The sequence below is a fragment of the Persephonella marina EX-H1 genome, from assembly GCF_000021565.1.
Taxonomy (GTDB): Bacteria; Aquificota; Aquificia; order Aquificales; family Hydrogenothermaceae; genus Persephonella; species Persephonella marina.
In genome coordinates, this window is sequence record NC_012440.1 from 1,551,334 (window position 1) to 1,666,676 (window position 115,343).

The 115,343-nt window shown below is 37.5% G+C and carries 116 protein-coding genes, 2 tRNA genes and 1 other RNA gene (2 of these 119 only partly in view); 43 read left to right on the forward strand and 76 right to left on the reverse strand.

The window, feature by feature from the left end; genetic code table 11:
• The 4 genes from PERMA_RS07945 to PERMA_RS10665 form a co-directional block, all read left to right on the forward strand.
• A protein-coding gene (locus tag PERMA_RS07945; RefSeq protein ID WP_012675512.1) for a class I SAM-dependent RNA methyltransferase crosses the window boundary here: on the forward strand, window positions 1-93 show its 3' portion. The gene continues 1,173 nt to the left of window position 1, outside the view; only the last 93 of its 1,266 coding nucleotides appear in the window; its start codon lies beyond the left edge, outside the window; its stop codon occupies window positions 91-93.
• Window positions 94-192: 99 nt separating this feature from the next.
• A complete protein-coding gene (locus tag PERMA_RS07950; protein WP_012675780.1) occupies window positions 193-1,146 on the forward strand; it encodes an ABC transporter ATP-binding protein in 954 nt (317 codons plus the stop codon).
• Window positions 1,139-2,428 carry a hemolysin family protein gene (locus PERMA_RS07955; protein WP_012676923.1) on the forward strand — a complete coding sequence of 430 codons (1,290 nt, stop codon included), beginning with the start codon at window positions 1,139-1,141 and terminating at the stop codon, window positions 2,426-2,428. Before PERMA_RS07950 ends, PERMA_RS07955 begins: the two co-directional genes overlap by 8 nt.
• Complete coding sequence (locus tag PERMA_RS10665; RefSeq protein ID WP_012676058.1) at window positions 2,421-3,707, forward strand: hemolysin family protein; 1,287 nt, start codon at window positions 2,421-2,423, stop codon at window positions 3,705-3,707. The genes PERMA_RS07955 and PERMA_RS10665 overlap by 8 nt, the downstream gene beginning before the upstream one ends.
• Here PERMA_RS10665 and PERMA_RS07960 read toward each other — a convergent pair.
• From PERMA_RS07960 to PERMA_RS10575, 7 genes are all read right to left on the reverse strand, one after another.
• Window positions 3,686-3,761: transfer RNA gene (locus tag PERMA_RS07960), tRNA-Gly, on the reverse strand. The genes PERMA_RS10665 and PERMA_RS07960 overlap by 22 nt on opposite strands.
• A gap of 42 nt (window positions 3,762-3,803) precedes the next feature.
• Complete coding sequence (locus PERMA_RS07965; RefSeq protein WP_015898949.1) at window positions 3,804-4,991, reverse strand: MFS transporter; 1,188 nt, start codon at window positions 4,989-4,991, stop codon at window positions 3,804-3,806.
• Between the two features lie 46 nt (window positions 4,992-5,037).
• Complete coding sequence (rsmG, locus tag PERMA_RS07970; RefSeq protein WP_012676038.1) at window positions 5,038-5,664, reverse strand: 16S rRNA (guanine(527)-N(7))-methyltransferase RsmG; 627 nt, start codon at window positions 5,662-5,664, stop codon at window positions 5,038-5,040.
• Window positions 5,661-6,329, reverse strand: a complete 669-nt coding sequence (locus tag PERMA_RS07975; protein ID WP_012675202.1) for an N-glycosylase/DNA lyase — start codon at window positions 6,327-6,329, stop codon at window positions 5,661-5,663. The genes rsmG and PERMA_RS07975 overlap by 4 nt, the downstream gene beginning before the upstream one ends.
• Complete coding sequence (locus tag PERMA_RS07980; protein WP_012676347.1) at window positions 6,326-7,051, reverse strand: helix-turn-helix domain-containing protein; 726 nt, start codon at window positions 7,049-7,051, stop codon at window positions 6,326-6,328. Before PERMA_RS07980 ends, PERMA_RS07975 begins: the two co-directional genes overlap by 4 nt.
• 55 nt (window positions 7,052-7,106) lie before the next feature.
• Window positions 7,107-8,348, reverse strand: a complete 1,242-nt coding sequence (locus PERMA_RS07985; RefSeq protein WP_012675514.1) for an epoxyqueuosine reductase QueH — start codon at window positions 8,346-8,348, stop codon at window positions 7,107-7,109.
• Complete coding sequence (locus PERMA_RS10575) at window positions 8,338-8,925, reverse strand: HNH endonuclease (RefSeq protein WP_015899044.1); 588 nt, start codon at window positions 8,923-8,925, stop codon at window positions 8,338-8,340. The genes PERMA_RS07985 and PERMA_RS10575 overlap by 11 nt, the downstream gene beginning before the upstream one ends.
• Window positions 8,926-9,265: 340 nt before the next feature.
• On the opposite strand from PERMA_RS10575, the gene corA reads away from it, so the two are divergent.
• From corA to PERMA_RS08010, 4 genes are all read left to right on the forward strand, one after another.
• The gene (corA, locus tag PERMA_RS07995) at window positions 9,266-10,219 is read left to right on the forward strand and encodes a magnesium/cobalt transporter CorA (protein ID WP_012676007.1); all 954 of its coding nucleotides are present in this window, start codon (window positions 9,266-9,268) and stop codon (window positions 10,217-10,219) included.
• Between the two features lie 48 nt (window positions 10,220-10,267).
• The gene (locus PERMA_RS08000) at window positions 10,268-10,627 is read left to right on the forward strand and encodes a hypothetical protein (RefSeq protein ID WP_012676729.1); all 360 of its coding nucleotides are present in this window, start codon (window positions 10,268-10,270) and stop codon (window positions 10,625-10,627) included.
• Between the two features lie 54 nt (window positions 10,628-10,681).
• Window positions 10,682-12,139 (forward strand): flagellar hook-associated protein FlgK, encoded by a 1,458-nt coding sequence (gene flgK / locus PERMA_RS08005; protein WP_012675866.1) that lies wholly within the window; start codon window positions 10,682-10,684, stop codon window positions 12,137-12,139.
• A 65-nt stretch (window positions 12,140-12,204) separates the two neighbouring features.
• Window positions 12,205-13,170: a flagellin N-terminal helical domain-containing protein gene (locus tag PERMA_RS08010; RefSeq protein ID WP_012676525.1), complete on the forward strand. Its 966-nt coding sequence runs from the start codon at window positions 12,205-12,207 to the stop codon at window positions 13,168-13,170.
• On the opposite strand, the gene PERMA_RS08015 is transcribed toward PERMA_RS08010, so the two are convergent.
• The 16 genes from PERMA_RS08015 to PERMA_RS08090 all read right to left on the reverse strand — a co-directional run bounded on the left by PERMA_RS08015 (window position 13,171) and on the right by PERMA_RS08090 (window position 27,163).
• Window positions 13,171-13,422 carry a hypothetical protein gene (locus PERMA_RS08015; protein WP_012675615.1) on the reverse strand — a complete coding sequence of 84 codons (252 nt, stop codon included), beginning with the start codon at window positions 13,420-13,422 and terminating at the stop codon, window positions 13,171-13,173.
• On the reverse strand, window positions 13,395-13,763 hold the full coding sequence (fliS, locus tag PERMA_RS08020) for a flagellar export chaperone FliS (RefSeq protein ID WP_012676273.1): 369 nt from the start codon (window positions 13,761-13,763) through the stop codon (window positions 13,395-13,397). Before fliS ends, PERMA_RS08015 begins: the two co-directional genes overlap by 28 nt.
• A 13-nt stretch (window positions 13,764-13,776) precedes the next feature.
• Window positions 13,777-15,105: a flagellar filament capping protein FliD gene (gene fliD, locus PERMA_RS08025; protein WP_015898892.1), complete on the reverse strand. Its 1,329-nt coding sequence runs from the start codon at window positions 15,103-15,105 to the stop codon at window positions 13,777-13,779.
• 4 nt (window positions 15,106-15,109) lie between these two features.
• Window positions 15,110-15,472, reverse strand: coding sequence for a flagellar protein FlaG (locus tag PERMA_RS08030; RefSeq protein WP_012675721.1), 363 nt, complete (start codon window positions 15,470-15,472; stop codon window positions 15,110-15,112).
• Between the two features lie 60 nt (window positions 15,473-15,532).
• The gene (locus tag PERMA_RS08035; protein ID WP_012676788.1) at window positions 15,533-16,399 is read right to left on the reverse strand and encodes a flagellin N-terminal helical domain-containing protein; all 867 of its coding nucleotides are present in this window, start codon (window positions 16,397-16,399) and stop codon (window positions 15,533-15,535) included.
• A gap of 81 nt (window positions 16,400-16,480) precedes the next feature.
• Window positions 16,481-18,397 (reverse strand): motility associated factor glycosyltransferase family protein, encoded by a 1,917-nt coding sequence (locus tag PERMA_RS08040; RefSeq protein ID WP_012675892.1) that lies wholly within the window; start codon window positions 18,395-18,397, stop codon window positions 16,481-16,483.
• The gene (locus tag PERMA_RS08045; RefSeq protein WP_083761649.1) at window positions 18,387-19,061 is read right to left on the reverse strand and encodes an acylneuraminate cytidylyltransferase family protein; all 675 of its coding nucleotides are present in this window, start codon (window positions 19,059-19,061) and stop codon (window positions 18,387-18,389) included. Before PERMA_RS08045 ends, PERMA_RS08040 begins: the two co-directional genes overlap by 11 nt.
• An 8-nt stretch (window positions 19,062-19,069) precedes the next feature.
• Window positions 19,070-20,134: a sugar phosphate nucleotidyltransferase gene (locus PERMA_RS08050; protein ID WP_012676155.1), complete on the reverse strand. Its 1,065-nt coding sequence runs from the start codon at window positions 20,132-20,134 to the stop codon at window positions 19,070-19,072.
• The gene (gene neuC, locus PERMA_RS08055; RefSeq protein ID WP_012676780.1) at window positions 20,127-21,299 is read right to left on the reverse strand and encodes a UDP-N-acetylglucosamine 2-epimerase; all 1,173 of its coding nucleotides are present in this window, start codon (window positions 21,297-21,299) and stop codon (window positions 20,127-20,129) included. The genes PERMA_RS08050 and neuC overlap by 8 nt, the downstream gene beginning before the upstream one ends.
• Before the next feature lies 1 nt (window position 21,300).
• Window positions 21,301-21,720, reverse strand: a complete 420-nt coding sequence (locus PERMA_RS08060) for a PIN domain-containing protein (RefSeq protein ID WP_012675205.1) — start codon at window positions 21,718-21,720, stop codon at window positions 21,301-21,303.
• Window positions 21,710-21,910 carry a DUF2281 domain-containing protein gene (locus PERMA_RS08065; RefSeq protein WP_012676318.1) on the reverse strand — a complete coding sequence of 67 codons (201 nt, stop codon included), beginning with the start codon at window positions 21,908-21,910 and terminating at the stop codon, window positions 21,710-21,712. Before PERMA_RS08065 ends, PERMA_RS08060 begins: the two co-directional genes overlap by 11 nt.
• A gap of 60 nt (window positions 21,911-21,970) precedes the next feature.
• Window positions 21,971-22,978 carry an N-acetylneuraminate synthase gene (neuB, locus tag PERMA_RS08070; RefSeq protein ID WP_012675299.1) on the reverse strand — a complete coding sequence of 336 codons (1,008 nt, stop codon included), beginning with the start codon at window positions 22,976-22,978 and terminating at the stop codon, window positions 21,971-21,973.
• Window positions 22,975-23,607 (reverse strand): acetyltransferase, encoded by a 633-nt coding sequence (locus tag PERMA_RS08075; RefSeq protein ID WP_012676395.1) that lies wholly within the window; start codon window positions 23,605-23,607, stop codon window positions 22,975-22,977. Before PERMA_RS08075 ends, neuB begins: the two co-directional genes overlap by 4 nt.
• Window positions 23,604-24,695 carry a LegC family aminotransferase gene (locus PERMA_RS08080; protein WP_012676916.1) on the reverse strand — a complete coding sequence of 364 codons (1,092 nt, stop codon included), beginning with the start codon at window positions 24,693-24,695 and terminating at the stop codon, window positions 23,604-23,606. Before PERMA_RS08080 ends, PERMA_RS08075 begins: the two co-directional genes overlap by 4 nt.
• A complete protein-coding gene (locus PERMA_RS08085; RefSeq protein ID WP_012676562.1) occupies window positions 24,688-25,686 on the reverse strand; it encodes an NAD-dependent 4,6-dehydratase LegB in 999 nt (332 codons plus the stop codon). The genes PERMA_RS08080 and PERMA_RS08085 overlap by 8 nt, the downstream gene beginning before the upstream one ends.
• Window positions 25,687-26,107: 421 nt before the next feature.
• The gene (locus tag PERMA_RS08090) at window positions 26,108-27,163 is read right to left on the reverse strand and encodes a sulfite exporter TauE/SafE family protein (protein ID WP_012675419.1); all 1,056 of its coding nucleotides are present in this window, start codon (window positions 27,161-27,163) and stop codon (window positions 26,108-26,110) included.
• Window positions 27,164-27,255: 92 nt separating this feature from the next.
• On the opposite strand from PERMA_RS08090, the gene PERMA_RS08095 reads away from it, so the two are divergent.
• The 7 genes from PERMA_RS08095 to PERMA_RS08125 are packed head-to-tail and all read left to right on the forward strand — an operon-like array spanning window position 27,256 to window position 34,643.
• Window positions 27,256-28,860 (forward strand): ArnT family glycosyltransferase, encoded by a 1,605-nt coding sequence (locus PERMA_RS08095; RefSeq protein ID WP_015898925.1) that lies wholly within the window; start codon window positions 27,256-27,258, stop codon window positions 28,858-28,860.
• A 5-nt stretch (window positions 28,861-28,865) separates the two neighbouring features.
• A complete protein-coding gene (locus tag PERMA_RS08100) occupies window positions 28,866-29,615 on the forward strand; it encodes an aminotransferase class IV (protein WP_012676469.1) in 750 nt (249 codons plus the stop codon).
• An 18-nt stretch (window positions 29,616-29,633) separates the two neighbouring features.
• The gene (locus tag PERMA_RS08105) at window positions 29,634-30,866 is read left to right on the forward strand and encodes an aspartate kinase (RefSeq protein WP_012675675.1); all 1,233 of its coding nucleotides are present in this window, start codon (window positions 29,634-29,636) and stop codon (window positions 30,864-30,866) included.
• A 12-nt stretch (window positions 30,867-30,878) separates the two neighbouring features.
• Complete coding sequence (gene accC, locus PERMA_RS08110) at window positions 30,879-32,315, forward strand: acetyl-CoA carboxylase biotin carboxylase subunit (RefSeq protein WP_012675766.1); 1,437 nt, start codon at window positions 30,879-30,881, stop codon at window positions 32,313-32,315.
• Between the two features lie 12 nt (window positions 32,316-32,327).
• Complete coding sequence (eno, locus tag PERMA_RS08115; protein WP_012675524.1) at window positions 32,328-33,614, forward strand: phosphopyruvate hydratase; 1,287 nt, start codon at window positions 32,328-32,330, stop codon at window positions 33,612-33,614.
• Window positions 33,568-33,984, forward strand: coding sequence for an FtsB family cell division protein (locus PERMA_RS08120; protein ID WP_015898963.1), 417 nt, complete (start codon window positions 33,568-33,570; stop codon window positions 33,982-33,984). Before eno ends, PERMA_RS08120 begins: the two co-directional genes overlap by 47 nt.
• Entirely contained in the window at window positions 33,936-34,643 is a 708-nt protein-coding gene (locus tag PERMA_RS08125; protein WP_012676424.1) for an HAD family hydrolase, read from the forward strand. Before PERMA_RS08120 ends, PERMA_RS08125 begins: the two co-directional genes overlap by 49 nt.
• On the opposite strand, the gene argJ is transcribed toward PERMA_RS08125, so the two are convergent.
• From argJ to PERMA_RS08145, 4 genes are all read right to left on the reverse strand, one after another.
• Entirely contained in the window at window positions 34,640-35,800 is a 1,161-nt protein-coding gene (argJ, locus tag PERMA_RS08130; RefSeq protein WP_012675741.1) for a bifunctional glutamate N-acetyltransferase/amino-acid acetyltransferase ArgJ, read from the reverse strand. The genes PERMA_RS08125 and argJ overlap by 4 nt on opposite strands.
• Entirely contained in the window at window positions 35,800-36,273 is a 474-nt protein-coding gene (locus PERMA_RS08135) for a hypothetical protein (RefSeq protein ID WP_012675954.1), read from the reverse strand. The genes argJ and PERMA_RS08135 overlap by 1 nt, the downstream gene beginning before the upstream one ends.
• 10 nt (window positions 36,274-36,283) lie before the next feature.
• The gene (locus PERMA_RS08140) at window positions 36,284-38,245 is read right to left on the reverse strand and encodes a 2Fe-2S iron-sulfur cluster-binding protein (protein WP_012675819.1); all 1,962 of its coding nucleotides are present in this window, start codon (window positions 38,243-38,245) and stop codon (window positions 36,284-36,286) included.
• A 77-nt stretch (window positions 38,246-38,322) separates the two neighbouring features.
• A complete protein-coding gene (locus PERMA_RS08145) occupies window positions 38,323-38,856 on the reverse strand; it encodes a YceD family protein (protein ID WP_012676947.1) in 534 nt (177 codons plus the stop codon).
• Between the two features lie 101 nt (window positions 38,857-38,957).
• On the opposite strand from PERMA_RS08145, the gene dcd reads away from it, so the two are divergent.
• Window positions 38,958-39,500, forward strand: coding sequence for a dCTP deaminase (gene dcd / locus PERMA_RS08150; protein ID WP_012676099.1), 543 nt, complete (start codon window positions 38,958-38,960; stop codon window positions 39,498-39,500).
• Here dcd and PERMA_RS08155 read toward each other — a convergent pair.
• The 6 genes from PERMA_RS08155 to PERMA_RS08180 are packed head-to-tail and all read right to left on the reverse strand — an operon-like array spanning window position 39,497 to window position 45,936.
• Complete coding sequence (locus PERMA_RS08155) at window positions 39,497-40,825, reverse strand: alpha/beta hydrolase (RefSeq protein WP_015898859.1); 1,329 nt, start codon at window positions 40,823-40,825, stop codon at window positions 39,497-39,499. The genes dcd and PERMA_RS08155 overlap by 4 nt on opposite strands.
• A gap of 20 nt (window positions 40,826-40,845) precedes the next feature.
• Window positions 40,846-41,220 (reverse strand): RidA family protein, encoded by a 375-nt coding sequence (locus tag PERMA_RS08160; protein WP_012675451.1) that lies wholly within the window; start codon window positions 41,218-41,220, stop codon window positions 40,846-40,848.
• A 2-nt stretch (window positions 41,221-41,222) separates the two neighbouring features.
• On the reverse strand, window positions 41,223-41,948 hold the full coding sequence (gene hisA / locus PERMA_RS08165; RefSeq protein ID WP_012676575.1) for a 1-(5-phosphoribosyl)-5-[(5-phosphoribosylamino)methylideneamino]imidazole-4-carboxamide isomerase: 726 nt from the start codon (window positions 41,946-41,948) through the stop codon (window positions 41,223-41,225).
• A 9-nt stretch (window positions 41,949-41,957) separates the two neighbouring features.
• The gene (locus PERMA_RS08170) at window positions 41,958-43,544 is read right to left on the reverse strand and encodes an ABC1 kinase family protein (protein ID WP_012676662.1); all 1,587 of its coding nucleotides are present in this window, start codon (window positions 43,542-43,544) and stop codon (window positions 41,958-41,960) included.
• Between the two features lie 3 nt (window positions 43,545-43,547).
• Entirely contained in the window at window positions 43,548-44,633 is a 1,086-nt protein-coding gene (locus PERMA_RS08175) for an FAD-dependent thymidylate synthase (RefSeq protein WP_012675770.1), read from the reverse strand.
• Between the two features lie 40 nt (window positions 44,634-44,673).
• Window positions 44,674-45,936 carry an EAL and HDOD domain-containing protein gene (locus PERMA_RS08180; RefSeq protein ID WP_012676903.1) on the reverse strand — a complete coding sequence of 421 codons (1,263 nt, stop codon included), beginning with the start codon at window positions 45,934-45,936 and terminating at the stop codon, window positions 44,674-44,676.
• A 61-nt stretch (window positions 45,937-45,997) separates the two neighbouring features.
• Here PERMA_RS08180 and PERMA_RS08185 point away from each other — a divergent pair, with 61 nt between their 5' ends.
• From PERMA_RS08185 to PERMA_RS08195, 3 genes are read left to right on the forward strand one after another with little or no spacing between them, the layout of a single operon-like run.
• A complete protein-coding gene (locus PERMA_RS08185) occupies window positions 45,998-46,558 on the forward strand; it encodes an O-acetyl-ADP-ribose deacetylase (RefSeq protein WP_041531141.1) in 561 nt (186 codons plus the stop codon).
• Entirely contained in the window at window positions 46,558-47,349 is a 792-nt protein-coding gene (locus PERMA_RS08190; protein WP_012676086.1) for a restriction endonuclease, read from the forward strand. Before PERMA_RS08185 ends, PERMA_RS08190 begins: the two co-directional genes overlap by 1 nt.
• Window positions 47,339-48,646 (forward strand): M16 family metallopeptidase, encoded by a 1,308-nt coding sequence (locus PERMA_RS08195; RefSeq protein ID WP_041530921.1) that lies wholly within the window; start codon window positions 47,339-47,341, stop codon window positions 48,644-48,646. Before PERMA_RS08190 ends, PERMA_RS08195 begins: the two co-directional genes overlap by 11 nt.
• Here the strand turns inward: PERMA_RS08195 and PERMA_RS08200 are convergent, their stop codons facing one another.
• The 11 genes from PERMA_RS08200 to PERMA_RS08250 are packed head-to-tail and all read right to left on the reverse strand — an operon-like array spanning window position 48,647 to window position 60,898.
• Window positions 48,647-50,545 carry a putative bifunctional diguanylate cyclase/phosphodiesterase gene (locus PERMA_RS08200; RefSeq protein WP_012676714.1) on the reverse strand — a complete coding sequence of 633 codons (1,899 nt, stop codon included), beginning with the start codon at window positions 50,543-50,545 and terminating at the stop codon, window positions 48,647-48,649.
• Window positions 50,539-50,982, reverse strand: a complete 444-nt coding sequence (locus tag PERMA_RS08205) for a hypothetical protein (RefSeq protein WP_012676437.1) — start codon at window positions 50,980-50,982, stop codon at window positions 50,539-50,541. The genes PERMA_RS08200 and PERMA_RS08205 overlap by 7 nt, the downstream gene beginning before the upstream one ends.
• Window positions 50,982-52,859 carry a TonB-dependent receptor gene (locus PERMA_RS08210; protein WP_187146664.1) on the reverse strand — a complete coding sequence of 626 codons (1,878 nt, stop codon included), beginning with the start codon at window positions 52,857-52,859 and terminating at the stop codon, window positions 50,982-50,984. Before PERMA_RS08210 ends, PERMA_RS08205 begins: the two co-directional genes overlap by 1 nt.
• Window positions 52,853-53,464: a molybdenum cofactor guanylyltransferase gene (mobA, locus tag PERMA_RS08215; RefSeq protein WP_012676223.1), complete on the reverse strand. Its 612-nt coding sequence runs from the start codon at window positions 53,462-53,464 to the stop codon at window positions 52,853-52,855. Before mobA ends, PERMA_RS08210 begins: the two co-directional genes overlap by 7 nt.
• Window positions 53,464-54,648, reverse strand: a complete 1,185-nt coding sequence (locus tag PERMA_RS08220) for a TolC family protein (RefSeq protein ID WP_041530923.1) — start codon at window positions 54,646-54,648, stop codon at window positions 53,464-53,466. Before PERMA_RS08220 ends, mobA begins: the two co-directional genes overlap by 1 nt.
• Window positions 54,633-55,067, reverse strand: coding sequence for a Fur family transcriptional regulator (locus tag PERMA_RS08225; RefSeq protein WP_012675397.1), 435 nt, complete (start codon window positions 55,065-55,067; stop codon window positions 54,633-54,635). The genes PERMA_RS08220 and PERMA_RS08225 overlap by 16 nt, the downstream gene beginning before the upstream one ends.
• A 2-nt stretch (window positions 55,068-55,069) precedes the next feature.
• Window positions 55,070-55,678 (reverse strand): flavin reductase family protein, encoded by a 609-nt coding sequence (locus PERMA_RS08230; RefSeq protein WP_015898994.1) that lies wholly within the window; start codon window positions 55,676-55,678, stop codon window positions 55,070-55,072.
• Between the two features lie 48 nt (window positions 55,679-55,726).
• Window positions 55,727-56,491: a twin-arginine translocase subunit TatC gene (tatC, locus tag PERMA_RS08235; RefSeq protein WP_012675750.1), complete on the reverse strand. Its 765-nt coding sequence runs from the start codon at window positions 56,489-56,491 to the stop codon at window positions 55,727-55,729.
• A complete protein-coding gene (gene tatB, locus PERMA_RS08240) occupies window positions 56,466-56,816 on the reverse strand; it encodes a Sec-independent protein translocase protein TatB (RefSeq protein ID WP_012675409.1) in 351 nt (116 codons plus the stop codon). Before tatB ends, tatC begins: the two co-directional genes overlap by 26 nt.
• 41 nt (window positions 56,817-56,857) lie before the next feature.
• On the reverse strand, window positions 56,858-59,389 hold the full coding sequence (locus PERMA_RS08245) for a BamA/TamA family outer membrane protein (protein ID WP_012676477.1): 2,532 nt from the start codon (window positions 59,387-59,389) through the stop codon (window positions 56,858-56,860).
• A 3-nt stretch (window positions 59,390-59,392) separates the two neighbouring features.
• Complete coding sequence (locus PERMA_RS08250; protein ID WP_012675669.1) at window positions 59,393-60,898, reverse strand: ArnT family glycosyltransferase; 1,506 nt, start codon at window positions 60,896-60,898, stop codon at window positions 59,393-59,395.
• 61 nt (window positions 60,899-60,959) lie between these two features.
• Here PERMA_RS08250 and thiD point away from each other — a divergent pair, with 61 nt between their 5' ends.
• Genes thiD through PERMA_RS08265 form a run of 3 tightly spaced genes read left to right on the forward strand, consistent with a single transcriptional unit; the run spans window position 60,960 to window position 63,777 of the window.
• Window positions 60,960-61,754 (forward strand): bifunctional hydroxymethylpyrimidine kinase/phosphomethylpyrimidine kinase, encoded by a 795-nt coding sequence (gene thiD, locus PERMA_RS08255; protein ID WP_041530924.1) that lies wholly within the window; start codon window positions 60,960-60,962, stop codon window positions 61,752-61,754.
• Window positions 61,751-62,422, forward strand: a complete 672-nt coding sequence (locus PERMA_RS08260) for a ComF family protein (protein ID WP_012675598.1) — start codon at window positions 61,751-61,753, stop codon at window positions 62,420-62,422. The genes thiD and PERMA_RS08260 overlap by 4 nt, the downstream gene beginning before the upstream one ends.
• A gap of 44 nt (window positions 62,423-62,466) precedes the next feature.
• A complete protein-coding gene (locus PERMA_RS08265) occupies window positions 62,467-63,777 on the forward strand; it encodes a UDP-glucose dehydrogenase family protein (protein WP_012675718.1) in 1,311 nt (436 codons plus the stop codon).
• Window positions 63,778-63,781: 4 nt separating this feature from the next.
• Here the strand turns inward: PERMA_RS08265 and PERMA_RS08270 are convergent, their stop codons facing one another.
• Complete coding sequence (locus PERMA_RS08270) at window positions 63,782-64,813, reverse strand: AI-2E family transporter (RefSeq protein ID WP_012676809.1); 1,032 nt, start codon at window positions 64,811-64,813, stop codon at window positions 63,782-63,784.
• A 45-nt stretch (window positions 64,814-64,858) separates the two neighbouring features.
• On the reverse strand, window positions 64,859-65,260 hold the full coding sequence (speD, locus tag PERMA_RS08275) for an adenosylmethionine decarboxylase (RefSeq protein ID WP_012675993.1): 402 nt from the start codon (window positions 65,258-65,260) through the stop codon (window positions 64,859-64,861).
• A 184-nt stretch (window positions 65,261-65,444) separates the two neighbouring features.
• Between speD (PERMA_RS08275) and metH the strand changes: the two genes are divergently transcribed.
• Window positions 65,445-68,993: a methionine synthase gene (gene metH / locus PERMA_RS08280; RefSeq protein ID WP_012675280.1), complete on the forward strand. Its 3,549-nt coding sequence runs from the start codon at window positions 65,445-65,447 to the stop codon at window positions 68,991-68,993.
• Here the strand turns inward: metH and PERMA_RS08285 are convergent.
• Entirely contained in the window at window positions 68,978-69,703 is a 726-nt protein-coding gene (locus PERMA_RS08285) for a 2-thiouracil desulfurase family protein (RefSeq protein WP_015898972.1), read from the reverse strand. The genes metH and PERMA_RS08285 overlap by 16 nt on opposite strands.
• On the reverse strand, window positions 69,696-70,631 hold the full coding sequence (gene hemH / locus PERMA_RS08290; protein ID WP_012676154.1) for a ferrochelatase: 936 nt from the start codon (window positions 70,629-70,631) through the stop codon (window positions 69,696-69,698). The genes PERMA_RS08285 and hemH overlap by 8 nt, the downstream gene beginning before the upstream one ends.
• A 102-nt stretch (window positions 70,632-70,733) precedes the next feature.
• Here hemH and PERMA_RS08295 point away from each other — a divergent pair, with 102 nt between their 5' ends.
• Window positions 70,734-71,072 carry a hypothetical protein gene (locus PERMA_RS08295; RefSeq protein WP_012675231.1) on the forward strand — a complete coding sequence of 113 codons (339 nt, stop codon included), beginning with the start codon at window positions 70,734-70,736 and terminating at the stop codon, window positions 71,070-71,072.
• 8 nt (window positions 71,073-71,080) lie between these two features.
• On the opposite strand, the gene rpoD is transcribed toward PERMA_RS08295, so the two are convergent.
• Together rpoD and dnaG are read right to left on the reverse strand one after the other, a co-directional pair.
• A complete protein-coding gene (gene rpoD, locus PERMA_RS08300) occupies window positions 71,081-72,814 on the reverse strand; it encodes an RNA polymerase sigma factor RpoD (protein WP_012676319.1) in 1,734 nt (577 codons plus the stop codon).
• Entirely contained in the window at window positions 72,811-74,457 is a 1,647-nt protein-coding gene (gene dnaG / locus PERMA_RS08305) for a DNA primase (RefSeq protein ID WP_012676777.1), read from the reverse strand. Before dnaG ends, rpoD begins: the two co-directional genes overlap by 4 nt.
• A gap of 132 nt (window positions 74,458-74,589) precedes the next feature.
• On the opposite strand from dnaG, the gene folP reads away from it, so the two are divergent.
• Genes folP through thrS form a run of 4 tightly spaced genes read left to right on the forward strand, consistent with a single transcriptional unit; the run spans window position 74,590 to window position 78,842 of the window.
• The gene (gene folP, locus PERMA_RS08310; protein WP_012675889.1) at window positions 74,590-75,660 is read left to right on the forward strand and encodes a dihydropteroate synthase; all 1,071 of its coding nucleotides are present in this window, start codon (window positions 74,590-74,592) and stop codon (window positions 75,658-75,660) included.
• Window positions 75,653-76,495: a diadenylate cyclase CdaA gene (gene cdaA / locus PERMA_RS08315; RefSeq protein ID WP_015898885.1), complete on the forward strand. Its 843-nt coding sequence runs from the start codon at window positions 75,653-75,655 to the stop codon at window positions 76,493-76,495. Before folP ends, cdaA begins: the two co-directional genes overlap by 8 nt.
• Window positions 76,483-76,866, forward strand: a complete 384-nt coding sequence (locus PERMA_RS08320; RefSeq protein ID WP_012676087.1) for a YbbR-like domain-containing protein — start codon at window positions 76,483-76,485, stop codon at window positions 76,864-76,866. Before cdaA ends, PERMA_RS08320 begins: the two co-directional genes overlap by 13 nt.
• 35 nt (window positions 76,867-76,901) lie before the next feature.
• Complete coding sequence (gene thrS, locus PERMA_RS08325) at window positions 76,902-78,842, forward strand: threonine--tRNA ligase (protein ID WP_012676310.1); 1,941 nt, start codon at window positions 76,902-76,904, stop codon at window positions 78,840-78,842.
• A gap of 5 nt (window positions 78,843-78,847) precedes the next feature.
• Here thrS and PERMA_RS08330 read toward each other — a convergent pair whose 3' ends face one another.
• The 3 genes from PERMA_RS08330 to PERMA_RS08335 all read right to left on the reverse strand — a co-directional run bounded on the left by PERMA_RS08330 (window position 78,848) and on the right by PERMA_RS08335 (window position 79,822).
• The gene (locus PERMA_RS08330) at window positions 78,848-79,534 is read right to left on the reverse strand and encodes a response regulator (protein WP_012676958.1); all 687 of its coding nucleotides are present in this window, start codon (window positions 79,532-79,534) and stop codon (window positions 78,848-78,850) included.
• 76 nt (window positions 79,535-79,610) lie between these two features.
• Window positions 79,611-79,710: signal recognition particle sRNA small type (ffs, locus tag PERMA_RS10670), an RNA gene on the reverse strand.
• Between the two features lie 19 nt (window positions 79,711-79,729).
• A tRNA-Ser gene (locus PERMA_RS08335) sits at window positions 79,730-79,822 on the reverse strand.
• 109 nt (window positions 79,823-79,931) lie between these two features.
• Between PERMA_RS08335 and PERMA_RS08340 the strand changes: the two genes are divergently transcribed.
• Genes PERMA_RS08340 through PERMA_RS08355 form a run of 4 tightly spaced genes read left to right on the forward strand, consistent with a single transcriptional unit; the run spans window position 79,932 to window position 83,339 of the window.
• Window positions 79,932-81,263 (forward strand): glutamate-5-semialdehyde dehydrogenase, encoded by a 1,332-nt coding sequence (locus PERMA_RS08340; protein WP_472853288.1) that lies wholly within the window; start codon window positions 79,932-79,934, stop codon window positions 81,261-81,263.
• Window positions 81,264-81,272: 9 nt separating this feature from the next.
• The gene (locus PERMA_RS08345) at window positions 81,273-81,944 is read left to right on the forward strand and encodes a Crp/Fnr family transcriptional regulator (protein WP_012675622.1); all 672 of its coding nucleotides are present in this window, start codon (window positions 81,273-81,275) and stop codon (window positions 81,942-81,944) included.
• Window positions 81,944-82,735 (forward strand): 3-methyl-2-oxobutanoate hydroxymethyltransferase, encoded by a 792-nt coding sequence (gene panB / locus PERMA_RS08350; protein WP_012676320.1) that lies wholly within the window; start codon window positions 81,944-81,946, stop codon window positions 82,733-82,735. Before PERMA_RS08345 ends, panB begins: the two co-directional genes overlap by 1 nt.
• Window positions 82,728-83,339, forward strand: a complete 612-nt coding sequence (locus tag PERMA_RS08355) for an L-threonylcarbamoyladenylate synthase (protein WP_015898962.1) — start codon at window positions 82,728-82,730, stop codon at window positions 83,337-83,339. Before panB ends, PERMA_RS08355 begins: the two co-directional genes overlap by 8 nt.
• Here the strand turns inward: PERMA_RS08355 and PERMA_RS08360 are convergent.
• Together PERMA_RS08360 and speD (PERMA_RS08365) are read right to left on the reverse strand one after the other, a co-directional pair.
• Window positions 83,325-84,605 (reverse strand): malic enzyme-like NAD(P)-binding protein, encoded by a 1,281-nt coding sequence (locus tag PERMA_RS08360; protein ID WP_012676026.1) that lies wholly within the window; start codon window positions 84,603-84,605, stop codon window positions 83,325-83,327. The two genes, PERMA_RS08355 and PERMA_RS08360, sit on opposite strands and share 15 nt — an antisense overlap.
• A gap of 26 nt (window positions 84,606-84,631) precedes the next feature.
• Window positions 84,632-85,057, reverse strand: coding sequence for an adenosylmethionine decarboxylase (gene speD, locus PERMA_RS08365; RefSeq protein ID WP_012675873.1), 426 nt, complete (start codon window positions 85,055-85,057; stop codon window positions 84,632-84,634).
• A 236-nt stretch (window positions 85,058-85,293) separates the two neighbouring features.
• Between speD (PERMA_RS08365) and PERMA_RS08370 the strand changes: the two genes are divergently transcribed.
• Complete coding sequence (locus tag PERMA_RS08370) at window positions 85,294-85,485, forward strand: hypothetical protein (protein ID WP_012676860.1); 192 nt, start codon at window positions 85,294-85,296, stop codon at window positions 85,483-85,485.
• Between the two features lie 43 nt (window positions 85,486-85,528).
• Here the strand turns inward: PERMA_RS08370 and metE are convergent, their stop codons facing one another.
• Window positions 85,529-87,835 carry a 5-methyltetrahydropteroyltriglutamate--homocysteine S-methyltransferase gene (gene metE, locus PERMA_RS08375; RefSeq protein WP_012676652.1) on the reverse strand — a complete coding sequence of 769 codons (2,307 nt, stop codon included), beginning with the start codon at window positions 87,833-87,835 and terminating at the stop codon, window positions 85,529-85,531.
• A 149-nt stretch (window positions 87,836-87,984) separates the two neighbouring features.
• On the opposite strand from metE, the gene PERMA_RS08380 reads away from it, so the two are divergent.
• Entirely contained in the window at window positions 87,985-88,398 is a 414-nt protein-coding gene (locus PERMA_RS08380; RefSeq protein ID WP_012676397.1) for a Fur family transcriptional regulator, read from the forward strand.
• On the opposite strand, the gene PERMA_RS08385 is transcribed toward PERMA_RS08380, so the two are convergent.
• Together PERMA_RS08385 and PERMA_RS08390 are read right to left on the reverse strand one after the other, a co-directional pair.
• Entirely contained in the window at window positions 88,390-88,965 is a 576-nt protein-coding gene (locus PERMA_RS08385) for a hypothetical protein (protein ID WP_012675326.1), read from the reverse strand. The genes PERMA_RS08380 and PERMA_RS08385 overlap by 9 nt on opposite strands.
• Window positions 88,966-88,968: 3 nt before the next feature.
• On the reverse strand, window positions 88,969-90,807 hold the full coding sequence (locus PERMA_RS08390; protein WP_012676171.1) for a TonB-dependent receptor plug domain-containing protein: 1,839 nt from the start codon (window positions 90,805-90,807) through the stop codon (window positions 88,969-88,971).
• Between the two features lie 110 nt (window positions 90,808-90,917).
• On the opposite strand from PERMA_RS08390, the gene PERMA_RS08395 reads away from it, so the two are divergent.
• Entirely contained in the window at window positions 90,918-91,634 is a 717-nt protein-coding gene (locus tag PERMA_RS08395) for a DUF481 domain-containing protein (protein WP_012675352.1), read from the forward strand.
• A 1-nt stretch (window position 91,635) separates the two neighbouring features.
• On the opposite strand, the gene PERMA_RS08400 is transcribed toward PERMA_RS08395, so the two are convergent.
• The 13 genes from PERMA_RS08400 to truD form a co-directional block, all read right to left on the reverse strand.
• Complete coding sequence (locus tag PERMA_RS08400; RefSeq protein WP_012676302.1) at window positions 91,636-91,911, reverse strand: AtpZ/AtpI family protein; 276 nt, start codon at window positions 91,909-91,911, stop codon at window positions 91,636-91,638.
• A gap of 1 nt (window position 91,912) precedes the next feature.
• On the reverse strand, window positions 91,913-92,305 hold the full coding sequence (locus tag PERMA_RS08405) for a F0F1 ATP synthase subunit delta/epsilon (protein ID WP_012675673.1): 393 nt from the start codon (window positions 92,303-92,305) through the stop codon (window positions 91,913-91,915).
• A complete protein-coding gene (gene atpD / locus PERMA_RS08410) occupies window positions 92,286-93,653 on the reverse strand; it encodes a F0F1 ATP synthase subunit beta (RefSeq protein WP_012676459.1) in 1,368 nt (455 codons plus the stop codon). Before atpD ends, PERMA_RS08405 begins: the two co-directional genes overlap by 20 nt.
• Window positions 93,650-94,486 (reverse strand): F0F1 ATP synthase subunit gamma, encoded by an 837-nt coding sequence (locus tag PERMA_RS08415; RefSeq protein ID WP_012675912.1) that lies wholly within the window; start codon window positions 94,484-94,486, stop codon window positions 93,650-93,652. The genes atpD and PERMA_RS08415 overlap by 4 nt, the downstream gene beginning before the upstream one ends.
• Window positions 94,483-95,970 (reverse strand): F0F1 ATP synthase subunit alpha, encoded by a 1,488-nt coding sequence (locus PERMA_RS08420; RefSeq protein WP_012676765.1) that lies wholly within the window; start codon window positions 95,968-95,970, stop codon window positions 94,483-94,485. Before PERMA_RS08420 ends, PERMA_RS08415 begins: the two co-directional genes overlap by 4 nt.
• Complete coding sequence (locus tag PERMA_RS08425) at window positions 95,957-96,712, reverse strand: F0F1 ATP synthase subunit delta (protein ID WP_012676069.1); 756 nt, start codon at window positions 96,710-96,712, stop codon at window positions 95,957-95,959. Before PERMA_RS08425 ends, PERMA_RS08420 begins: the two co-directional genes overlap by 14 nt.
• 9 nt (window positions 96,713-96,721) lie before the next feature.
• On the reverse strand, window positions 96,722-96,988 hold the full coding sequence (atpE, locus tag PERMA_RS08430) for an ATP synthase F0 subunit C (protein WP_015898860.1): 267 nt from the start codon (window positions 96,986-96,988) through the stop codon (window positions 96,722-96,724).
• Between the two features lie 15 nt (window positions 96,989-97,003).
• Window positions 97,004-97,741 (reverse strand): F0F1 ATP synthase subunit A, encoded by a 738-nt coding sequence (locus PERMA_RS08435; RefSeq protein WP_012676427.1) that lies wholly within the window; start codon window positions 97,739-97,741, stop codon window positions 97,004-97,006.
• A 1-nt stretch (window position 97,742) separates the two neighbouring features.
• The gene (locus PERMA_RS08440) at window positions 97,743-98,000 is read right to left on the reverse strand and encodes an ATP synthase subunit I (RefSeq protein WP_012675592.1); all 258 of its coding nucleotides are present in this window, start codon (window positions 97,998-98,000) and stop codon (window positions 97,743-97,745) included.
• Window positions 97,997-99,223 (reverse strand): cation:proton antiporter domain-containing protein, encoded by a 1,227-nt coding sequence (locus PERMA_RS08445; RefSeq protein WP_012675501.1) that lies wholly within the window; start codon window positions 99,221-99,223, stop codon window positions 97,997-97,999. The genes PERMA_RS08440 and PERMA_RS08445 overlap by 4 nt, the downstream gene beginning before the upstream one ends.
• A gap of 16 nt (window positions 99,224-99,239) precedes the next feature.
• Window positions 99,240-101,234: a transketolase gene (gene tkt / locus PERMA_RS08450; RefSeq protein WP_012676169.1), complete on the reverse strand. Its 1,995-nt coding sequence runs from the start codon at window positions 101,232-101,234 to the stop codon at window positions 99,240-99,242.
• An 81-nt stretch (window positions 101,235-101,315) separates the two neighbouring features.
• The gene (gene aat, locus PERMA_RS08455) at window positions 101,316-101,999 is read right to left on the reverse strand and encodes a leucyl/phenylalanyl-tRNA--protein transferase (RefSeq protein ID WP_012676692.1); all 684 of its coding nucleotides are present in this window, start codon (window positions 101,997-101,999) and stop codon (window positions 101,316-101,318) included.
• 23 nt (window positions 102,000-102,022) lie between these two features.
• Window positions 102,023-102,916, reverse strand: a complete 894-nt coding sequence (gene truD / locus PERMA_RS08460) for a tRNA pseudouridine(13) synthase TruD (RefSeq protein WP_012676329.1) — start codon at window positions 102,914-102,916, stop codon at window positions 102,023-102,025.
• Between the two features lie 73 nt (window positions 102,917-102,989).
• Here truD and PERMA_RS08465 point away from each other — a divergent pair, with 73 nt between their 5' ends.
• From PERMA_RS08465 to PERMA_RS08485, 5 genes are read left to right on the forward strand one after another with little or no spacing between them, the layout of a single operon-like run.
• The gene (locus PERMA_RS08465) at window positions 102,990-103,538 is read left to right on the forward strand and encodes a DUF507 family protein (RefSeq protein WP_012675941.1); all 549 of its coding nucleotides are present in this window, start codon (window positions 102,990-102,992) and stop codon (window positions 103,536-103,538) included.
• Window positions 103,539-103,566: 28 nt separating this feature from the next.
• A complete protein-coding gene (gene galT / locus PERMA_RS08470) occupies window positions 103,567-104,607 on the forward strand; it encodes a galactose-1-phosphate uridylyltransferase (protein ID WP_012676546.1) in 1,041 nt (346 codons plus the stop codon).
• 10 nt (window positions 104,608-104,617) lie between these two features.
• Window positions 104,618-105,298, forward strand: coding sequence for a dUTP diphosphatase (locus PERMA_RS08475; RefSeq protein ID WP_012675457.1), 681 nt, complete (start codon window positions 104,618-104,620; stop codon window positions 105,296-105,298).
• 16 nt (window positions 105,299-105,314) lie between these two features.
• Window positions 105,315-106,181: an SDH family Clp fold serine proteinase gene (locus PERMA_RS08480; RefSeq protein ID WP_012676578.1), complete on the forward strand. Its 867-nt coding sequence runs from the start codon at window positions 105,315-105,317 to the stop codon at window positions 106,179-106,181.
• On the forward strand, window positions 106,181-106,828 hold the full coding sequence (locus PERMA_RS08485; protein ID WP_049756071.1) for a DUF502 domain-containing protein: 648 nt from the start codon (window positions 106,181-106,183) through the stop codon (window positions 106,826-106,828). Before PERMA_RS08480 ends, PERMA_RS08485 begins: the two co-directional genes overlap by 1 nt.
• Here PERMA_RS08485 and folD read toward each other — a convergent pair.
• From folD to PERMA_RS08510, 5 genes are all read right to left on the reverse strand, one after another.
• Window positions 106,776-107,660, reverse strand: coding sequence for a bifunctional methylenetetrahydrofolate dehydrogenase/methenyltetrahydrofolate cyclohydrolase FolD (folD, locus tag PERMA_RS08490; RefSeq protein ID WP_012676915.1), 885 nt, complete (start codon window positions 107,658-107,660; stop codon window positions 106,776-106,778). The genes PERMA_RS08485 and folD overlap by 53 nt on opposite strands.
• A 9-nt stretch (window positions 107,661-107,669) precedes the next feature.
• On the reverse strand, window positions 107,670-107,909 hold the full coding sequence (locus tag PERMA_RS08495; RefSeq protein WP_012676402.1) for a hypothetical protein: 240 nt from the start codon (window positions 107,907-107,909) through the stop codon (window positions 107,670-107,672).
• Between the two features lie 72 nt (window positions 107,910-107,981).
• A complete protein-coding gene (locus tag PERMA_RS08500; RefSeq protein ID WP_012676740.1) occupies window positions 107,982-109,832 on the reverse strand; it encodes a citrate/2-methylcitrate synthase in 1,851 nt (616 codons plus the stop codon).
• Between the two features lie 29 nt (window positions 109,833-109,861).
• Window positions 109,862-111,172: an ATP citrate lyase citrate-binding domain-containing protein gene (locus tag PERMA_RS08505; protein WP_012676068.1), complete on the reverse strand. Its 1,311-nt coding sequence runs from the start codon at window positions 111,170-111,172 to the stop codon at window positions 109,862-109,864.
• A 114-nt stretch (window positions 111,173-111,286) separates the two neighbouring features.
• Window positions 111,287-113,530 (reverse strand): NADP-dependent isocitrate dehydrogenase, encoded by a 2,244-nt coding sequence (locus PERMA_RS08510; RefSeq protein WP_012676672.1) that lies wholly within the window; start codon window positions 113,528-113,530, stop codon window positions 111,287-111,289.
• Between the two features lie 228 nt (window positions 113,531-113,758).
• On the opposite strand from PERMA_RS08510, the gene leuC reads away from it, so the two are divergent.
• The 3 genes in view from leuC to ruvX are tightly spaced (at most 21 nt apart) and all read left to right on the forward strand, a layout consistent with a single transcriptional unit that may run on beyond the window.
• The gene (gene leuC / locus PERMA_RS08515) at window positions 113,759-115,045 is read left to right on the forward strand and encodes a 3-isopropylmalate dehydratase large subunit (RefSeq protein WP_012675775.1); all 1,287 of its coding nucleotides are present in this window, start codon (window positions 113,759-113,761) and stop codon (window positions 115,043-115,045) included.
• A 21-nt stretch (window positions 115,046-115,066) separates the two neighbouring features.
• Window positions 115,067-115,261: a YgaP family membrane protein gene (locus PERMA_RS08520; RefSeq protein ID WP_012676197.1), complete on the forward strand. Its 195-nt coding sequence runs from the start codon at window positions 115,067-115,069 to the stop codon at window positions 115,259-115,261.
• Window positions 115,258-115,343, forward strand: partial view of a Holliday junction resolvase RuvX gene (ruvX, locus tag PERMA_RS08525; protein WP_012675569.1) — the 5' end (the start) only. The gene runs 343 nt beyond the window's last position; 86 of the gene's 429 nt are visible here — the first part of the coding sequence; it begins with the start codon at window positions 115,258-115,260; its stop codon lies off the right edge, out of view. The genes PERMA_RS08520 and ruvX overlap by 4 nt, the downstream gene beginning before the upstream one ends.

Below are 115,343 nucleotides of genomic sequence, written 5' to 3' on the forward strand. Positions count from 1 at the left end.
GAGAGATACTCTGTAGAAAAGGTGTACATGATAGATATGTTCCCACAGACATACCATATAGAGTCTGTTGTGGTATTGCAAAAAATGAAATAAATCATAAATTTAGCCGATTATAATTGTGATATACTTAATTAAAATCTCAGAGGTTTTAAAAGTGGAAAAACCTTTTAACTGGAGAAAGATTAAATAAAAATGGAAGGCAACAGTCCTCCCTTACTTAAGGTGGAAAACCTATCAAAAAAATATCTTATAAAGAAAACTCTTTTTCACAAAGAGTATTTCACAGCTGTTGACAGGGTCTCTTTTGATATAAATTATGGTGAGATCCTTGGTGTCGTTGGTGAGTCTGGAAGTGGAAAATCAACTATTGGAAAGCTTGTTCTCAAACTTATCCAGAAGGATGAGGGGAGCATACTTTTTAAGGGTAAAGATATATACAGTATGAACAGAAAGGAGGAAAAGATATTCAGGAAGGAGAGTTCTGTTGTTTTTCAGGACCCAAGGACATCACTGAATCCAAGACTTACAGTTTATAAGATAATTGAGGAGCCTTTAATAGTTCATGGTGTTGAAAGAAAAGAGAGGGAAGAGAGGATTATTAAGGCTATAAATGATGCCGGTCTGGATGAGACTTTCTTGAGCAGATACCCTTCAGAGCTTTCAGGGGGACAGAGGCAGAGAGTTGCTATAGCAAGAGCTATAGTCCTTGATCCTGATCTGATAGTTGCAGATGAACCGACATCTGCACTTGATGTTTCTGTTCAGCTCCAGATAATAAAGCTTCTTGAGAAACTTAAAAAACAGAGAAATATAAGTCTTATGTTTATCTCGCACGATCTGAACGTTGTTGGAAATATAGCTGACAGGATCGTTGTTTTATACAGAGGTAAGATAATGGAAAAGGGAAACACTGCGGATATAATAAAGAATCCTAAACATCCTTACACGAAAATACTTTTTGATAGTCTCCCACCTGATCATCCATCACACAGAAAGGATCTTAAAAAGATACCTGAGATAGAAAGGGAGGATATAAAAGGAGGCTGTCTTTTCTACCATAGATGTCCTGTAGCGGAGGATATATGCAGGAAGGAACCGGATATAAAGAAAATCAATGGAAGGGAGGTCTACTGCCACTTTGTTTGAAACTGAAGTTCTTATAAGTTTTCTTCTGATATTTATACTCCTTATACTGTCAGCATTCTTTGCAGCCATTGAGTCCTCATTTTTTTCTATGGACTGGCTTAAGATAAAAAGGATGGCAAAGGAGGGTAATAAGGCTGCAAAGGTTGCAGATTACATAAGATCAAGGCCAAAGGAGCTTGTAACAACATTCCTTATAGGAAATGAGCTTGTAAATATAACAGCATCTGCGATCATGTCAGGTCTTGTTATTGAGCATCTTGGAGAGGCGTACCTTTTTGTTGCTATTATAACAATGACGGTTCTTATACTCACCTTCGGTGAGATAACACCGAAAACTATAGGTGCTTACTATCCGGAGAGATATGCCCTTTTTGCCTCAAGACCCTTTTACGCATTTTATATAGCTGTAACACCGTTCAGAATAATATTTATGAAGTCCGCTGAGTATTTCCTTAAGAAGATGGGTCTTGAGCTTCCCGTTGAGAGTCACAAGCTTTCAGAGGACGATCTCATATCAATTGTAAACATCGGAACTGAGAAAAAGATATTCACAGAAGAGGAGAAGGAAATTATAGAGGCAACCCTCCAGCTTCATGAGACAGCTGTAAGTGAGATAATGACACCAAGGAGGGATATATTTGCCATACCTAAAGGGCTTACTGTGAGGGAGGTTCTTGAGCTAATAAAGGAGAAGGATTACAGCAGGATACCCGTTTATGAAGGTAATCTGGATAACATAATCGGGATACTTTACATAAAGGATATAATCTTCCTTAAGTTTGAGGGTAAGGAAGAGAAGATAGACAGATTTTTGAGAGAACCTTACTTCGTTCCAGAGTTTACACCTCTTTTAAACCTTATGAAAAAGTTTGAGGAGAAGAAGAATCATATGGCTATTGTTGTTGATGAGCACGGAACTGTGGTGGGGCTTGTAACATTCCAGGACATTCTTGAGTTCATAGTAGGCGATATTCCTGAGGAGTATGAACCTGAAGAGCCTTTCATAAAACAGATATCCATGAATAAATGGGAGGTATCTGGAAAAATTGAGGTTGAGATACTTGAAGAGGTTGTGGGTATAAAGCTGCCAGACGATTACGAGTTTGATACTGTAGGTGGTTTTATACTTGATGTTTTAAAGAGATTCCCTGAGGAGGGAGAGGAGTTTGTTTACGAGAACTATAAATTCAGGATACTGAAGATGGAAAGTAACCGTATAATCTCCGTTCTGATAGAGAAACTACCAGAAACTGTTAAAGAGGAAGAGGAAAGTAATGTTTAGTTATCTTATAGCTATCGCTTTTTTCCTTATTCTTGAGGGTTTTTTCTCAGGATCTGAGCTTGCCCTTTTCTCTGTTAACAGAACAAGGCTGAAATATCTTGCAAAAAATGGAAATAAAAGGGCAAAAAAGGTTTATACCGCTCTTGAGAAAAGGTTTGATGAGTATGTAGCAACATGTCTTATAGGGACAACTCTGAGCATTGTTACTATAACAGCTCTTTTTGTGAGCTTCCTTCACGAGTTTTCCACAGTAATGCCTCTTATACACTCAAAGGAGGAGCTTTTTGCGGAGGCTATTATCGTTTTTACACTTCTATTTGGTGAGATAATACCTAAAAGTGTTTTCCAGCATTACGCTGACAGACTTATATTCTTTCTTATACCTGCTATAGAGTTCTTCAGGAAACTGCTCTATCCTTTACTGCTCATAGCAAAGGTTATAACAAGAGTGGTTTTCTTCATATTCAGACTTGAGGAGAAAAAGGATAAGATACTTACAAGGGAGGAGCTTTTAGATGCTCTCATCTTAGAATCTGAGGGGATAGAGGAGTTTGAGAAAAAGATCGTTGTAAATGTTCTTATATTTGAGGAGAGAAGGCTGAGTGAGATTGTTGTTCCACTCTCAGATGTTGTTGCTGTAGAGTATTCATCAAAGGTTATAGATATAATCCAGACATTTAAGGATACAGGATACTCAAGGATACCTGTTTATAAAAAGAGGATAGACCAGATAACAGGTGTTGTTAGATCTTATGATATAGCTGATGCAAAGCCTGATGATCCTATACAGAAGTATGTAAGACCTATAAGGTATGTTCCAGAGTTCACAAGTCTTCCAAATGTTCTTAAAGGTTTCAAACAGTTTAAGGATCATATGGTTGTTGTTGTTGATGAGAGAGGAGCAACAATGGGGATAATAACCCTTGAGGATGTTCTTGAGGAGATTGTTGGTGAGATAAGGGATGAGTTCTCAAAAAGGGAAAAGAGAATGATAAAAAGACAGATAAAAGACAAGCTTATAGTTGATGGAAGAATGGAGATAAAGGAGATAGAAACACTTGTAGGTGAGAAATTCCCAAAAGGCCCGTACGAGACTGTAGGTGGGCTTATAATATACCATCTTGGAAGAATGCCTAAGAAAAGGGAGAGGATCGTTATAGGTTCTGTAAGATTTACAGTTTTAAAAACAAATGTTAGAAGAGTTCAGGAAGTTTTAATTGAGAAGATTGAGACTACAAGGAAGAAAGTGAAATTAAATGGAGCGAGAGACGGGACTTGAACCCGCGACCCCTTCCTTGGCAAGGAAGTGCTCTACCAACTGAGCTACTCTCGCTCATTGTAGGGAAAAATATTATATGCATATCATCTTTATCTGTCAAGTTTTTTCAGGCATTTTCATTGTGAAGATCATTAGGAGCCATACAAATGTTAAAGCTCCTGTGAAAAGGAATACCATATCAAACCCATATTTTAAGAGAAATCCACCAACAGCACCTCCTACAAAGGCTCCAAGGAACTGTGATGTATTGAAAACACCTGAAGCTGTCCCCTTCACATGGGGCTTTGCATATCTGCTCATAAGAGATGGCATTATAGGCTCAAGTATCATAAATCCTGTAAAGTAAACTATTATTGATATCACAGCAGGAACAAAACTGCTCTCAAACTGTATAAACATACCAAAGGATATTATAAGGACAATAACTCCTAATATCTTTACCTCTTTTATAAGCCCTTTTTTCTCAGCTATTATCGTTGTTGGAACCATAAATGTCAGACCTACAAGAAACATAACAAGGTAAACCTTCCAGAGATCCTCAACATCCATAAACTGTTTCAGTATAAGTGGTGCTGATGTGAAAACAGCTGTAAGACCCATATGGAGAGTGAACATACCGAAGTCCATCTTAAGAAGGTTAGGATCTCTCAGTACTGTTCCAAGATATGAGCTTGTAAACTCAGCATCATCATGGTGAACCACTCTCTCAGGTCTTGGAAGTCCCCATATTATGTAAGGCAGGGAGAATAAAGCGAGTAAAGCTGTAAAGAGAAAAACGCCTCCAAGACCAAGATGGGAAGCAAGATAAGGACCTAAAACCATACCGAAGGCAAAGGACATTCCTATTGATGCACCAATCGTTGCCATAGCTCTCGTTCTTATATTTTCCCTTGTAAGATCAGCTATCAGAGCTATAACAACTGATGATACAGCACCCATACCCTGAAGGAATCTTCCAGCTATTAAAAGCCATATATCCTCCTGGTAAGATGCGTATGCTGCGAGAACACTTCCAAGAATAAATATAACAGTTGAAAAAATGAGAATAGGTATCCTTCCTATCTTGTCTGATAGAAGACCGTAAGGAATCTGGAATATAGCCTGTGTAAGTCCGTATGCTCCTATAGCAATACCAACAAGAAATGATGTTGCTCCCGGAAATTTATGTGCATATATACTCAGAACAGGTAGAACAAGAAAAAGTCCAAGCATTCTGAGGGAGAATATACCTGCAAGTCCGACTGTAGCTTTTTTCTCCTGGTATGTAAACTCCTTATCTATCAATCTGACCCTCCTTTTGATTTTCAGATAATATTAGTTCACACTAACCTTATCTTGTATGACCATCTTCAGATATTTTCTTAAGGACTATATATCTTCTTTCCGGATAACCTTCAAATCTTAGACTGACCGTAAAAGGTCTCAGTTCCTCTTCAACCTTCTTTCCCTTCATAATGATAAGGTATCCTCCCACCTTGAGGATATCCTTGCCCCATCTCATAACATCAAATGTCTCCCCTGTAGCCCTGCTCAGAACAATATCAAACCTTTCCTCAACCTCTTCAGATCTTTTACAGATAACTTTGTAATCAACTGATATCTCTTTTTTTAGCATCTCAAGGAATATACATTTCTTGCCTACAGACTCTATAAGGTAAAGATCTATCTTTTCACCGTAGTATATCTTTACAGGAACTCCTGGAAATCCAGCACCTGCTCCAAGATCTGCAACTTTTTTACCTTCTACATTTATCCCTTCTTTCTCAAAAAGTTTTACAAGTGTGAGGCTGTCAAAGAAATGTTTTGTTATTATCTCCTCTTTTCTTCTTACAGAGGTTAGATTGTAAACCCTGTTCCATTTTGAGAGCATATTAAGGTATATCTCAAACTTTTTAAGCTGATCATCTGATAAAAAGATACCGTTTTTTTCGCAAAGATCCTTCAGTTTTTCTATCATTTTAAAACTTTACCTGTTTTTATGTAGAATATGTACAGATCAAGTTCTGCAAGTGAAATTCCAAGTTCTCCAGAAAGATCCTCAAGTGCCTCTTCACACTCAAGGTATACCTTTTTTGTTATTGTCTTCCTTGGTTTTACAATGCCTTTTTCAAATAAAAATCTTGATATATGCCTGTCTATTATGGCTACATCCTCAAAACCTGTATTCCTTAGAAAATGGCTTGCCTCCTTGTATCCGTAACCGTATATCTCTTTTACAAGTATATCTCTCGCCTCCTTTCCTGATTTTATCTTTACCGCTTTCTCTATAATATCCATCTTATCCCTGAGCATCACTATCCTTTCAGCCCTCTGTCTTGCAAATCTGTGACCTTTTTTTCTTATTATCTGAAATAGATCATCTGTGGAAAGTTTCTTAAATCCTTCTATACCAACTTCTTTCTGGATTTTAATACCGAGTGCTGCTGATGAGTTTGCTGTGAGTATGCAGAATGAAGCCTCTGAGAATATATCAGCCCTGTAAGGATCTATATCTAAGAAAGGTCTGAAATCAAACTCTGTTAAACCCTTTTCCTTTAGATTTCTAAACTGGGCTATTCTTTTATCTACGTGATCCTTGACGGAATTAACAGCCTCTTTTATCTCATGTAGAGGTGGTATCAACTCTCCTTTTTCTCCGCTATATTGTAGCCGTTTAAAAATATACCGTCAGAATCTATAAATATGTTGTGGAGTATCTTCTTGGAGTATGAAAGCTTTACAGGCCTGTTATTGAACATTATAACAAGATCCTTTGGATTTCCTACAGTTTCTATCTTGATTTTATCTTTGAATGTTATGCTCTTTTTTTCACCTTTTTTCAGTTTTATTATATGCTGAACATTATCAACATAAACTGTGAGCCATACATTCCCTGTTGCTTTCAGAGTTACAGATGTTGGTACTGGTCTGTTTTTATTCTGGTATGTATTTTTTTCAGCTGTCTCTTCAATACCTGTGCTGTTTAAGAACTCATAGAACTTCTGCGATCTTTCAGATCTGTCAAAACTTGCAGATAGAAGAAAGAATGTAAGTAGGAGTGATGACAGGAATGACAGCTTGAGAAATCTGAATACAAAACCTTTTCTTTCCTCTTTTTTTTCAACAGATCTTTTTTCTAACTTTTCAACCTGTTCATCAAGATCAAAGGGAACATCTAAATATATGGCTATCTGTTTTATAAGAAACCTTGCGTAAGGTTCTTTATTTATATAATCTGGATCTTCCTCAAGCCTCTCTATAATATCAACAGGAATCTTTGTTTTATCTCTCAATTTCTGGCGTGAGATACCGAGTTCCTCTCTCCTCTCTTTACATCTGCTGGCGATCTCAATTAAGGTTGACAAATCCCCTTCCTTTTCAGGTAGTTACAGAATCTATTATAAATAATGTAAAAAAAATTTACAATTTTTTAAGACTTTTTTCTCCTATTTTGGAATACTCCCTTCCAAGTTTCCCACAATGCTCAGCTCCGTAAATACGGACAGACAGCATACCTGACAGTATCTTCTCCCTGTTTGATATTAACAGCTCTTTTATTTTTTCAGGATCAAAACCCAGGCTTCCATCAGGGAGTGTATCGCTGTAAAACTCTACATAACTTTCAGCGTCAGGGTTTCCTATAATCAGGTTTGTTGATTCTGAATCTGGAATAAAGTCAGCCTCAAGCTGTAGCTCAATCTTTGCATCCTGAGGTATGCTGTTATCTGTTATAAAAACAGGATCAGTAAACAATCTCGGCTTTTTTAACGATTCTGCTTCTGGGTTATCAGTTATCCATATCTGAACATTTCCCTTATTAAGGTTCAGCACTACTTTATCCTCTTCTTCATAAGACCTTGCGACTTTTGCCCTTAAAACACTTTTTAATGATGACGAGTATGGAAGGACTCTATGGGGAACAGGCTCTTTATTTACAGTAAGAACAGATCTTATAAGTCTCCATCCTATAAATTTAAATTTATCTTCTTTAACCTTCAACCCTAAACTTTCTGCAAAAATCCTGATATCTTTTATGAATAAAAGCTCCTCCCTGCTACCTGCTATCCTTCCCCTACCAAATGATACAAGCTCAGATATGTATCCCTTATCTTTTCTCTGCTGGAAAAGTGCATACATACATCCGCAGTAGTTCTGGTGGTATAACTGGTATTCCTTTGAGAGTCTGTTCATATTTTCAACACCACCTTTCTTTCTGAAATCAACAGCTAAAAACTCAAGTCCGTACTTTCTCCCGATACTCTCTCCAACATCCTTTAAAACCTGGAAATCTTTTTTTGGGCTCATGAGAAGAACTGTTGTAAACTTATTGAAATTAAGTTTTTTAGCCAGCTTTGCTGTCTCTTCAAGTCTAAGATCGTGACAGACAGTGCATCTTTTTCCCCTTTCAGGCTCATTCTCTAAACCTTTTGTAAGATCTATCCATCTTTCTATATCATAATCTCCTTTTATACACTCAATCCCTAAATCCTCACATATTCTTAATGTTTCTATCCATCTCAGCTCATACTCCTCTTCAGGATGTATGTTAGGGTCGTAAAAAAATCCTTTTATCTGTGCATCAGGAAAGTCCATCTTAAGCTTTCTTAAAGCCCATACAGCATCAACACCACAGCATATATGAACGAGAATTTTATCTTCCATCTTCAAGCTCCTTCTCAAGTATCTGGATTATAAACTCCGTTACACTTTTTCCATTTCTCTCAGCTTCCACCTTTAATCTCTCTTTAAGCTCTGCAGGTATCCTTATAGTTATCTGTGAGAAGTCTGAAAGTATGTTTGCAACTGTGGAGTAGCTTATCCCTGTTTTTCCTGATATCTCCTTTATTGATAAACCTTCTTCCCTGAGTTTCAATATATCTAAATGTTTTGATCTATCAATCCTGTTACCCTTCAGGTAAGGTGTCCATCTAAGGTTATCTGCCCTGTTGTTCTCCCTGTTCCCATCTATATGCTTTACATATCTGTACCCTTCAGGATTTGGGACAAAGTATTCAGCAACAAGCCTGTGGACAAAGAATACTTTATGTTTTTTACCATCTGAAAGATGAACCTTTATGTATCCCTTTTTGTCCCTGTAGCCTTTTAATCTCTTTTTTCTGTAGTTCTCAGGCAGAAGACCGTATCTGAGATCCCTGTAAACATAGCCGAGATTTGATATTCCGTAGTTTGGAAACTCTTTTATTACCTTTATCTCCTCTTCTTCAAATATGTAGCTCAAGTTATCCTCCTGATGAATGCATACATATAATCTATTTCAAAAAATGGATGTATGTCAAAATCTGTGATCATATATTATATAACTTCAAAAATGCAATATAATGTCAATTATAGATCCTTTTTGAAATATAATAGTATAGAACTTCAATTTAACTCATTTTTTTCTTAGGTCCATTATCGGAAAAAATATATGGATTTTTTCTGTGAAAAATCTATCAGCTGGAAAAAATATACGGAATTTTTCTTTTTATACATATCCAAATAGAATATGTATTTTAAGAGTGATCCTTCTGCCGAAAAAGAGTACAATGGGAGAAAAAATAGTAGTATTATAGTTTAGGATGATAAGACTTTTTGTTAGAGAAGGCTTGAATATAAGGATTGAGATGGTAAAGGATCTCTCCATTCCTTTTGAGAATGTTGAGAATGTTCTCTGGATAGATATGGTCTCCCCAACAGATCAGGAGATAAAGTGGGTATCAAAGAATTTTGAGGTCAGATTTCCCTCAAAACAGGAGATGGAAGAGATAGAGATATCCTCAAGATACTGGGAAGATGAGGAGAGTATAACTATTAATGCCTACTTCCTGATAACAGAAAAAGAGCATGCATTTAACGAAACTGTAACATTTATACTGAAAAAACATTTTCTTGTTACCGTAAGGTACAGGGAGCTTAAAACATTTAACGAGCTTGTTAAAAAGCTTATGATGAACCCGAGATTTTATGAGGACGGGTACTACATACTTGCAGGTATAATGGAGATAAGAATAGATATAGATGCTGATACTCTTGAGTTTATAACAAGGGAGATATCAAAGCTGAGTAAGATAGTTTTTACAGGTATAGACATAACTGAGGAGATTCTTGAGACGATCTCCTACTATGAGGATTTTAATATGACTATAAGGGAGAATATCATAGACAAACAGAGGATACTTTCATCGCTCTTAAAAAGCTACAAGATACCACAGCCTGTAAGGGAAGAGATAAGAATAATGATAAAGGATATAAACTCACTCATAGATTACACAACATTTAATTTTGAGAGACTTGATTATCTGCAGAACACGTTTTTAGGTCTCCTTAATATTGAACAGAACAAGGTCATAAAGATATTCACAATCATGTCAGTTATATTCCTCCCGCCAACTCTGATAGCAAGTATATACGGGATGAACTTCAGGTTTATGCCTGAACTACAGTGGGAGTTTGGTTATCCATTTGCTGTATTTCTGATGGTATTCTCTGCACTTCTACCTCTATTTATATTCAAGAAGAAAGGTTGGCTTTAAGATTTTTTTGTTGTATCTTAATCTGTGAGAAAGGATAAGGAGAAAATTATGGCTCAACTGACTGAGAAGATAACATCTGACACCGATAAACTTAACGAGAAAAGGATCCTTAACAGCTACTACTCAAAGGAAGATTTCATACTTAACAGGAGAGTTACAATACTCTACGGTATAACATTCCTTTTTATATTTCTTTCAGCTGTAATATCTGAGATTTTAAGCCTTATATTCAATGAGGGACTTTTAAGTCCTGTTCAGGTTGTGTTCCATTCTGTAGCTTTCGTAGGTTACGTGATCACATTTTACTATGTTTATAAAAAGCAGGACTATATAGAGGAAAAAAATACAGAGATATTCAAGATGCAGGAAAAGATAGAGAAAGAAGAGGCTAAAAATTTCACTGAATAATCATTTAGAAAAGCCGATAATTATCTTATAACAACCTATTTGAGGTGTTCTGAAATGTCGCTCTTTTACTCCCTTTCCATAGCAGGCCAGTCCCTCTTAACCCACAAAAATGCGATAAACACAACAAACAGCAATATATCAAATGTTTATACAGACGGTTACTCAAGGAAGATACCACAGCTCGCAAATATCCCAACAGGTGGCGTTGAGCTAAAGACTGTAGAAAGAGCTTTCAATCAGGCTTATTTCAACAGGTATGTGAACACAAACAATCTGAAAACAGGTTATGAGAATTACAAGGATATACTTCAGCAGGTAGAGTCTGTTTTTAACGACATACAGGGCTCAGGTTTTGCTGATGAGCTGAACCAGTTTTTTAACTCATTCAACGATATTGCCGTAAATCCTGATGATATAGCTGCAAGGTATTCAGCTTTATCAAAGGCTGAAGCTCTTGTAGGAAGGATCAGGAACAGTTATGAAACCTTAACAGATATTAAAGAAAAAACATCACTCTCAATAAGGGACAATCTGAACAGACTTAACGATCTTACAGGACAGATAGCAACAGTAAACAAGAATATAAGATTTTACACAGCGGATCCTGCAAAAAGAAATGAGTATCTTGATGAGAGGGACAGGCTTTTAAAGGAGATATCATCACTTATAGATGTAAAGGTTACATTCAGAGATGACCAGACGGTTGATATATCAACTGTGAAAGGTCACCCACTTGTTATTTTTGACAGAAATATCCCTCTAACTTACGAGACAGACAGTAACGGTGATCCTGTTATAAGACATGAGGGGACAGATATAACATTTCTGTTTGATAAAGGAAAGATCGGTGGATATCTTCAGGGTATAAAGAAGATTAATGAAAGTATCAATAAGCTGAACGATTTTACTACAGTACTTGCCATGGTGGTGAACAAACAGCACAGGGCAGGTTTTGATCTTAACGGAAACACAGGTATAGATTTCTTTACGATAGACCCTTCAAGTAACAAGAATAATCTTGATGCATCAAATATTGTTGTAGGTATTACAGATCCTGAAAGTATAGCAGCCGCTTCAGATCCTGCATACACAAACTCAGACAACACTAATATTAAAAAGATAATAGCCCTTAAGGATGACATAACAGGTGTGCTTACAGCTGCAGAGGAGACAACACTTTCAACAACAGGATCTCTGACAATCGGTGGGATAACTTACACATTAAACAGCTTTGACAGCTACACATTTATAAAGAACAAATCATACTCAGAGTTTTACAGCTCAGAGATGATAGCACCTCTTGGATTTGAGATAAACAGGGTAGAAAATCTCTATCAGGAGCAGAACCTTATTCTTGAGACTGTTGACAGTAAGATGAAGGAGATATCATCTGTAAATCTTGATGAGGAGCTTATTAACCTTACAAAACTTCAGAGAGCCTACGAGGCTTCAGCAAAGATAATAAATGTTACAGATGAACTTTTACAGACATTACTGGGTCTTGTAAAATAGTAGCTAAAAAATAAAATTATTATTCCGATAATAATATCGGTTAATAACTGAAGTAGGGTAAAGAGATGAGAATTCCTGATATATCATTTTTTGATACGTTTATAAAATACGACAGGATCAGAGAAAAGGATATAGAGAGATATACAAAAGAGCTTGCATCAGGAAAAAAACTTCTCTCACCATCTGATAACACTATAGACACTGTCAGATCACTCAGATTTAAAAGACTTAATAATGATATTGAGACATACAACAGGAATATAGATCTTGTAAAAGGAACGCTTGATGTTGCAGAGTCAACACTTGGAAATATTGTAAATGCAGGACAGGAAGTGAGGGTTGAGATTATAAGACTTATGAACACAGGTGTTCTTGATTATGAGGATGCCCAGATACTCAGGGATTATCTCAGCTCACTGAGGGATTACATAATAAACCAGGCAAATGTATCTATAGGTGATTCAAGAATCTTCGGTGGTGTTAAATCACAGATAGATCCCTTTGATCCTGTAACAGGTGTTTATCAGGGTGAAACAGTTGAGACCACAGTTCCTGTAGCAAAAGGTGTTGAGCTGAACACAACATTTAACGGACAGTCATATCTCGGCGTTAATACAAATACAGGAAAGATGGCGATGGTAGATGCTATAGATGAGATCATATCAATCATAGACGGAGCTTCAGCATCACCACCAACAAGAAGCCTTGAGGAGATAAACACAGCAACTATAAATGTGACAGTTGATGGAAAAAATTACGGAAATGTGACTATTCTTGAAGCCTTTGATATTGGACTTGATAAGGTTATGCAGCAGAGATCAAAAATCGGGGAACAGATGGTTATAGCTGATAACCTTAAAGTTCAGAATGATACGATGAGGGTAAACTTCTCTGAACTTATATCCAAGCTTGAGGATGCCGATTATGCCGGTGTGATATCTGAGCTTGAAAAATCTAAGACAGCTTATGAGGCACTTCTTGCATCAATAGCCCAGAACAAGGATCTAAGTCTTCTTAAATTTATAAAATGATTACTTGTAATGTTTAACATTTTCCTTTTTTGATATCTTACTGATTATACCCTTCTGTTTCTGGTCTATCATATCTTTTACAGCTTCTATCTTACTCATAATATCAGGTATATCAGATTTTTCTATACCTTCAAGGGAGAACTCTTTTATCTCTTTGAAATGGATCTCAAGTTTTTCAAAGTCATCGTTCTGTAGGGCTGTAAATATGTTGTCAAATATCCTGTCTAACTCTTTGATTCTATCTCTTCCCATGCTGATCTTAATGTCTCCAGTATTTCAATAATATCGTTTATAAGTTCTGTATCATTTTTTGCGTGTGCCTCAAGAAGCTTGTTGTAGGCGAAGTTATAAAGATCTTTAAGGTTCTTTGCTATCTCTCCACCTTTTTCAAGATCAAGTGCAGCATCAAGGGCAAGTATTATATCGGTTGCTTTATGAATATTCTCAACCTTGTCCTTTATCCTGTTATTTTTTATATCCTCAACAGCCTGTTTCAGAGATACTATAGCTTTATCGTAAAGCATGATTATCTGTTTTAATGGAGAGGCTGTTTCAATATCAGTTTTTATATAAATATCATATGGATTTGTCATTACTTAAACCTCCTTACTGTGTCTGTTGTGTTGTCTGGTTGGTGAAAAGTGAGGAAAGTCTAAGTCTCAGATCTTCCATCTCAGCCATATAAACCTGCAGTGCTATAAACTGTTTTCTAAGTATCTCTATCTCAGCATCTATTCTCTTCGTGTCTATCTCTATCTTTTTCTCTATAGCCTCAATCTGTCTGTCATACCCTTTTTCTTTAGATTTTAAAGGTCCGTATGGATCAAGAACAGAGTAAAAGTAATCTCTAAGATTATTATCAAGATCTGATATCTTTGTCTGTACTGTTGAAGGTTCCGTCTGGAGTTTGTTATCTAACTCTGTGTTATCTATTGATAGATGTCCTGTATCTTTGTCAACATTTATAATGCCAAGCTCCATAAGAGGTGTAAGTCCGTTAAATATCTGTGATCTTATTGACTGGAGTGTGTAATCCCCAGAAAGAACACCCTCTTTTGATGTGTTTGTCTGGACAAAATCAACTATCTCATTGTATTTGGATATAAACTCCTGGAGTTTGTCCTTAAAAGGCTGGTAATCTTTTCCTATAGTCACGTTAACAGGAGATGCTGTCACACTTTTTGCCTCTATAACAACACCTGGAAGGACTGAGTCAAATGTATTCGTGCTGCTTTCAACGGTAGTTCCGTATATACTTATCTGGGCGTTCTGTGCTGTCTGGACGTTATTAAAACCTCCAAGTGCATCTGTTAAACTTCCTGCCCCTGTCAGGGAGTCTGTTATAGTTACGGTGTTACCTGCTCCTGTATCAAGTCCCTTTATCATAAGTCTGTAGTTCACCCCATCAAAGAATAAGGACGCTGACAGGTTTGCGTTGTTGCTCTGGAACTGTGTGTTAAGTTTGTCAACTATAGACTGGAGTGAGTCTGTGTTGTCGTAGTTTATTGTGTAATCCGTTCCCTGATAGGATACTGTTAATGAACCTGCTGAAAGAGATGTTATAGCAGCATTTTTATCTGCAACGCCTCCACCTGTTAGCCATACATCATTTTTTGCAAGCTGGAGAACGGATATATCCAGGTTGCTCTCAGATACCTGTGTTGGATCTGTTATCGTTACGGATAATGCTGTCTCATCTGATATGCTGACCGACTTTTCAGCAAAAAGTGTAGGAGAAACAAGATCTTCAAAGATACCCTGAAGATCTTTTATAAGTGTTCTGTAGTTTGTTATGGCATCCTTTTTTGACTGTATATGGGCTTCCCTTTCCTGAAGAAGGAGTATCTGTTGACTTTTTATATACTGAACCTGATCAAGTATCTGTTGGTAATCAAAATTTCCAGCAAGATTGCTGAAATAGATCTCTCCAGCCATAACCCTACACCTCTTTCCTGAAAAGCAGGCCAACTAACTCATCAATTCTTTTAGCAAGCTCCAGTAAGTATTCTGGTGGTATCTGCCTTACAACCTCATTCGTCTTTTTATCAATAATCTTTATAACAGGTTCCTGAAGATCCTTGTCTATCTCTATTTTCAGATACTTGTTCATATAATCAAACTTTTCTTTTATACCTTTGAGAAGAGACTCTATCTGGTTTTTATCAAGCTTTTTCAGTTCTTCCTTTAGCTGCTGGTTTATATCGTTCTGTCTGTTTATCTGACTGTTCTGTGCTTCAACTGATTTTGAACCGCCCTGAACAAGTGTTTTATCAAGCATGTTGTTGATACTTTTTATATCCATGGCTTTACCTTCCATAATTAATTATAAGGAGGGAAAGACCCTCCTCTATAAATATAAGAATTATCTGAGTAATTGTAAAACCATCTGTGGAACCTGATTTGCCTGAGCAAGCATAGCTGTACCAGACTGCATAAGGATCTGGTATTTTGTGAATGCAGACATCTCTTTTGCCATATCCACGTTTCTTATTCTTGATTCCGCTTCTGATGTGTTTATTCTCTGTGTCTCGTTGTTTGAGATGATCTTCTCAAGCTCAATCTGGTAAGAACCGAGTTTTGCGTTAAGATCATCAACAGCTTTTATAAGGTTGTCAACAGTCTGAACTGATGTGTTAGCTGCTGTAGATGTTGTAACATCTATTGAGTATGATGAGGCTCCTATCTGGACTGTTGATGCTGCAGTTCCAGTTGAACCTGCTGTAGCAACAGCCACACCGATTGAGATCTGTAAGTTCTGGTTAGTTCTACCACCGTAATGGATGTTGAAACTTGTAGCAAGAGATGCCGTACTTGCGAAAAGCTGTATACCGTTGAACTCTGTGTCAGAGAAGATCTTGCTTATAGCATCAACGAGAGAGTTAATATCCTGCTGTATCTGTGCTCTTGCGTTGGAGTCTAATGTGTTTGATGCCTGGATGACTTTGGCTTTTACATCATTAAGTATGTTGTAAACCTCAGTTAATGATCCCTGTCCTATCTGTGCGATACTTACACCATCCTGAGCGTTTCTTGTTCCCTGTTCAAGTGATACAGCATATGTTTTGAGCTGGTCTGCGATATAAAGTCCTGCAGCATCGTCAGCAGCCCTGTTGATTCTATAACCTGTGGCGAGTCTTTCCAGGGATTTGTTCAGGCTGAACTCTGTTTTCTTCAGGTTGTTTAGTGTGAAATCCGCCTGATAGTTGTAGTTAATTCTTAAAGCACCCATAACTGGTTACCTCCGATAAAGTGTTTTGTTGATTTCTATTATCGGAGGTGGTTTATAATTTTTTAGGAAATTTAATAGTTTTTATTTACCGTTGTATATCTGCCTGATCAGACTGCCGTCAAGATAAGGTTTTAAGAGTTTCAGATCGTCTTTTATGGTTAATAAACCATTTAAAGCCTTTTCCTTCTTCTCCTCAAGCATTCTGTTTCCGGCATCCCCTGAATATATAATTCCAAGCTTGTAAATATACAGAAGTATAGTTTTCATACTTCCTGAAAGTAAGATGTACGGAACTTCGTACTTTTGATAACTGAGAATGAGATCATAGCCTTCTTTTACAAATTCAACAAGTTTCTCAAAGTTTTCTAAATCTGCCTCTTTTACATGTGATATAAAACTGTCCAACATATTGATGGAGGTATCAAAAAAGTCTGATCCGTCTGGGTTTATTATGACGCTGTAATCGTCTGAGAAAAGGGAGTAAATATTTTCCAGTATCTGATCCTTTTTGATCTCTGGGATATTTATACTGGAAGGATCTTTAACAGGAACAGCACTCTCAATCTTAGCCCCATCAGAACAGTTATAAAAGTTCCTGTCCTTAAATGAGGATATGAGTATATCAAGATGTTCCTTTGACCAGAGGAGTATATCATTTGTTAAAACTCTGCCTCCAAAGTTACCATCAACCTCAAGCTGAACCTCCATAAACTCCTCAATATACTTGAACTCCTTACTATCAAATATCGTCCCTGAGACATGTTTTTTCTCCCTTTCTTTAAATCCCATATCAGTTCCAAAGAAGATTATATTCTCAAATCCTGAGATAATGGCTATAGAGGTTGCTGTATTTGTTACTGTCGGTGTAATGGCAGGTGGTATAAAAGATGGGTTCAGTATTTTTGTGTGAATAGCCCCTTCCCTGAAAAAAAGGTAAGCATTTTTAAACATTCTTTTTATATCAGGGTGTACAACATCAGCGGCGATAAGATCTATCTTTTTAAGATAATCTGCAGGTAATCTCTCAAGAATATCTTTTCTTATAGTCTCCCTCTCAAGTTCTATATGAAAATCAGGTGTTATCCCTTCTTTGTAAAGTTTGTGAAGTGCTGTTCCACAGGAAAAGATAACAGCTTTATCTGCATTATCTCTTATAAAACCAATATCTTTCTCAAGTGAAGGTCCTGAAGCTACTATGAATACCGTTGAGTTTTCTATCTTTTTTGAAGGTCTGAAAAGGTATGGTGGTTTTTCCTTTAGATTTTCAAGTCCATGTTTTAATGCTATCTTCTCATCATCATAAAATCCCCACCCTTTTATGGATAGAAGTAAAGCTTTTTTCAGGATTGTATCAAAATTTTCACTGTAAGTGTTGTTTATATAAAGATTTACCTTTGCTAAAAAAGGAATTAAGACAGGATTGTTTTTCGTTATTATATCCTTTACTGATCTTCTTATTATATTTTCATCGTTGCCTATAATGAGGTATAGTTTATACCTATCAAACATCTCACTGTAGTCAACATTGTAAAGTGATATAACAAACTTGTAAGGATCAGGTTCATAAACGATTATAAGATCTGTCTTTATCTCATCTGTAAGTGTTTTTAGAATTCTTCCTGTTCCAAGACCGTTGATAAAAACAACTGGGAAGTATCTGTGATCTAAGATAACTTTGGAGAAGTTTTCCTTAACACTTTCAATCTCCCTGTCTGCCTCAAGACTTTCTACAAGTTTTGAGTGTATGTAATCTTTCAGGTTTTTATTCTCTTTGTACTGCGGGAAAAGAAAAACAAACTCCAGATTGCTGAAAAGTAAGCTTTCTGTCTTAATATCCTCTACGTATATATTACTTCCAGTTTTTATGATAAAACCTTCTTCTGTCTGTGAGAATGTTATATCTGAGAGGGAACAGTCCTTTATAAAGCTGTATATATCAGTCTTTTCTTCCTTGAAGTATCTTAAATTTTTCTTGTAAAGCTTCATCTTATTTCTCATATCTCTCTCCTATGAATATCTCTGCTATTCTCAGGTCTGTATGATCGTCTATATCTATAGAGCTGATCCTGTCCATAATGAAAGGGATAGTCCTTTCTGGAAAAAGATCTTTATTTTTCAGCAGTGTTTTTACATCGTATATGTATATCGCACCGTTAGGTATGTATACTGAAGGCATGTCCTGTCTTCTTGTGAATCTTTCTTTGAAGAGATGTTTAAGAAAACCATCTTTATCTATTTCCATCATCCAGAAAGGTTTTTCTGAAGCTTCCCTCACACTTATAACAGCCTCAGGCTTTTTCTCCAGAAACAGCTCAACTGCCCTGTCTATATGATCTTTATCCCTCAGAGGTGATGTTGGCTGGAGAAGTACCAGAACATCAGGTCTGAAATACTGTAAGTGGTAAAATATAACATCCTTTGTTGGTGTTTCATCCTGTGAAAGATCCTCTGGTCTTATGTATGGTATCTCAGCTCCATATTTTTTTGATATATCCGCTATCTCATTACTGTCCGTTGATACAAATGTTCTTTCTATATACCTGCTCTCAATAGACGCTTTTATAGTCCAGTATATTAGAGGTTTTCCACCAAGATTCACAATATTTTTTTTAGGAATACCTTTACTTCCAGATCGTGCAGGTATAAGAGCGTGTATTTTCATATCTTTACTCATACGATAACCAGTTTCTCAAGAGCTTTTCTGTACTCATCCCACTGTCCAAGGTCTATATAATCACTCTCATTTACAGGGTATGCATAAACATCCTTCTTATCTTTTATAAGATCGTCTATAAGCTGTGGCATATCGTAAAAGCTTTTTTCAGGAATGTAATCTAAAGCTTTTTTATTCAGTACATAAACACCTGTATTTATAGGAAATGTGTACTCAGGCTTTTCTTCAATATGGTCAATCTTCCCACCATCTGTAAGATTTACAACACCGTAGGGTATTTTATAATGCTGTATTGATGTGATTGAGGTGAGATAGGCTCTGTTCTTCCTGTGGAAGTCAAGAACCTTTTTCATATTTGCCCTTACTATGATGTCGCAGTTTGATACTATAAAGTCTGAGTTTATCCTGTCCTGAATCAGTTTTAGACTGCCGGCTGTTCCATAAAAATCATCCTCCCACACAAAATCTATAGAGTAATCCTTTTCAATACCGTTAAAGTAAGCTTCTATAAGCTCACCTTTGTAGTTCAGTGTGAGTATGAACCTTCTTATTCCGAACTTTTTAAACTGATCAATTATATACTCAACAGCTGTTTTATTTCCCACAGGGATCAGAGGTTTAGGGAGAACTTCCGTAAATGGACGCATCCTTGTTCCTTTACCGCCTGCCATTATAACAACAGGTATATCCTCATCTATCTTTTCGTAGGGGATCTCTTTCTTACCGAAAAATGATGTCCATGTTATGAATGTTTTTACATGCTTTTTTCTGTCTAAAACAGGGATAAGCTCTATTTTTTTTCCAACCATTATCTCTTTTATTCTTGTCTCATCTATCTCATCTTCGTATATGAAAATAGGATTGGGATTGTAAACATCCTTCACAAAACCTTCTATCTTACCTGTCCTGAGAATGTATCTCCTTATATCCCCATCTGTTAAAGCACCTATAAGCTCATCTTTCTCATTGGTTACAAGCAGAACCTTCTCAGATGTTCTGTCTAACTTTTTTAAGGCTTCTGTGATTGTGTTTTCAGGTTTTATAAATATGTCCTTATACATCATCTACCTCTAAATCATAAAAGCTTTTCCTGATATCTTTAATATCGTAAGTTTTCAGTATATTTTTTATTTTTACAGATGCGATACCGTCTCCGTATGGATTTTTTGTCTTTTTCAAGATTTTCTTAAATTCAGGAGAGTATAGTTTTTCAAAGGCTTTTTTTATACTCTCATAATCTGGGTCACAGTCTATAACACTCTCAGCTTTTACCCTTCCTTTCTGTCTGTTTCCTATATTTATAGTTCCTATCCTGAAAGATGGTGCCTCTATTATCCCGCTTGATGAGTTTCCTACAACAGCATCAACGTATCTCATCGTTGAAAGGTATAAAAGCTGTCCCATTGATGTGAAGGCTACAGCCTTTTCAGGATTTCTTGTTACATACTCATCTATTAATGCATTTATCTTTCTTCCTTCAGGATCTGCGTTTGATTTTGTGAATATAAGTTTTGTGTTCTTAAGCTGGTCAAGAACTTCCAGGAGTATTTTAAAAATTTCTGCAGATGATATTTTTGATAATGTCTCAGGATGGAATGTTATAAGAAGATTCCTCTCCCATAGTTTAAAACCAAGCTTTTTCTCAAGCTGATCCTTAGATAGCAGTTTTAATCTTTTTATATTATCTATACCTAAAGCTCCAACATTAAAAACCCTTTCAGGTTCTTCTCCAAGCTGGATAACCCTTTTTCTGTATTCTTCTGTGGATGTGAAATGGAGAAAAGAAAGTTTAGTTATAGCGTGTCTGTATCCTTCATCTAAAGCTCCTTCCGTTATCTCTCCCCCGTGAATGTGAGCTACCGGAATTCTGAGTGTGAAGGATGATACCGCAAAGGCTAAAGCCTCAAATCTGTCTCCAAGAACTACGGTGATATCAGGTTTTAGTCTGTTTAGTGCGTCTGTATAACCAATGATTCCAAGACCTATAGATTTTGATATACCGGCAGGTGTATCTGAGGATAGAAGCATCTCAACTTTCTCATCTATATTAAAACCGTCTTTTTGTATATCCCTGTATGTCAGCCCAAACTCCGGGGATAGATGCATTCCTGAAACAACTATCTGTAACTCCAGATCTTTATCCTTACTGATCTCTTCCATAAGAGGCTTCAAAAGTCCGTATTCAGCTCTAGTCCCTGTAAACACACATATTTTTCTTTTATTCATATCACTCTCTTTTAGCAAAAGGATTTATGATTTTCAGGCTGTTCTCAATTTTTTGATTGTGATGTAAATCCTCAGTGTATAAAACTGAAGAGCCGCTTTCTAAAGCTGATGCTATTATCAAACTGTCCCAGTAGGAAAATCCGTATCTTTGCTTAATACTTATAGCTAATCTTATTTCCTTTTTACTGATAATATAAAAATCAAAAATATCCATAAATTCATTAGCATACATAAATGTAAGTTCTTCAGATAAAATTTTTTTCTTAATACAAACATTTATAAACTCATTTATAACTTGAGAACTTAAAGTTATTAAGTCTGCATTGTCTATTAAGATCTGTCTTGCTATCTCACACTTTTGGCAGTTCTTAGAGATAGAGTAGATCAAGATATTTGTGTCAATAAATATCCTATCTCTCATGAGCTTCTTCTCTATTAAATTTGTAATTTTCAGGTAGTTTGCCTTTTGGATCTGAAAGCAGGGTTTTTAAAAGTTCCTTTTTGTTTTTATTATATTTTTTTAACAGATACTCATAGTAGTTCAACAGCTCGTTTCTGGCTTCTTCAGGTAGTATTCCAATGTTTATATATATATCTTCTTTCTTTTCCATCTTAAGCCTCCATTAGCAAGCCTTCAATCAAATCTTAATATAAGGTTACCTGACTTTTTATCAAATACATATATTTATAACCTCGTCTTTTTTGAAATCTCTTGGCGCTTTTTTTCCTATAATCTCATTCCATCTCATAGGAGATATACCCGTTCCAGGTCTTTTTACTGTCAGATTCTCTTCTGTGAATATCTCTCCCTTTTTTATATCCCTTTTAGCAACTATACTCTTTCTTGCAACAGGAATATTTTTTATCTCTGATCTTGAAGGTTTTTTGATCCCATCTCCTAAAGCTTTTTCTACATTTCTGATAGCTCTCACCATAGCTTTTAGTTCATCAGGCTCTAAACTTGCCTTATGGTCAGGTCCCGGCAGATCCCTGTCAACTGTAAAATGTTTCTCTATAACTGACGCTCCAAGTGCAGCTGCGGCAACTGGTATCTCTATTCCTGTTGTGTGGTCAGAGTAACCAACTTTTACCTTAAATGCCTCCTTTATAGTTAGCATAGCTCTAAGATTTACATCTTCATAGGGTGTTGGGTATTCTGTGTTACAGTGGAGAACAGTTATATCTTTCTTTTCCGTTCCATTTTCTATCAGAACATCCAGAGCATCCTCTATCTCCCCAAGATCTGCCATACCTGTTGATAGTATAACCTTTTTCCTGTAGCTTCCTATCTCTTTCAAAAGAGGGTAGTTTGTTATCTCCCCTGATCCTATCTTGAATATATCCAGACCTAACTCTTTTAAAAATCTTGCACTTTCAATATCAAATGGTGTTGAGAGAAATGTTATCCCTCTCTTATCACAGTAGCTTTTTAGCTCCTCAAAATCATTGAAAGACAGCTCAAGTTCCTTCAGCATATCTAACTGTGATTTTGTTTTTCCTAAATTTTTCTTCTGGTATTCAGCCATCTCTGCATAAAGATTGACAAGGTTTTCAGCTTTAAATGTCTGGAATTTAACAGCATCAGCTCCTGAATCTACAGCGATATCAATCAGTTTTTTTGCAAGATCAATACTTCCGTTATGATTAACACCAGCTTCTGCTATGATAAAAACTCTCATCCTATCTTCCTCAGAGGGTTTCCGGCATATACACCTGAATCTTTTATATCTTTGATAACAACAGAACCAGCTCCTATAACAACATTATCGGTGATTGTAACTCCGTTTGATACAGTTGAGTTACTTCCTACAAAGGTTCCATCTCCTATCCTTACTCCGCCGTTGATAACGGCTCCTGTTGATATATGACAGTGATCCCCTATCTCACAGTCATGTTCTATTATGGATCCTGTGTTTATTATGCAGTTTTTCCCTATTTTAGCATCTGGATTTATGATCACGTTATCCATCACTACAGTTCCCTCCCCTATATCACAGTAAGGGGATACTTTTGAGAGAGGTGATATAACAACAGGAAACTCACCTCCAAGAGATTTTATCCTCTCAAAAAGAGATCTTCTTTTATCTGCGGACTTTATCTGACCAACTGTTATGAGAAAGTAACTGTAATCTTTTAAAAGATCATTTATATCATCATCTGAGGCTATGATGGGATAGTTTAAAACCTTTTCCCCTATTCTCTCCTTCTTATCCACTATACCTGCTATCTTAAAATTCCCAGATCTCTCAATTATCTCAATACATACCTTGCAGTGACCACCACCGCCAACAAGTATTATCTCTTTCATCTTAAGATCTCTTTAAGAGTTTTTGTTACGTAAAATATATCATCCTCGCTGTTTAGTGGTGAGGAAGGCAGACATAACCCATTACTGTATATATCGTAAGAAACAGGATATTTATCTCTGCTTTCTCTATACATGGGAAACTCAACGAGGGGTGTAAATATCCTTCTTGTCTGTATCCCCCTTTTTGACAGCTCCTTCTGGAGCTCTGGTATATCTATATCTCTGTCTATATAGACAGCTGTTAGCCACCAGGAGCTTTCAGCGTTTTTGTACTCTTTTTGAAATCTGACAGGACCTTTAAGCTCTTCTCTGTATATCTGGTTGAATATTTTTTTCTTTTCTAAAAGATTATCAATCCTTTCCATCTGTGCAATACCGAGGGCTGCCTCAATATTTGTCATCCTGTAGTTAAATCCTATCTCAGAGTGGTAGTATTCTGGTCTGTTATCCCTCGCCTGATTTACCAGATATTTTATATGGTCAAGTCTGTCCTCAGATCTTCCAACAACCATACCTCCGCCGCCTGTTGTTATCAGCTTATTGCCGTTAAATGAGAAACATCCAAGTTCACCGATCGTTCCTGTATATCTTCCCCTGTACTTTGCTCCCAGGCTTTCAGTTGCATCTTCCACTACATACAGACCGTATTTTTTTGCTATATCATTTATCCTTTCCATATCTGCAGGATTTCCGTAAAGATGAACAGGGATTATAGCCTTTGTTCTCTCTGTTATCCTCTCCTCAATCCTGTCCACATCTATATTCCATGTATCAGGATCAATATCAACAAAAACAGGTTTAGCTCCAAGATAAACAACAGGATTTGCTGTTGCTACAAATGTTAGAGCCGGTACGATAACCTCATCCCCTTCTTTTATACCAAGTTCGTAAAGTGATATATGTATAGCCGCTGTTCCGCTCTGGACAGAGACAGATTTTTTTACGCCTAAATAGTCTGAAAATCTTTTTTCAAAATCTTCCACAAACCTTCCCACAGAGGATACATAACCGGTATCAACAGCCTCACACAGATACTTTTTCTCAAGCTCACCAAGAACAGGTGCATCTAAATAAATCAGTTTAGACATTGTATATATCTGGTTTGTAAAGTCTTAAGTTTTCTTTGTTTTTGAACCACTCAATAGTTATCTTTAAGCCCTCTTCAAGCGAGTACTCAGGTTCCCATCCGGTAAGCATCTTTATCTTTGTGTTGTCCCCTAAAAGTCTTTCAACCTCACTTTTTTCAGGTCTTAATCTTTCCTGATCTGTAACTATCCTTGCCTCTGGATTTATCATATCAATAATCTTTTTTGCAAGATCTCCAATGGATATCTCCTTACCTGTAGCTATATTTATCTCCTCTCCTACTGTCCTCTCAGACTCTGCTATCTTTATAAAGCCTTCCACAGTGTCTTTAACAAATACAAGATCCCTTGTTGGGTGTAAAGCACCAAGTTTTATCTCTTTTTTCCCTGATAGAAGCTGGGTTATTATTGTGGGAATTACAGCTCTTGCGGACTGTCTTGGTCCATATGTATTAAATGGTCTGACGATAACAACAGGTAGATTAAAACTTCTGTAAAAGCTCTCTGCTATATAATCTGCCCCTATCTTTGTGGCTGAGTATGGTGACTGTCCCTGACGTGGATGTTTCTCATCTATTGGTACATACTGGGCCGTTCCGTAAACTTCAGATGTTGATGTTACAAGCACCTTTTCAATATCATAATCCCTGCATGCCTGAAGTATATTAAGAGTTCCCTTTATATTTGTATCAACATAACTGTCCGGTGAGTGATAGCTGAAAGGTATCCCTATCAGAGCAGCGAGATGAAAAACAAGATCCATGCCTTTTACAGCGGTTCTTACACCGTTAGGGTCTCTGATATCGCCTGTGAAAACCTCTATCCGGTCAAGTTTTTCCCTGGGAAATGTATCAAGCCATCCCCAGCTGTTAAAAGAGTTGTAGTAGACAAATGCTCTTACTTTACAGCCTTTCTCTATTAATCTCTCAACTAAATGGCTTCCTATGAAACCGCATGAACCTGTAACAAGAACTTTTTTGTTAGATAGATCCATTTTATGATCACCACCTATGTACTGATTTTTTTTCGGTTTTTAAGGGACACAACTTTAAAACTAATGTGTGCTGTTTTCTGGATCGTTTCCAGATTTTACAAGAAATGTCAGAAAATGAAAATCCGGTTATGTATACAAGATTTATTGCTGGTTCAGACTATAACTCTTTACAGAAATATATCTGTTTAAAATATTCTTCAAATGGCGAAGAGTTTACAATCACTGTATGTCAGAAAGATGTTTTCCATAATAAACAGATTATACAGTATTTGTTTAATGCGATAAACAAATCTTTTATATTATTTATAAAATTTGCTCCAATCTTTATTATTTAAGATCCTGTGCAAAATCGTTAAAAGTTTATAGTACTTTAATATACTCAGGTAAGCATTTGTATTCTTATAAAGCTTCTTTAACTGTTTCACTCAGATTTCCAGTTAGACCTTCTTTTTTCAAGATATATCTGCAGTAAAAGCTTTAATCTGTTTGCAAGGGAGCTCACGATGAAACCAACAATAAGGCTTATTATGATTACACAGATTGAGTAGTAAACAGGATAATTGAATGCAAAGTCCGCTATAGGATTGTGAGCTATGTGGAAGATCTCAGTTTTCTTTTTAGCAGGTGTAAAAAGCTGGTAAAAGCTCATTATAGATACAGATGTTACGAGAAATGCCATTATAAGCTTTGTTATATTTTTACTTATCCTCTGTCCGGCTGCAGCGCCAAAAACAGCTCCAAAGGATGATCCAAGCATAAGTATAAGGGCAAGAACAATATCCACACCGTGGTTAACAACACCATGAAAGAATGTTAAGAATGCTGTTACAAATATCATCTGGAAAAGACTCATACCTACAGCTTTCTGAACAGGGAATCCAGCAAGGTACATAAGTGCAGGTATAACAACAAAACCACCACCAACACCCATAACAGCTGCTAAGAAACCTGCCACGACCCCTATTCCCACAGGAACTAGTAATGAAACTGTTGTAAACTGAAACTCAACCTTCAGAGGTAGGGAGTCTATAAAATCTTTAATTTTTGAGGATCTTTTTTCATCTCTGTTTTTTCTGAAAACATCTAAAAATAATGTTATTCCTGTAAAACCAAGATAAAAAGCGTAAAATGAAAGAACGAATGTTCTGAAATGTCCCGCATCCTCAAGAACTTTTGCAAGAAAAACCCCTACACTTCCTCCTAGAAAACCTGATCCTACAAGTATATAACCCATCTTCATATCTATATTTTTCAGTCTCAGATGGGCTATGAATCCTGAGACTGTAGCTCCAACCATCTGGGAAACGGAAGTTCCAACGGTTACTATTGGAGGTATCCCTATCTTTATTAGTGCAGGATTAAGTATTATCCCTCCTCCTATTCCAAGTAGACCTGAGAGAAATCCAACAACAATGCCAAGTGCTATAAGAAAAAATATATTAACGGATACATCAGCAACAGGAAGATATATCTCCAAAAAGCTCCTCCATCAGAGATTTACAGTTTCAAATATATTAGAATATTCTATCATCCGCTTTTATGATTGAGATTACTAAAAGGGAGAAATAGATGACTATTATACAAAATAGATACGCTGTCTCACTGTTCTTTTTTCTTACAGTTTTTGTTTTTTTCTGGAATATATGGCTTAACGATGTGTGGATACCAAATGAGGCTTTCTATGCTGAAGCTGCAAGGGAGATGATTGAGAATAAAAATCCACTTGATATTTATTACAACTATGAGCCCCGTTTTAATAAGCCACCTATGACATACTGGCTTGTTGCTCTTTCTTTTCTTGTTTTTGGAGTATCAGAGTTCGCTGTAAGACTTCCTATAGTTCTTCTGGCTCTGGGCTCGATTTATTTTACTTACAGGATAGGAAGAGAGCTTTACTCACACAATGTTGGTATAGCATCAGCCGCGGTTATGGCTTTCAGTTTCCAGTTTGTTATAAACTCAAGGTATGCTTCCCCTGAGATCCCTCTAACATTTTTCTTTACAGCTACACTTTACTTTTTTATAGCAGGCTATAGGAGGAGAAAATGGAAATATATACTGCTTTCTTACATATTTTTGGGCCTTACAGTCTTAACAAAAGGTTATCCTTACATAATTGTTATAGGTGGGATAGTATTCCTTTATATTCTTATAGATAGATCATTTAATCTTAGAGAATTTCTGAGAGAGCTTAATTTTTTAAAGGTTTACATAGGGATTCCTTTAGTTCTGATTATAGGATTTGGCTGGTATCTCTATATGTATCTGAAATTCGGTGAAGCTTTTCTTGATGTTACGTTGAATGAGACATTAAGGAGAGCTTTACATAAACAGTCAAAGCCTCTTGATATATTTTTCTATATACCTGTGATACTTTGGGGCTTTCTCCCTTACTCACTGGTATTTTTTTACTCACTGGTAAACATAAAGGGAAAGATAAAGGAGCTTGCATTTCCACTCTCATGGTTTGCTGTTATGTTTTTAATTTTTACTATTGCGAAAGGTAAGATCCCTGTTTACATGATACAGGCTCATGTTGGGATGTCCATTATTGTTGGATATTTTTTGATCAATCATCATCCTGATAAAAGAATTCTCAGATATATTTACAGGGGGATTTTTGTATTCACAGGACTTTTAATCCTTGTTGTAAACATATTTATCATCTATAAATTCAGGCTTGATATTCTCCTTTACTTATTAGCAGCTGCTCCTGCTATAATAGCCTTGAGATACAGGGATCTGATCTTTTTCCCATTTATATCTTTTTTAGTAACATTTATGATATTTACGATCTCAATTCTTCCAAAGGTTGAAAAATACAGACCTTACGACAGAATAGGGATGATTATAAATGATAATGTTCCTCAGAGGGATATCCCACTTATTGTTGAAAAAAAGTTCTGGCATAACCTTCCATTTTATGCAAAGAGAAAGGTTCTCAGAGATTACAGTATTGATCAGATACTTAAATACCAGCAAGAAAGGCCTCTATTAGCCCTTGTTTCTGAAAAAGGTCTGAAGAAAATAAAAGATGCAGAAATACTCTGGAGTGGTTATCTTTATAGAAAGGGAAGTGAGTCAAGGTTTGCCATCTTACTGAAGTATGTTTTAAAGGCAGAAAAAGGTGATCTATCAGGTTTTGAAAAAAGATATCTAATATATAAGAGGTGAGGAAGATGGATTATATAGTTACGGTAAATGGAAAGAAACTTATTGACACAAGATTTTTAAGATCTGTTATGTACGGAGAAGGTGTTTTTGAGACATTCCGTTACAGGGGAAGACTCCCAAAACATATTGATCAGCATTACAGAAGGCTTATAAAAGGAGCTGAACTTCTCAAGATTCCGAAGATAACGAAGGAGGATTACATATTTTACATTGAGGAAACGGTAAAAAAGTGTAAAGAAAGTGATGATCTTTATGTCAAAACAGTACTGCTCTCTGAAGGAAATATATACTTTCCAGTTGTTCCTTACAAAAGCCATCTCCTTGTGATCGTTAAACCGTATAAAGAGCCTGAGAAAAAGGAGATATCATTAGCTGTTGCACCTTTCAGGGTTCACAGTTCTGATCCTATGCTGAAGATAAAATCAACGAACTACAGCAGAAATATTATTGCAAAGAGATATGCGTTAGAAAAAGGTTACGATGATGCCCTCTTCCTTAACGAGAATGGCGAGGTTACAGAAACATCTTCAGCAAATATATTCTGGATAAAGGGGAGATTTCTGTACACACCTTCTGTAGACTGTGGTCTTCTTCCAGGGGTTACAAGAAGTGTTATACTGAAAAAAGCTAAAGATGAAGGTTTTGCTGTTGTTGAAGGAAGATTTTACCTTGAGGATGTTAGAAAGGCTGATTATATTTTCGTGGCCAATGCCTTAAATGGTATAATTAGAGTATCTAAAATTGAGATTTTATAAATATCAGGAGGTATTTGATTGCCTTTAATAGTTCAGAAGTTTGGTGGAACATCTGTAGGCAGTATAGAGAGAATTAAGAATGTTGCAAATAAGATAAAGAGAGCTGTTGAGGAAGGTAATAAGGTTGTTGTTGTTTCATCTGCTATGGCAGGTGAGACAGACAGGCTTTTAACACTTACAAGGGAGCTTTCTTCCAAACCTGATCCCCGTGAGCAGGACATGGTTGTATCTACAGGTGAGCAGGTAGCCATAGGTCTTATATCAATAGCACTGAAAGAGATGGGGATAGATGCTGTCAGTCTTACAGGCTGGCAGGTTCCTATTTATACAGATGATGCTCACACAAAGGCAAGAATAAAAAAGATTGATACAGGAAGGATACTTTCAGAACTTGATAAAGGAAGGGTAGTGATAGTTGCAGGATTTCAGGGTATATCAGATTACGGTGATATAACAACACTTGGAAGGGGTGGATCTGATACGACAGCTGTTGCTCTAGCAGCAGCTTTAAATGCTGATGTGTGTGAGATATACACAGATGTTACAGGTGTTTTTACAGCAGATCCAAGGATCGTTGAAAATGCGAAAAAGATACCCGTTATATCCTATGAAGAAATGATGGAGATGGCATCTCTCGGATCTAAAGTTATGCAGATAAGATCAGTGGAGTTTGCCGCAAAGTATGGTGTTAAGATACATGTTAAATCATCATTTATTGAAGAAGACGGAACATGGATAGTGGAGGAGAATGAAGAGATGGAAAAGGTTGTTGTAAGAGGAATAAGTCATGATCTTAAAGAATCAAGGATAACCGTTGTTCAGGTTCCTGATAAACCTGGTATAGCTGCAAAACTGTTTAAAGCTCTTGGAGACAGAAATATCGTTGTAGATATGATAGTTCAGAACGTATCACATGAAGGATACACTGATATATCTTTTACAGTTAACAAGATAGATGCTGAGTATGCTGAGGAGATAGCAAAAGAGGTTGCTAAGGAGATAGGAGCAAAAGGTGTTGAAAGAAATGACAGAATAGCAAAGATATCTGTTGTTGGTCTTGGGATGAAAACACATGCAGGGACTGCCGGGAAGATGTTTGAGGTTCTATACAGGGAAGGTATAAATATATATGCTATATCAACATCTGAGATAAAGATATCCTGTCTTATAGATGAAAAATATGCGGAGCTTGCTGTGAGAGCTCTGCACGAGGCTTTTATAGAAAATACTGAAAATATAGTTACAGGATAAGAGAGGTTTAGTATGGCAAGAACTAAGAAGATCAAAAAAGTTCTTGTTGCAAACAGGGGAGAAGTTGCAACAAGGATTATAAGGGCATGTAAGGAACTTGGAATAAAAACGGTTGCTATCTACTCAGAGGCTGACTCTAACGGTATATGGGTAAAAAAGGCAGATGAAGCTTACATGATACCTGGAGATCCGATAAGAGCCTATCTGAACTTTTACAAGATAGTGGATCTTGCAAAACAGACAAGATGTGATGGAATACATCCAGGGTACGGTTTTCTCTCTGAAAATGCCGATTTTGCCAGTTATTGTGAGAAAAGAGGTCTTATATTCATAGGCCCAAAACCTGAGCATATAGCCCTTTTCGGAGATAAGATAGCCTCAAAAAAGGCTATGAAAGAGGTTGGTGTTCCTGTTCTGCCTGGAACTGATGAGCCTATTACGGATATAGATTATGCCAAAAAGATTGCAAGAGAGATAGGTTTTCCTGTGATTATAAAGGCTGCCTATGGTGGTGGCGGTCGTGGTATGAGAATTGTTGAAAAGGAGTCAGATTTTGAGGAGCTTTTCAGATCTGCCACAGCTGAAGCTGAAAAGTTTTTCGGAAAGGGTGATGTATTTATAGAGAAGTATGTGAAAAACCCAAGGCATATAGAGATACAGATAATGGCTGATAAATACGGAAATGTTATACATCTTGGGGAAAGGGACTGTTCAATCCAGAGAAGACACCAGAAGATAGTTGAGATAGCTCCATCACCAAGGCTTAACGATGAGGTCAGAAGGGAGCTTTACAGGGTTGCTGTAAAATCAATGTTCAAGCTCGGTTATGAAAGTGTAGGAACGCTTGAGTTTCTTGTTGATGAGGATGATAACTTTTACTTTATAGAGATGAACACGAGACTTCAGGTTGAGCATACTGTAACGGAGACTGTAACAGGTGTTGATCTTGTTCAGAGGATGATACAGATAGCAGAGGGTACGAGACTTCCGTTCCTTCAGGAGGATATAAAGTTCAGAGGTTATGCTATTGAGTTCAGGATAAATGCTGAGGATCCTGATAAGAACTTTGCACCTTCTCCTGGAAAGATAACATCTTACTACTCACCAGGGGGACCTGGTGTAAGGATAGATGCCGCAGTTTATAAGGATTACATAATACCTCCTTATTACGACTCAATGATTGCTAAACTTACAGTATGGGCGTTAAGCTGGGAACAGACTGTAAACAGAGCTAAAAGAGCTTTAGATGAATTCCAGGTAAGAGGCGTTCCAACAAACCTTCCACTTTTAAGACAGATAGTAAGGGATAAAGACTTCCTGGCAGGAAAGTTTGATACAAGCTATCTTGATAGAAAGCTTCCTAAATTCAGACTCAAGCCTGAAGAAGGTAATCCTGAGGATCTCGCTGTTGTTATTGCAGCTGCTATAGCAGCTTACCATAAATTATAAGGAGGTTTAGATATGTCGGTTATCGTGGATATAAGAGGAAGAGAGGTTTTAGACTCTAGAGGAAACCCAACTGTTGAGGCTGAAGTTGTTCTTGAAAGCGGTGTTGTTGCAACAGCACTTGTTCCAAGTGGTGCATCAACAGGGGAAACAGAGGCTGTTGAGCTGAGAGATGGAGATAAAAACAGATTTAAAGGAAAAGGTGTTTTAAAGGCTGTTGATAATATAAACACTAAGATAGCTGATCTCCTTATAGGTGAAAATGCACTTGATCAGGTAAGGATAGACAGGCTTATGCTTGAGCTTGATGGTACTGAGAATAAATCAAATCTTGGAGCGAATGCTATTCTTGCTGTAAGCCTTGCGGTTGCAAGGGCGGCAGCTATGGAGCTTGATATCCCACTTTACAGATACCTTGGTGGAACAAACGCAAAGGTTCTCCCTGTACCGCTTATGAACGTTATAAACGGTGGTGCACATGCAGATAACAACCTTGATTTTCAGGAGTTTATGATAGTACCTGTTTTTGGAGGAAGATTTAAAGAAGCTCTCAGATGTGGTGTTGAGATATTCCATACATTAAAAACTGTTCTTAAGGATAAGGGATATTCAACAAATGTTGGTGATGAGGGAGGTTTTGCTCCTGCTCTAAACTCAACAAAGGAAGCGCTTGATATTCTTATGGATGCTATAAAAAAGGCAGGATACGAACCAGGTGAGGATGTTCTGCTTGCTATAGATGCAGCCTCAACAGAGTTTTATGACAAGGAAAGGAAGGTTTACAGATTTGAAGGTGAAGAGCTCACAGCTGATGATATGATCGTTCTCTATGAGGAGATTGAGGGAACATATCCTATTATATCCATAGAAGATGGTCTTGCTGAGGATGATATAGAAGGATGGAAAAAGCTTACGAAAGCTTTAGGAGATAAGATACAGCTTGTTGGAGATGACCTTTTCACAACAAATCCAAAGCTTATAAAGAAGGGGATTGAGGAGGGTATCGCGAACTCAGTTCTTGTAAAATTAAACCAGATAGGATCTCTAACCGAAACATTAGATGCTATAGAGCTTGCAAAGGTTGCAAGTTATACAAATGTTATCTCCCATAGATCAGGAGAAACAGAGGATACGTTTATTGCTGATCTTGCTGTTGCTACAAATGCAGGGCAGATAAAAACAGGGTCTGCCTCAAGAACAGACAGGATAGCGAAATACAACCAGCTCCTCAGGATAGAGGAAGAGTTAGGAGAAGATGCAGTATTCAAAGGAAAAGAGGCTTACTCGAAATTTATCAGATAAGATAAGACAGTGGCTTAAGGCGGATGTTATTCTGCCTTTTGCTACTTTATTTTTAGTTATCTATGCAGCGTACTTTCTATTCTTTGGAAAAAATAATCTGTTCAGATTTTTAGAGAAAGAAAAACAGAAGATAACGCTTCAGAAGGATATAGCCAAACTTCAGAGAGAAAACAGATATCTCGCAGAGAAGATAGATTACTTAAAAAGGGATATATTTTTTATAGAAAAAAAGGCGAGAGAAGATCTTGGACTTATCAAGGATAATGAAGAGATATACATTATTGTGGATAAGGATATAAAAAACCAGGAAAGAAAAGAGAGATGGATAGACAGAATTATCAGAAAGTATCAGGAGTTCAGGATCAGATAGATCTTATCAGAGATAAAGATATCTTTCTTTTTGATCTTGATGGAACTGTTATTGACTCATCAAAGGATATAGCTGTAGCCGTCAACTACACACTTGAAAAACTCGGTAAAGATCCTCTGGAAGAGAGCGAGATAATAAAGCATGTCGGATACGGTGGAAGAAGATTGATGGAAGGTGTTCTTAAAAAGGATGATCATCTACTGATAGACAGGGCTGTAAGTATATTCAGAGAGTATTACTTTAAAAATCCTGCTGAATATACAGTTCTTTACCCTTATGTTGAAGATCTTTTTATTGAGCTTAAGAGGAAGGATAAAAAGATAGGCATCGTTACAAATAAGTATGAGGATATATCAAGGAGGATTATTGAGAAGCTTGGCGTAGATAGATATCTCGATATCCTTTTAGGTGGAGACAGTGTTGAAAGGAAAAAGCCAGATCCATATCCCGTTTTGTATGCTGTTGAAAAGCTCGGTTCAAAGCCTGAAAAATCAGTTATGATTGGTGACAGTGAGGCTGATATACAGGCGGGAAGATCAGCAGGTCTGACAACAGTCTTTGTTACGTACGGATTTGGGAAAGAGGAGAAGGTGATAGTTCATAATCCAGATTTTGTAATAGGTGATATCTCTCAGCTCCTTGATCTATTTAGCGGTTAGGTTGTGTACTCTGCATTTATCTCAACATACCTGTATGTAAGATCACAGGTGTAATAGGTCCATTCAGATTCTCCCCTTTCAAGATAAAGATCAATTGTGATCTCAGAATTCTCCTTCAGATATCTGACAGCACCTTCCCTGTCATAATCAACAGGTTCACCGCTGTATATAAGGTAATCACCTATATACAGCTTTACATTGGAAAAATCTATATCCCTGTGGAGCTGTCCCACAGCTGATAAAATTCTTCCCCAGTTAGGATCGTTACCAAACATTGCTGTTTTGAAAAGGTTTGATCTTGCTATAGCCTGACCTACCTCTTTTGCTTCCTCTTTACTTTCAGCGTTATGTACATTTATCTGTATAAGTTTTGTAGCTCCTTCACCATCTTTAACTATCATTTTTGCAAGCTGTAGGGCAACCTCGTAAAGTTTTTTAGCAAACTCTATTTTGTTTTTATCATTTATCTCAAGATCAGACTCTCCTGTAGCAACTACAAGAAAGCTGTCATTTGTACTTTCGCATCCGTCAACATCTATAGAGTTAAAGGTTCTCTCAACAACAAGTTTTGATGCTTTCTCAAGAAGTGATTTATCTATCTTTACATCTGTAAATATGTAGGCAAGCATAGTTGCCATGTTAGGATGGATCATCCCTGCCCCTTTCGCTATACCTTTAATATGGAATGTCTTTCCATCTATCATTCCTGAGGTCTGATAGAACTTTGGGAAAGAATCTGTGGTCATTATTGCCCTTGCTGATCTTTCAAGATCCCACCTTTCAAGGTTTTTCACAGCCTCCTTTATCCCTTTCTCAACCTTATCCATAGGAAGCTGAACTCCGATAACACCTGTTGAGAAAACAAGAACCTCTTCCTTATCTATATCAAGAAGGTCAGCAACAATCTCAGCCATCCTTTCTGCATTTCTTAAACCTTCCTCTCCTGTCGCAGCATTTGCGTTTCCGCTGTTTACAACAATAGCACTGATCTCATCCTGTATTTCCCTTACCATACGGTCATACTGGACAGGTGCTGCTGAAAGAGAGTTCTGTGTTAAAAAGACAGAGTAAACGGAAGATGGAAAACTCATAACAAGTATGTCATAGTCTCCAGAAGGTTTTATTCCTGCTTTTGATATTCCCGCTTTTATATCCATCATGCTATCCACTCATCATCATCAAGTCCAAAGTCGGTCTCAAAGTATTCCATGTCTGGTTCAACCTCAGGTAGATCATCTTCCATAGCGATCTCTTCATTCTCTATCTTTTCCTCAATGTTTTCTACTTTTTCGGAGATCTCTTCAAGTTTTTCTTCTATGTGTGAGATCTCCGCTTCAGAAATACCTGTTTCCCTTGCAACATCCTCAGGTATTATTTTATCGTCTAAAAGAATATTAAACAGACTCATACCTGCAAATGTTCCAAGTAACGATCCTAAGAAGCCGGATTTGAAAGACTGTCCTGAAGACTGTTCTGTAAGATTTTTGTTCTGTATCTGTTCCGTTTCAGCTTTCTGTGAAAGCGATCTCATCTCAAGCTTTTTTACTCTCTCATCAAGTTCGTCTATCTTCTCTGAGATCTTCTCGATAAGAATGGCCATCTTTTTTAAAGTTTTTTCTGTATTTTCCATAGCATCCCTCCTACTCTTTTATCATCCTTTCTTTCAGAGCATTTTTAAGTTTTAAGTTCATAAGGTTATCAGACCTCTTTGAAAAATATCCAAAGTCCCAGATCTCAATTTCCGGATTGATGAAGTACTCACAGTCATAGTATACAGTATCTTCCTCTTTATCTCTCACTGCAACGGGGGTGTAGGAGAGTTTTTCGTATATCATATTGAGAACATCTTTTTCCTGTATAGAGGTTATTGAAGACTTTGTTTTTACATCCCCTTTTATGCCACAGACCTCTTCCTCCTCTTCCATCCAGAGAGAGGAACCTAATGCTATATGGGAGGATAATGCAAGGCCATCCTCAAAAGGTGTTACGGTTATTATATTTTCAAGCCTTGAAAGTATAGTATTCATATACTCATCATCTATATGTTCTAAAAGATCCTCACCTATAACAACAAGATTTTTTATCTTTCCATCCTCAATACCTTTAAATATCTCTGGAAGGTATATGAGTCTTTTTATTTTATGGTAAACACCGTAAGCGTTTCTTTCAGGTGGGATAATAAATACAGAGACATCATCTTTTTTTGATATTCTCCCAAGTATTTTACCTGCTTCAAAGGCTTTCTTCCCTTTTAATGAGGATGTTGAGTATATAACAGCCGTTTTTTTATTGAAACTGATATCTTCAAGTTTTTTTAAGGCCTTCTCATTTTCTGACTGTATAATCTGAGGGAAGTACTTATTTATTCTTTCCGCTTTCTCACCTATGTATATGATCTGTTTGTCTCTGCCTATCTCTTTACCTTCAAAGTTAAGTTTGTGGAAGTAGTAGGATAAAACCGGATTTGTACCGGTTATATCATTTCCAACTATTACTACAAGTTCCGCATCAATAAGCTCCTTCTCATCAGGTATCTCATATTTCTTTCCTGCTGTTTCTCCAAATCCATCAAGAACAGGAATTAATGTTAATGTTACTGAAGATGAGACTTTTACACCTGCTCTTTCTGCTATTTTATTTACTACCTCAAGGGAGTGATTTCCGCTGTAAGGTGAGACTATTATGGCTGTTTCAAGGGGTGAGCTGTTTATTATCCCGGCTGTTTTCTCTACAGCCTCTTCTAACGGTATATGGCTTCCTTTTAAAAGGCCTCCCTTAAGTCTGTTTTTATCTGATATATCATAGCCGAGATACGCACCTGAGCATATATCAAGGTCTGCTGTTGATCTTATCCTGTATATCTTTCTTCCATCATGATCGATGGAAACAGGACAGTTCAGGCTGCACATACCGCAGTATGATACTGTCTCTTTTAATAGCCATGCCCTTGTTTTAAATTTGAAAGGTTTGAATATAATTGCCCCGACAGGACATATATCAACACAGAGACCGCAGAACTCACATCTACTCTCTGTGTCCATAGGCTTTTTATCAGGTGATATAACCGTCTCAAAACCTCTCTCTTCCTGGAATAGAGCGTCTGCCCCAACAACATTCTTACATACGGATACACATCTCAGACACAGAACACATCTGTTTGATATAAACTCAAAGTAATCACTTTCCCAGTCTTCCTCAGGTCTTATCTTATCAAAAGGTGTGAAAGGTGTGTTGTTTATCTGTGGACCGTAGTAAGTTCCCCAGTTCTGGAGATCGCACTCACCTGCTTTATCACATACTGGACAGTCAAGAGGATGCCTTGTAAAGAGCATCTCAAGTATAAACTTTCTGTCCTTTTTTACCTCTTCATTCTCGGTCTCTATCTCCATACCATCGTATACTTTTGTTCCACAGGCTATTATAGTTGTTTTCCATTTCTTATCGTAGACAAGACACATTCTGCATCCACCATATACAGGAAGTTTAGGATGATAGCAGAATGTTGGAATGATTTTGTTTATCTTTTTTGCAGCTTCAAGAACGGTTGTGTTTTCAGGAACCTCTAACTGAACTCCATCAATAACAACCTTTACATTCTTCATACACTCCTCACAGTCACAGATGGTAAACAATAAGAAATGATAATACAGTATTACTATTTATGGCAAATGGAGTTCAGTTATTTTTTCTCAAGAAGTGTTTTAAGTTTTGCGAATGGAGATTCTTCCCTCACCATCTCCTGTTCACAGTTGCATGGATTCTCGTTTCTGTTTGATCCGCATACAGGACATATACCTTTACAGTCTTCATCACAGAGAGGCTTCATAGGTGTTTTTACAAGAATCTCCTCCCTTAAAAGCTCGCTCACATTAAAATGTTCCTCATCCTCAAGGTACTCAACAATAAGATCCTCTTCGTGAAGCTCAGAGTCGCCGTCAAGCTTCTTTTTTGAGAGGAATATTGAGCTTGTACCTTTTAGATCCATAACAAAAGATTCAAGACATCTTCCACACTCAAGCTTGATATCGCTGTTTATTGTAAGTGATACAAGGTAACCATCCTTCTCTTTTATTATATACATATGAACATCAACGCTGTCCTTTTCAGAGCTATACTCCTCCGGTAAAGAGAGGCTTTTGAAGGACACTGAAAAATCCTTCTCTATAAACTGGTCATTCTGAAGCTCTTTTTTAAGGTTTAAGAATACAGGCATTTTAACCACCTCTTTTAACAAAACTTTCGGCATAAATTTATGCAGTAATAATTTTAATTCAAGTTTAAGAAAAAGCTGTGAAAAAATGGTATCATAGATATATGATTCTGAACGACAGAAAAATCAGAGAGCTTATAGAGAGTAAAGAGCTTCTTATAGATCCTCTAGATGCTGTTCAGATACAGCCTTCCTCAGTAGATCTTAGACTTGGTAATGATTTTCTTATATACCCTGAGGATATAGAGATTTTGGATGTTAGAAATCCAGATCTTCACAACCAGCTTAAAAAGGTTGTTGCAGATGATGAGGGTTTTATTATTCAGCCAAAACAGTTCATACTTGCAACAACAAGGGAGTACATAAAGCTTCCGGACTATCTTACAGCTTTTGTTGAGGGAAGATCATCACTTGGCAGACTTGGACTTTTTATTGAGAATGCAGGATGGGTTGATGCAGGTTTTGAGGGAAATATAACCCTTGAGTTTTACAATGCAAACTCAAGACCTTTAAAGATCTATCCAGGTATGAGGATATGCCAGCTTGTCTTTGCTAAGATGGAAGAACCTGCAGAAAATCCTTACAGAGGAAAATATCAGGGACAGAGAGGCACGACGGCCTCCCGTATATTCTTAGATAAAGATTAATTGCATCTGTCAGCTCCATACTCCTGAACACACAGCCAGCCTATAAGTATCTGGTATGCGTAAGGTGCACACTCTGCGTGATCCCAGCCGTCTGGACCTACAAGTGATGAGTAAACAACTTCAGGGTCTATAAACTCGACATCAGGTGCTCCAGCCTGTACAAACTTCTGGTAGGTCTCATATGCTAAAGCCTGTGGAAGTATATTGTCTCCACCACAGTGGATGAAAACCATCTTCATCTTTGGAACCCAGTCATCAACGTTGTTATCCCTGAGAGCTACTTTGAATGGATTATTGTCATTTGTTAGATAATCGTTAACAGCTTCAGGTTTAAAAAAGTCAGTAACCTCAAATATGTCACTGCCTGGTGTTTTCCCTACAGCAGCAAACATCATACCGTAGATCGTGTTACCATCCTTTGTTTTATCAAAATATGATGGAAGCTGATTTATAAAAGTGTCCTGTATGAGATCGGCGAGATTTATATAATCGTAAGTCTGGGAGTATGCGTAAACAACATATGCAGGGAAAGGTGGAAATGTTAGAGCAGGTGCCGTTACAATGGCTGCTCCCATTTTTTCAAGATCGTAAACGCCGGCCATAGGAGCAACACCTTTCAGGTCAAAATATCTGTAAAATGTCTGGATTTTCTTTGCAGCAGCCATAGTTGCATACCCACCTTCAGAGTAACCTGCCAGATATACCTCTCTTTTAATGTGATAACCGTTTTTCTCACAGAACTCTAAAACAGCTCTTATAAGGTCTATAACTGAGTTTGCAAGGGACTGTTCAAGCATATACGTGTGGTAGTGATCCTTAGACTCTCCATAACCTATATAGTCAGGCATTACAGTTGCAAAACCTAAAAGTCCAGTATATGGAAGAACTGTTGAGAATGTTGTACTTGATGGTTTTCCTCCATTTCTTAATGCCTCCAGATCTGAGGAAAAAGCGTTTGTTGGAGCTTCGCTGTCTAAGAATATTGTTCCGTGCTGGTCTGATATTATTGGGAAAGAGTAAAGACCTCTTAATGCTGGATCCAGTGAGTCAATGTCGGGAATAACAAGAAGCCCGGAGGCTTTTATCTTCTGATTATTGTCGTCTAAAGTCCAGTAGGTTATCCTGTACGCCTTTAGACCAAATATAGTTTTACCGGTTGTGTCTATACCTGATGCCTGTAGGAAGCTGTTTACAGTATCTTTATCAAGACTTCCTATCTCCTCAGCCTGGATGAAAGGTTTTGGAACAACATATGTATCATTTTTACACCCAGCTAAGAACAGACCTGAAATTAAAAAGAAAAACAAGAAAAGATATCTTCTCATGACCTTCCCTCCATTTATCTTTATATTCCTGCTATAGCTTCAATCTCAATAAGGGCCCCCTTTGGTAGGTTACTCACCTCTACTGTAGCCCTTGCTGGTTTATGATTTTTAAAGTACCTTCCATAAACCTCGTTAACCTTCTGGAAGTCATCAATGTTTTTGAGATATATGGTTGTCTTTATTACATGTTCAAATGAAAGACCAGCCTCTTCAAGAATACCTTTTATATTTTCCATAACCCGTTCAGTCTGTTTTACAATGTCTCCACCAATAAACTCCTCTGTCTGGGGATCTATAGCTATCTGACCTGAAATGAATATAAGACTTTCATACTTTACAGCCTGTGAGTAGGGGCCTATCGCTTTTGGTGCCTTTTCTGTCTCAATTATCTGCATTTTCAGTCCTCCAGCTGTTCAAGTTTTATTTTACCTTCGTAAAGGGCTTTCCCTACAACAACACCGTAAACACCGTATTTTTTTAGATCATAAAGTTTTTTTAGATCCTCAACAGATCCGACACCACCTGAGGCTATAACGGGATGCTTGAGGTTCTGTGCAAGATATTTTGTTCCCTCTATATTCGGGCCTACCATAGCTCCGTCCCTGTTAACATCAGTGTATAAAAAGCCCCATATATCCAAATCATCAAACATCCTCGCAAAATCAAGTGGGGTATACTCTGTTTTTTCAAGCCATCCTTTTATTGCAACTTTTCCATCTTTAGCATCTATCCCAACAATAACTTTTCCGGGATATGCCGATACTATCCTTTCAAACTCCTGTCTGTTCTGGTATGCAAGGCTACCTATAACAACCCTTTCCACACCTGTTTCTACAATACTTTTTACAGCTTCAAAGCTTCTCAACCCTCCACCAAACTCAACAGGGATGGAAACAGTTTTTACTATATCTTTTACTATGTCAATATTCTTTGGTTTTCCTTCAAATGCTCCATCTAAATCCACAATATGGAGATGTTTTGCTCCTTTCTCCTCCCACTGTTTTGCAACAGATACAGGATCATCACCATAAACCGTTACAGCCTCAGGGTCTCCTTTGTAAAGTCTGACAGCTTTTCCATCTTTGATATCAACAGCAGGAATAACAAAAGATCTTAATCCCATAAATACCTCCTAAAATCTGAATATTTTATAAAGTGAGAATAGGCCAAATAGAATGGCAAATACCAGTATTATATCTCCTAATGCGGTTTTCCCTGCAAGAAAGAATATCCCAGATGAGATCAAAAGACCTATAAACACTATGGCAACAGCTATCTTCTGTGTCTGGAATCTGTAAAACTCCTGAAGTTCCTCAAGATCTTTAAATATTATGCTGAATGTTAGCCTTTCCCTTATCAGAAGTCTGTATATATTCTCAAGTTTAAATATTCCGTAGTAATAAAGCTCTGTTGCTGTTTTCAGCTCTAAAAGCTTTTCCTTTATATAATCCTTTGTTGATAGTGTTATAAACTTTCTAAGCCTTTTTGTTGGGTTGAACTCAGGGTAGAGTGATCTTACAGTTCCTTCAAGGTTTATTGCTGTTTTCCCAAGGTAAGATATCTCCATAGGAAGTCTTAGATGGTTATTTCTAACAATATCTATAACCTCAAGAACCATCTCTTTAAGATCTATCTCATCAAGCTGTTTGTTGTAATACTTCTCAAGGAATGTTTCCACATCCTGCTCTAACTCCATAATGTCTGTTTTGGGTGTTATCATGTTGAGACCTTCATAAAAATGCATTGCAAGGTTAACATCAAGTGTTGTTACAGCGATTATATAGTCATAAAAAAGTCTTTTTTTCTCCTTTGGAAGTCTTGAGATCATACCGTAATCTACAGCACATATCCTTCCGTCATCCATTACAAAGATATTTCCAGGATGGGGATCGGCATGGTATATACCATCAACAAATACCATCTTAAAGTAAGCATCTGTAAGCTCTTCAGAGAGCTTTTTCAGTGAGAAACCTCTTTTAACAAGCTCCTCAGTCTCTGATATCTTTATGCCCTCTATAAACTCTGTAACAAGTATCTCCTCGTGTGTTAAGGATGTGTAACATTTAGGTACATAGAACTGGGGGTAGTTTTCAAAGTTCTTTCTGAAAATCTGGATGTTCTGTGCCTCTATCAGGAGGTTTGCTTCCCTTAATGTTGTTCTTTTAAACTGGTGTATGAGAGCCGGGAGATTCAGTTCTTTTACAGTTTTTGAGTGTCTCTCAAGGAATCTGACAAGTATGAGCATAAGCTCCGAATCAAGATTTATAAGCTCTTTTAAACCTGGCCTCCTTATCTTTATCGCTACTTTTTCACCTGTCTGGAGATAACCTGTGTGAACCTGTGAGATTGATGCAGAGGCTAAAGGTTCAGGATCAATATATGAGAAAATTCTGTCCAGGTCTTCACCGTAGTTTCTTATAAGAATCTTTTCTATAGTCTCAAATTCTATGGGGGCTACTTTGTCCTGGAGTTTTATAAGCTCCTTTATAACCTCCTGTGGAACAAGATCCGGCCTTGTGCTGAGAACCTGTCCTAACTTTATAAATGAAGGTCCAAGTTTTTCAAGGGCTTCTCTCAGCCTTTTTGGTCTTTTTGTTTCATCTATCTCAAGGCCGAAAAGAAGCTGGAAGTACTCATAAACATTGTAAAATCCAAGTTTTGATAGTGTTGTGCTGATCTCTTTAAATCTTTTTAAAAGCCTTATATTCTTTCTAAACATCTTTCAAAATACTATTCCCTGATTTTCAAGTAGTTTTTTCATCTTGATCGCTGTATCCCTTATCTCCCACTGGGCGTGAGGGTCTGTTCTCTTTGTTATAAAATCCTTTATCCAGTAAAGGGTTCCGGAAACTACTATTGTTGTTTTTCTACCATGGGGAAGTATGAATCTTGCATCCTCCCTTTTTACCTTTCCCCTATAAACAGCAAAATCGTAGACGATCTGTGAAAGCTGATCATTGAGAGTAAACAGCTCTTTCAGGCTTATACTCTCCTTATCGGAGAATGATCTTAAAAGTCTGTCTGTTCTTGTTCTTATCTCATCTTTTATCTCCTGTTTTGTGTCCGCACCTAAAACCTCATTCAGGATTTTGTCTATGATCTTAAGGAATTCCTCTGTTACTGATTTTATCTTTATCTCTGAACTTTCAACGGAGGGAGGAATAACAAGACTGTTCTCATCTTCCTTTACATACCTCTGGCTTCTCTGGGAGTAGTTAAGAGCTGTATGCCTGACGAGCTGGTGTGTCATCGTTCTTGATACATTGTCTATGAAAAAAACAGCGTACCCGTCATAATCTTTTATCATTCCTATAAGTGTGACATTGTCCTCCTTTCCTAAAGGCTGAATGGGAATATCATACTCAGCCATTTTGTTGAATGTCTCAAAGTAGATCTTTTCATCTATATCAAGCAGTCTCTCAAGGTAATGTCTGAGTGATATACCGATAACAGTTGGATACTTTGGGTTGTAGTGTGATTTAAAGTTTGTTGCTGATATTTTTAATGCAAGTATCCTCGCCTTTTCATACTTTGGAAGATCTTTCAGACTATCTTCAAGAAGTCTGTCCAGCTTATCCTCAGGAAGTTCCGATAGATCTTTATATGCAAAAGAGTGGGCAAAAACGGAGAAATGTTTGTAGTTTCCAAGTTTTGAAAGAAATTTAGCTCTCTCTTCCTTTGATACGATCCTTGGATCGTTCAGAAGATAATCAAGATCTCCAGATGAGTAGCATGTTCTTGCTCCTAAAGCTGTAAATGGGATGGAATCCTTAAAATCCTCTAAGCTGAAAACCTCCTCAAGTCCCATGAAAAACTCCTTACTTTTCTTTGTCTTAAGTATAATACCATTAACAGCTCATATTTCTCATCATTAGCTGTTTTATATTCTCTGCATACTTGATTCCTTCACTCTCTGCGTGGAGAACATCCTTTAAGGATACACCTAACTTTCTGCAGAGATATTTAAGCTGTTCATATGAGCTTGTCTCTATAGCTTCTGCTGTTTTAAGTAATAGACCAAGCTCGTTTTTCTCCTCAATCAGGGCTTCTTTTATCTTTTTGCTCAGTTTTATATCTTTAAGTATCTCCTCCTTGTTAAGTCCTAAAAGTGCATCTATAAGGGATAACATACCTGTAAGATAAGCCATCTCAGGAAAATCCTTTTCTATGCTTATCTTCTTAGCTGTTATCTCCATCATCCTCGCCCTTACAAGGGCCAGATCAAGCAGAGGATTATCCGCTATAGGACATTTCGCTTCTGCATATAGCATCAGAAGGATCCACATCTTAAGCTGATCTGTTCCAATCATTGATATTGCATGTGTTATCGTTTTTATCTCTTTTCTGAATGAGAAAAATGCTGAGTTTACAAACTTTAAAAGGTTAAAACAGATCTTAACATCCTTTTTCATTATCTGTTCAACCTTTTTAAGGTCAACATTTTCTTTGTTCAGTTCTTTAAGTATCTCCAGCAGTGTTGTCTCAAAAGGATCAAACCTTTTGTGTGTGATAATAACGGGTTTTGCAAAGAAAAAACCCTGAAAAAGATCAAAATCAAGTTTAAGAGCCTTCTGGAAAGCTCTGTAGTCCTCAACCTTTTCAGCAAGGATATATATGTTTGGGAATTTTTTTCTGATATCTCTTATTATTTTTTCGGTAAGGTCGTCAGGTGTGTTCATCAGGTCTATCTTTACGTAATCAGCAACATGTAGGAGTCTAACATTGTCCTGAGAAGGTAGAAAGTCGTCAAGTGCTAATCTGTAACCTTTTTTCTTCAATAAGGTCAGTTTTTCTATTATGCTGTTGTCTACCGCTGTCTCTTCAAGTATTTCAAGAACTATATTTTCAGGTTTTATAAGTTCCAGAATGTTTGATTGTATAACCTCGTTGCTTATGTTTATAAAAACCTTTTTATTCCCTGCGATATTCTGAATGCCTATATTGTTAAATATATTTACTATTACCCTTGATGTGGCTGATCTGCTGTTTTCTATCCGTGCAAAATCTTCATAACTTGTTCTGTAGAGTAACTCATAGGCGATTACTTTTTTGTTTTTGTCTAATATAGGCTGTCTTCCCAAGTATACATAACTTTCTCTGTCTTCAATCATTTTATTATTCTCGTCTTATTTGTTTATAATTATAAATCAAAAATTTTTAAGGTAAATAATGATGAAAAAGATAAAAATTTCTGGAAAAAAACTGGTTATAAAAAAAGGTGATATTACAGAGGAAGATACGGAGGCTATAGTTAACGCTGCAAACTCATCGCTTATGGGTGGTGGAGGGGTTGATGGTGCTATTCATTCTAAGGGAGGACCTGTTATACTGGAGGAGTGTAAAAAGATAAGGGAGACAGAATATCCTGAAGGTCTTCCGACAGGAAAGGCTGTTATAACATCAGGAGGTAACCTGAAAGCCAGATACGTTATACATACTGTAGGTCCTGTATGTTCTTCAGGAAAACTTACAGAGGATAAAGCAAGGCTGTTAAAAGATGCCTATTACAACAGTTTGAGGCTTGCATCGGAAAGAGGAATAAAAACGATAGCATTCCCTTCTATAAGCACGGGAGCCTACAGATGCCCTGTAGAGGAATCATCAAAGATAGCCTTGAAAACAGCAATAGATTTCCTTAAGGAAGACAGAACAGTTCAGGAAGTGAGATTTGTTTTATTTACGGACTATATTTATGAGATATACAAAAAATCTCTTGAAGAGCTTGTAAAGTAATGGGACTTGATCTTCACTTTATGGATTTTGTTATTCTGGGGATAATTCTGTCTATAGTAAGTGTTTACGCCTACTTTAGATACAGGGAAGAAAAGCACAAGGAAGAGAAGATGCTTATTCCTAATCTTCTCTCATACAGGGAAAAGTATATTAAAGAGAGGGAGCTTTACACTAAAAGGGCTGAGAAATTTAAAGAGAAGATGATGAAAGTTGAGGAGGAGTTTGAAAAGATAAGGAAAAATATACCGAACTACAGATGGACGGAAGAGGAAAAGGAGGTTCTCAGAAATCTGAAAGGAACTGAGTTTGAGAGGATATTTACGGTAATCTTTCAGCTCCTTGGTTTTAAGGTTTACGAACCTCCTGTTTATAAAGATCATAATATTGATATCATTGTAGAGCTGTCAGATAATAGAAGAATATGTGTTGATTTTCTTGATTACACGCAGAGGAAAAAACTGGGTGAGGATTATATAAAAGAGCTTATAAAAGGTAAAGAAAAGTACCGTTGTGACGGAGTATGGCTCTTAACAAACAGGTTTCTCGACGACGAGATAGAGGAGATAATTTTTAATTATGATATAAATCTATTTGAGTTTAACCAGCTTGTCAGATTTTTCCCATCTTACAGGCTTGTTGATGATTATGATGAGAACAGAACTAAATTTCATAACTATGAGCTACTTTATAAAGAGACGCATGATGAGGTTATAAGAAGAGATCTGTGGATAAAAGAAGTTGAGGAGAAGATAAAAGAAATAAAGAAAAAAAGAGGAGAAAATGAGGATTAAATATATCTTTTTAGTGGGGTGTATCATGGTTTATACAGCTTTAGCAGGAACGTTTACTGAAAAGGATGGTGTTTATATAGAGAAGCTTGATAACGGTGCTACTGTTATTGTTAAGGAAAGGGAGGATACGAAGGCTGTTGCTGTTCAGGTATGGTTTGGTGTTGGTTCTGTTTTTGAAAATGATAAAGAAAGGGGTCTTTCGCATTTCCTTGAACATATGCTTTTCAATGGAACTAAATATACAGAGCCAGGTGAGATTGAGGCGGAGATAGAGAAGAAAGGTGGAAATATAAATGCGGCTACAAGTTATGACTTTACCTATTATCATATTGAGATAGCATCTCCTTTCTGGGAGGAGGGATTACAGTATCTTTACTATATGACGACAGCTCCTCTTCTCGCTGAGGATATGATAAAAAAAGAGAAGCCTATTGTTCTGGAGGAGTTAAACAGGCATCTTGATAACCCTAAAAACCTTCTATGGGATACTTTCAACAAACTTGCCTATAAGGTGAGTAACTATAAGCATCCTGTTATAGGATACAGAGAGACAATAGAGAAATTTGATAGGAAACTTGTTACAGATTACTTTTACTCACATTACGTTCCATCAAACAGTTATATAGTTATAGTTGGAAATATTGACAGGAATAAAGTTATAAACAAAGTCAGACAGACTTTTGGTTCTGTTAAAGGTAAGCATTACACACCACCTTCTGTTCCTTTAGAAAAACCTCAGAGAAAGATAAGAAAAAAGGTACTGAAGAAGGATCAGATAACGAGAGCCTATGTGGCGATAGGCTGGCATGCTCCTCCTGTAGGAAGTGATGAGAGCTTTACAGCTACAGTTCTGGAGGAGATACTTGTTGGTGGGAGAACATCCGTTCTTTATCAGGAGTTAAAGGAGAAGGGTCTTGTTCAGGCTATTTACGGTGGTTATTTAGCCCATAGAGGAACGAGTCAGTTTCTTTTTTACTTTGTTACCTCTCCAGAAAAAGTTGATAAGGTTAAAGGGGAGATATTCAGGATACTGGAAGAGTACAGAAAAAATGGTGTTGATCTGTCTGTAGTGGAAGATGCAAAGAAAAAAATAGTAAACAGGGAGATATTTGCGAGGGAAGAGGTTACACATGATGCAGAGTCTCTGGGTTATGCAGCTTCCGTTGTTGGAGATATATACTACGATATTGACTACACAGAGAGGATAAGGAAGGTTAAGAAGGAGGATGTTGATAGATTTTTAAGGAATTATCTGAAGGATAACAACTATACAGAGGTTCAGCTTTTACCTGAGTGATTACAGGAATTTCTTTAACTCTTCAGGTGGTATGGGAGGCTGAAGGTAGTAACCCTGCCCGTAGCATATACCTGTGTTCAGTATCTTTTCAAGAATCTCTCTGTTGTTTATATACTCGGCAACAACCTTTATGTTAAGGTCATCTGCAAAATGTTTGATAGCCTTTACTATGGAATAAGCTTTGTTATCAACATCTATCTTCTGTATCAGACTTCCATCTATTTTAAGATAGTCCGGGTTTAACTCTATTATATGGCTGAAGTTTGAGTAACCTGCTCCAAAATCATCTATTGCTATTTTGCATCCGATAAACTGGAGTTTGCTTAGCTGTTTTTTGAAAACATCGTAATTTTCTATCTCCTCAGACTCAAGTATCTCTATTGTTAGTCTACTTGCCTCGTCCTTCTCAAACATATCAGCAAAGAGTTTTATTATATCCTCGTTGTATATATCCATAGCGGAAAGATTTATACTTATCTCAACATCCTTATACTTCTGGAGGATCTTTTTGTTAAACTCTATTATCTTTTTCGTGATATCCACATAGATGTAAGTTCTTTTAATTGGTGGTATAAACTCATTTGGATACAGAACTTCCCCATCCTTTGTGATGATCCTTACCAGAGATTCAAACTTTACAGCTGTTATTGTACTCAGGTCTATAATAGGCTGATAATGGCAGACAATCCTGTTCTCCTCAACAGCCTCTTTTATCACGTTTATATTCTTTTCACTTACCTTTAAGGCAACGTTGTACACCTCTATCCTGTTTCTCCCCTTCTGCTTTGCACTGTAAAGTGCGATATCAGCATGTTTTATAGCTTCCTCTATTGATTTTTCATGCTCGTAGAAATTTATCCCTATGGATACGGTAACCTTAAGTTTTATATTTTCTATATCAAAGGGATAAAACTCTATCTCATTTTTTATTCTTTTTGCCAGGTTCAGGATGTTCTTTTTGTATTCTGGTGATACAGGGTTTGCCCGAATTAGAAGTAAGAACTCCTCACCTCCGTATCTGATAAGTATGTCGTTATCTCTGATACATCTGTTTATCCTTTTTGTCAGCTCTTTAAGAACAAAATCACCTATCTCGTGGCCGTAGGTATCGTTTATCTTTTTAAAATGATCTATATCTATAACGAACACTGTAAAGGGGTAGAACTTGAAAAGATCAGAGTTCTCATAAAGGAAAAGTCTGTTATAAGCCCCTGTTAGGGGATCGTAGTACATCTTTTTCAGTTTTTTCTCATACCTGAAAAACTGGTAGATCGATACTATAAAAGATACTAGAACGAAGGAGATTCCTATAAGAAGAGCGTTCTGTATCTTCCTTACAATCTTTTTTATCTCGTGGAGCTTTTCTATAGAAAAATCAAGAACAATGAGACCTTTAACCTCATTATTCTGAACAATAGGTTTTATGTAGGTGATCCAGAGAAAGTCTATAAGTTCCTGTTTTATGATAAGATCCCTTTTTGTCTCAAAAACTTTGTACCATTCAGGATTAAAAATATCAAACTTCTGCCAGTATCTTCCCCTATCCTCAAGTGATATATCTAAAAGGTATCGTAACTTCCCATCTTTATCTCTGTATAGAATGTATGCATACTTAACATCAGGTGTAAGAAAAAGGGAGAACATCTTCTCTATCTCCCTTCTTGAGGAAGGATTCTGGAAGATGTACTTTATGTCCTGTCCGGAAGATTTAAAGAGGATGGCTTTTCTCAGATTGTTTAAAGGCTGTGAAATCCCCGGTATAACAGCATCGTTTATTATGCTGTCCTCTATAATCTTTCCAAATTTCGGAATGAGTATATATGAACCACCTAAGATCAGGAAGATAAAGATAAACATGTAAGAAAGATTGAGAAGATGCTTCCTGCTTCTCTCTACCATAAGTTTTTTTCACTCTCTATAAACTGGATAAGTTCCTGCGGTGGCGTAATATTGAATCTTTCCAATCTTTCCCTGATAAGAATAATATTTGGTCTTCCTTTATGCCAGTAAAGGGCCCCTATAACATTGTGGTTGTATTTAAGAAGATAGTATTTTGTGGTAAATATTGGCTTATTTCCACATTTTTCTACAGGGAACTTCTTTGTCAGTATTACAATATCAGCCTTTTCACAGCTGTCTATAACTCTGAGATTATGGGAATGTCTGAACATATCCTTTATACCGTCTGTTATGAACACATTTATATCTTTTTTATCCATAACAAATGTACATATTTTCTCTATTATCCTCGCCTCTACTCTCTTATCCCCTGTGTATTTAGAGGCTATCGCTACTTCCGTAATAATAAGCAGTAACAGCAGTATAATCTTCTTCATTAAAAGAACCATTTAAATATAATCGTAAACCGTCTATCCACCGTTGAGTACTTGAAGTTATCAATAAGGGTTGGTGTTTTTAACGCTTTATTTAAAAGGTTATCACCCTTTATAGATATCTCTTTACTATCATCAATATGGAAAGTTAAAGCTGTGGTCAGATCATAGCCATCTTTGATCCTGTAGGTTGATACACTGTAACCTTTTCTGTAAACAAGTCCTGTGTAAAGATCAAACCTGTTTCTTGTATAGAATAGTTTAATATGACCTCCCTGGTCTGGGCCAAGTTCAACGTCATCAAAATTTGTATCTGCCAGAAAGTAATTGAGAATTATTTTTGTGTTTTTGCCTGCTTTAATGCTGTAATCAAACGATATGAACTTGTACCTGAGTGTTGTATTTTCATTGTAGTATGCAAGTGTTACCGGATTTAAGACTATCTGGTTTTTTGTTATTGCATAACCTCCTACAATCCCAAACTTCTGGTTTTTTCCTTTAAATGTTATCTCAGAAGTCCATATCTTGTTTCTCTGTTTTCTGAGGGAAGGTTGGGTAACGATCTCTAAGAATACAGGTGGTGTGTAATAGACGGAAGCAAAACTTTTAAAAGATATAAAATGGTTTGAAAAGAGTATTATGCCTACCCTTGCTGTAAGGCCGTTTATATCTCTAAACTGTTTTTTCCTCTCATATCTGTCATATTTGATGCCGGCAATCAGCATATTTTCAGGAGAGAAGTAATAGCTGTTTTCAACGAATATTGAGTATAGATTTTCAGAGTTCTGGGTAAATAATGAGATTCCACCGTATCTGATCTCGTCTATCTTATACCAGCTTCTCTGGTACTTTAATCCTAAGAAAAGCTCATTGTTTGGTCTGCTGAAATTTTTGTACACCTCAATACCGTATCTCTTTTCATAGGTGCTGTTCTCATATCCTTTCACATACTCTGTTGGATTGGAAACTATTATGAAATTAAGGGGAGTAAAGCTCTCCTGGTAGGTATAGGATTTTATATCATCGTAAAAAAGTATCAGCTTGAGTGATCTATCATCGAGATGTTTTGATGTTAGAGATATGTAGTTATGTCTTCCTGTAAAATCATCCTTATCCGGAGCTCCTCTGTAAGAAAAACCTCTGAATAGATCAGCATCCTTATACATACCTGAGTACTCAAATACTAAATCTTTATATCTGAAGTATGTGTAAGTGAAGAAGTTACTGATTTCCTGTCTTATATCTTTATACTCGTTTCTGTACTTCTTCCATCTTATTGAGTTTTTACCTGTGTAGACGAAGAAGGATGTGTGATCGTCCAGCTCCTTGCCGTAATAGGAATTAATACCGTATCCCTTTCTTGAAGATAGGAATGTTCCTAAGTATCCACCGTTCTCCCTTTCCGGTGGTTTTGTGTACAGCTTTATTATCAGACCTGCCGTTTCATTGTTGAACCTTATAGCACTTTCGCCCTGGTATATCTCTATATGATCTACAAAATCTAAAGGGATCTCACCCCATATCGGGAATGGTGTCCTTCTGTATACAGAACTTACCTCGTGGTCGTTTATATAAAGTCTTATTGTTGTATTGTTTATAGGGTACATTGTTGCGTAAGCGATCACATTTTCACCGAGCATATTTTTCTGGAGGATAAAAAATCTGATTATCTTCAGAACATCTTCAAGTGTGTAAGCCTGCATCTTTTCAAGATCTTCTCTGGTGAAAATTATGAGATGCCCTTCAGATTCAAGCTTTGTTTTTTTTGATAGCTCTGACTTCTCCCTGTACTCCTCAAGGATATCGGTGATAGAATTACTGTAGGACTGTCCTGTCAAAAACAGCACCAGCAAACATAATACAACAGTAACTCTTAACATTCTTTAACTTTCCTTTTTACAGCCTCATAAAGCTGTGGGGTGTTTATACTAAGGTAAGATGATAGATCTCTATCTATGTTTAATATTTTATCTTCAAAAATCTTTTTATGCCTGATTAATTTTATCCATCTATAAAGCGATCTAATACCTTTTTCGTGATAAGCTTCTCTTCCCTTGAGTAATGCGGACTTTCTGTAAACGGTGTTTAAAGGCTGAAACTTCCCTTTTATTACGGGGATAACCGCTTCGTAATCATCTATCTCATCTATTAGAAATGGTATTATATCTGGTTTCAGTAAAGGTGTATCACAGGTTGATATAAACACAAGATCATGATTTATGTGATCTATACAGCTTATTATCCCGTTCAGCGGACCAGAGTAAGGTTCTATATCCTTTACAAAGACAAAATCAGCCTTAAGATCGTACGTTTCCTTCATATAAAGGTCTTTTTCCCTGTTTCCAGAGATTATTATCTGGTCACAGTATATATCTAACTTCTCAAGTATATGCCTGAGGAATGTTTTACCACACAGCTCCAGGAAAGCTTTATCCCTTCCCATTCTTTTACTCTCTCCCCCTGCCAGAACAACTCCTGTAATCATCACAGCTCTCCAAGAAGGGCTTTTATATTTATATACTCTACATTTGTGTTGTATATTGACTCCACAGCTTCAATCTCTGAGTTCAATGAGTCTCTGATTGCTATTATAAGATCAGATATATCTCTTTTACCTTCTAAAAACTCCATTTTTGAGATCTGAATATTCATACCATGTTTGCTCTTTAAAGAGTTGTTAATCAGATTGTAAATATACCTGTTTTTCTTTATTCTGTAATAGCTTGATAGAAGCTGGTACCTCAGTAAATTCTCAATGTATCTTATCTCTTCTTCTATGGAGACCTTTTTCAGCTGGGCTTCTAAAACGATCTGTTCCTGTCTTATAGTTCTCCATATCGGTATATTGACCCCAATTCCTACAGAAAAGCTGTCCTGAAGTCTGTCTTCAGGTGTTGTTCTGAGTGAGAGTGAAAGATCAGGATAGTAGATCATCTTTGAGAGTTTAAGTGATTTACTTAATCTTTCCAGTCTTTTTCTGTAGCTCTGTAGCAGTGGACTTTTGTCTTTCATCTCCTCAAGAAGCGTTTCAGGTGTAACATCTATATTTACGATCTTCAGGTTTATGTTTATATCGTTAAGTGTGTCATTTATAAGTGACTCAATATTTGAGAACTCTATCTTCTCATCTATGAGAAGACTCTGTTTTTCCTTATATAGATTTTCCACTATTATTAAAAATTTTAATCTGTCACCGTAGCTAAAATTTTCTTCTATCTCTGACTTTATCTTTTCTGTCAGTTCAATATACTTCTTGTATATCTTTATCTTTTCCCTTATAAGCCATAGTCTGTAAACAGATTCATATATCTTCTGTATGATCTCATTTTTCTTTGAAAGGAGAAAAAAGTATTTCTCCTCATAATTTTTTGTCTCTATCTGGTAGATGGTATCTAATTTTTTTGGGTAAGGGATTTTCTGTGAGATTTTGAATGTAACAGCTCTATATGGTTTTTCAAAGGCATCCCTCCCACCAAATGTGAGAGAGATAGACGGGTTAAAAAGTTTTCTGGCTACTTTTGCTTTTTTCTCCTGTATCTTCAGCTCTTTTTCAATCTTCCTTATTTCAGGGTTGTTTTTTCTCGCCTTATCAATAAGCTCCTGTACACTATCCCCATAACTGAAGGAAGCCACGCAAAAAAAAAGCAGTAAGGCTACTTTTGCCTGCATTCCTTACATATTCCAAATATCTCTAAACGGTGGAACTCAGGTTTAAAATCATACTTGTTACATATCTTATCCTGTAGTTTCTCAATCTCATCTGAATGAAACTCTATAATCTTTCCACATTTTTTACATATGAGATGGTCGTGGTGTTCCTTGAGAGCCACTTCATATATGGTTTTGTTTCCGTACTTGATAACCTCGTTAACGAGACCCATCTCTTTAAGAATGTTGAGTGTTCTGTAAACTGTTGCCCTGGATACGCTCATATTCTTTGTTTTGATCTTGTGGATAAGATCCTCAATCTCAAAGTGACCTTTTGTGGAAATTATCTTTCTGAAGATAGCTTCCCTCTGGGGAGTGTACTTTAAACCAGACTTTTTGATGTAATGTTTAAATTCCTTCAAAAGTTCTGATTTTTTCATCCTCACCTCTTATCTGGTCTTTTTAGTTCAAAGGTATTTTCTTTAGTTATGAGGCAGTAATTTGCCCCTCCTAACCTTCCTATTATCTCAAGTTCTGTGGTATCAACATACCCTTTTTCATTTAGGATATCATCTCTTATGTGAAAATTCAAAACCTGACCAAGTATTATCCCCATCTTTCCTATCTGTATTATTTCATACTTTCTGCACTCAATATTTACAGGAGACTCTTTCACCCTTGGAGCTTTTACATATGTTGAAGGAGCTGGTGTTAAACCTGTTTTTTCAAACTCGTCAATCTCACTCTCAAACGGTATTGATGATATATTCATCTCCTCAAGAAGATCTCTTGTAACAAGATTTATAACAAACTCTCCGGTTTCCTCTATATTTCTCCATGTATCTTTTTTTACACCTGGCTCTTTACTTCCTATGGAAACAACAACGAGAGGTGGATCACTTGAGATACCTGCATAATAGCTGAAGGGTGCAAGGTTGTTAATACCCTCCGGACTTACAGTTGAAATCCAGGCAATAGGCCTGGGAACGATCACAGAAGTCATAAGCTTATATATATTTTTTGGCTCTAAATTCTCTGTTTTTATCTCCATCCCGTCCTCTAATCTTAAATCTAACTTTATTTTTTAATAAAATCAACACTATGTCTGTTCCTTTGCCCTCTCACTGCGAGGGTAGAGTATCTTTGCCATAAATATTGAAAGCTCATAAAAAACAATAAGTGGTGAGGCCAGAAAAACCTGACTTATAACATCAGGTGGGGTTAATACAGCAGCAAGAACGAAAGCTGCTACAGCAAAGTAAGGTCTGAACTTTGAAAGGGTTTCAGGAGTAACAAGGCCTAACCTTGCAAGGAGTGAAAGAATAACTGGGAGCTCAAAGGTTATCCCAAAGGCGAATATAAGCCTTGTTACAAATGAGATATATGAGCTTACAGATATCATTGCTTCAACATCAAGCTGTGTATAACCAAATGTGAGAAGAAACTTTATGGCAAGAGGAAGAACGCCGTAAAAGGCAAAAAGAACCCCTGAAACAAAGAAGATCGTTGTAAAGAATACAAAAGGAACTACAAGCTTCTTCTCATTTTCATAAAGGGCAGGTTCTATAAATTTCCATATCTGGTAAAAAACAAAGGGGGACGATATAACAAAACCAACAAGTAGTGATATCTTTAAAGCTGTAAAGAATGATTCTGTTGGTGTTAATGCTACAAGCTTTAAGTCTGGAAAGGCTTTATTTAAAGGTTCCTTGAATATATCAAAGAATATCTCAACCTGAGTAAAGACAATTATCATTCCGATGAATACTGCTATCAAGCTTCGGAAAAGCCTTACCCTTAACTCTGCTAAATGTTCCGTAATCGGTGCTTCGTACTCTTCAGGACTCTTTGTTTCCTGCGTCATTTAGCTTTTCCTCTTTGCTTTTATTCTTAAATGATATCTTTTCCCTTTTTGGTCTGTACTCTTCCTTTTTTATCTCCTTCTCAAACTCTTTTTCCCACTCATCCTTCTTTTCTTCCGTAAGATCCTTAGGTATTATATCCTCCTCTTTTGGGAGTGCCTTTGTTGTATCCTCAACAACAGCGGATTTCACCTCATCTACAGTTGATTTTATCTCCCTGTAAAACTTACCTAAAGTTTTTGCGACCTCAGGTAGTCTTTTAGGTCCCAGGACAAGTAAGGCAACTACAAAGATAACTACAAGCTCTGTAAATCCAATTCCAAACATTTATCAAACCTCTTAAAATTTAGAGATAAACACATTATATATCAAAATTGTATCCCTATACTAAACTCTATCCTGTATGGGTACTCTCCAGCTTTTTTATCAAGTTTATATGCTATATCGAATATAAAAGACCCTACAGGTGTTGGGATATAAATACCTGCTCCGGTAGTTTTCCTTAGATAAAGCTTCCTGAGTTTTTTATCATCCTCGTAAACATTCCCGGCATCAAAGAATATAAAACCGTACAGATTGAAAGGTTGAAAGACAGGGAATCTTATATCGTTATTTATTAGAAACATACTTTTACCACCTTTCTTTAACTCACCTCCAACCTCTTCATAACCAAATCCTCTGAAATTACCGAGACCACCTAAAAAGAACCTTTCAGATAGAGGTAGTTTATCCAGATTTCTTAACGTGTATCCAAAACTGAACTTCTGCGTAAAAACGAGAAAATAAAATGGTCTGTAGTATCTGAAAGATGTTAAAAACCGAAGGTACTCAACATCTAAAAGTTCTTTTGTTATACCCAGGCTGAATATGTATCCTGAGGACGGATTCTGTTTTGGCTTTCTATGATCGTCTAATAGCCTGTATCCTATCTTACCTGTGCTGAAATTTTTTTTGGCGTAGTTATTCTGGTCTGTAAGCCTGTTGTACACTCTCTCAATATAGAAACTGTTTTTTACCCATCTGTTGTTTCTTCTACTTACCTGGATCTGAATACCTTCAATGTTAAGATCGTAAAGTTTGTGGTACTGGTAGCTTTTTAAAAATGTTATAAATCCTGAAGTTCTTTTTGGGAGTATTCTACTTCCAAATGATACACTGTAGTTTGTTCTTATATCTGATTTCTCAATGTAAGCTGATGTCTCAAAACCGTAATTGAAAAGGTTTTTAAGTATAATGGATGTTGCAACCTTCAGTTTCTGGTCTGTGTTGTAACCTAAGATACCCTGAAATAAACCTCTTTTTTCTTCCCTCAGTATGAACGCTTTAGTGACATACTTCTCTTTTCTGTTCACATTGTAGTAGGGGGTTATTGAGCTGAAAAGATAAGTCCTGTAGAGAAAATCAAGCTCGTTATCAAACTCTTCAACGGTAAAAACCTTTTTCTGTGAGAGATTTCTTTTGACAGCTTTCAGATTCAGATGTTTCGTTCCGTAAAGGAATGCTGTTTTATTTATGTACGGTTCTCCTTTCTTTACAGAAATTTTTACAGATACATCTATCTTTTTTTCTGTCTCTTTAAACTGTGCATCCAGTTCGGTCTGGGCATCTATATACCCTCTGTCTTTCAGGTACTCTCTTATTTCGTCCATTATACTTATAACTTTTTCCGGATTGTAAGGTGATGGAATCTCAGGTTTTCTACCTTTCCAGCTGTAACCTTCTACTTTAAAATCTGTAAGTATGAACTGTTTTCCTTTAAAGGCTGATATCTGAAGGTAGACGGTTTTTTCTTCCTTGTTAAGTATCTCGTCTATACTGAGGCTGTAGTTCAGGTATCCCATCTGGTAGTATTTTTCTATATAACCTGCCAGGAAATTTCTTATCTCATCTTTTCTATACGGAAGGCCTATATATTTTCCAAGTTTTTTTTCAAGATCATCTATATCCGTTTCCAGGTCTATATCTTCAATCAGGTATCTCTCACCTTCATTTATCACAAATTTTATGATACTCTCCTTTCTTAAAACATCTTCCTTAAACTGCGGGATGATCTCAACATCTAAAAAACCTGCGTTTCTGTAAAGTTTTTCCAGATTTTCAACAGATACTCCTATCTGGTAGAAATTGACTCCTTCCTCATAAAATGTTAACGCTTTTTTCAGTTTGTATTCTGGAATGTATCTGTTCCCTTCAAATATGATTCTGTATCTGTAACCTGTGTCAACGAGAATATTTAATGTGATATCTCCGTTATCTGGAGTAATACTCAGAATATTAACAAGAGCATCATAGTAGTCCATCCCTGTCAGAAAATCCTCAATGCTGTCTATTTTCTCCTGAATCTTATTAAGGCTGAAGTCCTCCCCTTCAAGATCAAGTAAATCTGAAATTTTCTCCTTAAGGCTTTCAGATACGCTTTCCCTGTAAAAGATATTTACCTTCTTTATCTTGTAAAACTTTCCCTCATCAATATTTAGATAGAGTATCCCGTTCCCTTCTTCATCTATATGAAAGTGGATATCTATCTTTGCATACGGGTATCCCCTGTCCATATAAAACTGCTTCAATCTTACAGGTATGTTGTGTATTGACTGTATATCTATAGGAAAACCCTCAACAAGACCTGCCACAGCTTTGATCTCTTTTTTCCAGAATGAGAACTTCCCTGTTATTATTACTTTTTTAAGATAGGGTTTTCTCGTCAGGTACAGGGTCTCATCTGTGAAATGGATCTCTTCAAAATCGCCTGTTCTTTTCAGAAGATCGATGATAAGTTTTTTATCCTCTGTTAACTCATATACCTCTTTTATGTTGTTCCTTGGTAGAGGATAGTTTGTTATTATCTCAAATGAATGGGCTGACATATATAAAAAAAATAGTATCAGTATAATAGCAGGCATACTTCAGTACCTTTCAGTCCTTATCTCTTTTATTCTCTTAAAACCTTCAAAAACAAAAATATTATACCTTCTAACAACTTTTCCTCTGAATCTGACCTCAAATCTCTCATGTTTTATAAGTTTTTTAAAGGAGTTTTTAACCTCTTTCTTTAAGGCCCATTCTGTCACATAAACACCGTAGTAGTTCTTATCTGCAAATCTGTTAACACCTTCCCACAGATCAAACTGGTTCATTCTTCTCCCAAGGTTTATACAGTAGGTCTGGGGATTGCCCTTAACATAAAAGGCAAGCTCAGATGCTATATGGTAGCTCTCACTGAATATGAAGTATCTTCCTTCAGGAAGGTCTGATACTATCTCAGACACCCTTTCTCCAAGCTCTTTCCAGCCTACAAGCCTTTTTGTTGGATCCTTTTCCGGTGGAAGCAGATTTCCAAGACCTATCCTGTCAAGTACAGGTGTATAGAACATTATACCTATTGATATTAAAGATAAAGTAAACAGTGTTAGAGCTGTTTTGTAAAACTTTTTTAGAAAGATGTAATAAAAGGTAAGTATGTATAGGGTTGCATAACCAAAGGCAGGCCAGTTAGCCTCAACCCTTTTTTTGAATGCTACATAGAGGAAGAAGAGGAAAACTGTAACAGGAAAGAGCCAGAGGTAGATAACCTCATTTTTATTCCTCTCTCTAAATCCCTTTATAATCGCGTACAGGAACAGAGGAAAGAGAAAGATAGAGTTTATCGCTATCTGTCCAAGTATATAATCTCCCATATACTGGAATGATTTTTTTATTGAGATCTCTTTGATATTTGCCCCTTCAAGTGTTCCAACATGCTTGAATGTTACAAAATCATGCTGGAAGTTCCACACAATAACAGGAATAGTAAAAAGGGATGCTATAAGGATTGATATATAAAACCATCTCTCCCTGAGTATCTCCCTTTTTTTCAGGAAGACGTATATCAGGGCTGGTGGGAGGAAGAAAACCATTGAGAACTTGGAAAGAAAACCAAGACCAGCTGACACACCTGTTCCTATCCATAATAAAGGCTTTTTCTCATTTAAAGCCCTGTAGAAAAGCAGAACTGTAAGTATCCAGAAGAAAACAAGAGGTGTATCTGTAAGGAATATTATAGATGCTATATTATATCCCACTATACCGTATATGAAGATAGAGCTGAGGAAGGCGAATATCTCAAGATCTTTTTTATCTTTAAAATGATCCTTGAACACTGTAAAAGTCGTTATATATGTCAGAACAGCTGTTAAAAATCCAAGTATAACGGCGTTTATCCTTACACCTATCTCTGTATCCCCTAAAACAGCTGTAGAAAATGCGTTCATGTATGCTATTAAGGGAGGTTTTGAGTAGTAAGACCAGTCAAGATGCTTTGACCACAGCCAGTACTGTGCTTCTTCTGTTGAAAGATCAATATAACCTGAAAGGATATAAGATATCCTTAAAAATGCTATAAAAAGATGGAAAGCTATAAGATATTTAAACATAAGCACCCTTGATATAAGTTATTTTAAGGTCATAAAATTATAGCATCAGCATTGAGAGGTAATGATCTTGATTTATAAAGCTCTAAGCATAGCAGGTTCTGACAACAGTGGCGGAGCCGGTATCCAGGCTGATCTGAAGGTTTTCTCAGCTTTTGGTGTTTATGGAATGTCTGCTGTTACATCAGTTACAGTCCAGAATACACTTGGTGTGAAAGGATCACACCCTGTTCCCTCAGATATTCTTTTTGAACAGATAAAGGCTGTTGTGGAAGATATAGGTGTTGATGCTTTTAAGACAGGTATGCTTCAGACAGAGGAAAATGTTCTTGCTGTTTATCAGGCTGTTAAGGATCTCAGAATGAAAAATTTTGTGGCAGACACAGTTATAAGATCAAAAAACGGTAAGTATCTTCTTGATAAATCAGCTATAGAAACCTTCATTAAAAGGATCGTTCCATTGGCGGATATCATAACACCAAATATAGATGAGGCTGAGGTTCTGACAGGAATCGAGATAAGATCGGTGGATGATATGATCAGAGCAGCAAAAGAGCTTTACAGGATGGGATCTTCAGCTGTTGTGGTGAAAGGAGGTCATCTGCCTCAGGGTGACAGGATTGTTGATATTTTTTACAACGGAGATCTTTACACTCTTGAGTATCCTTATGTTAGAACAAAGAACACACACGGAACAGGCTGTACTTTCTCTGCTGCTATAACAGCATGTCTTGCTAAAGGGTATGATCATCTGAAGGCTGTTAGAGTTGCAAGATCTTACATCCAGGGAGCTATTGAGAACTCGTTAAGTATAGGAAAAGGAACAGGAAGTTTAAACCATTTCTGGACTGTGATATGAGATTTTTTCTTAACACCTTATTCCCTGCAAGATGTATTGTATGCGGTGAGGTTTTTTACTACAGTGATCAGAATGTTGTGTGTGAGTACTGTATCCACTCTATAAATCAGGAGGATCTGGAATACCGTCACAGCTGCGGAAAGAAAAACAGAAACTGTCAGGGATGTTTAACAAAGAGAATTTTTAAGGATATAAGGGTTTTTAAAAGGGCGGATAAAAGTATACTGAAGATGATATCAGCTTATAAGTTCAGAAGTATAAAGGCTCTTTCAAAGGTTCTGGCAGAAATTATAAAGGATGATATCAGGTATTACTGTGAGACTGAAGGTATAGATCTTGTGACTTATGTTCCGGTTCATAAAAAGGTTCTTAAAGAAAGGGGATACAACCATCTTTATCTTATTCTTAAGGAGATATTCCCTGAACTGTATATATCTGAGATAGTTAAGAAGATTAGAAACACATCTTTTCAGGCAGAGCTTTCTGCGTTGGAAAGGGAGGAAAATCTTAAAGATGCATTCAGAATTGAAGATCTGGATACTGTAAGAGATAAAAGAGTTCTTGTATTTGATGACATACTGACAACAGGGAGTACATTGAGGCAGATCTACAGGGAGATAAGAAAAGGAAAACCCAGGGAGATATACGGTTACGTTATAGCAAGGTAGCTGTGATAAAATATTGGAAATCTGAAAGGCAGGAGGATCTTACATTGAAAATCACAGTTATAGGTGCAGGTTATGTTGGCCTTGTAACAGCTGCATGTTTTGCTGACCTTGGAAATGAGGTTTTATGTGTTGAGAAGGTCTCATCTAAACTTGAAAAGCTGTGTAGAGGAATATCACCTATCTATGAGCCCGGACTTTCTGAGATGCTACAGAGAAATATAAAAGAAGGGAGGATACAGTTTACAGATAGAATAGAGGAAGGTGTCAGATTTTCCGATGTTATATTTCTCTGTGTTGGTACGCCTCAGGGTGAGGATGGAAAGGCTGATCTTTCGCAGGTAGAGGAGGCATCAAGACAGATAGCCCAGAATATGACGGACTATAAACTTATAATAGAGAAATCAACAGTTCCTGTTAATACACACCAGTGGGTAAAGAAGACAGTCAAAAGGTATATAAAGGATAAATCAATAGATTTTGATGTGGCATCAAACCCTGAGTTTCTCAGGGAAGGGTCAGCTATATACGATTTTATGAATCCTGACAGAATAGTTGTTGGTGTAGAATCTGAGAGAGCTAGAAAAATTATGGAGGAGCTTTACAGACCGTTTACAGAGAAAGGATTCCCTCTTCTGATAACAACACCTGCAGCTGCTGAGCTTATAAAACATGCATCAAACTCATTCCTTGCAATGAAGATATCTTACATAAATATGATTGCCGATCTATGTGAGAAAGTTGGGGCTGATATAAATGAGGTTGCTGATGGGATGGGATATGACAAAAGGATAGGAAGGGACTTTCTCAATGCTGGAATAGGTTACGGTGGGAGCTGTTTCCCTAAGGATGTCCAGGCGTTTATAAAGATAGCTGAGGATCACGGACTTGATTTTGGACTGTTAAAAGAGACAGAAAAGATAAATAGATCAAGAAGGAGAAAGTTTTTAGACAGGATAGAGGATGTTCTCTGGATAAGTAAGGATAAGAATATAGCTGTATGGGGACTTGCATTTAAGCCTAATACAGATGATATAAGAGAAGCTCCTTCAATAGATATAGTTAGAGAGCTTGACAGACTCGGTGCAAATCTGAGGCTTTATGATCCTAAAGCTATGGAGAATTTCAGATATTTATTCCCTGAAAAAGAGAATATATCTTATGTTGAAGATATGTATGATGCTTTAAAGGATGCTGATGCACTTCTTATAATAACAGAGTGGGATCAGTTTAAAAATGCTGATCTTGATAGGGTGAAACAGCTTATGAGACTTCCTATAGTTATTGATGGAAGAAATGTTTACGATCCAAAAATGATGAAAGAGAAAGGGTTTGAGTACTACTCAATAGGAAGGTAGGGGTTTATGCCCCTTCCTCTCTTCTCACCTCACTGTCCATAAGTATAGCTATCCATCTTGTTTCTTCTCTTAGCTCAAATGCCATCTTTGCTATAACTGTAAGTGGAATTGAAAGGAACATACCAACAGTTCCAAGAACCCAACCCCAGAAAACAAGTGAGAGTAAAACAACAAGTGGGGAGAGACCTACACCTTTCCCCATAAATCTCGGCTCAATAATATTCCCTATAATCATGTTTATGGTCAGATACCAGACAGCAACAATAAGTGATAAAGGAATTCCACCGTCTATAAGGGCGATTATAACAGGAGGTATGGCAGCTATTATTGATCCAATTGTAGGTATAAAGTTAAGCAGAAATGTGAGAACGCCCCATAAAAGTGCAAAATCAATACCGAATATAAAAAGAAATATCCATGCGAAGAAGCCTGTAAATATTGATACAACAGTTTTTATCTTCATATACTTTATGACACTTTCAAAAAACTGATCCACAAGTAAGGATGCCTTTCTTCCCTTTGATATCATCTTTATCTTCTGTGAGAACATATCACTTTCAAGGAGAATGAACACAGCGAGTATGATGATAAACACAGCATTCGCAAGTATATTCCCAAAGCTGAGAAGTGAGTTTGACATAAACTGGAGGATCATATTCGGGTTTAGAAGATCAAGGTTTATATTCTCTGGAAGGTGAAAACCAAACTTCTGGAGGAATTTCTGTCCCTCATCCATGTACAGATTTAATTTCTGCTGGTAATCGCCAAGATTTTTTCTCAGCTCATCAACAGATGTGACTATAGTTAAGGCTAAAAGATAAACAACAAGAAGATTTATAAAAAGAATTATAAGCAGGGATATCCATTTTGGTATCTTTAGTGCGTTCAGATGTTTAAAGACAGGCAGAAACATTATGGCGAAGAATAGAGCAAGTAAAAACTGAACAACAAATTCCTGTGCAGCTTTAAGGCCTGCAATAATAACAACAACCGAGGCTATAGATATTAAAGTTGTAGAGATAGGCGATCTGTTCATACTATAAAAATAGTATAAAAATAAATAAAAGCGGAAGAACCGCTTTTAAACAGTTTCAAGCTCTATCTTTTCAATATGGGTAGCTTCTTTATGAACAGGTACTGTGCCCCTCTCAGCAACCTTTTCGTCAATTCTCTTAGGCTTGAGAACCTTAAGTATGTACTCCATGGCTTTAAATGTTTTTTCCTTACCACCACAGGTATAAACATCAATTGCAGCGTAGCCATGTTCCGGCCATGTGTGGATTGAGATGTGTGATTCTTCAAGAAGGATTACGCCTGTAGCTCCGTGGGGATAAAATTGATGAAAGTGTGAAGATAATTTACTTAGACCTGCGTACTTTACAGCTCCTTCAAGGAGCTCTCTTACGTCCTCAACATGGTCAATTTTGTCAAATTCAACGCCGTAAAGGTCCGCTAGGATATGCAGTCCGAGGGTTTTTTCCATTTTCTATCCTCCAATCTTATTTTTTCGATGGTGAAATGTTGCGTCGGGCTACTACTGCCCATGATAAAAAACCTCCTTTGATGGGTTAATTTTGACAAAAATGGAATATATATTATAAGTTAATTTTTTTTAAAATATCAATATTAAAAGTAGCGAATATAAAAAATTTTGCAAGGAGATATTAATGAAAAGTATAAGGGATCTGATAGGAAAGAAGGTTCTTGTTATAGATGGCGCTATGGGGACGATGATCCAGTCTATGATAATCCCGATGGAAGCATGGGAAGGTAAGACTGGATGTAATGAGATTCTCAATGTTACAGCTCCAGATGTAATCAGATCGATCCATGAAAAGTATGCATTGGCCGGAGCTGATCTTATAAAAACGAATACATTTGGTGCTCTTCCGTGGGTTCTGGAAGAGTACGGGATATCTGATAGAGCTTACGAACTTTCAAAAGCGGGAGCCGAACTTGTAAGACAGGTATGTGATAAGTACTCAACACCGGAAAAACCAAGATTTGTTGCAGGATCACTCGGTCCCGGGACGAAACTTCCCTCACTTGGTCATATAGATTATGATGAGATGTACGAAGGTTACAGGATATCAGCTAAAGGGCTTATTGACGGTGGAGTTGATATCTTCTTACTTGAGACCTTTCAGGATCCCCTCCAGATAAAAGCTGCCTTACATGCTGTTCAGGATACAGCGGAGGAATACGGAAAGGATATACCTGTTATGGTCTCTGCCACTATAGAGCTGACAGGAACGATGCTTATAGGAACAGATGTTCAGACACTTGCGGTTATTATGGAGCCTTTTGATATTCTCACACTCGGGTTTAACTGTGGGACAGGACCTGACCAGATAGAGAGCCACCTTAAAAAGCTTTCTCAGGTATGGGATGGATATATATCTATACACTCAAATGCGGGACTTCCAGAGAACAGGGGAGGACATACATACTATCCTATGGGTGCAGAGGAGTTTGCTGATAAGGAGAGCAGATTCCTTGATTTTGATGGTGTTGCTGTAGTTGGAGGCTGCTGTGGAACAACACCTGCCCATATAAAAGCCCTTGCAGAAAAGGTTAAAGATAAAAAACCAAAGCCACCCAAAGGAAACCAGCCCAGAGCTTTAGCCTCATTATACGGTATACAGCCTTTAAAACAGGAGCCTCCTCCATTTTTAGTTGGTGAAAGAACAAACGCAACAGGGTCTAAAAAGTTCAGGGAACTTCTTTTAAGTGAGGATTACGACGGGATACTATCAGTTGCGCAGGATCAGGTTAAGGCTGGAGCACATGCCCTTGATGTGTCTGTCAATTTTGCAGGCAGAGATGAGATAAAGGATATGAAGGCTGTTATAAGCCGTTTCAATGAGAAGATCCCAATACCACTTATGCCTGACTCAACACAGCCTTCCGCACTGGAAACAGCACTTAAATGTATAGGTGGAAGACCTATATTGAACTCGGCAAACCTTGAGGATGGGGAGGAGAGGTTTAACAGGATATGTCAGCTTGCAAAAAGGTACGGTGCTGCCCTTGTTCTTCTGACGATAGATGAGAAAGGGATGGCAAAGACAAAGGAGAGAAAGGTTGAGATAGCTGAGAGGATGTACAGGATAGCAACAGAAAAACATGGTATAAATCCGGGAGATCTTGTGTTTGATGTTCTCACATTTACTGTAGGCTCAGGTGATGAGGAGTACAGAGATGCTGCTGTTCATACGATAGAGGCTATAAAAGAGATAAAGGAAAAACATCCGGAAGTCGGTTTTGTTCTTGGAATATCAAATGTTTCATTCGGTCTTGATAAGACAGCAAGGAAGTATCTTAACTCTGTTTTCCTCCACCACTGTGTAGAAGCTGGACTGACAATGGCTATCATAAATCCGAAACATCTTATACCTTACTACAGAATTTCTGAGGAAGACAGGAAGATATGTGAGAACCTTCTGTTTAATATATGGGAGGATGGGGAAGATCCTCTGTTCAGGTTCATACAGCATTTCTCAAAAACTGAAAGGAAGGATACTGGGGAAGATCAGGACGATTTTTCCGATCTTCCTGTTGAGGAAAGGATAAAGAAACTTCTTATTGATGGTGAGAAGGAAAAGTTAATAAAAACGGTTGAGGAGGCGAGACACAGTATACCTCCTGAAAAGATAATAAACGAGGTACTTATTGATGCGATGAAGGTTGTTGGTGATCTTTTCGGTGAAGGTAAAATGCAGCTTCCTTTTGTTCTCCAGTCTGCTGAGGCTATGAAAGCTGCTGTTGATTATCTGAACCAGTACCTTCCAAAGAAAAAGAAGGAAAAGGAGACAACACTTATACTCGGAACTGTGAAAGGGGATGTTCACGATGTTGGTAAAAACCTTGTTGATATCATTCTTACAAATAATGGGTTTAAGGTTGTAAATATAGGGATAAAGGCTGAGCTTGAAGATTTTATAAAAGCCTACAAAGAACACAATGCTGATGCTATAGGTATGAGCGGACTTCTTGTTAAATCAACGCTTGAGATGAAGAACAACCTTGAGGAGATGAGAAAGAGAGGAATTAACGTTCCTGTCTTACTTGGTGGAGCTGCACTTAATAAGAGTTTTGTTGATCAGTACTGCAGACCTGTTTATGACGGCCCTGTATTTTACTGCAGGGATGCCTTTGATGGTATAGAGGCTATGTCAAGGATAGAAAGATGGGATGGGATTTCTCCACTTGATACAGACCTTGGGCATAAAGGGGAGGAAGAGGTAAAACCTGAGATTAAAGAGGAAGTGGAAATCCCACCTTTATCACAGATAAAAATGCCTGACAGATCTGTCCCTGTTCCTGTCCCTCCTTTCTGGGGAAGAAAGGTGTGGGTTTATCCTGATATGGAGGATAAGAATTTTTACAGGTATATACAGGAGCTTGCATTTAGATGGATAAATAAGGGTAGTCTATTTAAAAGAGCCTGGGGTTACACAAGGGGAGGAAAGAGTAAAGAGGAGTACGAGAGAATAAAAAAGGAAGAGGTAATACCTGCTTTTGAAAGATTAAAAGAGCTTTTAATAAATGAGGATATATTCCAGCCTAAAATAATATACGGATACTGGCCGTGTAGATCAGATCTGCCTCTTGAAGAAGGAGAGAACAGAGAGTGTTCCCTTCTAATATTCCCCGAAACTGAAGGGTGGTTTAAGGATAATGATGCAAACAGAGATCCTCTAAAAGATGTTATAGGAACCGCACAGATCGTTATGAACTTTCCAAGATCAAAAAAGCCTCCATACAGATGTGTAGCCGATTACTTCCACAGCAACAGGCATGATCTTGTTGCTTTTACAGTTGTGTCCGCAGGAAACAGGCTTTCTGAGTATGAGAATGAACTTTTTAGATCAGGTAAATACAAGGAGTATCATCTCGTACACGGACTTGGTGTTGAGCTTGCAGAAGCTCTTGCAGAGATAGTTCATAAAAAGATAAGAATCGAGCTGAATATAGCTGAGAATGAGGGGAAAACACTTGATGATGTTAACTACCAGATGAGGAGATATCAGGGGGCGAGATACTCTCCAGGTTATCCAGCCTGTCCTGATCTCTCTTTAAATGAAAAGATATTCCAGCTTTTAAAACCTGAGGAGCTTGGTATAACACTTACAGAGAACTATCTTATAGTTCCGGAACAGTCAACAGATGCTATCGTTGTTTATCATCCAGAGGCAACCTATTTTTCTGTATAGATAAGTTCCTGAGGAAAAATAAAGAGCTCCGGACAGTTTTTGAAGTCCGGACATACCTTTTTTATCTTACTTTCTGGAAGGTTTCTCATTAAGATTCTTCTCAGGCTGTGTATGTCAGGTTTTCTCTCAAAATCTCTGAGGCCTTTTTTATTAAAAAGTTCCAGTATCTCTCTGTACTGTAATAAAAAATCATTTTTGTTTTTAATCTCTCTGTAGTATGCATAAAGAAAAATCCTTGATAGAAATGAGAACCTTATGTATATATTCTCAAGTCTCAGCTCATCCTCAGCAGGAAGATAGGGAAATCTCTCTTTCACATTTTTTGCGAACAGTCCCTGTCTTCTTCCTATAAATCCTGTACCGTCAGGATTTCTGTAAGTTTTTGCACCTGTTATCCCACAGCTTGGAGATTTTGATTTCAGAAGAAATCCGTCTATATCTTTGATATTACTTAAGAAACTTTCTGAAAATCTCTTTAATGATTCTGTTATATCCTTTCCTCTGTAGTAGAGTCTGTAATCTCTATTTTTTACGAGAAATATCCTCTCCCTTGGAACTGGAAGGCCTGTATCAACCTCAGGACATACAGTTATGATCTGGGTGTATTTCTTTAGTTTTTCAACGAAAGGATTGTAAATCCTTTCCCCGTCATACCTGACAGCCTCACAGAAGCATCTACTTAAAACTATACGGGGTTTTATACTATGCATGTTTCTCTACAATATCCTTAAGGGCCTCAATAAATAATGGGTGTGATCTTAAAGTAGGAACCCTCCTGTAGCTCTCAATCCCTTTCTCTTCAGCTAACTTCCCGTACTCTATATCAAGCTCGTAAAGCGTTTCTGAGTGTTCAGAGACAAAGGCAACAGGGATGACGGCAAGTTTTTTAATCCCTTCTTCAGCAAGTTTCACAATCATATCCTCCGTCATAGGCTCAAGCCATTTTACAGGGCCTACCTTACTCTGGTATGAGATTGAGTGAGGCTGATCTGGGAAGTATTCCATGATGAGCTTGACAGTTTCCTCAACCTGATCCTTATATGGATCTCCCTGTTTTATTATCTTTTCTGGAAGGCTGTGGGCTGAAAATAGAAAGTAGTGATCTTTATAATCCGGGATATGCTCCTTTATACTCTCAACCCAGGCTTTTATAAATAGAGGATGGTCGTGGTATGATCTGATCTCAACAACAGGTATGTCTTTACCTCTTTTTTTAAATCTTCTGTAAAACTCATTAAATGAAGATCCTGTTGTTGTTCTACTGTACTGGGGGTATAAAGGGAGGAGTAAGATCTTATCTATCTCTTCCTCAAAAAGCTTATCTAATGCTTCCTCTGTAAATGGATGCCAGTATCTTAATGCAACAACAACCTTAAATCTATCTCCAAGAGCTCTCTGGAGTTTATCGGCCTGATCAAGTGTCTGCTCCTTCTGTGGAGATTTCCCTCCCATAACTCTGTAGTAATCCATTGTCTTCTTTGCTCTTACTTTTGATATCAGATAGGCAACAGGCTTCTGTATAAGCCTTGGTATCTGGATTATATCGTGGTCTGAAAAAAGGTTGTATAAGAAAGGCTGAACAGCTTCAAGGCTGTCAGGACCTCCCATATTCATAAGAATAACGCCGGTTTTTCCCATTTCTCACCTGCCAGAATTTTGTTGAATATTATAATTCAAAAAATAGCTTAATCAATAAGTATAGTTTTATAATTATCTTAAAAATCACAAGAGTGGTGGATTATGTTAACAGAGAATGAGAAGAAGTTTATTAACCAGAGATCAAAATTAGGAAAGATAGGCTCAAGATTTATAGTTATGGTTATATTTGTATGGATCCTGCTTTATGCTTTTATTATATTCAGGCTTCCCTTTATGGTATATCCTGACTATTTTGATGAGGTTCTGGTGAACTTTAATGATTTCAGGCTGATTATGCTTGTTAAGCTTGCTCCAGTTTTCTTTAATCTATTTATGATGACACTGCTTTTACTTTTTATTCTTATGCTTGTTTTCCTTAATGTTGAGAGAGACTATCTCAGGATACTGAAAAAAGTTTTAAAAGAGGAAAAAGCCTCGTGAAGGGAGGCTTAATCCTCACAGAAAGGTCTTAAATATTTAGCTCTGTGTGGATGTCTCAGTTTTCTTAATGCCTTTGCCTCTATCTGTCTTATTCTTTCCCTTGTTACGCCGAACTTTTTACCAACCTGTTCAAGTGTGTACTCTGTATCATCCTCAAGACCGAATCTGTATCTTAAAACCTGTTCTTCCCTTTCTGAAAGTGTTGATAAAACTTCCTCTAGCTGCTGTCTTAATGCCTGTCTTAAAACGTGCTGTTCAGGGGACATAACAGTTTTGTCCTCTATGAAATCACCAAGATGTGATTCATCGTCGTCACCTATAGGAGTCTCAAGTGATATAGGCTCCTGTGATGTTCTGAGTATCTTTCTTACCTTCTCAGGAGGCATACCAACCTTTTTAGCTATCTCCTCAGGTGTAGGTTCCCTTCCAAGCTCCTGAACCATTGATCTTGCAACCCTGACAAGCTTGTTGATAGTTTCTATCATATGGACAGGTATTCTTATAGTTCTCGCCTGATCGGCTATAGCCCTTGTTATAGCCTGTCTTATCCACCATGTTGCGTATGTTGAAAATTTATAGCCTTTTTTGTAATCAAACTTATCAACAGCTTTCATAAGTCCTATATTTCCTTCCTGTATAAGATCAAGGAACTGGAGTCCTCTGTTTGTGTATTTTTTAGCTATTGAGACAACAAGTCTGAGGTTTGACTGGACTATCTTCTGTTTTGTCTCATTTACCTCTTTTCTACCTTCCTGAATGATATTTATAACGTGATCAAACTCAGTTGGAACTGTTCCTATCATCTCTTTAAGCTCTTCTATCTCTTCCTGTAGTTTTAATGTTTCCGTTCTCAGTATCTCAAATCTTCCGAATGAGAAACCATTTTCCTCTATCTTTTTCAGTATCTCAGGATCGTCGTAATCTCCTTTAAGGAGTTTTTCAACATCAGGGTCTATCTTCTGAAGTCTTTTTATTCTCTTGTTGAGATCTTTTTCCTTTCTTTTAAGTTTCATGTAAAGCTCTTTCAGCTCATCAGCTATCTTGTCAAGCTTTGTGAATTTTATGTTCAGACTTTTTATAAATCTGTTTACCTTTGCGTGTTTCTCGATAAACTCCTTTTTTAGCTCTACATCATCAGGATTTTCAATAATAGCCTGCTCAAGATCTCTCAGCTCCCTGTACATATGGGCGAGAGTGAGACCTTTCTGTATGAAATCCTTTGTTATGGCATCCATCACCTCAGCTTCATCGTAACTCTCATCCTCAGTATCGTACTCGTTACTGTCTATATTGATAATATCCTTGACCTTCATTCTCCCATCTGCAACTTTTGCCCACTCATCTAAGAGCCTTTCAGCTAAGAAAGATGTCCTTAAAAGACCTCTGAAAACCTTTTTTCTTCCCCTTTCTATATCTTTAGCGAGTTTTATCTCTTCATCCCTTGTGAGAAGAGGGATCTTACCCATCTCCTTAAGGTAAAGCTTAACAGGATCATCTGTTTTAGCCCAGGCATCGTCAGAAAAGTTGATACCTAAGTAGTCACTCTCCCCTGAAAACTCCTCTGGTTTTGCTTCTTCAATAACATCAATATTCAGTTCATTCAGGTACTCTATTAACTGTTCAAGTTCATCTGATAGGAGGAGATCCTCGTCTATTATCTCTGAAAGCTCTTTGTAGGTGACGTATCCTTTTTCCTTTGCGAGCATGATGACCTTTCTAACATCGTCCCTTTCATGCATCATTTTTTTACACTGCCTCCTAAAATAGTTTTTTTAACTTCTTCCTGAAGTTTGATTAAAAACTCTTCATCTGGATCACTGTTAATACTCAGATAAAGCTCATTTTCCTTTTTAAGCCAGGCTCTGTATTTTCTTTCCAGTGCGTACACAGCAGCATCAACATCAACAATCTCTTCAGACTGTAATATCTCCTCCAGAACCTCCTCTTCTAACTCCTCATTATTCAGTATCGCTCTAACTAAAATCTCAAAGTTTCCAGAACCTTCTATTTTATCAAATCTATCAAACCTGCTCAACAGCTCATCTTTTTTTGTGATCAATGTCTTCAGTATCAGTTTTTCAGTTTTTGAGAGATAATCTGTAAACTTAACTTCTTCTGTTTCAGTGGCTGTACTGCTTTTTTTAAGCTCCAGGTAGCTTTCCTGAAGTCCTGTCTCCTCTGATAGTTTTTTTATTAAAAGACCCTGTTTTGTTTTTTCAGGGATCACGGAAACCATATCAAGATATAAATCTATGATCTCTCCCTTTTTTTTCAATTCTTTTTCATCCTTTATTCTATTAAGCAGGAAATCAAGAAAGTTCTCAGCTTTTTTAAGTGTGTTTTCAACAGCTTTATATCCCTGTTTTGCAAGATCATCAGGATCTTTTCCGTCTTCTATAAGGGCATAGTAAACATCTATATTTTTAGATAGAAGTATCTTTGAGGCTCTTATAACGGCCTTTTTTCCGGCTTTATCACTGTCAAACATCAAAACAGCTTTGTTTACAAACTTTTTTAAAAGGTCACCGTGGTACTCTGTGAAAGCCGTTCCAAGTGTTGCAACAACATTTTTTACTCCAGTCTGGTAAAGGGAGATAAGATCAAGATAACCTTCAACAATAACAACCCATTTCTTTTCCCTCAGATAATCTTTAGATTCAAAAAAGCCGTACAGAACCTTTCCTTTAGAGTAAATCTCAGTTTCAGGGGAGTTTATATATTTTGGCTGGTGGCTTTCCCTTAATGCTCTTCCTCCGAAAGCAACAACCCTTCCTCTATGATCCCTGATTGGGAATATCAGTCTCCCTCTGAATCTGTCAACTATGGATTCATCGTCTCTTTCAGTTACTACACCAACCTCTTTTAGCTTCTCCAGATCTATCCCTTCACTTTTACAGAAATCAATTATCAACTGTGGATTTTCAGGGGAGTAACCGAGATCAAAATGATCTGCAGTACTTGACAGAACCTCCCTTTTTTTCAGATACTCTCTAACATCTTTTGAGTTTTTAAGCTGATCTTTGTAAAATTTTGCTATTTTTTCTGTAACGGAAAAAAGTCCTTTGAGATGCTCATAATTTTTTTCTGTTCCTGTGTATTTTACAGGTATATTGTATTTCTGGGCCAGCTTTATAACAGCTTCTGAGAATGATATTCCTTCATAATCCATAAGAAATGAGAGGGCTGTTCCGCTTTTCCCACAACCGAAGCATTTGAATATATTTTTCTGGGGGGAAACTATAAATGAAGGCGTTTTTTCAGAATGGAAAGGACATAGAGCTTTATAGTTTGATCCTGCCTTTTCAAGGTTTATATACTCAGATATAACATCATAAACATTTGCTGTTCTTCTGACTTCCTCTATTGTATCTGGACTTATTGCCATTAAATCCTCATTTTTTGTTCTTTGTATAAAAAGAGATATATTAAAAATTTAATAAAAAATCATACAAAAGCAACTATTTTTTAAGCTTTAATAAAGGTAAAATATTTGTAAAAGTATATTAAGGAGAGAGAGTTGAACTACCGCACTCACATAATCATTGAAGAGAAAAAAAAGTACAAACTTATATTTCCAGACCCCTTTTATGATCCTGTTTACGTTGAGGATGAAGACCAGTTCAAGGAGGTTATAAAACAGCTAAAATCTGAAGGAAAAGGCGAAATTGCTAAAGAGTTGACAGAAAAATGGGTAAATATACATAAAGAGCATTTCAAGATAAATTACAGAGGTAAGTTTCTTAATCTTGGAACAAAAACCGCCGTGATGGGGATACTGAATCTAACCCCCGACTCATTTTCAGATGGTGGTATATACTACGGAGATATTGAGAAGGCTGTTGAAAGGGTTGCACAGATGCTTGAGGAAGGGGCTGACATTATAGATATAGGTGGTGAATCAACAAGACCGGGAGCTGTTCCTGTTTCTGTAGAAGAGGAGCTTGAGAGGGTTATTCCAGTTATAAAGGCTGTAAGGAAGGAGCTTGGAGATAACTTTCTTATATCAGTAGATACATACAAATCAAAGGTTGCTGAAAGAGCTCTTGAAGAAGGAGCTGATATAGTGAACGATATAAGCGGGATGAGTTTTGATCCAGATATGGCTAAGGTTATAAGCAGATATGACTGTCCTGTTGTTATAAATCACACAAAGGGAAGACCTGACAGTATGCAGGAAAATGTTTACTACAATGATGTTGTTCTTGAGGTTATAGATTTTTTAGAGAATCAGATAGAGTATGGTATGAAGCACGGTATCAGGAAAGACAGGTTTATCATTGATCCAGGTATAGGTTTCGGTAAGTATGTTGAGCATAATGTTGAGATAATAAAAAGGCTGAAAGAGTTCAAAGTTCTGGGACACCCTGTACTTATAGGTATATCGAGGAAGTCTTTTATAGGTAGTATAATAAAGAATCTTCTTGGCAGGGATGAAACACCTTCTCCTGAGGAAAGGTTAAGCGGAAGTCTCGGTGCAACGGCAATAGCTGTTTTAAATGGAGCACACATAGTAAGAACACATGATGTTAAAGAGACAGTTGAGTTTTTAACATTAATAGACACTATCAGAGGTTACAGGGTTGTTTGAAAGTTTAGACTGGCTTGTTAATGTGATAACTTCAATAAAATGGTATGACGTAATAGATATACTGATCGTTGCTGTTATCATATACTACCTTCTTAAGTTCCTGATAGGAACAAGAGGCTGGCAGATACTTATCGGTATATTTTTCATACTTTCACTCTGGCTCCTTGCAAAGATACTACAGCTCAGAACTGTAGAATGGATATTTGATAATCTCTGGACGATAGGTATATTTCTCCTTATTGTTGTTTTCCAGCCTGAGATAAGGAGAGGTCTGGCAAAGATAGGTGAGACAGGGATTTTCAGAGGCCTTTTCCTCTCAAGGAAAAAGGTTATAGATGAGGTTATAAGGGCTGCAACATTTATGGCTGAAAGGAAGATAGGGGCTCTTATCGTTTTTGAGAGGACTATAGATCTTGATAACTATACAGAAGGTTGTGTAAAGCTTAATGCTGACACAAGTCTTGAGCTTTTAATATCAATATTCATACCACAGACACCATTACATGATGGTGCTGTTATAATCAGGGATCAGAAGATAGCCCTGGCAAGATGTTTTCTCCCTTTAACAATAAACCCGAACATACCAAAAAATATAGGAACGAGGCATAGGGCGGCTATAGGTATAACTGAGGAGACTGACGCTGTTGCTCTCGTTGTTTCAGAGGAAAGGGGAGAGATATCACTTGCTGTTGATGGAAAGCTTTATAAAGGTCTTGACTCTTTGACTTTAAGAAATAAGCTTATAGACCTTCTTGGAATAGAGAAGAGGGACACAGTTGAGGTTATACTGGGAAGATTTAAAAAAGGTAAAAAGGGTAAAAAATGGAAAAAATAAAAGGTATATTTTTGAATAACCTTCCACTTAAGATCCTCTCCCTTCTGGTTGCATTCCTTCTGTGGCTGAATATAACAAGTACGCAGAAGGCAAGGGTTGAGTTTTACAGTGATGTTGAGATAAAGCCTTACCCTAAGGACCTTGTTGTGGAACAGGTTCAGCCTGAGAAGGTTCTCATCATTATAGAAGGTCCAAAAAGTGCTCTCAGCAATGTAAATATATCCCAGATCCAGACATACGTTGATGGCTTTAAGCTTAAAGAGGGTGAAAATCTACTCCCTGTTGAGATATCAAAGGATCTTATAAAGAATTTCAAGATTATCTCCATATACCCTGACAGGGTGCTTGTGTATGCTAAAAAGAGAAAATGATAAAATATTCAGAAAAAAGGAGGTTCTGACGTTAGATGGTAAAGCTTAATATAAAAAGGTTTGGTGAGTATGAGTTTGAAGACGGTGTTACCCTGAAAGATATCATCTCAGCCCTTGAAGGTGAGGGGAAGAAGATAAAAAATGTTGTTGGTGGAAAGCTTAACGATCAGATAATAGATCTCCACACACCTATTAGAACAGGAGGGGATCTCACATTTCTCACAAAAAAAGATCCTGAAAGCCTTGAGATTTTAAGACACTCATTTGCACATATAATGGCACAGGCTTTAAAGGAGCTTTACGGTGATAAAAATGTTCATCTCGGTATAGGTCCAACAACTGAGAACGGCTTTTACTACGATGTTGAGATAGAGGGAAAAAGACTTACAGAAGAGGATCTTCCAGTTATTGAAGAGAAGATGAGGGAGATAATAGAGAGAAACTGTGAGATAGAGAGAAAAGAACTTCCAAGGGATGAGGCGTTAAAGCTTTTTGAGGAAAAAAGGGAGATATACAAGATAGATATAATAAAACACCAGATACCTGAAGGGGAGCCTATATCCGTTTATCAGCAGTGTGATTTTATAGATCTGTGTAGAGGTCCACACCTTCTTTCAACAGGAGAAGCGGGCGTTTTTAAACTTGTTTCACTTGCAGGAGCATACTGGAGGGGAAAAGAAGGAAATCCTATGCTCCAGAGAATTTACGGTGTTGCCTTCTGGAATGAGAAGGATCTGAAAAAGTATATGAATATGCTTGAGGAGGCTAAGAAGAGGGATCACAGAAAGCTCGGCAGGGAGCTTGAGCTTTTTATAATAGATGAGGATGTTGGTGGTGGTCTTGCACTGTGGCTTCCAAAGGGAGCTGTTATAAGAAATGAGATAGAGACAGCATGGAAGGAGGAGCATATAAAGAGAGGTTACCAGCTTGTTTACACACCTCATGTAGGAAAGGAACAGCTCTGGCAGACAAGCGGACATGTTGATTTTTACAGGGAGAATATGTTTCCAGAGATGATGATAGAGGAGGAGGGATACTTTGTTAAACCTATGAACTGCCCTTTCCATGTTGAGATATACAAATCAAGACAGAGAAGTTATAAGGAACTTCCTATAAAACTTGCAGAGCTTGGAACGGTTTACAGGTATGAGAGAAGCGGAGTTTTACACGGTCTTATGAGGGTTAGGGGATTTACACAGGATGATGCACATATAATATGCAGGGAGGATCAGGTTGAGAAGGAGATACAGGATGTTCTCCATCTTGTACTTGATACTTTAAGAACATACGGTTTTAATGAGTTTCAGATATTCCTCTCAACAAGACCTGAAAAGTCTGTAGGTGATGACAGGATGTGGGAGGTGGCAACAGAGTCCCTCAGGAAGGCTATAGAAAGTGTTGGTCTTGATTACCAGATTGATGAAGGGGGTGGGGCATTTTACGGACCTAAAATAGACGTCAAGATAAAAGATGCTATAGGCAGAATGTGGCAGTGTTCCACAATCCAGTTTGATTTTAATCTTCCAGAGAGATTTGATATGTACTACATAGGGGAAGACAATAAGAGACACAGACCTTATATGATACACAGGGCTATATTCGGTTCAATAGAGAGATTTATAGGTGTTCTTATTGAGCATTACGCAGGTCTTCTACCTCTCTGGCTTTCTCCTGTTCAGGCAAAGATAATTCCTGTTGCAGACACACATATACCGTATGCAAAGGAGGTTGAAAAGAAGCTTAAAGAGGCAGGATTGAGGGTTGAGGTTGATGAGAGATCAGAGAGGATGAATAGAAAGATAAGGGATGCGGAACTACAGAAGATACCTTATATGCTGATTGTTGGGGATAAAGAACAGCAGACAGGAAGTGTATCTGTAAGAACCAAGAAAAAGGGAAATGTAGGTCTTTTCACTGTGGATCAGTTTATCCAGAATGCTAAAAAACTGATAGAGGAGAGATCAACAGAGCTGTGAAGGGTTTAGTCCCCTTCACACTCCCATTTATAGCCTGCACCTCTGACTGTCTTTATACATCTTCCATAGATTCCTAACTTGTCCCTGAGCTTTTTTATATGAACATCAATCGTTCTGTCAAAAACATCAAGATCATTTTCCCAGACAGATGAAAGTATCTGATCCCTTGTAAGAACCTTTCCTTCTGCATTTATAAGTAAAAGTAGAAGCTTAAACTCTTTTGCTGTTAGATCTATATTTTTTCCGTCTATCCTTACCTCAATTTTCAGAGGGTCTATCTCAAGATCTTTTATCCTTATGATCTTGTCTTTTTTAAATGATCTTTTTGATCTTTTCAGGACAGCTTTTATCCTTGCTATAAGCTCCCTTATTGAGAAAGGTTTTGTAACATAATCATCAGCTCCAAGCTCAAGTCCAACTATCTTATCAATCTCTGTACTTTTTGCTGTTAACATTATTATAGGGATCTCTTCTGTATCTTTATCCGATTTAAGGAGTTTGCAGAACTCAAGACCATCCATATCAGGAAGCATAATATCAAGGACTATAAGATCTGGGTAGTCTGATTTTATATTTCTGTATGCCTCTTTACTGTTCAGAAATGATCTTACACTGAAACCTTCCTTTTTCAGATTGTAAACGAGAAGTTCGTTGATATCCTCGTCATCTTCAACAACATAAATAAGACTCATAACTGTCTCCCGATCTGCTTATGATATTCAATTATAAACGGAAGAGGGGAGGAGATTGTTAAGAAATCTCAATATATAAAGCCGGGCGCCCCCTATCGGCGTAGGGATTCTGGCTTACCGTTGCTCCCTTCCGGGCCTGGCGGGGTTCACCAGTCCCTACCCGAAGGGACCCGGCAATTTTATTCTTTTTAACACTGGCGGATGGGGAGGGATTCGAACCCTCGGTACCGCAAAGCGGTACACAGCATTTCCAGTGCTGCCCCTTCGGCCAGGCTCGGGCACCCATCCGTTGAGGCTTTATTATTATATGATAATCAAATAAAATTGCAAACTGAACTGGTAAATAGGCTTATAATATTTCTAAGCAATACTCAGAACCGGAGGTGTATTTATGGATATAAAGTTCTATACAGAAAAGCTTGCAAGGGAAGCCAGGGAGTCACAGAAGTTTTTAAGAAGGGTTACAACAGATATTAAAAATAGAGTACTTCTCAGGACAGCAGAGCTTTTGATTGAGAAAAAAGAGATAATAAAGGAGGCGAATGATAAAGATCTTGAGTTTGCACAGAAGAAAGGTTACTCAAAAGCTCTACTTGACAGATTAACACTTAATGAAAAAAGGATAAACGGTATGGTTCAGGTTTTAAAGGATGTTGCATCCCTACCTGATCCTGTAGGTGAGATCATATCAATGTGGACAAGACCTAACGGTCTCAGGGTGGGTCAGATGAGGGTTCCACTTGGGACGGTTATGATTATCTATGAGGCAAGACCTAACGTAACTGTTGAGGCTGCCTCTTTATGTATAAAATCCTCAAATGCTGTAATACTTAAAGGTGGAAGTGAGACCATAAACTCAAACAGGGTACTTGTTGAGATACTGAGACAGGCGGCAAGGGAGTCAGGATTTCCAGAGAGAGCTATACAGTTTGTTGATACTACAGATAGGGAGGCTGTGAACCATCTTTTAACACTTGATCAGTATATAGATGTTGTTATTCCAAGGGGTGGAGAAGGACTTATAAGAGCTGTTGCAGAAAAGGCAACAATGCCTGTTATAAAACATTATAAAGGTGTTTGTAACCTTTATATTGATGATGAGGCTGATATGGAAAAGGCTTTAAATATAGCCTACAATGCAAAGGTTGAGAGACCTTCTGTATGTAATGCTATAGAGAATCTTATCGTCCATAAAGATATAGCTGAAAAGTTCTTACCTGAGATAGCCTATTACTACGGTAAAGCAGGTGTTGAGATGAGATGTGATGAGAGAGCTCTTGAAATACTGAGGGATCATCCGAAGGCTAACGATACAGAGATAGTTCCAGCTAAGGAAGATGATTACTACGAGGAGTTCCTTGATCTGATTATTGCCGTTAAAGTTGTTGACAGTATAGATCAGGCTATAGATTTTATTCATAAATACGGCTCTAACCATTCGGAATCTATCGTTACTGAGAACTACACTAAAGGTATGAGATTTATTAATGAGGTTGACAGCTCTGCAGTTTATATTAATGCTTCAACAAGATTTACAGATGGAAATGAGTTTGGGCTTGGGGCTGAGATGGGAATATCAACGGATAAGATCCATGTTAGAGGACCTATGGGGTTAAAGGAGCTTACAATACCTAAGTTTATAATATTTGGAGATGGACAGATAAGGAACAATGTTGGTATTCCTGAAGATGAGGAGATAAAGATAGATACAGAAAAATGTGAGATGTAGGTAAGGGCTATGGAAGGAAGACTTGAAAGGGCTCTTAGAAGCTCATCACTTTTTAAAGGATTTGGAGGGGATTTTTTCAGACATATTATCCCTTATATGAAGATCTACCAGTACCAGAAGGGTAAAGAGATAGTCTATCAGGGGGAGGAAAGCTCAGACCTTTTTATTATCCTTGAAGGGAGAATAAAGGCCTCAATATTTGACGATGAGGGAAATGAGCTTGTTATAGATATATTCGGCGAAGGAGATTTTGTTGGAGAACTGAGTCTTATAGATGGAAAGCCGAGAAGTGCATCACTGATAGCAGAAACGGATGTTGTTGTTGCTGTTCTTGAGAGGAAGTATTTTATAGAGATACTTAAAAAGTATCCTGAACTCTGTCTAAAACTTGCGGAAAATCTCGTTTACAGACTTAGAAAGGCTGACAAGTTCTTAGAGAGTCTCGCATTTTTAGATGTTAAGGAGAGGATAATTAATCTTTTTATAGAAAGTGCTGTTGAAAATGATGAGAGAGTTTATAAAGTACCAAAAATGTCCCACAGGGAGATAGCAAAAAGGATAGGTGCTTCAAGGGAGTCTGTAACGAAAGCATTAAAGAGGTTTTCAGAGCTTGGGATACTTTCTGAAGACAACAATATGTATATATTAAATTTAGAAGAGAAAAACTGGAGAATTTTATAATGAAAACGATTCATGATTTTTTAAGGGCTAAAGAAGAGGGAAAGAAGATAACGATGATCTCAACCTATGACTACTGGTCTGCAAGGCTCTGTGAGAAGGCTGAGATAGACTGTATACTTGTTGGTGATTCCGTAGGAATGGTTGTAAACGGTCTTGATACGACACTTCCTGTCACCGTTGATGAGATGATATACCATGCTAAAGCTGTAAGAAGAGGGGCACCTGACACATTTATAGTTGTTGATATGCCATTTTTGAGCTATCAGGTGAAAAAGGAGGATGCTGTTTACAACGCAGGAAGGATAATGAAGGAGACAGGATGTAACGCTGTTAAGATAGAAGGTGGTGAAGAGGTTGCTGAGGTTATACAGAAACTTGTTTCTGTTGGTATTCCTGTGATGGGTCATCTTGGACTTACACCACAGTCTGTTCATGCACTTGGAGGTTATAAAGTTCAGGGGAAGACTGAGGAGGAGCAGAAAAGAATTTTGAGGGATGCGAAGATACTTGAACAGGCAGGTGTTTTTGCCGTCGTTCTTGAGGCTGTTCCATCAAAGCTTGCGAAGGAGATAACAGAGTTTTTAGAGGTTCCAACAATAGGGATAGGTGCAGGGAAAGAAACTGACGGTCAGGTTCTTGTTTTCCACGATATGCTCGGATTTTTTGATAGATCTCCAAAGTTTGTTAAAAGGTATATGGAAGGTGGAAGGCTTATTAAGGAAGCTCTGAAAAACTTTAAAAAAGAGGTTCAGGAGGGTATATTCCCTGGAAAAGAACACACCTATGACTGATATAAAAGTATCTAAAAATATAGAAGAAGCTGCTGAATATCTGAAAAAAGGGAGGATCGTAATAGCTCCCACAGACACACTTTACGGTATACTTGCAGATGCACTGAATAAAGATGCTGTTGAAAAGGTTTACAGACTTAAGGGGAGAACTCCCACAAAGCCTGTTATCGTTCTGATACCCCAGCTTGAGTTTCTTGATCTTTTCTGTGTAAAGCCTTCAGAGAGAGAAAAAAAACTGCTCATTCACAGAGGTATAACCGTTGTTATAGATCTTCAAGATGATTGTAAAGAAAGGTTCTTCTATCTTCACAGAGGTAAAGGATCGTTAGGTTTCAGGATTCCTGATAGTGATCAGCTTATAAAAGTTATGGAGAGGATAGAAAGACCTCTGATAGCTCCTTCAGCTAACCCGGAAGGTAAGAAACCAGCTGAGGATATAGATCAGGCTGTCTCGTATTTTGGAAGTAAGGTTGATCTTTATATTGATGGTGGGACTGTTAAGGGAAAAGAGCCTTCAACAGTTGTGAAGATTGATAATGGTATCACTGTGATCAGAGAAGGAAGTATAAAGAAAGATGAGATAAAAAGATTACTTGAAGGATGATAAAAGCTCATAGGAAAGCTTTTTTAGATCCTCTCTGTATCTTTCAAGGTCAAAATCTTTTACTCTTGCGACACCTAATTTTAATGAAGCTTCAGCCACTTTTACCGGTACCTCAATAAGAAGTCTGTGGTCAAAAGGCTTTGGTATTATATAATCCCTTCCAAATCTAAGATCGGATTCGTATATCTCTTTTATCTCTTCAGGTACTTCCTTTTTAGCAAGTTCTGCTATTCCTCTTATCGCTGAAAGTATCATCTGATCGTTTATACTTTCCGCTCTTGTGTCAAGGGCACCTCTGAATATAAACGGAAAGGCTATAACATTGTTTATCTGGTTTGGGTAATCACTTCTCCCTGTGGCAACAATCGCATCATCCCTTACAGAGTAAACATCTTCAGGGAATATCTCAGGTGTCGGGTTTGCAAGGGCGAATATTATAGGCTCTTCATTCATAGACAGAACCATATTTTTTGATAGTATATTCCCCTTTGACAGTCCTATAAAAACGTCAGCTCCGTACATAGCTTCCTTTAAAGATCTTATATTCTCATCTGTTGCAAACTCTTTTTTATGCTCTGGAAGATCATCCCTTTTCTTTGAGATAACACCTTTACTGTCAAGCATTATGATATTCTTAACGCCTAACTTTCTGTAAAGTCTTCCACATGCTATCGCTGCAGCTCCAGCACCGTTTATAACAAGTCTTATCTGGGATATATCCTTTCCTGTTATCTCTATAGCGTTAAGTAACGCTGCTGCAGAAACTATTGCAGTTCCATGCTGGTCATCATGCATAACAGGTATATCTAGCTCTTCCTTAAGCTTTTTCTCAATATAAAAACATTCAGGAGCTTTTATATCCTCAAGATTTATAGCTCCAAAAGTTGGGGATATCTTTTTTACCACCTCACAGAACTTATCAGGATCTTTCTCGTCTATCTCTATATCAAAAACATCAATACCTGCAAACCTTTTGAATAATAAAGCCTTTCCTTCCATAACAGGTTTACTTGCCAGGCTTCCTATATCACCAAGACCCAGGACAGCTGTCCCATTTGTTACAACACCAACAAGGTTTGATCTTATTGTGTAGTCGTACGATCTGATAGGATCTTCCTTTATCTCAAGACATGGAAAGGCAACGCCTGGTGTGTATGCGAGGGAAAGATCTCTCTGTGTTTTGAAAGGTTTTTTTGGTTTTATCTCCAGTTTTCCAGGAGAGTCACCGTTGTGATAAAAAAGTGCTTCTTCTTTCTTTATTTTCATAATCTAAAAAGGGGAAAGGTATCCCCCTATATAAGTCTGTTTCTCTGAGCGTTTGTTATAGATGTTGCTATTCTTATATCCCTTGGAAATTCTGAACCTCTTTCAGTCTGTTTTATCTCAAGTCTTTCCGTTCCGAAGTACTCTTTTATAATCTCTATAGCTCTATCAACATCAAAATCTTTACATGAGAATATATCTATTGAAAAGTATCCTTTTTCTGGGAATGTGTGAACACTTATATGACTTTCAGCGATTATAACAAATCCTGATACGCCCCAGTCCTCAGGCTTGTCTCCGCCGTCATACTTAAAAACGTAAGGAGGCATTATCTTTGTCATTCCTATCTCTTTAGGAAGTTCATCAAGGAAGTTTGTTACTGCCTCAACACTTGCAAGAACTTCATAATTTGCATCGTAACCGTCAACCATGAGGTGAGGTCCAAATCCTATCAATCCATCAATCCTCCTGATTTTATTATCTATAAATAACTTAAAATATACTAATTTTTTTTATTTGTAAATACTGAAATTATCCAGAATTCTAATAATAGAATTTATGAGAAAAATCATTAACCTTCAACTTACATGGAATACCTTATGTTAACAAATATTAACCAGAAGTTAATAATCCCTTAATCTAACTTTCCTATCTTATAGTTAGAAAAAATCTTAAAGGAGGTGAAAAAGTAATGGTAAGAGCAGGTAAAAGAATTGAGGAGATGGATGTCCGTTTTGAAGAGGTATCCTACAGATGCAGATGTGGTTTTGAAGGAAAAGAGGTTATAGTGGTTGCAAACAACGTTGGAATCCTTGACACAAGATGTGAGAAGTGCAACAGAAGAATCATCCAGTTCAAAGTCATTGAAAGGTCTGAAGGTTAATCCCTTCCCCCTTCAGAACCTCAGGGAAGGGATTTTATGATCCTCACAACTCAAGCTCCTTTCCGTATTTATCCCTCAGGATCTGTGCAACCTTAACCATATTCTTTAACGCAGGAATGGTCTCCTTCCAGTCTCTCGTTTTTAGACCACAGTCAGGGTTTATCCATATGAGATTTTTGTCTGTAACCTTTACAGTTCTCTCAGCTATCTCAAGCATCTCCTCAACTGAAGGTATCCTTGGAGAGTGTATATCGTAAAGTCCTATACCAATTCCGTGGTCGTAATTAAAATCCTCAAAAGCCTGAATTATCTCACCTTTTGATCTTGAAGCCTCTATTGATATAACATCAGCATCCATCTGGTATATCCATTCTATTATCTCATTAAACTCTGAGTAGCACATATGTGTATGTATCTGTGTTGTTTTCTTAACTGTGTGATTTGTCAGTCTGAAAGCCTTTACAGCCCATCTCAGATAGTCTTCCTGTTTTCTCTTCTTTAAAGGCAGTCCTTCTCTAAATGCCGGTTCATCAATCTGTATAATCTTTATACCAGCCTTTTCAAGATCAAGAACCTCCTCTTTTAGTGCGAGGGCTATCTGGAATGCTATCTCCTTTTTAGGTATGTCCTTTCTATAAAATGACCAGTTAAGAATAGTTACAGGACCAGTTAACATTCCTTTTACGGGCTTGTTTGTGAGACTTTGAGCGTATACTATCTCCTTAACTGTCATGGATTCAGGTCTTGATACATCACCGTATATTATAGGTGGTCTCACACATCTTGTTCCGTAAGACTGAACCCAGCCGTTTTTCGTGAACGCAAAACCTTCCATCTTTTCACCAAAGAACTCAACCATATCAGTTCTCTCAAACTCACCATGAACAAAAACATCAAGACCTATCTCTTCCTGTATCTCAACAGCCTTTTTTATCTGATCTTTTATGAATGATTCATACTCAGCCTCTGTTATCTCTCCTCTTCTGAACTTTGCCCTTACCTGTCTGACCTCCTTTGTCTGAGGAAAACTTCCTATCGTTGTTGTAGGAAACTTGGGCAGTCCTAAAAGCTCCATCTGTGATCTGTATCTCTCTCTGAAATCATCCTTTCTTCTGATCTCAATACTTTCAATCTCCTTAACAGATCTTTTCACATCCTCATTTATGAATATACTTCTTATCTCTTCTATATTCTGATCTGGAACTTCCTTACCTTCATTTATTATCTCTTTCAGTATCCTGAGCTCATCTATCCTTTCTGATGCAAATGAGAGCATCTTTAACAGATTCTCATCAAGGAATCCTTTTTCTGACTCTATTGTAACAGGAAGATGGAATAGAGGTGATCCGTTTGATATTATGAGCCTGTCTTCAGAAACGTGTCTTCCTATTGTTTCCAGCTGATCCAAAACCTTCCTGTAGTCCGTTTTCCACGGATCTCTTCCTGATATAACCCCAGCTATAAGTTTTTTATCGTCAGGAAATCCGTATCTTTTCAGATTCTCAAGATTTTCATCATTAACAACAAAGTCAAGACCTATTCCTGTTACAGGAAGTGAGAAAACGATCTTTTCAAAGTTATCTAAACTCTCGTAGTATGTGTGAAGATGTATCTCCGTTTTATCTATCCCATCTGTAAGTATCCTGTACGCCTCTAAAAGTGTATCTACATCCTGATCAGTTATATCAAGAACAAGGGCAGGCTCATCTAACTGGACAGCTTTAACGCCTTCAGACTGGAGTTCTTTAAGTATCTCATTGTAAACTTTTGCCAGTGAGAGAACCATAGGTCTGAACTTCTCAGAATCGTATGATCTGATCATATTCATTAAAAGTGATCCTTCCTGTCTCTCATAGACCTTTCCAAGGTATACATACGTGAAAGGTCCAACAATAACCGGTTTTGTCTCAATGCCTCTCTCTTTTGCCCATCTGTAAGAGTCTAAAGGTCTGTTTTTTATAAGTCTGAAATTACCTGTCAGTTCTGGAACTATGTAATGGTAGTTTGTATCAAACCATTTTGTCATCTCACAGGCGATCGCACTCTCAGAGCCTCTTGCCATTGCAAAGTACCTGTCTGTATCATCCTGTATATTCCTGAATCTATCCGGGATAATATCAATCATTGTTGATATATCAAGTATAAAATCATAAACAGAGAAATCATTTGAAGGTACAAGATCAAGATCACCTTTTTTCAGAAACTCAAACCTTTCCTCATTAACCTTTTCAAGACCTCTGTACATCTCATCCTTATTTATCTCCCCTTTCCAGTATCCTTCAACATACTTTTTCAGCTCCCTGTTTTTTCCTATCTTCGGGAATCCAAAAGCTGTAGTTTTTATACCCATGCTAACCTCCTTTTGCAAATGCAAATAATTTGCAATTATTATCACACAGTTTATTTTCAAATGCAAATCATTTGCAAAAAATATACAGATCTATATTTTTATACTTAAGATGTTAAAATATTTAATCTAATTTTTAACGGAAGGTGCTGATGGGAGAGAAACTTTCAATTCCAAAAGGATACAGACAGACAAAACAGAGAAAAGCTATCCTTGATATTCTTGAAAAGGCTGAGTTTCCAATACATGCTGAGGATATATTCTTAAGGCTTAAAGAAGGTGGGATTGATATAAGCCTGTCAACTATATACAGAAATCTTGAGATGCTCACAAAGGAAGGTCTTGTTGTTAAGTCCTATATGATGAATGAGGATAAGGCTAGGTTCGCCCTTCCTGACAAGAAAAACTACCTCGTTTGTGAGAAATGTGGAAAGATAGTGATAATTGACAACTGTCCATTTGATAAGTTTAAAGAGGAGCTTATTGAGGTTCACGGATTTGATATTACAGGACACAGTATAGAGGTTTACGGTATATGCCCTGAGTGTCAGAAAAAATCAGAATGATTTTTTAAAGGATCTTATTAAAACTGTGATGATAACAGCCTCAACAATTATAAGGAGAAAATGAAGGTAGTAAACCTTATCCTGGTTTGATGTGATCCCGATCTGGTATTCAAGCATTTTATAAAACAGAAAGGATCCAGCCATACCTGAAAGATAACCTGCCTGTCTGTAAATATCTATTATTGATAGAAGGTTCTTCTTCCTGACTATCAGTGTCTCAGCCCTCACAAGGTAGGCTCCAAATACAAAAGTCAGCTGGTAGCCTGCATAAACCAATAGAGCTGTCATATACGTGTACGGGTTTATCAGAAAGTATATAACAAGTAAAAATATTACAGCCTCAACAAATAGAGATATAAAAAAGAATTTCTGTATATTCATAAGTTTTTCATAAAACTTTGCGACAATAAGCATACCAACAGCTAAAAGTATTCCGCCTACAGAGTATATAGATGGTTTTAATGGTGCATAGATAGTGAATATTGATCCTATTGAAAGCCCCGTAAAGAAAGAGTTGAAAAATTTATACCAGATATAAGTACGGGGCTTTAGTGAGATTACCTTCATCTATCACCATCTCAGTTCAATTCCTGCGTATAAACTCCTTTCGGCTGTGGCGTACCCATCAACAGTCTGGTAGTATTTATCCGTTAGATTTACAACCTTTCCGTAAACTGTGATATTTCTGTTTATTCTGTAGTTTAAAAAGCAGTCTACCACAGTGTAGTAACCTGTGTTCACACCTCCTGTATCTTTTCTTTTTCCTACATACTCTCCGTAAAAGCCTATATCTAAATTTCTTGATGGATAGAATGAAAGCTCAAAACCTACCCTGTTCTGAGGTCTTCTTAAAAGCCTGTTCCCGTCTGGATCTTTTGGATCAAGGTATGTGTAGTTAACAGATATGAATGTTTTGAATCTTTTTATAAACCTGCTGTATTTTGCCTCAAAGCCTTTTATCTTTGATCTTCCTTTTATGTTTTTGTATTTATATGTGGTGAAATCGTAATCTATAAGATCTTTTATACTGTACCTGAAGTAAGTGAGAGTTATATGTTTGCTTCCAAATGATATATCATACTGTTTTGTGTTCTCAGGATTAAGGTCTGGATTTCCTGCGAAGCCATAAAGCTGAAAGATCGTAGGAACTTTGTAAGCTGTCCCGTAATTTCCTGAGATAAAATATCTTTTTGATAATCTGTGTTTAAAGCCTATCTTGTAAGTTCCTTTATCCTTGAATGCAGAGTAGCTGTCGTATCTAAAAGATCCTGTGTAGGTTGTGTTTCCAGATCTGTAAACGGATGTGATAAAGTAGCCGTAGCTGTGGTATCTTTTATTAAGATCAAAACCTGCACTTTTACTGTTTATAAAATCCTGCCTTGTTATCCCGTAGATGATAAACCCTTTTCTGAAAGAGTATCTGTCCTTAAATGTGTAATCCCTGTACTCACCTTCATACCCGCCGTACTGGGTTCTTTTAAACTCAGATTTTGCCGCTGATACCTCAATGCTGTGTTTTTTTAGATCTTTTCTGTACGAAATCCTGTGGAAACGCTGTGAGATATGGTTGAAATACTCGGATATACCGAATCCAAAAGGATCATCGTAATCCTTTGCATCAATACCTGAGGCTGCATCGTAATGAACAACAGCATCAATATTCTTAAATACAAACTCAAATCTATCTTTATCAGTTATATAAAATGAAGTTTTAAGATTCAGTGTGTCATTTCTGAAAGGATCCCTCTCCCAGCCCAGCTCGTCCCATCTTTTGCCGTAGTCCGGGCTTTTCTTTGATGGTTCAGCAGCTGAAAATCCTGATGTTCTGAGGTGGTGAATACCAAGTAAAAGATCAATCCTGTCAGACCCGTAAGAGATCGTTGTTCCATACTTTCTCGTTATATAACTTCCGTAAAGACCGTAAGTTTTTATATGGAAACCTTTCTCAGGTTTTTTACTCACTATATTTATCACACCACCGACAGCATCGGCACCCCAGACACCTGACTGGACACCTTTTACGATCTCTATCTGCTGGATATCATCCATTAGAAAAAGCTCGTAAAAAGGGTTTCCTCCTATAGTTGTAGGATCATTTATCCTTATACCATCTATCATGAAGACTGTGTTTTCCGTTTTATTTCCCCACAGATAGATTGAGGTAGTCTGACCGAATCCACCGTTTGAACTGAAACTTATCCCCGATCTGTTCTTTATAAGCTCTTTAAGATCAAAAGGCTTTTTCTCCTCTATCTCCTTTCCTGTTATTATCTCTGAAGGGGAGGTGATCTGCTTTATATCTGTGTAAGATCCATAAGCTGAGTAGATGGAGATATTTTCCAGTTCATATCCTTCTGATAAACTGATTATCCCTGCTGTCATAACTGCTGCAGATAATAGCTTCCTCATCCTGCCTCCTTTATGCAAATGATTTGTATTTGCAAGTTATTATATTATAGATTTTTCTCACTGTCCTGTAATATAATCAATCTTCCTTTGAGATTATAAGGAGGTAGGAGTTGTTTCGGTATATCTATCTTATACTGCTTGTTCTGACATTTACTGTTTTTTCTGAAGAGAAAAAGTGGGAGGTTCATATAGAGTTTGCCTATGTTAAAACATCAGGAAATACACAGACGGATACTATGGCGTCAAAGTTCAACGCTGATTATGAGCTTGATAAAAACAGATTTTATCTGAAAGGTGAGACTTTATACAAAAAGGACGATGGAAAGGAAAGTGCGAACAAGGTTATAACAGATGGAAGATGGGAAAGGGTTATACATGATGATCTTTTTGGTTTTTTAAATATAAGGTATGAGATGGACAAGTTCTCAGGTTATGAGTACAGAATATCAGGTGGTCCAGGTGTAGGTTACGATATCATTGAGAGGGATGATATGAACCTTAAGTCCCTGATATCTGTGATTAACTATTACGACAGATTTGTTGATGGGGAGAGGAAAAGCGACAGCTACTCCTCATCAAAGGTTGAGCTTTATTTTGACTGGGATATAAGGGAGGATCTTAAATATAGATTTGATATAAACTACATAGTATCACTGAGGGACAACCAGAACTACTTTTTAAATGGTGAGACAGGCTTTGAGATAAAGCTTAACTCGGTTCTCTCTATGGGTGTATCCTACAAGGTTAACTACCAGAACAAACCACCTGACCCTGATATAAAAAGAACGGATACAACATTACTAACATCTGTTATATTTGATTTTTGATCTACCTGAAATCCTTTATATTTCTTTTGTAGAAAACCTGGTAAACATTGTATATTCCTATAAAAATTCCTACAAGAATGCCTGTTATCGTCCATGAGATCTTACCAACCCTGTATCTTCCATCAAGCCACCATCCTATATACGCTCCTGCTATAACAGGGAGGAGAAATATAACACTTATACTTCCAATGTAAGACAGGGCGTACCATATATTTTTCTCCTTCTTCTTCTCAAGCCTCTCAATTCTCTCTTTTATCTCTTTAAAGAAATCTCCCATACTATCCCCTTTCAACCTCAACTATCTGTTTCATTATCATCCTCTCAAGTATCTGTATATTCTCCCTTAATTTTTTTTCAAACACCTCAATTCTGCTTATCCTTTTTGATAGCTCTTCCTTTATCTCCTCAACAGACTCACCTTTTACAGCTGTTCTTGTAACGAGAGAAACCCTGTTTTTCTCAACATTTAAGATCCCGTAATCGTAAGCTATGTATATCTTTTTTCCTTCCTGATCAACAAAATGACCTATAGATCTTGTTAGGACTGTTATAAAATCCTGATGCTCCGGGTATATTCCAAGACTTCCCTCAACATCCTCAAGGGATAGATATCTTATATTGAAAGTTTCCTTCTTCTCAGGTGTTATAAGGTTAAGGCTTAACAGCTTCATCAACAACTCCTATCATGTAGAATCTTGCCTCATCTATCTGGTCGTACTTTCCTTCCATTATCTCCTTACAGCCTCTTATTGTCTCTTTCAGTGGAACATTTTTACCTTTCTTTCCTGTAAATGCCTCTGTTGTGAAGAAAGGCTGTGTCAGAAATCTCTCTAACTTTCTGGCTCTCTGGACTATAAGTCTGTCCTCTTTAGACAGCTCCTCAATACCCAGCATATTTATAATATCCTCAAGATCCCTGTATCTCTGGAGATGGTATCTTACAAGGTTTGCAACCTCATAATGCTCATGTCCAACTATATCCGGATCTAAAACCTTTGTTCTTGATTCAAGGGGATCTATAGCAGGATAAAAACCTTTCGCAGCCCTCTCCCTTGAGAGAATAACAGTACTGTCAAGATGTGCAAATGTGCTTGAAGGAGCAGGATCGGTTATATCATCAGCAGGAACGTATATAGCCTGAACAGATGTTATAGAACCTGATTTTGTTGATGTTATCCTCTCCTCAACTACAGCTATCTCCTCCTTTAATGTTGGCTGGTAACCAGCCCTTGCAGGAAGTTTACCAAGGAGTGTTGATACCTCCATACCTGCCTGTGCATACCTGAATATGTTATCTATAAGAAGTAGTACATCTGTGTTTTTCTCATCCCTGAAATACTCAGCTATAGATAAAGCCGGGAATATGGCTTTTGCCCTTATCCCTGGTGGTTCGTTCATCTGTCCAAGTATAAGTGTTGTCCTTTTTAATACATCAAGTCTTTTAAGCTCGTGCCACAGCTCGTGAGCCTCCCTTATTCTTTCACCAACACCTGCAAATATTGATACACCTTCATGTATCTTTACCATTCTGAATATGAACTCTGTCAGGAGAACTGTCTTTCCAACACCAGCCCCACCAAAAAGACCTACCTTTCCTCCTTTAACGAAAGGAACAAGAAGATCAACTATCTTTATACCTGTTTCAAGTATCTCCCTTTCTTCCCTACCTTCCGTTATCTCAGGTGCTTTCCTGTAAACAGGATACTCTATATTTGATTTTATCTCTCCAAGCCTGTCTATTGGATTTCCAAATATATCAAGTGTTCTTCCAAGAACAGCCTCACCAACCTTTACTGTGAGATAATTACCTGTTCTTTTTACTGTCATATTTTTTGAGAGACCAACAGTTTTTCCTAGAACAAGACAGGATATGATGTTGTTCTCCTTTAACAGCTCAACCTCAAGTTTTGTTCCTGTCTCCTCAACTACAAGAACCTCTTTAAGGAAGGGAGTGTTATCCTCAGGAAATACAACATCAACAACACTCTCCCTTATGGAAACTATTTTTCCACTCATCATTCCCCCGTTATTACCCTGTATGCTGATATTATCTCCTGTATCTCATCTGTTATCTCTTCCTGTCTGAAATAGTTTCTCTCAATCTCAAGATTTTTAATATTCTTTTCTATTGATTTTGAGGCGTTGTCCATATTCATCAGCCTGACACCGTTTTCTGAGAGAAAGGACTCGAGGTAGGATCTGTATATATTTGCAAATATGTACTCAATAATAATGTCTGACAGGATCTGGGCTGGGTCTATATCAACAACAGGTGGGTATCTGTAGAGGTTTTCCCTCTCAACCTCAAAAGGTATTATTCTCTTTATTACAGGTCTGTATCTTCCTATCCCCATAAACTGGTTGTAGGATACGTATATCTCATTTATCTTCTCGGATATATAAAGCTGTGTTATATAGCCTATAAGCTCAGAAGCGTAGGAGTATATAGAATCGTAATCTACAGGTGATGGAAATGTTTTAAACTTCCTGTCGGAGATAACATCATCAAGTTTCTTACCCACAACTATAAAGCCTGCAAAGTCAGGATCATCTGAAAATTTTGATAAAACCTCCCTGCCTATCTTCTCATTGAAAAGACCGCAGAGACCCTGATCGGATCCATAAACTATAACAGCCTTCTTCCCTTCATTGAATGAGAGTGATAGATCAGGGTAAAAGGATAGTATCTTCTGAAGGCTGTCTGTTATCTCGGATTCGTAATCTCTCAGACTTGTAATGAGGTGCTGAGCCTTCTGGAGATTCAGGGATGCTATAGATTTCATTGATATAACGATCTTTCTTATATCATCAAACTTCTTTATCTTAAGTTCTATATCCTTTGTTGAGTTCATATCTCTTCAGCCAGCTTTTTAAGTTTTTCCTTTATCTGTGAGGTTAACACTTTTGAGATCTTAATATCTTTCAGTATCTCAGGATGTTCAGTTTTTATCCTTTTAAGTATAAAATCAGCTCTGTCATTAACCTGATCCTCAGGTATGTTATCAAAGTATCCCTCATTTAACAGGAAGAATATCACAACCTGTTCTTCAACCTGATAAGACTTGAGTTTAGGCTGTTTTAAAAGCTCCCTCAATCTCTTCCCCCTTCTTATGATCTCAGCTGTCTCACCAAAAACCTTAACACCTAACTTTGTGAATATCTCAACCTCAAGAAACTGTGCGTAGTAAAGTCTGAGGAACTCAGCAACCTCCTTTAATGCCGGTATCTGGGTCTTCCCTCCAATTCTTGAGACAGACCTTCCGACATCAACAGCAGGTCTCTGGTTTATATTGAAAAGGTTTGAATCGAGGTATATCTGTCCATCCGTTATTGAGATAACATTTGTAGGGATGTAAGATGATATTCTCCCTGCCTGTGTCTCAACTACTGGTAGGGCTGTAATAGATCCACCATCCTTTATCTTACACGCTCTCTCAAGAAGTCTTGAGTGTATATAAAATATGTCTCCCGGGAAAGCCTCCCTTCCCGGTGGTCTTTTCAGAAGGAGTGATAATGACTGGTATGCAAAAGCATGTTTTGTAAGATCATCATAAACTATTAGAACATCCTTATTTTTATCAAGGAAGTACTCTGCTATAGCTGTTCCGGAGTAAGGTGATAAAAACTGGAGACCTGGATATGAGTCTGATGTTGCAGAGACGATAACTGTGTAATCCATAGCACCGTATTTTTTCAATGTTGTGTAAACATCAAGAACTGACTGTTTTCTCTGACCTATTGATACATATATACAGATAACATCCTTATCTTTCTGATTTATTATAGTATCAACAGCTATTGATGTTTTCCCTGTTGAAGGATCACCAAGTATAAGCTCCCTCTGCCCTTTTCCTATTGGAAACATACAGTCAATAACCTTTATACCTGTGTAAAGCTGATCTTTCACAAAATCCCTGTCAAATAATGCCGGAGCTTCCCTCTCAACAGGATAGTAAACTGTTGTTTTTACAGGAGGCTTTCCATCAAGGGGTTTTCCAAGAGGATCAATTATTCTTCCTAAAAGCTGGTCTGAAACCGGCACAGAAACTATATATCCTGTTCTGTAAACAGGTGTGTTTATCTCAACATTCTCCTCCTTTTCAAGTATTACAGCTGTTACCTTATCTTCCTGTATGTCTATAACGATCCCTTTTAGGTTGTTGCTGAACCTTACAACCTCATAGAACATGGCATTTGGAAGACCTGATATTACAGCAATACCTTCCTCAACAGACTCAACCACTCCCTGTTCCTTTATTACAGGCTTAAGACTGTATTCATCAACAGCTCTTTTTAAAGCCTCCCTGAACCTGTCTACACTATCATGAAGTCTCAATTTTATCCCTCAGCAGTGTTTCAAATACAGATATCTGACCTTCAAGTGATGCATCTATCATCTTTGATGCTATATGTATCTTAACACCTGCGATAAGATCCTTCCTTTCCTCAGTTTTTATTGTTACATCAATACCAAACATATCCTTTATACTCTTTTTGATACTCTCAATCTCTTCCTCTGATAGAGGGTAAGCTGTTTCTACAGTTACCGTATTTCTCTCTTTTAGCTCAGCTGCTATATCATCAATCTCTTCCCTGTTTACACTTTTTATCCCTTCAATAGCTATACTCAGTAGTTTTTTGTGTAGATTTCTGTCTGATATACCGGAGAGAAGTTTTGATACAAACTTTAATGCGTATCTTACAGTTTCTTCTTTAAGCTCGTTTATAGCCTCTTTCTTCTCTATCTCAAGTGATTCTAGGAATTTCTGTCTCTGGGCATCAAGCTCCTTTTTCATCTCACTGTAAAGTCTCTCCTTCTCCTGCTGAACCTCCTTTGCTATCTGTGCTATCTTTGTTTTCTTTAGCTCTTCCATCTCCTTCACAACCTGATTGTACTCATCCTTTATCTTTTTAAGCTTTGATTCAGCCTCTTCAGCTTCCCTTATCTTCTGGTCTATATAGCTTTTCCTTTTCTTTAAAACAGAGATAACAGGGTTGTAAAGGAGTTTTTTTAGTATCCATAAAAGAACAAAGAAGTTAATAATCTCAAAAAGATATGTTAGTAGATCAAGCTTCATCTTTTATTCCTATTTTGTAAAAAGATGTATAAATGGGTTTGCAAACAGTATTATCAGTGCTATAACAAGAGAGTATATAGCAACAGACTCAACAACAGCAGCACCAATGAAGAAAAGTCTTATTATGTTGTTTGCCTGTTCAGGCTGTCTTGCCACAGACTCTATGGCCTTTGTTAAAGCCTCTCCTTCACCTCTTGATGGCATCATTCCACCTATGGCTATTGTTAGACCTGCTGTGAAGATTGAGACTGCGGCAATAATTGTTAATGAATCCAATTTAACTCCCTCCTTTTAAATTTCATACCAGTCTTCTTTTATACCTGATAATTTTCTGTCTATCTCTTCAACTTTAAGTCCCGCAACTATATATGCAAGTGTTAAAACACCAAAAAGATAAGCCTGGATAATATCGCCAACTATATTAAAAAGCATCATAGGGACAGGTATCAGAACACCTGTAAGAAGTACAAGTATCGCTATGATAAGATCCCATCCAAGCATATTTCCAAAAAGCCTGAAGGTGAGAGAGAGAATCCTTCCAAACTCACCTATAACATTTAGTGGAAAGAGTATAAAAACGGGCTCAAAGAACTTTTTGAAGTAACCTATACCGTGGAATTTTACACCGTAATAGTATATAGAGAAGAATGTTATTGTTGAAAGTCCTGCAACAGCGGAAAGGTTACCTGTTGGTGTGTGAAAAGGGGGAACCATACCTATAAGGTTTGAAAATGCAACAAATATCCACATTGTTGCTATCAGACTGAAAAATGGGAATACAGGTGTCTGTGAAAAATCCTTTATCTGTTTTGCCATTGCTATAATAACAGTTTCTATAAGAACCTGTTTTGTTGATGGATGCTTTACCTTAAGATCCCTCGTCAGTATAAATGATAGAACTACAACAACAGCCATAGCAACCCATGTTGTAATAACAACATCTGTTATAACAAGATGTATCTTTATGTTACCTATGCTGATATATCCAAGATCAAGAAGTTCTTTTGTGAATACTTTTTCTACTCCCATATCATTTAAGATCAGTTAAAAGCCTTGTGAATGTCAACCTTGAAAGATAAAAACCTAGAAGGAAAAAAAGTATCCCTATCTTGAAAAAGTAAGCAACAGCAACCGCCACAACAGAAAAGGGTATAAATCTTCTGAAAAAACCTGTTGATCTTTTTTTCTTGAGGATAGCCTCCTTACTGCTTTTAAAGAGATGATTAAAGAAAAGTATCCCGCAGAGATAACCTAAGAAGAAAAGCAGAGCGTAAACTATAATTTTCATCCCTTTTTCTCTATCTCACCTGCTTTTTTTAATGCTATCTCAGAGAAAACAGGCCCTAAAAACTCATGTATCGCTGTTGCTCCTATAACAATATTTACGAGAATAAGACCAACATCTCTGAACTCAGGGTTCTGGTATGCCAGGAGAGAAAGACCTATAACAATTCCACCCTGTGGAAACAGTGAAAATGCGAGATACTTTTTAACCTTGTCTGGGGCATTAGATATATGCCCACCTATATAAACACCAGTGTACTTTCCCGCAAATCTTGTTAAAACATAAACAATAACTATAGGAAGGTACTGCAGAAGTATTTTAAGGTTTAAAAATGCAGAACCTACAACAAAAAAGGCGGTAAATATAACATCCTCTATATAGTTCTCCAGTGGAGATCTGAACTTTTCATTTTCAGTATCAACATTTACAAGGGTTATTCCTGTAGTCATCGTAGCTAAAAGCTCATCAACACCTAAACCATGTGCAAGTGAGAATGTTATAAAGAGTATCCCGACTGTTACAGTAACTACCTCCTTCCTCTCCTCAGCAAACTGACCTAAGAAGTGCATAAGGTAACCCATAATAATACCGAGTATAACAGCACCTGCGACCTGATAGACAATCTCATAGACGATGTGGGGAATACTTATCCCCTGACCTGCCACAAGCGATGTTGCAATAGCATATCCTAAAACGAAGTTCATAATACCTGTTGCATCATCTAATGCGGCGACACCTAATACTGTTGTGGTCAGAACACCTTTAGCCCTGTACTCATGTATCACTGCAAGTGTTGCTGTTGGATCGGTAGGTGATGCAAGGGCACCAAAAAGGAGTGATAAAGCTATAAGCATTTTTATATCTATACTCTGGGTGAGAAAAAAGTAAAGGAACATAGCTAATGTAACAAATAGAAATGCAAGTTCAGCCTCACCTAAGGTTATAAATGCTATGCTCTTTCCAAGAGATCTCACCTTATCCCAGGAAAGTGAGGATCCGATAAGAAAAGTTATTATAGATAGTGATGCATGGGTGATTATATTTGATTTATTGAGAAATTCCTGATCTATAATATTCAGAAGGGAAGGACTCATAATTATACCGGCTAAGATATAGCCACTTACCCTTGGAAGATTAAAAAAGTTTGCTAAATTCCCAAAAAGGTAACCTACAATAAGTATCAGACCGATCTCAAGAAGCACGCCACCATGATGTATAAAGTCCATCCCCCTCCCGGATTTTTCAAGCTATTTTCTGTAGAACTGACAGTGCCTTTTCTGCCACATTTTCAGGTGTGAAACCGAACTCTTTCATAAGAACATCTCCTGGGGCAGACTCGCCAAATCTATCAAGACCTATGATAATACTGTTATCCCCGACTATATCCTTCCATCCAAGTGCAACACCTGCTTCAACAACAACCTTAGGTATGTTTTCAGGTATCACCTCTTTTCTGTAGCTCTCATCCTGTTCAAGGAAGAGCTCCCATGACGGCATTGATACAACCCTTGATTTTACACCTTTCTGATCAAGTATCTTTTTTGCATCCAGTACAACATGAACCTCAGATCCTGTTCCTACAAGTATAAGATCTGGATTTTCACAGTCTTCAAGTATGTAAGCACCTTTTTTTACGCCTTCTTTTATCGGATATCTACTTGGATCAAGAACAGGAACGTTCTGTCTTGTTAGAACAAGCATAACAGGTTTTTTCCTCTCTAAAGCTATCTTCCACGCCTCAACGGTCTCATTTGCATCTGCAGGCCTTATAACGGTCATATTTGGCATAATTCTGAATGACATAAGGTGTTCAACTGGCTGGTGTGTAGGGCCATCCTCACCGACCCCTATACTGTCATGTGTGAATATGAATATGGAATGTATATCCATCAGTGCAGCCATTCTTATAGATGCTCTCATATAGTTTGTGAAAACAAAGAAAGTGGCGCCAAACGGTATAATACCACCGTGGAGAGCCATACCGTTAACAGCTGTTCCCATTGCATGTTCTCTTATACCAAAATGTATATTCCTTCCAGTTGGTGTCTCACAGTAAAAATCACCCTTTCCTTTCATAACAACCTTGTTTGATGGTGCGAGATCTGCAGATCCACCTATAAGATTTGGGAGCCTGTCTGCAAGAACATTTAATGTCTCTCCTGAAGCTGATCTTGTTGCTATCTTCTTTGATGTGTCTTTAAATTCCGGGAGATTCCTGTCCCACCCTTCAGGAAGCTCTCCTGATATAAATCTTTTAAACTCCTCTGCAAGATCAGGGTATGCTTTTTCATACTCCTTGAACATCTCAGACCATTCTCTTTCCCACTTCTCACCTCTCTCAATCGCCTTTCTGAAATGTTCTAAAGCCTCCTGAGGAATATAGAACTCCTTATCATCAGGAAAACCAAAGAACCTCTTTGTCTCTCTTGCTTCCTCATCTGAAAGAGGTGCTCCGTGAACCTCAGGATCGTCCTGTTTTGGAGATCCATAACCTATATGTGTTCTTATCTTTATAAGTGAAGGTCTCTCCTTCTCATCCTGCGCAGCCTTTATAGCCCCGTATATCGCATCAAGATCATTTCCATCTGATACAGTTATAACATGCCATCCGTGGGCTTTGAATCTAAGTTCTATATCCTCATTCCATGCAAGATTCGTATCTCCCTCTATTGTTATATGGTTATCGTCGTAAAGGTATATCAGTTTCCCAAGTTTCAGCCTTCCTGCAAGAGCTGCAGCCTCAGAGGATATACCTTCCATAAGATCTCCATCTGAGACAATGGCGTATGTGTAATGATCAACTATATTGAAGCCATCCCTGTTGAAATAGTTTGAAAGGTAACACTCTGCTATAGCCATACCTACACCCATACCAAATCCCTGTCCGAGAGGACCTGTTGTTGCCTCTACGCCAGGTGTAAGTCCGTATTCAGGATGTCCAGGTGTTTTACTCCCAAGCTGTCTGAACCTTTTCAGCTCATCAAGAGGAAGATCGTAACCGTAAAGGTGAAGCAGTGAGTAAAGCATTGCAGAACCGTGCCCTGCAGAAAGTATAAATCTGTCCCTGTTAAACCAGTTTGGATTTTTCGGGTTGTGTTTTAAAACCCTGTCCCACAGAACGTAAGCCATAGGAGCGGCACCGAGTGGCATTCCAGGATGTCCTGATTTCGCTTTCTGGATCTGGTCCAGCGAGAGTATTCTTATAGTGTTTACACACAGCTGGTCAATATTCTCCATCTAACCTTTCACCTCTCCACAAAAAATTTTTTGTCATACAATATTTTAAACGTTATTGTCATTTAAAAAAAATTAATTTGGTCATACAATCTCTGACCAGTTCCCACGTTTTGTTTCCTTCTTTAAAGACAGTCTGAGTATATCAAGGAACTGTTTACGGCTTATATCCTCAGCCCCAAATCTTCTAAGATGTTCTGTTGACTGCTGACAGTCTATCATATCAAAATCCCATTCTTTTAATTTCTGTACAAGATGAACGAAGGCCACCTTTGATGCGTCTGAAACCTCATGGAACATTGACTCTCCAAAGAAAACACCACCAAGAGAAACACCGTAAAGACCGCCAACAAGTCTGTTACCAAGGTATACCTCAACAGAATGGGCGTAACCAAGAGAGTGAAGTCTTATATATGCATCTATCATCTCAGGAACAAGCCATGTTCCAGTCTGGTCTTTTCTCTCAACGGTGGCGCATCTGTTTATAACCTCCTCAAATGCTGTATCAAACCTGACAGTAAAGATATTTTTCTTAAGAGTCTTTTTAAGACTTCTTGATATTCTAAGCTTTTCAGGAAATAGAACCATACGGGGATCAGGGCACCACCACAAGATAGGCTCATCCTCAGAATACCATGGGAATATACCTAAGGAGTAAGCAAACAAAAGTCTTTCAGGTGAGAGATCTCCACCAATAGCAACAGGATAATTTTTAGGGGCGTTGTATGGATCAGGAAACCATATATCCTTATCTAATCTGAAAATCATTATAAAATCTCCAAAAATCCCTTTTATTTAAAGATATGCTTTAAAAACATAGTTGCATAAGCACCTTTTGGGAGGAAAAACTGAATTCTATCACCTTTTATCTCAAGATCCTCAGCTCTTAAAAAAGTCTTCCTGTAATCCCCCTTTATTCTGAGGTCTTTAAGTATTCTCAGTATCTCCTTCAGGTCTATACCTTCCTCTTTCAGAATATCTGAGTATACTTTTATCTCATAATCTTTCATCTTTACCTTGTAACCTAATATAGGCCAGAATTTTGGTATATTTTCCATTAGATATCTGTAGTCTGTAAAAGGTATAAAAAATCCGAATGTTTTTTCGTATATCCTGTATCCTTCAAAGTTTTCAGAGAGAAATCTCATCAACGTTTTATTCCAGAGATAACTCAGATATGCATCTATATAGAAGTTCTCAAACCAGCTTAGCTTTTTCCAGCTTGTTTCAGGGGGAATACTCATTAAAACCTTCCTACCTTTTTCAAAGTTCCTCTCAAGCCTCTGTATATCAAAGTAGTTTATAAACCAGTCCTGATCTTTTATATCTCTATGTTTAAGCTTTATAGAGAACCTGTTTCCCTTAAGCTGTCCAATTTTTATCCTTTTAGTTATCTTCCCCAAAAGGTAAAGTATGAAGAATGTTTCACTGTCTTTTTTCTCTCTGAGGATATCTCCTAAAAATCTTTCAGATGATACATACTGAAAGGTCAGAGCATTTTTATCCTTAAGACCTGCATAACCCAGTCTGTATCTCCCTGCTATCTCCTTTGTGTTCATATTTCTTTTTATGAGCATATAAAGGTAGAAATTTCCAGTTTCATTTACAGGAAGTTCTGCCACCTCACTCACTATAAAATCTTCAGGTTTTTCCTTTAAATTCCAGTTAAAAACGGTTTTTTCCATAATCCTGCCAGTTTTGAAAAATATATAAAATGTAATATAATAACAAAACTGAAAAAGGTGCAGGAGGAATTTAATGAAAATACCAGCGAGGCTGGTTGAGAGAATAGTTGAGAATATAATAAAAGAACTTTCAGATAAACATTATGTAGAAGCTGAAGATAACGAAAAATTTAAAAAAGATCTTCTTGAGATAATAAATAAGGCTATAGCAGAGGAAAAAGAGATAGAGGAACAGGCGGAAAAGCTTGTTGAACAGCATATGCATCTTATAGAGTCTGAGGATATAAGATACAGAACTGCCGTTTTAAAAGTGAAGGAAAAACTTGCTGAGGAGAGAAATATACATCTTGATCCTGAAGAGAGAATGAATCAGGTTGCACACCAGATAAGAAAGTATATAGAGACAGACCCTACAATCGAGATATTTGAACATCCAAACAAGATAAGAAGAAAGGTTTTTGAGATTCTAAAACAGCTTGTTAAAGAGGAGAAGGAGATAGACAGGGAGGTCAGACAGAGAATAAAGTCCTACTCTAAAAAGATCCTTGAGGGAACACCTGAGTGGAGGATACTTTACAACAGGATATATGAGGACGCACTGAAGAGAAGGGGATTACTATAGTTTTTCTCTCAATATCTGGAGATCTTAAATGCCTGAACTAAGGTACAACAGACTGAATGATACATGGGTAATAATATCAAAAGAAAGGGCAAAAAGACCACATGATTACCCTTTAATCTGGGAAGATAAAAAAAAAGTAGATAAAAAGAGCTGTCCATTTGAACCTGGACATGAGCATCTCACACCTCCAGAGGTATTTGCGATAAGAGATCCGGGAACAAAACCAGATCAGCCTGGATGGAAGGTCAGGATAATCCCAAACAAATTTCCAGCATTAAAACCCTCTGAGCCTTTTTTCAGAACATCTGAGGCTATCCATGATCTTATGGGTGGTTACGGATTTCATGAGGTTATTATTGACACACCTGACCACGAAAAGCATATAAACGATTTTTCCGTTGAGGATCTTGTTCTGATGTTCACAGCATACAGGGAAAGGATGAGGCAGATATACAGTGAGAGGAATATATATTATGTACAGATATTTAAGAATCACGGTAAGGAGGCCGGCAAAAGTCTCTACCACTCACACTCCCAGCTTATAGCACTTCCAAGAATACCAAAAAGGGTTGAGACACAGATAAAACAGTGCAGACATTACTACAGGGAGAAGGAGAGATGTCTCCTGTGTGATGAGGTAAGCTTTGAACTTAGAGAGGGTGTTAGGGTTGTTCATGATAATGATCATTTTATTGTATACACACCTTTTGCATCTGCATTTCCCTTTGAGCTGAAGATAGTTCCAAAGATACATTCTGATGATTTTCCATCAATTGATGATGATATGATATTCTCACTTTCTGAGGCTGTAAGAGTGGCTGTAAGGAAGCTTGACAGACTTTTAAAAAACCCACCTTTCAATATGATGCTTCATACATCACCTCCGAGAAGAGATCTTCCCTACGATCCTGACTACTTTTACCAGATGGACAGACTTTTTCACTGGTATGTTGAGATATTTCCAAGAATGGCCATACATGCAGGTTTTGAACTTGGGACGGAGTTTTTTATAAACCCAACACCACCTGAGGATGCAGCGAAGTATTTAAGGGAGATAAATATAGATTAAAGGAGAGGTTATGAGAGAGAAGATACTTGATATGCTTGAGCTTCAGGACAGACTTAACAGGAAGATAAATGAGAACTGGAGAGATATTAGATCAAAGGAGGATTTTGCGAGGGCTACATGGATAGAGTGTGCGGAGCTTGTCGACAGTCTCCCATGGAAATGGTGGAAAAAACAGGAAGCTGATATGGATAATGTTAAGATTGAGGTTGTTGATATATGGCATTTTATAATGTCTTATATACTTATGGATTATGAAAAGCCTGAGGAGGCTGTAAAAAGTTTTCCTGTGGATATGTTCATAAAAGGGGTAAAAGAGGACTTCCACAATATAGATATACCTGGAGAGTATATAAACCATTATCTTGGGGAAACAGATACTTACAGAAAGATAATCTTTCTCGCCGAAAGGGTTGCTGAAGGATTTTTGAAGGAGAATCTGAATGAAGGTGTGTTTTTCTTTGGTCTCCTTGTGAAAAACACTATCTCATTTGATGAGCTCTACCTTCTTTACACAGGTAAAAACATTCTGAATCATATAAGGCAGGAGAAAGGGTACAACAAAGGAGAGTACAGAAAGCTTATTAACGGTCTTGAGGATAACCAGTATCTGTTTAAAATAGTAAAAGAGGTAAATGATAAGGACCAGCTTGAAGAGAGGATAAGAGAAGCTTTTGAACATTTACACAGATAATTAATGGAGGGAAAAGATGGATCCTACAGGTGGACTAATTATAAGTCAGATATTCTGGCTTATATTTATATTTTTGCTGATACTCCCCATGATAAAGGCCCAGACATTAGAGTGGAGCAGGGAAAGGCTTATAAAGGCTATAGAAACAAGAAGGAAATCAAGAGTTATCACTATGATACACAGACAGGAGACAAGATCTCTCCTCGGCTTTTTTATGATGAGATTTATAACTATAGAGGACTCTGAGCAGGTTTTAAGGGCTATAAGAATGACACCTAACAATATGCCTATTGATTTTATAATACATACTCCCGGTGGTCTTGCACTTGCCGCAACACAGATAGCACAGGCTCTTGTTGATCATAAAGCACCTGTAAGGGTTATAATACCCCATTATGCAATGTCTGGAGGAACACTTATAGCTCTTGCTGCTGATGAGATAATAATGGACGAACATGCTGTTTTAGGTCCTGTAGATCCTCAGCTCGGTCAGGAGCCTGCCGCATCAATAGTAAATATTGAAAAACTTAAAGAACCGAAGGATATAGATGATGAAACTCTGATAAAGATAGATATAAGTAAGAAAGCCTTAAAACAGATGTATGAGAATGTTAAAGGTATTCTTTTGAAGAAAGGGTATGATGAGGAAACAGCCTCAAAGATAGCTGAAGAGCTGTCACAGGGAAGATGGACACATGATTACCCGCTAACTGTTGAGTATCTAAAGAATTTAGGTCTCAAGATATCAACTGATGTTCCAGAAGAGGTTTATGCACTTATGGATCTGTATCCACAGCCTGCCGGAACACCTGCGGTTCAGTATATACCGGTTCCCTATCAGAGACCGGGAAACAGTCAGCCTACAGGGAGTGGTAGAAGTTAATGGGAAGGTGGAAAAGACAGTGGACTGTCTTAAAGATAAGGGATATATTCATAACAGGACTTTTTGTATTCATACCTATAGCGATAACAGTATGGCTTGTAATATGGCTTTTAACATTTGTTAACAGTCTTATCCTCCCATATATAAGATATATCATACCTATACCGAATATCCCGGGTGTTGGGATACTTCTTACGCTTATTCTTATATTTGTGACAGGTCTTATAGCTCAGAACTATTTTGGTAAGAAAGTTATAGATTACTGGGATCGTATCATAAACCGTATTCCACTTGTGAGATCCGTTTATTACTCTATAAAACAGATGATGGAAAACCTTTTTAACAGTAAAGGAAAGTTCTCAAAAACCGTTCTTGTTGATTTTCCAAGGAAAGGTATGCTCTCAATAGGCTTTGTTGCAAATGAGGTTGAACTGAATGGTGAGGAGTACTATCTCGTTTATGTTCCAACAGCACCAAACCCAACTTCAGGTTACACACTATTTGTTAAAAAAAGTGAGACGATCCATACAGACCTGTCTGTTGAGGAAGCTACAAGGATAATTCTGTCAGGAGGTCTTGTTACGAAGGACAGCGTCAGATTTCTGTTAAAGGATGGGGAGAAAAACCGTGCTTCTTCCGATATATAGACAGTGTGTTAATAAGAAGTGATACAACAGTCATAGGTCCAACACCACCAGGAACAGGGGTTATAGCAGATACCTTATCCTTCACATTATCAAAATCAACATCTCCCACTATCTTTCCATCTTCAAGTCTGTTTATCCCAACATCAATAACAACTGAGTTTTCCTTTACCATATCATCTGTTATCAGCTTAGGTTTTCCGACAGCAACAACAAGAATATCAGCTTTCTGTGTATGATCTTTAAGATTTTTTGTATTTTTGTGGCATACTGTAACTGTTGCTTCTTCATTTTTAAGAAATAGAAGTGACATAGGCTTTCCAACAATGTTACTTGCACCTACAACAACAACATCTTTTTTGAATGTTTCTATCCTGTAATGTTTAAGCATTATCCATATCCCAAGAGGAGTACATGGGATTATACCGTCATCTTTACCTGTGGCAAGTTTTCCCATATTGAGTGGGTGAAAACCATCAACATCTTTTTCAGGGTTTATGGCCTCTATAACCCTCTGCGTGTTTATATGTGATGGTAAAGGAAGCTGAACAAGTATCCCATCAACATCATCATCACCATTTAACTTCCCTATAAGTTCTAAAAGCTCAACCTCTGTTGTACTTTCAGGGAGGTTAAATGAGAGAGAGCTTATACCTACATACTCACAGGATTCCTTCTTTCTTCTTACATACACCTTACTTGCAGGGTCTGAACCTACAAGTATTACAGCAAGTGCAGGCTTTCTAAGACCTTTAGAGATGTAACTCTCAACCTCAAGTTTTAGCTCTTTTTTTATCGTTTCGGATAGTTCTTTTCCATTCAGTATTAACGGCATTCTATACCTCTATATAAAGAATTTTTCTTTCAGTTTTTCCGATTCGTTCTCTGTAAGTATCTTTGTTATCTGGGCAATAAACATACCATCTTCTGATTTCAGTTTGAATTTGTAGACAGGGGTTCTGTTAAGACTTCCTATAAACTGGCTGTTTTTAAGATCAAACTGATCTTTCTCCTTTAAACTTTCTGTTGTTATCTTCTTTTCCAGTACAAAAAGTTCCAGATTAACTGTGAGATTTTTTTTCAATACTGCCTCTAAAACTGTCTTTAGGTATATATATTATAAATGAAAAAAGGGGGCTTTAAAGCCCCCTCTGATTTATGCCCCTTCAGGCCTTTTAACATCGTACAGAATATCATCTGTTGGGTGTCTGTATAGAGGCATATCAAGTCTTTTCTCATCAAGGTAGTGGCCGATAAACCCTATAGTTCTACCTAAAACGAAGAAAGCGTTAAACGCTCCAGCATTTATGAGCTCATCTATCTGTTCATCAGAGTAACCTAAAGCTCTAAACATATCAACAAGGAGAACACCTATCGTTCCGTCAACGTTAAGTATCAGGTTTTCTTTCTTTGATGTTGTAACCTTCTCAACCTCAAGTGCGTAATCTAAAAGCTCAGTGCTTGGGAAGTTCTCTTTTGCAAAGTTCTTTAAAAGCTCAACCCTTTTATCTGGGTTTTTAGTTGATTTAATTCTGTGTCCGATACCCGGTATAGGTATCTTCTCAACCTTTTTCATATAATCAACAAAATCAACAGGATCCATTCCCTTCTCTTTAGCCATTTTGAAGTATTTTGCTGCTCCGTCAATAGCCCCACCAAATCTTGGACCTATTGTTAGTATACCTGTAACTATTGATGACATAAGATCCTTTCCGGCTCTCGCTGTCACCTTTGTATTGTGAGCACCTGAAACTGCAGGTCCGTGATCTGCAACAACCTTTATTACCATATCAAGGAATTTAGAAGCCCAGTCAGGGAACTTCTGTTTGAACCAGAGGAGACCTATAACATCGGCTATAGAGTAATTCTTCTCAACAACCTCTGATATAGGAACACCGCAGTATGTAGCCTCTTCACCTCTATCATCTGAGATTGTACATATGAAGTTAGTAGGTCTTCTTACCTTTCCAGCTTTTACAGCTTTAGCATAATCTTCTGGAACTGGAGGAACTTCTGGCTCAGGTATATCTGCTATCTCACCTTTTGAGTGTAACTCTTCATAAACGCCGTTTATAAGCTCAGGGAGATCGTTAAAAGATTTTGGAACATAGGCTCCAGCCTCTCTTAAAGCTTCATTTTTAGCATCAGCTGTTTCTCTTTCAGCACCGGCTTTTGCACCTGCGTGTCCGAACTGAACCTCACCACCAAAGTATTTAGATATTGTTCCGATACACCACGCTATAACTGGTTTTGTTATCCTTCCATCTTTTATAGCCTCAGCAACTCTGTACTCAAGCTCTCCACCAACCTCACCGAGAAGAACCATCATCTTAACCTGAGGGTTTTTCTCAAATCTGAGCATATGGTCAAGGAAGTCCGTTCCCGGATATCTGTCACCACCTATAGCTATACCTTCAGCTATACCGTTAGCATTTCTTGCTATAACATTTGAAAGCTCGTTGAAAAGACCACCTGATCTTGTTACGAGACCAACTGAGCCCGGTCTGTGGAGCTTTGAGTTTACTATATTTTCAATTGTTCCACCTGTGTTTGCTATTCTGAAAGCACCTGGAGCTATACCACCAACAGTAGCCGGACCTATTATCCATTTCCCAAGCTCCTTAGCCTTAATTCTCATAATTCTTGCAAATCTCTCAGGTATACCTTCAGCTGTTATAGCTATTGTTCTTATTGTAGGTATGTCTAAAGCTTCCATTGTTACATCATATGCTGTTCTGAAAGAGGCAAAATTAAGGAGAACGTCAGCCTCAGGGAAATCTTCAGCAGCCTCAGGAGTTGATTTATAGATAGGGATCATTATCTCCTGTGTTCCGTAGAAGAATTTATCAAATTTTCTTGATTGTGTTGGTGCAACAATAGCTACTATAGATGGATCTCTTCCGACTACATAATCGTAGTCAAGCATTCTCTGGATAGCATTTCTGTTCAAGTTCCAGAATATAGCTTTTGTGTTTCTGTCAAAAAGTAAGTAGTCAGGCTTGCTCATTTATTAAACCTCCTTATTGTGTTTTAAATTTATGCAGCTATCTCTTCTGCTTCTTTTATTGCTTTTCTAACAATCTCAGTCATATGAGTTTCAGGTCCGTAAACCTCAATAGGAAGACCTAACTCTTCTGCAGCTTCTTTTATTCTCTTAAGACCTACCTCGTAGTTTGGACCACCTCTTCTAACGTATATTCTCACTCCTATCTCTCTCAGTTTGTCCGCGTACTCTTTCATAGCATCTATAATTCCGTCAAATGTTTTAGCTACGTCTGTGAAGTTAGCTATAGCACCACCGATTATGAGAATCTTGTGTCCTTTTGGGTGTTTTGATCTTGTCATAAGATCAAATACTGTTTTAACATACTCCCTTGTCTCAGCCCTTGATGGGTTACCTGAGTACTCACCGTAGTTTGCAAGTTCCTTAACATATCCAAGATCAGCAACTGTGTCAGCATAAACAACAGATGCACCACCACCTGCAACAAGTGTCCAGATTCTACCTTCTGGATTCAGAATTGTGAGTTTTAAAGATGCACCAGATTTCTCGTCCATCTCTTTGATATACTTCTCTTCAGGTGTAAGATCCCTTCCAAATCCTGCGGGAAACTCAAGATCTCCCCATTTTCTTCCTGCAACAAACTGTGCGGTATCATCAACCCTTCCAACAAAGTCAAGGGGGTATATTTTGCTGTCAACCATCACAAGCGGGTTGATCTCAAGGTATGTGAAGTGTAGATCTCTGAAAAGCTTGTAAAGTCTGAAAACGAAATCTGCATACTTCTCTCTATCTTTTATATCTGCTGGAACATTCTCTTCAATAAGTTTTTTTATTTCCTCATCAGATGCTGTAACAGGTATCTTAACCTCAACAACCTTGTCCCAGTTTTCTTCTACTTCTATTCCACCGAATGCTGACATATAGATAATATCTTCATCCTCACCTGTTGTTATAGCAACGTAGTACTCTTCCTCAGGTTTGTGTGGAACGAAAGGTTCTACAAGGAAGTGTGTTAGATGTCCTTTTACTCCATTTATCTCGATCTCTTCAGACATCTTCTGTTTTATCCACTCTTTAACATCCTCCCATGTAACATCGCCTGGTTTTTCCTTTTTGAAAAATATAAGACCTAACTTACCCCTTTTACCAAAAAGCATATCAGGTTTTGCTACGAGGGGCATTTCTTTAACCCATGGATGTTCTTCAGGAACTTTATCCAGATCTGTATCCGGTGTTATAAGGACGGATTTAAAATCGTACTGGAATGCACCGTCAAAATACTCATCCCAGTTCTGGGCTAAGATCCTTTTTCCATCGTACTCCCTAATACCTCGTTGAGCCATTTATATCCTCCTTTTACTGAGATTTAAATTGTAGTAACAACGTAATAGGGGCGTCCCCCCACAGAGAGAGAAACGCCCCTTTTGTAAAGTAAACTTATCTGTATGTTTTCTTTATTACTGTAGCAGAGCATCTATTATCCTGTTGAATGTTTCACTAGGTCTCATAGCTTTTTCAGCCTTTTCATCATCTGGATGGTACCATCCGCCTATATCTGTTGGTTTTCCTTCAGAAGCAGCGATCTCGGAGAGTATCTTCTCTTCATTTTCCTTGAGATCTGCGTACACCTTGCTGAACTTCTCGGCAAGCTCCTTATCCTCATTCTGAGTAGCAAGAGCCTCAGCCCAGTAAAGTGCAAGGTAGAAGTGGGAACCTCTTGTGTCAAGCTGACCAACCTTTCTCTTTGGAGTTTTATCGTTATCAAGGTATTTTGCTATAGCTTTTGAAAGTGCATCAGCTATCACCAGTATTCTTGGGTTGTCCTTCTCATGGAGTGTTTTCAGCTGTTTGTAAGCAAGTCTTAAAGATTCATCAAAGGCTAAGAACTCACCTAATGAATCCCATCTGAGATGACCTTCTTTTATGAACTGCTCAACATGTTTTGGAGCAGATCCACCAGCACCTGTCTCAAAAACACCACCACCTGCTATAAGTGGAACTATAGAGAGTGATCTTGCAGATGTTCCAACCTCTATGATTGGGAAGAGGTCTGTAAGATAGTCCCTTAAAACGTTTCCTGTAACAGCGATTGTGTTCTCACCATTTCTGAATCTTGCAAGTGTAAACTTCATAGCATCAGCTGGAGCTTTTATGTACCAGTCAACATCAGAAAGATCGTATTTTGGAAGCTCCTCTTTAACTTTCTCTATAAGATTTCTGTCGTGTGCTCTGTACTCATCAAGCCAGAAAACGATTGGATATCCGCTTTCCTTAGCCCTGTTTACAGCTAGCTTTATCCAGTCTCTTATAGCTATATCTTTTGTTATACAAGATCTGTAAATATCTCCTTCATTTACACAGTGTTCCATAAGAACATTTCCATCTTCATCAACAACTTTCATCTTACCATCAGCTGGTGGGAAGAATGTTTTGTCGTGAGAGCCGTACTCCTCAGCCTTCATTGCCATAAGACCAACGTTCTGAACGGTTCCTATTTTAGTCGGGTCAAACTGGCCTCTGGCTTTTATATCTTCAATGATCTCCTTATACATTGTTGCGTATGATCTGTCTGGGATACAGAGAACTGTGTCATCTGTTTCTCCGTCAGGGCCCCATCCCTGAAGGCCGTTTTTAATAACTGCAGGAACTGAAGCATCAATGATTACATCGTTTGGCATATGGAGGTTTGTGATTCCTTTGTCAGAATCAACCATGTACATTCTTGGTCTTTCTTTGTAGATCTCTTCTATAGTTTTCTTTATTGCGTTTTTCTCTTCCTCTGGTAAAGACTCAATTCTGTTTTCAAGCTCCTGCATTCCAAACTCTGGTTTCCATCCTAACTTTTCTATAGCATCAGCATGTCTTTCAAAAAGTTTTGAGTAGTAAACTCTTATAGCGTCACCAAATATTACTGGGTCAGAAACCCTCATCATAGTAGCCTTAACGTGGAGAGAGAAGAGGATATCATCTTCTTTAGCTCTATCTATAACCTCAGCAAAGTACTCTCTGAGTTTCTTTCTGTTCATGTATGTTGCATCAACAACATCACCTTTTCCTACCTCAACCTCTTTAAGAACTGTCTGGTTTCCATTTTTGTCTTCAAACACATACTTTATCTTTGTATCCTTCTCTATGATCACAGACTTTTCATGCTGGTAGAAGTCACCTTCTTTCATGTGTGCAACGTGAGACTTAGAGTGAGGTGATACCTCCTTGAGTCTGTGAGGATGCTTCTTAGCGTACTCTTTAACAACGGCAGCAAGTCTTCTGTCTGAGTTACCCTGTCTTAAAACTGGGTTAACAACAGATCCTACACATCTATCGTATCTCTCCTTTATCTTTTTCTCTTCCTCAGTCTGTGGGTTTTCAGGGTAATCTGGAAGAGGGTATCCCTGCTCCTGAAGCTCTTTTATAGCTTCCTTAAGCTGTGGAACTGAAGCTGAGATGTTCGGGAGTTTCATTATGTTTGCTTCTGGTTTCCACACAAGCTCTCCCATGTAGGCAAGCTCATCAGGAATTCTTTTGTCTTCTGGAAGAATATCAGGAAACTGGGCGATTATTCTTCCTGCGAGGGAGATATCTCTTAACTCAATATTGATGTCTGCATCTTTTGTGAAGGCCCTCATAATTGGAAGAAGTGAGTATGTAGCAAGGGCTGGAGCCTCATCAATTTTCGTCCATACGATAGTAGCTTTTGCCATACTTTTAATCCTCCTTGGTTTATTTGGTTTTTTTTAATATTATACACAAAAAAATATAACACTGTTTGATTTTTTTGTTCAAGTTGAACATTAATATCATACTATTAATTTTTGCGTTGTAAAAATATAACCTCTGTTTGATAGATAAATTTTATCTTTGATATACCTGAGGATTAACCATATAATATATACTTAACTTTTTAAACAAAGATACAGGAGGATACGTTTATGGGTATGACTTTAACAGAAAAAATACTGGCAGAGCATGCTGGAAGAGACTTTGTAGAACCAGGTGAACTTGTAACTGTGAAGGTTGATCTTGCAATCGCAAATGATATAACAGCTCCCCTTGCAATAAAACAGCTTGAAAAATACGGGATAGACAGAGTTCACGATCCTGAAAAGATAGCACTTGTTATGGATCATTTCTTCCCACCTAAGGATATACTCTCTGCACAGCAGATAAAGATATCAAGGGATTTTGCAAAAAAGATGGGAATAAAAAACTATTTTGAAGGCCAGGACAGCGGTGTTATGCATACGATATTACCTGAAAAAGGATTCATCGTTCCCGGTGATCTTGTGATGGGTGCAGACTCACACACATGTACCTACGGAGCTTTGGGAGCTTTCTCAACAGGTGTTGGATCTACAGATATAGCATACATATTTGCTACAGGGGAGACATGGCTGAAGGTTCCTGAGACAATGAAGTTCACATTTTATGGAAAACCTCAAAGATGGGTTGGTGGAAAGGATTTTGTTCTTACAGTTATAGGTGAGATAGGTGTTGATGGTGCTTTATACAGAGCTATGGAGTACCACGGAGAGGCTATTCAGGCACTTGATGTGGAAAACAGACTTACGATAGCTAATATGGCTATTGAGGCTGGTGGTAAGAATGCTATTATGGAGGCTGATGAGAAGGTTTTAGAATGGCTTAAAGACAAAACAGACAGACCTTTAAGAATGCTGAAGGCTGATCCTGATGCAAAATACTGCTGTGAGTATGAGTTTGATGCATCAAAGATTGAGCCTGTTGTTGCAGCTCCAAACCTTCCATCAAATGTCAAACCTGTAACTGAGGTTGCTGGAAAGCCTATAAATCAGGTATTTATAGGATCGTGTACAAATGGAAGGATGTCAGATCTCAGAATTGCGGCTCACATACTGAAAGGAAGAAAGGTTCATCCCGATGTAAGATGTATCGTTATACCTGCCTCAGACAGAATATACAAACAGGCTTTACATGAGGGCATACTTGAGATACTTGCAGATGCAGGCTGTCTCATTAGCACATCAACATGTGGTCCATGTTTAGGCGGACATATGGGAATACTCGCAGAAGGTGAGGTATGCGTATCAACATCCAACAGAAACTTTACAGGAAGAATGGGCCATCCAAACAGTGAGGTATACCTTGCAGGTCCAGCAGTGGCTGCAGCTTCAGCTGTACTTGGAAGAATAGCACATCCTGATGAGGTTGTCGGGACAAAGGCTGAAGCTGTAGTTTAAAAATAAAGGAGGTAGTTTGATATGGCTTTTTGGGATGCTGTTGTCAGGGTTTTAATTGGGATAATTCTTATCTTCCTCGGTATTGAGAAAGGTGGTGCATGGGTGATAGGTGAGGTTGTTGGTTTTGTTCTTATACTCACAGCTATCACAACATTCTGCCCACTTTACACACTTGCAGGTGTGAGTTCTAAAGGAGAAGACCTGAAAGAAGCTTGAAGGGAAAAAGAACACTCGCTTTAGATGTTGGAACTAAAAGAATAGGGGTCGCTTACAGCGATCCCCTTGGTATATCAACAAA

Excerpts from the sequence above, each read along its gene's own strand:
- PERMA_RS08050 (WP_012676155.1), bottom strand. The coding sequence starts at position 20,134 with ATGTATAAGGACATATTTATAAAACCTGAAAACACAATCACAGAAGCC.
- PERMA_RS08125 (WP_012676424.1), top strand. The coding sequence starts at position 33,936 with ATGGATAGACAGAATTATCAGAAAGTATCAGGAGTTCAGGATCAGATA.
- PERMA_RS08260 (WP_012675598.1), top strand. The coding sequence starts at position 61,751 with ATGAGATTTTTTCTTAACACCTTATTCCCTGCAAGATGTATTGTATGC.
- thrS (WP_012676310.1), top strand. The coding sequence starts at position 76,902 with ATGGTAAAGCTTAATATAAAAAGGTTTGGTGAGTATGAGTTTGAAGAC.
- PERMA_RS08400 (WP_012676302.1), bottom strand. The coding sequence starts at position 91,911 with ATGGGAGATTTCTTTAAAGAGATAAAAGAGAGAATTGAGAGGCTTGAG.
- PERMA_RS08270 (WP_012676809.1), bottom strand. The coding sequence starts at position 64,813 with ATGAACAGATCGCCTATCTCTACAACTTTAATATCTATAGCCTCGGTT.
- hemH (WP_012676154.1), bottom strand. The coding sequence starts at position 70,631 with ATGGGAAAAACCGGCGTTATTCTTATGAATATGGGAGGTCCTGACAGC.
- PERMA_RS08385 (WP_012675326.1), bottom strand. The coding sequence starts at position 88,965 with ATGAAGGTAATCTCACTAAAGCCCCGTACTTATATCTGGTATAAATTT.
- dcd (WP_012676099.1), top strand. The coding sequence starts at position 38,958 with ATGATTCTGAACGACAGAAAAATCAGAGAGCTTATAGAGAGTAAAGAG.
- PERMA_RS08285 (WP_015898972.1), bottom strand. The coding sequence starts at position 69,703 with ATGCATAGTATAAAACCCCGTATAGTTTTAAGTAGATGCTTCTGTGAG.
- PERMA_RS08480 (WP_012676578.1), top strand. The coding sequence starts at position 105,315 with ATGGATCCTACAGGTGGACTAATTATAAGTCAGATATTCTGGCTTATA.
- PERMA_RS08000 (WP_012676729.1), top strand. The coding sequence starts at position 10,268 with ATGGCTCAACTGACTGAGAAGATAACATCTGACACCGATAAACTTAAC.
- PERMA_RS08160 (WP_012675451.1), bottom strand. The coding sequence starts at position 41,220 with ATGCAGATAATTGAGACAGAAAAGGCACCAAAAGCGATAGGCCCCTAC.
- PERMA_RS08510 (WP_012676672.1), bottom strand. The coding sequence starts at position 113,530 with ATGGCAAAAGCTACTATCGTATGGACGAAAATTGATGAGGCTCCAGCC.
- PERMA_RS08085 (WP_012676562.1), bottom strand. The coding sequence starts at position 25,686 with ATGGATCTATCTAACAAAAAAGTTCTTGTTACAGGTTCATGCGGTTTC.
- galT (WP_012676546.1), top strand. The coding sequence starts at position 103,567 with ATGCCTGAACTAAGGTACAACAGACTGAATGATACATGGGTAATAATA.
- tkt (WP_012676169.1), bottom strand. The coding sequence starts at position 101,234 with ATGGAGAATATTGACCAGCTGTGTGTAAACACTATAAGAATACTCTCG.
- thiD (WP_041530924.1), top strand. The coding sequence starts at position 60,960 with ATGATCTTGATTTATAAAGCTCTAAGCATAGCAGGTTCTGACAACAGT.
- neuC (WP_012676780.1), bottom strand. The coding sequence starts at position 21,299 with ATGAATAAAAGAAAAATATGTGTGTTTACAGGGACTAGAGCTGAATAC.
- PERMA_RS08175 (WP_012675770.1), bottom strand. The coding sequence starts at position 44,633 with ATGGGACTTGAGGAGGTTTTCAGCTTAGAGGATTTTAAGGATTCCATC.
- PERMA_RS08415 (WP_012675912.1), bottom strand. The coding sequence starts at position 94,486 with ATGAACTCAACAAAGGATATAGAACTTAAGATAAAGAAGTTTGATGAT.
- PERMA_RS08440 (WP_012675592.1), bottom strand. The coding sequence starts at position 98,000 with ATGAAAATTATAGTTTACGCTCTGCTTTTCTTCTTAGGTTATCTCTGC.
- PERMA_RS08380 (WP_012676397.1), top strand. The coding sequence starts at position 87,985 with ATGGGAGAGAAACTTTCAATTCCAAAAGGATACAGACAGACAAAACAG.
- PERMA_RS08100 (WP_012676469.1), top strand. The coding sequence starts at position 28,866 with ATGGATTATATAGTTACGGTAAATGGAAAGAAACTTATTGACACAAGA.
- PERMA_RS08295 (WP_012675231.1), top strand. The coding sequence starts at position 70,734 with ATGTTAACAGAGAATGAGAAGAAGTTTATTAACCAGAGATCAAAATTA.
- PERMA_RS08245 (WP_012676477.1), bottom strand. The coding sequence starts at position 59,389 with ATGCCTGCTATTATACTGATACTATTTTTTTTATATATGTCAGCCCAT.
- PERMA_RS08505 (WP_012676068.1), bottom strand. The coding sequence starts at position 111,172 with ATGGCTCAACGAGGTATTAGGGAGTACGATGGAAAAAGGATCTTAGCC.
- leuC (WP_012675775.1), top strand. The coding sequence starts at position 113,759 with ATGGGTATGACTTTAACAGAAAAAATACTGGCAGAGCATGCTGGAAGA.
- PERMA_RS08015 (WP_012675615.1), bottom strand. The coding sequence starts at position 13,422 with ATGGGAAGAGATAGAATCAAAGAGTTAGACAGGATATTTGACAACATA.
- tatB (WP_012675409.1), bottom strand. The coding sequence starts at position 56,816 with ATGTTTGGAATTGGATTTACAGAGCTTGTAGTTATCTTTGTAGTTGCC.
- PERMA_RS08075 (WP_012676395.1), bottom strand. The coding sequence starts at position 23,607 with ATGAAAGAGATAATACTTGTTGGCGGTGGTGGTCACTGCAAGGTATGT.
- metE (WP_012676652.1), bottom strand. The coding sequence starts at position 87,835 with ATGGGTATAAAAACTACAGCTTTTGGATTCCCGAAGATAGGAAAAAAC.
- PERMA_RS08045 (WP_083761649.1), bottom strand. The coding sequence starts at position 19,061 with ATGAAAATACACGCTCTTATACCTGCACGATCTGGAAGTAAAGGTATT.
- PERMA_RS08140 (WP_012675819.1), bottom strand. The coding sequence starts at position 38,245 with ATGAAGAATGTAAAGGTTGTTATTGATGGAGTTCAGTTAGAGGTTCCT.
- PERMA_RS08360 (WP_012676026.1), bottom strand. The coding sequence starts at position 84,605 with ATGAAAATAAAGAAAGAAGAAGCACTTTTTTATCACAACGGTGACTCT.
- PERMA_RS08370 (WP_012676860.1), top strand. The coding sequence starts at position 85,294 with ATGGTAAGAGCAGGTAAAAGAATTGAGGAGATGGATGTCCGTTTTGAA.
- PERMA_RS08405 (WP_012675673.1), bottom strand. The coding sequence starts at position 92,305 with ATGAAGCTGTTAAGCCTTAACCTTATAACACCTGAGAAGAAGGAAACT.
- eno (WP_012675524.1), top strand. The coding sequence starts at position 32,328 with ATGTCGGTTATCGTGGATATAAGAGGAAGAGAGGTTTTAGACTCTAGA.
- PERMA_RS08065 (WP_012676318.1), bottom strand. The coding sequence starts at position 21,910 with ATGGAAAAGAAAGAAGATATATATATAAACATTGGAATACTACCTGAA.
- PERMA_RS08230 (WP_015898994.1), bottom strand. The coding sequence starts at position 55,678 with ATGGAGATAAAAACAGAGAATTTAGAGCCAAAAAATATATATAAGCTT.
- PERMA_RS08210 (WP_187146664.1), bottom strand. The coding sequence starts at position 52,859 with ATGTTAAGAGTTACTGTTGTATTATGTTTGCTGGTGCTGTTTTTGACA.
- PERMA_RS08425 (WP_012676069.1), bottom strand. The coding sequence starts at position 96,712 with ATGAAGCTTGATCTACTAACATATCTTTTTGAGATTATTAACTTCTTT.
- PERMA_RS08390 (WP_012676171.1), bottom strand. The coding sequence starts at position 90,807 with ATGAGGAAGCTATTATCTGCAGCAGTTATGACAGCAGGGATAATCAGT.
- PERMA_RS08355 (WP_015898962.1), top strand. The coding sequence starts at position 82,728 with ATGACTGATATAAAAGTATCTAAAAATATAGAAGAAGCTGCTGAATAT.
- PERMA_RS07950 (WP_012675780.1), top strand. The coding sequence starts at position 193 with ATGGAAGGCAACAGTCCTCCCTTACTTAAGGTGGAAAACCTATCAAAA.
- accC (WP_012675766.1), top strand. The coding sequence starts at position 30,879 with ATGGCAAGAACTAAGAAGATCAAAAAAGTTCTTGTTGCAAACAGGGGA.
- rpoD (WP_012676319.1), bottom strand. The coding sequence starts at position 72,814 with ATGATGCATGAAAGGGACGATGTTAGAAAGGTCATCATGCTCGCAAAG.
- fliS (WP_012676273.1), bottom strand. The coding sequence starts at position 13,763 with ATGACAAATCCATATGATATTTATATAAAAACTGATATTGAAACAGCC.
- PERMA_RS08185 (WP_041531141.1), top strand. The coding sequence starts at position 45,998 with ATGAAAAAGATAAAAATTTCTGGAAAAAAACTGGTTATAAAAAAAGGT.
- PERMA_RS08195 (WP_041530921.1), top strand. The coding sequence starts at position 47,339 with ATGAGGATTAAATATATCTTTTTAGTGGGGTGTATCATGGTTTATACA.
- PERMA_RS08330 (WP_012676958.1), bottom strand. The coding sequence starts at position 79,534 with ATGAGTCTTATTTATGTTGTTGAAGATGACGAGGATATCAACGAACTT.
- mobA (WP_012676223.1), bottom strand. The coding sequence starts at position 53,464 with ATGATTACAGGAGTTGTTCTGGCAGGGGGAGAGAGTAAAAGAATGGGA.
- PERMA_RS08500 (WP_012676740.1), bottom strand. The coding sequence starts at position 109,832 with ATGAGCAAGCCTGACTACTTACTTTTTGACAGAAACACAAAAGCTATA.
- hisA (WP_012676575.1), bottom strand. The coding sequence starts at position 41,948 with ATGGGATTAAGATCTTTTGTTATTCCTGCTGTTGATATCAAAGATGGA.
- PERMA_RS08080 (WP_012676916.1), bottom strand. The coding sequence starts at position 24,695 with ATGTCTAAACTGATTTATTTAGATGCACCTGTTCTTGGTGAGCTTGAG.
- PERMA_RS07985 (WP_012675514.1), bottom strand. The coding sequence starts at position 8,348 with ATGGAAGATAAAATTCTCGTTCATATATGCTGTGGTGTTGATGCTGTA.
- PERMA_RS08060 (WP_012675205.1), bottom strand. The coding sequence starts at position 21,720 with ATGAGAGATAGGATATTTATTGACACAAATATCTTGATCTACTCTATC.
- PERMA_RS08040 (WP_012675892.1), bottom strand. The coding sequence starts at position 18,397 with ATGAGAAATAAGATGAAGCTTTACAAGAAAAATTTAAGATACTTCAAG.
- PERMA_RS08200 (WP_012676714.1), bottom strand. The coding sequence starts at position 50,545 with ATGGTAGAGAGAAGCAGGAAGCATCTTCTCAATCTTTCTTACATGTTT.
- corA (WP_012676007.1), top strand. The coding sequence starts at position 9,266 with ATGATAAGACTTTTTGTTAGAGAAGGCTTGAATATAAGGATTGAGATG.
- neuB (WP_012675299.1), bottom strand. The coding sequence starts at position 22,978 with ATGAGAGTTTTTATCATAGCAGAAGCTGGTGTTAATCATAACGGAAGT.
- flgK (WP_012675866.1), top strand. The coding sequence starts at position 10,682 with ATGTCGCTCTTTTACTCCCTTTCCATAGCAGGCCAGTCCCTCTTAACC.
- PERMA_RS08145 (WP_012676947.1), bottom strand. The coding sequence starts at position 38,856 with ATGCCTGTATTCTTAAACCTTAAAAAAGAGCTTCAGAATGACCAGTTT.
- argJ (WP_012675741.1), bottom strand. The coding sequence starts at position 35,800 with ATGGATATAAAAGCGGGAATATCAAAAGCAGGAATAAAACCTTCTGGA.
- atpD (WP_012676459.1), bottom strand. The coding sequence starts at position 93,653 with ATGATGAGTGGAAAAATAGTTTCCATAAGGGAGAGTGTTGTTGATGTT.
- PERMA_RS08095 (WP_015898925.1), top strand. The coding sequence starts at position 27,256 with ATGACTATTATACAAAATAGATACGCTGTCTCACTGTTCTTTTTTCTT.
- PERMA_RS08170 (WP_012676662.1), bottom strand. The coding sequence starts at position 43,544 with ATGTTTAGAAAGAATATAAGGCTTTTAAAAAGATTTAAAGAGATCAGC.
- PERMA_RS08320 (WP_012676087.1), top strand. The coding sequence starts at position 76,483 with ATGGAAAAAATAAAAGGTATATTTTTGAATAACCTTCCACTTAAGATC.
- fliD (WP_015898892.1), bottom strand. The coding sequence starts at position 15,105 with ATGGCTGGAGAGATCTATTTCAGCAATCTTGCTGGAAATTTTGATTAC.
- PERMA_RS08225 (WP_012675397.1), bottom strand. The coding sequence starts at position 55,067 with ATGAAAAAATCAGAACTTTTGAAGGAATTTAAACATTACATCAAAAAG.
- dnaG (WP_012676777.1), bottom strand. The coding sequence starts at position 74,457 with ATGGCAATAAGTCCAGATACAATAGAGGAAGTCAGAAGAACAGCAAAT.
- PERMA_RS08155 (WP_015898859.1), bottom strand. The coding sequence starts at position 40,825 with ATGAGAAGATATCTTTTCTTGTTTTTCTTTTTAATTTCAGGTCTGTTC.
- aat (WP_012676692.1), bottom strand. The coding sequence starts at position 101,999 with ATGATTTTCAGATTAGATAAGGATATATGGTTTCCTGATCCATACAAC.
- panB (WP_012676320.1), top strand. The coding sequence starts at position 81,944 with ATGAAAACGATTCATGATTTTTTAAGGGCTAAAGAAGAGGGAAAGAAG.
- PERMA_RS08035 (WP_012676788.1), bottom strand. The coding sequence starts at position 16,399 with ATGGGTGCTTTAAGAATTAACTACAACTATCAGGCGGATTTCACACTA.
- PERMA_RS08030 (WP_012675721.1), bottom strand. The coding sequence starts at position 15,472 with ATGGATATAAAAAGTATCAACAACATGCTTGATAAAACACTTGTTCAG.
- truD (WP_012676329.1), bottom strand. The coding sequence starts at position 102,916 with ATGGAAAAAACCGTTTTTAACTGGAATTTAAAGGAAAAACCTGAAGAT.
- speD (WP_012675993.1), bottom strand. The coding sequence starts at position 65,260 with ATGGAAAAAACCCTCGGACTGCATATCCTAGCGGACCTTTACGGCGTT.
- PERMA_RS08180 (WP_012676903.1), bottom strand. The coding sequence starts at position 45,936 with ATGATTGAAGACAGAGAAAGTTATGTATACTTGGGAAGACAGCCTATA.
- PERMA_RS08250 (WP_012675669.1), bottom strand. The coding sequence starts at position 60,898 with ATGTTTAAATATCTTATAGCTTTCCATCTTTTTATAGCATTTTTAAGG.
- PERMA_RS08345 (WP_012675622.1), top strand. The coding sequence starts at position 81,273 with ATGGAAGGAAGACTTGAAAGGGCTCTTAGAAGCTCATCACTTTTTAAA.
- PERMA_RS08475 (WP_012675457.1), top strand. The coding sequence starts at position 104,618 with ATGAGAGAGAAGATACTTGATATGCTTGAGCTTCAGGACAGACTTAAC.
- PERMA_RS08435 (WP_012676427.1), bottom strand. The coding sequence starts at position 97,741 with ATGGGAGTAGAAAAAGTATTCACAAAAGAACTTCTTGATCTTGGATAT.
- folD (WP_012676915.1), bottom strand. The coding sequence starts at position 107,660 with ATGCCGTTAATACTGAATGGAAAAGAACTATCCGAAACGATAAAAAAA.
- tatC (WP_012675750.1), bottom strand. The coding sequence starts at position 56,491 with ATGACGCAGGAAACAAAGAGTCCTGAAGAGTACGAAGCACCGATTACG.
- PERMA_RS08220 (WP_041530923.1), bottom strand. The coding sequence starts at position 54,648 with ATGCAGGCAAAAGTAGCCTTACTGCTTTTTTTTTGCGTGGCTTCCTTC.
- PERMA_RS08190 (WP_012676086.1), top strand. The coding sequence starts at position 46,558 with ATGGGACTTGATCTTCACTTTATGGATTTTGTTATTCTGGGGATAATT.
- PERMA_RS08445 (WP_012675501.1), bottom strand. The coding sequence starts at position 99,223 with ATGGACTTTATACATCATGGTGGCGTGCTTCTTGAGATCGGTCTGATA.
- PERMA_RS08010 (WP_012676525.1), top strand. The coding sequence starts at position 12,205 with ATGAGAATTCCTGATATATCATTTTTTGATACGTTTATAAAATACGAC.
- PERMA_RS08205 (WP_012676437.1), bottom strand. The coding sequence starts at position 50,982 with ATGAAGAAGATTATACTGCTGTTACTGCTTATTATTACGGAAGTAGCG.
- PERMA_RS08485 (WP_049756071.1), top strand. The coding sequence starts at position 106,181 with ATGGGAAGGTGGAAAAGACAGTGGACTGTCTTAAAGATAAGGGATATA.
- rsmG (WP_012676038.1), bottom strand. The coding sequence starts at position 5,664 with ATGATAGAAAAACTGAAGGATCTTTGCGAAAAAAACGGTATCTTTTTA.
- PERMA_RS10665 (WP_012676058.1), top strand. The coding sequence starts at position 2,421 with ATGTTTAGTTATCTTATAGCTATCGCTTTTTTCCTTATTCTTGAGGGT.
- PERMA_RS08135 (WP_012675954.1), bottom strand. The coding sequence starts at position 36,273 with ATGGAAAATACAGAAAAAACTTTAAAAAAGATGGCCATTCTTATCGAG.
- PERMA_RS08520 (WP_012676197.1), top strand. The coding sequence starts at position 115,067 with ATGGCTTTTTGGGATGCTGTTGTCAGGGTTTTAATTGGGATAATTCTT.
- PERMA_RS08120 (WP_015898963.1), top strand. The coding sequence starts at position 33,568 with ATGCAGTATTCAAAGGAAAAGAGGCTTACTCGAAATTTATCAGATAAG.
- metH (WP_012675280.1), top strand. The coding sequence starts at position 65,445 with ATGAAAAGTATAAGGGATCTGATAGGAAAGAAGGTTCTTGTTATAGAT.
- PERMA_RS08465 (WP_012675941.1), top strand. The coding sequence starts at position 102,990 with ATGAAAATACCAGCGAGGCTGGTTGAGAGAATAGTTGAGAATATAATA.